The 115,343-nt window shown below is 43.9% G+C and carries 105 protein-coding genes, 2 pseudogenes, 1 riboswitch and 1 other annotated feature (2 of these 109 running past the window's edge); of the genes and pseudogenes, 29 read left to right on the plus strand and 78 right to left on the minus strand.

The window, feature by feature from the left end:
* A protein-coding gene (locus tag ABE28_RS17160) for a 2-keto-3-deoxygluconate permease (protein WP_064466009.1) crosses the window boundary here: on the minus strand, nt 1-396 show its start. 579 nt of this gene lie to the left of the window's left edge; the window shows 396 of its 975 coding nt (coding positions 1-396); its start codon is at nt 394-396; its stop codon lies beyond the left edge, outside the window.
* A gap of 154 nt (nt 397-550) precedes the next feature.
* A complete protein-coding gene (locus ABE28_RS17165; RefSeq protein ID WP_064466010.1) occupies nt 551-2,227 on the minus strand; it encodes a PrpR N-terminal domain-containing protein in 1,677 nt (558 codons plus the stop codon).
* A gap of 363 nt (nt 2,228-2,590) precedes the next feature.
* Between ABE28_RS17165 and ABE28_RS17170 the strand changes: the two genes are divergently transcribed.
* Nucleotides 2,591-3,394 carry an NAD kinase gene (locus ABE28_RS17170; RefSeq protein ID WP_257390822.1) on the plus strand — a complete coding sequence of 268 codons (804 nt, stop codon included), beginning with the start codon at nt 2,591-2,593 and terminating at the stop codon, nt 3,392-3,394.
* A gap of 37 nt (nt 3,395-3,431) precedes the next feature.
* On the opposite strand, the gene ABE28_RS17175 is transcribed toward ABE28_RS17170, so the two are convergent.
* The 5 genes from ABE28_RS17175 to ABE28_RS17195 are packed head-to-tail and all read right to left on the minus strand — an operon-like array spanning nt 3,432 to nt 7,028.
* Nucleotides 3,432-4,202: a TatD family hydrolase gene (locus ABE28_RS17175; protein WP_064466012.1), complete on the minus strand. Its 771-nt coding sequence runs from the start codon at nt 4,200-4,202 to the stop codon at nt 3,432-3,434.
* Between the two features lie 19 nt (nt 4,203-4,221).
* Nucleotides 4,222-4,974 carry an ABC transporter ATP-binding protein gene (locus ABE28_RS17180; protein ID WP_064466013.1) on the minus strand — a complete coding sequence of 251 codons (753 nt, stop codon included), beginning with the start codon at nt 4,972-4,974 and terminating at the stop codon, nt 4,222-4,224.
* Nucleotides 4,949-5,731: an ABC transporter permease gene (locus ABE28_RS17185; protein ID WP_064466014.1), complete on the minus strand. Its 783-nt coding sequence runs from the start codon at nt 5,729-5,731 to the stop codon at nt 4,949-4,951. Before ABE28_RS17185 ends, ABE28_RS17180 begins: the two co-directional genes overlap by 26 nt.
* Complete coding sequence (locus ABE28_RS17190) at nt 5,728-6,012, minus strand: thiamine-binding protein (protein ID WP_064466015.1); 285 nt, start codon at nt 6,010-6,012, stop codon at nt 5,728-5,730. Before ABE28_RS17190 ends, ABE28_RS17185 begins: the two co-directional genes overlap by 4 nt.
* An 11-nt stretch (nt 6,013-6,023) precedes the next feature.
* Nucleotides 6,024-7,028: an ABC transporter substrate-binding protein gene (locus ABE28_RS17195; protein ID WP_064466016.1), complete on the minus strand. Its 1,005-nt coding sequence runs from the start codon at nt 7,026-7,028 to the stop codon at nt 6,024-6,026.
* 133 nt (nt 7,029-7,161) lie between these two features.
* Nucleotides 7,162-7,271, minus strand: a riboswitch (TPP riboswitch).
* 231 nt (nt 7,272-7,502) lie between these two features.
* On the opposite strand from ABE28_RS17195, the gene ABE28_RS17200 reads away from it, so the two are divergent.
* Nucleotides 7,503-8,333: a hypothetical protein gene (locus ABE28_RS17200; protein ID WP_083232122.1), complete on the plus strand. Its 831-nt coding sequence runs from the start codon at nt 7,503-7,505 to the stop codon at nt 8,331-8,333.
* A gap of 64 nt (nt 8,334-8,397) precedes the next feature.
* Here the strand turns inward: ABE28_RS17200 and rarD are convergent, their stop codons facing one another.
* The 7 genes from rarD to ezrA all read right to left on the minus strand — a co-directional run bounded on the left by rarD (nt 8,398) and on the right by ezrA (nt 17,620).
* On the minus strand, nt 8,398-9,327 hold the full coding sequence (gene rarD / locus ABE28_RS17205) for an EamA family transporter RarD (RefSeq protein WP_064466017.1): 930 nt from the start codon (nt 9,325-9,327) through the stop codon (nt 8,398-8,400).
* 47 nt (nt 9,328-9,374) lie between these two features.
* A complete protein-coding gene (locus ABE28_RS17210; protein ID WP_064466018.1) occupies nt 9,375-11,006 on the minus strand; it encodes an amidohydrolase in 1,632 nt (543 codons plus the stop codon).
* Nucleotides 11,007-11,152: 146 nt separating this feature from the next.
* Entirely contained in the window at nt 11,153-12,736 is a 1,584-nt protein-coding gene (mbcS, locus tag ABE28_RS17215; protein WP_064466019.1) for an acyl-CoA synthetase MbcS, read from the minus strand.
* Nucleotides 12,737-13,069: 333 nt separating this feature from the next.
* Entirely contained in the window at nt 13,070-13,276 is a 207-nt protein-coding gene (locus tag ABE28_RS17220) for an alpha/beta-type small acid-soluble spore protein (protein ID WP_057911412.1), read from the minus strand.
* Between the two features lie 82 nt (nt 13,277-13,358).
* A complete protein-coding gene (gene thiI, locus ABE28_RS17225; protein WP_064466020.1) occupies nt 13,359-14,570 on the minus strand; it encodes a tRNA uracil 4-sulfurtransferase ThiI in 1,212 nt (403 codons plus the stop codon).
* Nucleotides 14,567-15,715 carry a cysteine desulfurase family protein gene (locus tag ABE28_RS17230; RefSeq protein WP_064466021.1) on the minus strand — a complete coding sequence of 383 codons (1,149 nt, stop codon included), beginning with the start codon at nt 15,713-15,715 and terminating at the stop codon, nt 14,567-14,569. The genes thiI and ABE28_RS17230 overlap by 4 nt, the downstream gene beginning before the upstream one ends.
* A 210-nt stretch (nt 15,716-15,925) precedes the next feature.
* On the minus strand, nt 15,926-17,620 hold the full coding sequence (gene ezrA / locus ABE28_RS17240; protein ID WP_064466023.1) for a septation ring formation regulator EzrA: 1,695 nt from the start codon (nt 17,618-17,620) through the stop codon (nt 15,926-15,928).
* A gap of 168 nt (nt 17,621-17,788) precedes the next feature.
* Between ezrA and hisJ the strand changes: the two genes are divergently transcribed.
* A complete protein-coding gene (gene hisJ, locus ABE28_RS17245; protein ID WP_064466024.1) occupies nt 17,789-18,592 on the plus strand; it encodes a histidinol-phosphatase HisJ in 804 nt (267 codons plus the stop codon).
* Between the two features lie 14 nt (nt 18,593-18,606).
* Here hisJ and refZ read toward each other — a convergent pair whose 3' ends face one another.
* Entirely contained in the window at nt 18,607-19,251 is a 645-nt protein-coding gene (gene refZ / locus ABE28_RS17250; protein WP_064466025.1) for a forespore capture DNA-binding protein RefZ, read from the minus strand.
* Nucleotides 19,252-19,405: 154 nt separating this feature from the next.
* Between refZ and ABE28_RS17255 the strand changes: the two genes are divergently transcribed.
* Nucleotides 19,406-19,885: a GAF domain-containing protein gene (locus ABE28_RS17255; protein WP_064466026.1), complete on the plus strand. Its 480-nt coding sequence runs from the start codon at nt 19,406-19,408 to the stop codon at nt 19,883-19,885.
* Between the two features lie 36 nt (nt 19,886-19,921).
* Here the strand turns inward: ABE28_RS17255 and ABE28_RS17260 are convergent, their stop codons facing one another.
* Nucleotides 19,922-21,799, minus strand: coding sequence for a sensor domain-containing diguanylate cyclase (locus tag ABE28_RS17260; RefSeq protein ID WP_064466149.1), 1,878 nt, complete (start codon nt 21,797-21,799; stop codon nt 19,922-19,924).
* Nucleotides 21,800-22,302: 503 nt separating this feature from the next.
* Here ABE28_RS17260 and rpsD point away from each other — a divergent pair.
* Complete coding sequence (gene rpsD, locus ABE28_RS17265; protein WP_057911405.1) at nt 22,303-22,905, plus strand: 30S ribosomal protein S4; 603 nt, start codon at nt 22,303-22,305, stop codon at nt 22,903-22,905.
* Nucleotides 22,906-24,706: 1,801 nt separating this feature from the next.
* A complete protein-coding gene (locus tag ABE28_RS17280) occupies nt 24,707-25,471 on the plus strand; it encodes a hypothetical protein (protein WP_064466029.1) in 765 nt (254 codons plus the stop codon).
* Nucleotides 25,472-26,160: 689 nt separating this feature from the next.
* Here ABE28_RS17280 and tyrS read toward each other — a convergent pair.
* On the minus strand, nt 26,161-27,417 hold the full coding sequence (gene tyrS / locus ABE28_RS17290) for a tyrosine--tRNA ligase (RefSeq protein WP_064466031.1): 1,257 nt from the start codon (nt 27,415-27,417) through the stop codon (nt 26,161-26,163).
* Between the two features lie 60 nt (nt 27,418-27,477).
* Nucleotides 27,478-27,694, minus strand: a binding site (T-box leader).
* Nucleotides 27,695-27,843: 149 nt separating this feature from the next.
* Between tyrS and ABE28_RS17295 the strand changes: the two genes are divergently transcribed.
* A complete protein-coding gene (locus ABE28_RS17295; RefSeq protein ID WP_064466032.1) occupies nt 27,844-30,879 on the plus strand; it encodes a transglycosylase domain-containing protein in 3,036 nt (1,011 codons plus the stop codon).
* Nucleotides 30,880-30,994: 115 nt separating this feature from the next.
* On the opposite strand, the gene acsA is transcribed toward ABE28_RS17295, so the two are convergent.
* Nucleotides 30,995-32,713 (minus strand): acetate--CoA ligase, encoded by a 1,719-nt coding sequence (gene acsA / locus ABE28_RS17300; RefSeq protein ID WP_064466033.1) that lies wholly within the window; start codon nt 32,711-32,713, stop codon nt 30,995-30,997.
* A gap of 333 nt (nt 32,714-33,046) precedes the next feature.
* On the opposite strand from acsA, the gene ABE28_RS17305 reads away from it, so the two are divergent.
* From ABE28_RS17305 to ABE28_RS17315, 3 genes are read left to right on the plus strand one after another with little or no spacing between them, the layout of a single operon-like run.
* Entirely contained in the window at nt 33,047-33,679 is a 633-nt protein-coding gene (locus ABE28_RS17305) for a GNAT family N-acetyltransferase (RefSeq protein WP_064466034.1), read from the plus strand.
* Between the two features lie 26 nt (nt 33,680-33,705).
* Entirely contained in the window at nt 33,706-34,356 is a 651-nt protein-coding gene (locus ABE28_RS17310; protein ID WP_064466035.1) for an acetoin utilization AcuB family protein, read from the plus strand.
* Nucleotides 34,349-35,530 carry an acetoin utilization protein AcuC gene (locus tag ABE28_RS17315; RefSeq protein WP_064466036.1) on the plus strand — a complete coding sequence of 394 codons (1,182 nt, stop codon included), beginning with the start codon at nt 34,349-34,351 and terminating at the stop codon, nt 35,528-35,530. Before ABE28_RS17310 ends, ABE28_RS17315 begins: the two co-directional genes overlap by 8 nt.
* Before the next feature lie 423 nt (nt 35,531-35,953).
* On the opposite strand, the gene ccpA is transcribed toward ABE28_RS17315, so the two are convergent.
* Both ccpA and ABE28_RS17330 read right to left on the minus strand, forming a co-directional pair.
* On the minus strand, nt 35,954-36,958 hold the full coding sequence (ccpA, locus tag ABE28_RS17325) for a catabolite control protein A (protein WP_064466037.1): 1,005 nt from the start codon (nt 36,956-36,958) through the stop codon (nt 35,954-35,956).
* A 383-nt stretch (nt 36,959-37,341) separates the two neighbouring features.
* Entirely contained in the window at nt 37,342-38,418 is a 1,077-nt protein-coding gene (locus ABE28_RS17330) for a bifunctional 3-deoxy-7-phosphoheptulonate synthase/chorismate mutase (RefSeq protein ID WP_061142276.1), read from the minus strand.
* A 236-nt stretch (nt 38,419-38,654) separates the two neighbouring features.
* Here ABE28_RS17330 and ABE28_RS17335 point away from each other — a divergent pair, with 236 nt between their 5' ends.
* Nucleotides 38,655-40,796 (plus strand): cell division FtsA domain-containing protein, encoded by a 2,142-nt coding sequence (locus ABE28_RS17335; RefSeq protein WP_064466038.1) that lies wholly within the window; start codon nt 38,655-38,657, stop codon nt 40,794-40,796.
* A gap of 534 nt (nt 40,797-41,330) precedes the next feature.
* On the opposite strand, the gene ytxJ is transcribed toward ABE28_RS17335, so the two are convergent.
* The 3 genes from ytxJ to ABE28_RS17355 form a co-directional block, all read right to left on the minus strand.
* Nucleotides 41,331-41,657, minus strand: coding sequence for a bacillithiol system redox-active protein YtxJ (ytxJ, locus tag ABE28_RS17345; RefSeq protein WP_064466040.1), 327 nt, complete (start codon nt 41,655-41,657; stop codon nt 41,331-41,333).
* A gap of 135 nt (nt 41,658-41,792) precedes the next feature.
* Nucleotides 41,793-42,365, minus strand: a complete 573-nt coding sequence (locus ABE28_RS17350) for a YtxH domain-containing protein (protein ID WP_064466041.1) — start codon at nt 42,363-42,365, stop codon at nt 41,793-41,795.
* Nucleotides 42,366-42,412: 47 nt separating this feature from the next.
* A complete protein-coding gene (locus ABE28_RS17355; protein WP_061142280.1) occupies nt 42,413-42,922 on the minus strand; it encodes a DUF948 domain-containing protein in 510 nt (169 codons plus the stop codon).
* Nucleotides 42,923-43,151: 229 nt separating this feature from the next.
* Here ABE28_RS17355 and ABE28_RS17360 point away from each other — a divergent pair, with 229 nt between their 5' ends.
* Nucleotides 43,152-44,264, plus strand: a complete 1,113-nt coding sequence (locus tag ABE28_RS17360) for an aminopeptidase (RefSeq protein WP_064466042.1) — start codon at nt 43,152-43,154, stop codon at nt 44,262-44,264.
* Nucleotides 44,265-44,327: 63 nt separating this feature from the next.
* Here ABE28_RS17360 and murC read toward each other — a convergent pair whose 3' ends face one another.
* The 6 genes from murC to ABE28_RS17390 form a co-directional block, all read right to left on the minus strand.
* Nucleotides 44,328-45,632 carry a UDP-N-acetylmuramate--L-alanine ligase gene (gene murC / locus ABE28_RS17365; RefSeq protein WP_064466043.1) on the minus strand — a complete coding sequence of 435 codons (1,305 nt, stop codon included), beginning with the start codon at nt 45,630-45,632 and terminating at the stop codon, nt 44,328-44,330.
* 273 nt (nt 45,633-45,905) lie between these two features.
* Nucleotides 45,906-48,707 carry a DNA translocase FtsK gene (locus ABE28_RS17370; RefSeq protein ID WP_373921290.1) on the minus strand — a complete coding sequence of 934 codons (2,802 nt, stop codon included), beginning with the start codon at nt 48,705-48,707 and terminating at the stop codon, nt 45,906-45,908.
* Between the two features lie 375 nt (nt 48,708-49,082).
* Nucleotides 49,083-50,270: an amidohydrolase gene (locus ABE28_RS17375; RefSeq protein ID WP_156775813.1), complete on the minus strand. Its 1,188-nt coding sequence runs from the start codon at nt 50,268-50,270 to the stop codon at nt 49,083-49,085.
* Nucleotides 50,271-50,495: 225 nt separating this feature from the next.
* A complete protein-coding gene (locus ABE28_RS17380) occupies nt 50,496-51,302 on the minus strand; it encodes a DUF1444 domain-containing protein (RefSeq protein WP_064466044.1) in 807 nt (268 codons plus the stop codon).
* A 50-nt stretch (nt 51,303-51,352) separates the two neighbouring features.
* A complete protein-coding gene (locus ABE28_RS17385; RefSeq protein ID WP_064466045.1) occupies nt 51,353-51,664 on the minus strand; it encodes a thioredoxin family protein in 312 nt (103 codons plus the stop codon).
* A 102-nt stretch (nt 51,665-51,766) separates the two neighbouring features.
* Nucleotides 51,767-52,273 (minus strand): hypothetical protein, encoded by a 507-nt coding sequence (locus ABE28_RS17390; protein ID WP_064466046.1) that lies wholly within the window; start codon nt 52,271-52,273, stop codon nt 51,767-51,769.
* Between the two features lie 122 nt (nt 52,274-52,395).
* Between ABE28_RS17390 and ABE28_RS17395 the strand changes: the two genes are divergently transcribed.
* The gene (locus tag ABE28_RS17395; RefSeq protein WP_064466047.1) at nt 52,396-52,845 is read left to right on the plus strand and encodes a YtoQ family protein; all 450 of its coding nucleotides are present in this window, start codon (nt 52,396-52,398) and stop codon (nt 52,843-52,845) included.
* A gap of 88 nt (nt 52,846-52,933) precedes the next feature.
* Here the strand turns inward: ABE28_RS17395 and ABE28_RS17400 are convergent, their stop codons facing one another.
* From ABE28_RS17400 to ABE28_RS17410, 3 genes are all read right to left on the minus strand, one after another.
* Nucleotides 52,934-53,803, minus strand: coding sequence for an AraC family transcriptional regulator (locus ABE28_RS17400; RefSeq protein ID WP_064466048.1), 870 nt, complete (start codon nt 53,801-53,803; stop codon nt 52,934-52,936).
* Between the two features lie 120 nt (nt 53,804-53,923).
* The gene (locus tag ABE28_RS17405; protein WP_064466152.1) at nt 53,924-54,430 is read right to left on the minus strand and encodes a DUF84 family protein; all 507 of its coding nucleotides are present in this window, start codon (nt 54,428-54,430) and stop codon (nt 53,924-53,926) included.
* An 85-nt stretch (nt 54,431-54,515) separates the two neighbouring features.
* Nucleotides 54,516-55,589, minus strand: coding sequence for a M42 family metallopeptidase (locus ABE28_RS17410; RefSeq protein WP_064466049.1), 1,074 nt, complete (start codon nt 55,587-55,589; stop codon nt 54,516-54,518).
* A 176-nt stretch (nt 55,590-55,765) separates the two neighbouring features.
* Between ABE28_RS17410 and ABE28_RS17415 the strand changes: the two genes are divergently transcribed.
* A complete protein-coding gene (locus ABE28_RS17415; protein ID WP_064466050.1) occupies nt 55,766-56,083 on the plus strand; it encodes a hypothetical protein in 318 nt (105 codons plus the stop codon).
* 49 nt (nt 56,084-56,132) lie between these two features.
* On the opposite strand, the gene ABE28_RS17420 is transcribed toward ABE28_RS17415, so the two are convergent.
* Nucleotides 56,133-56,978, minus strand: coding sequence for a YtnP family quorum-quenching lactonase (locus ABE28_RS17420; RefSeq protein ID WP_064466051.1), 846 nt, complete (start codon nt 56,976-56,978; stop codon nt 56,133-56,135).
* 163 nt (nt 56,979-57,141) lie between these two features.
* Nucleotides 57,142-57,780, minus strand: a complete 639-nt coding sequence (trmB, locus tag ABE28_RS17425) for a tRNA (guanosine(46)-N7)-methyltransferase TrmB (RefSeq protein WP_064466052.1) — start codon at nt 57,778-57,780, stop codon at nt 57,142-57,144.
* 250 nt (nt 57,781-58,030) lie between these two features.
* On the opposite strand from trmB, the gene ABE28_RS17430 reads away from it, so the two are divergent.
* Complete coding sequence (locus tag ABE28_RS17430) at nt 58,031-58,306, plus strand: YtzH-like family protein (protein ID WP_064466053.1); 276 nt, start codon at nt 58,031-58,033, stop codon at nt 58,304-58,306.
* Here the strand turns inward: ABE28_RS17430 and ABE28_RS17435 are convergent, their stop codons facing one another.
* The 8 genes from ABE28_RS17435 to pepV form a co-directional block, all read right to left on the minus strand.
* Complete coding sequence (locus ABE28_RS17435; RefSeq protein ID WP_064466153.1) at nt 58,307-59,089, minus strand: phosphotransferase family protein; 783 nt, start codon at nt 59,087-59,089, stop codon at nt 58,307-58,309. It abuts the gene before it with no gap.
* A gap of 90 nt (nt 59,090-59,179) precedes the next feature.
* On the minus strand, nt 59,180-59,401 hold the full coding sequence (locus ABE28_RS17440; RefSeq protein ID WP_064466054.1) for a hypothetical protein: 222 nt from the start codon (nt 59,399-59,401) through the stop codon (nt 59,180-59,182).
* Nucleotides 59,402-59,406: 5 nt separating this feature from the next.
* Nucleotides 59,407-60,339 (minus strand): diacylglycerol/lipid kinase family protein, encoded by a 933-nt coding sequence (locus ABE28_RS17445; protein ID WP_064466055.1) that lies wholly within the window; start codon nt 60,337-60,339, stop codon nt 59,407-59,409.
* On the minus strand, nt 60,326-61,333 hold the full coding sequence (locus ABE28_RS17450) for a hypothetical protein (RefSeq protein WP_064466056.1): 1,008 nt from the start codon (nt 61,331-61,333) through the stop codon (nt 60,326-60,328). The genes ABE28_RS17445 and ABE28_RS17450 overlap by 14 nt, the downstream gene beginning before the upstream one ends.
* Before the next feature lie 21 nt (nt 61,334-61,354).
* Nucleotides 61,355-61,912 (minus strand): RNA 2',3'-cyclic phosphodiesterase, encoded by a 558-nt coding sequence (thpR, locus tag ABE28_RS17455; protein ID WP_257390823.1) that lies wholly within the window; start codon nt 61,910-61,912, stop codon nt 61,355-61,357.
* A gap of 912 nt (nt 61,913-62,824) precedes the next feature.
* Nucleotides 62,825-64,063, minus strand: coding sequence for an Nramp family divalent metal transporter (locus ABE28_RS17460; protein WP_064466058.1), 1,239 nt, complete (start codon nt 64,061-64,063; stop codon nt 62,825-62,827).
* A gap of 213 nt (nt 64,064-64,276) precedes the next feature.
* Nucleotides 64,277-65,131, minus strand: a complete 855-nt coding sequence (gene dat, locus ABE28_RS17470) for a D-amino-acid transaminase (RefSeq protein WP_064466060.1) — start codon at nt 65,129-65,131, stop codon at nt 64,277-64,279.
* 20 nt (nt 65,132-65,151) lie between these two features.
* Nucleotides 65,152-66,564, minus strand: a complete 1,413-nt coding sequence (pepV, locus tag ABE28_RS17475) for a dipeptidase PepV (protein WP_083232124.1) — start codon at nt 66,562-66,564, stop codon at nt 65,152-65,154.
* Nucleotides 66,565-67,169: 605 nt separating this feature from the next.
* Here pepV and ABE28_RS17480 point away from each other — a divergent pair.
* Nucleotides 67,170-67,904 carry an SDR family NAD(P)-dependent oxidoreductase gene (locus tag ABE28_RS17480; protein ID WP_064466155.1) on the plus strand — a complete coding sequence of 245 codons (735 nt, stop codon included), beginning with the start codon at nt 67,170-67,172 and terminating at the stop codon, nt 67,902-67,904.
* Between the two features lie 73 nt (nt 67,905-67,977).
* Here the strand turns inward: ABE28_RS17480 and ABE28_RS17485 are convergent, their stop codons facing one another.
* The 9 genes from ABE28_RS17485 to ABE28_RS17525 form a co-directional block, all read right to left on the minus strand.
* The gene (locus tag ABE28_RS17485; RefSeq protein ID WP_064466061.1) at nt 67,978-68,463 is read right to left on the minus strand and encodes a DedA family protein; all 486 of its coding nucleotides are present in this window, start codon (nt 68,461-68,463) and stop codon (nt 67,978-67,980) included.
* 207 nt (nt 68,464-68,670) lie between these two features.
* A complete protein-coding gene (gene lepB / locus ABE28_RS17490) occupies nt 68,671-69,222 on the minus strand; it encodes a signal peptidase I (RefSeq protein ID WP_257390616.1) in 552 nt (183 codons plus the stop codon).
* Between the two features lie 94 nt (nt 69,223-69,316).
* Nucleotides 69,317-69,706 carry a DnaJ family domain-containing protein gene (locus ABE28_RS17495; protein WP_064466063.1) on the minus strand — a complete coding sequence of 130 codons (390 nt, stop codon included), beginning with the start codon at nt 69,704-69,706 and terminating at the stop codon, nt 69,317-69,319.
* A gap of 158 nt (nt 69,707-69,864) precedes the next feature.
* Entirely contained in the window at nt 69,865-71,517 is a 1,653-nt protein-coding gene (locus ABE28_RS17500; protein WP_064466064.1) for an immunoglobulin-like domain-containing protein, read from the minus strand.
* A 191-nt stretch (nt 71,518-71,708) separates the two neighbouring features.
* On the minus strand, nt 71,709-72,119 hold the full coding sequence (locus ABE28_RS17505) for a DUF4064 domain-containing protein (RefSeq protein ID WP_064466065.1): 411 nt from the start codon (nt 72,117-72,119) through the stop codon (nt 71,709-71,711).
* 183 nt (nt 72,120-72,302) lie between these two features.
* A complete protein-coding gene (cobA, locus tag ABE28_RS17510; protein ID WP_064466066.1) occupies nt 72,303-73,760 on the minus strand; it encodes a uroporphyrinogen-III C-methyltransferase in 1,458 nt (485 codons plus the stop codon).
* 13 nt (nt 73,761-73,773) lie between these two features.
* Nucleotides 73,774-74,589, minus strand: a complete 816-nt coding sequence (locus ABE28_RS17515) for a uroporphyrinogen-III synthase (RefSeq protein WP_064466067.1) — start codon at nt 74,587-74,589, stop codon at nt 73,774-73,776.
* Between the two features lie 129 nt (nt 74,590-74,718).
* Entirely contained in the window at nt 74,719-75,258 is a 540-nt protein-coding gene (locus ABE28_RS17520) for a hypothetical protein (protein ID WP_064466068.1), read from the minus strand.
* Nucleotides 75,259-75,314: 56 nt separating this feature from the next.
* The gene (locus ABE28_RS17525; RefSeq protein WP_373921292.1) at nt 75,315-75,599 is read right to left on the minus strand and encodes a hypothetical protein; all 285 of its coding nucleotides are present in this window, start codon (nt 75,597-75,599) and stop codon (nt 75,315-75,317) included.
* A gap of 369 nt (nt 75,600-75,968) precedes the next feature.
* Between ABE28_RS17525 and ABE28_RS17530 the strand changes: the two genes are divergently transcribed.
* Nucleotides 75,969-76,901, plus strand: a complete 933-nt coding sequence (locus ABE28_RS17530) for an L-lactate dehydrogenase (protein ID WP_064466069.1) — start codon at nt 75,969-75,971, stop codon at nt 76,899-76,901.
* A 42-nt stretch (nt 76,902-76,943) separates the two neighbouring features.
* Nucleotides 76,944-78,518 carry an L-lactate permease gene (locus tag ABE28_RS17535; RefSeq protein ID WP_064466070.1) on the plus strand — a complete coding sequence of 525 codons (1,575 nt, stop codon included), beginning with the start codon at nt 76,944-76,946 and terminating at the stop codon, nt 78,516-78,518.
* A gap of 213 nt (nt 78,519-78,731) precedes the next feature.
* Here the strand turns inward: ABE28_RS17535 and ABE28_RS17540 are convergent, their stop codons facing one another.
* The 3 genes from ABE28_RS17540 to ABE28_RS17550 all read right to left on the minus strand — a co-directional run bounded on the left by ABE28_RS17540 (nt 78,732) and on the right by ABE28_RS17550 (nt 81,375).
* On the minus strand, nt 78,732-79,442 hold the full coding sequence (locus ABE28_RS17540; RefSeq protein ID WP_064466071.1) for a DsbA family oxidoreductase: 711 nt from the start codon (nt 79,440-79,442) through the stop codon (nt 78,732-78,734).
* A gap of 76 nt (nt 79,443-79,518) precedes the next feature.
* Nucleotides 79,519-79,974: an RrF2 family transcriptional regulator gene (locus ABE28_RS17545; RefSeq protein ID WP_064466072.1), complete on the minus strand. Its 456-nt coding sequence runs from the start codon at nt 79,972-79,974 to the stop codon at nt 79,519-79,521.
* Nucleotides 79,975-80,193: 219 nt separating this feature from the next.
* The gene (locus ABE28_RS17550; protein WP_257390617.1) at nt 80,194-81,375 is read right to left on the minus strand and encodes a TetR/AcrR family transcriptional regulator; all 1,182 of its coding nucleotides are present in this window, start codon (nt 81,373-81,375) and stop codon (nt 80,194-80,196) included.
* 162 nt (nt 81,376-81,537) lie between these two features.
* On the opposite strand from ABE28_RS17550, the gene ABE28_RS17555 reads away from it, so the two are divergent.
* Complete coding sequence (locus ABE28_RS17555; protein ID WP_064466074.1) at nt 81,538-82,872, plus strand: aldehyde dehydrogenase family protein; 1,335 nt, start codon at nt 81,538-81,540, stop codon at nt 82,870-82,872.
* A gap of 56 nt (nt 82,873-82,928) precedes the next feature.
* On the opposite strand, the gene ABE28_RS17560 is transcribed toward ABE28_RS17555, so the two are convergent.
* Both ABE28_RS17560 and ABE28_RS17565 read right to left on the minus strand, forming a co-directional pair.
* Complete coding sequence (locus ABE28_RS17560) at nt 82,929-83,693, minus strand: TIGR03943 family putative permease subunit (protein ID WP_064466075.1); 765 nt, start codon at nt 83,691-83,693, stop codon at nt 82,929-82,931.
* Nucleotides 83,693-84,706 (minus strand): permease, encoded by a 1,014-nt coding sequence (locus tag ABE28_RS17565; RefSeq protein ID WP_167353411.1) that lies wholly within the window; start codon nt 84,704-84,706, stop codon nt 83,693-83,695. The genes ABE28_RS17560 and ABE28_RS17565 overlap by 1 nt, the downstream gene beginning before the upstream one ends.
* A gap of 624 nt (nt 84,707-85,330) precedes the next feature.
* Here ABE28_RS17565 and ABE28_RS17570 point away from each other — a divergent pair.
* Together ABE28_RS17570 and guaC are read left to right on the plus strand one after the other, a co-directional pair.
* Nucleotides 85,331-85,834 (plus strand): DinB family protein, encoded by a 504-nt coding sequence (locus tag ABE28_RS17570; RefSeq protein ID WP_064466077.1) that lies wholly within the window; start codon nt 85,331-85,333, stop codon nt 85,832-85,834.
* Nucleotides 85,835-86,046: 212 nt separating this feature from the next.
* The gene (gene guaC / locus ABE28_RS17575) at nt 86,047-87,030 is read left to right on the plus strand and encodes a GMP reductase (protein ID WP_064466078.1); all 984 of its coding nucleotides are present in this window, start codon (nt 86,047-86,049) and stop codon (nt 87,028-87,030) included.
* A gap of 60 nt (nt 87,031-87,090) precedes the next feature.
* Here the strand turns inward: guaC and ABE28_RS17580 are convergent, their stop codons facing one another.
* Complete coding sequence (locus ABE28_RS17580) at nt 87,091-87,429, minus strand: zinc ribbon domain-containing protein YjdM (RefSeq protein WP_064466079.1); 339 nt, start codon at nt 87,427-87,429, stop codon at nt 87,091-87,093.
* 189 nt (nt 87,430-87,618) lie between these two features.
* Here ABE28_RS17580 and ABE28_RS17585 point away from each other — a divergent pair, with 189 nt between their 5' ends.
* The 4 genes from ABE28_RS17585 to ABE28_RS17600 all read left to right on the plus strand — a co-directional run bounded on the left by ABE28_RS17585 (nt 87,619) and on the right by ABE28_RS17600 (nt 92,106).
* On the plus strand, nt 87,619-88,308 hold the full coding sequence (locus ABE28_RS17585) for a response regulator transcription factor (RefSeq protein ID WP_064466157.1): 690 nt from the start codon (nt 87,619-87,621) through the stop codon (nt 88,306-88,308).
* Nucleotides 88,305-89,309, plus strand: coding sequence for a sensor histidine kinase (locus ABE28_RS17590; RefSeq protein ID WP_064466080.1), 1,005 nt, complete (start codon nt 88,305-88,307; stop codon nt 89,307-89,309). Before ABE28_RS17585 ends, ABE28_RS17590 begins: the two co-directional genes overlap by 4 nt.
* A 99-nt stretch (nt 89,310-89,408) precedes the next feature.
* Nucleotides 89,409-90,170: an ABC transporter ATP-binding protein gene (locus ABE28_RS17595; protein WP_064466081.1), complete on the plus strand. Its 762-nt coding sequence runs from the start codon at nt 89,409-89,411 to the stop codon at nt 90,168-90,170.
* Complete coding sequence (locus tag ABE28_RS17600; RefSeq protein WP_064466082.1) at nt 90,160-92,106, plus strand: ABC transporter permease; 1,947 nt, start codon at nt 90,160-90,162, stop codon at nt 92,104-92,106. Before ABE28_RS17595 ends, ABE28_RS17600 begins: the two co-directional genes overlap by 11 nt.
* A 465-nt stretch (nt 92,107-92,571) precedes the next feature.
* On the opposite strand, the gene ABE28_RS17610 is transcribed toward ABE28_RS17600, so the two are convergent.
* The 8 genes from ABE28_RS17610 to ABE28_RS17645 all read right to left on the minus strand — a co-directional run bounded on the left by ABE28_RS17610 (nt 92,572) and on the right by ABE28_RS17645 (nt 100,370).
* The gene (locus ABE28_RS17610) at nt 92,572-93,636 is read right to left on the minus strand and encodes an NAD(P)/FAD-dependent oxidoreductase (protein ID WP_064466084.1); all 1,065 of its coding nucleotides are present in this window, start codon (nt 93,634-93,636) and stop codon (nt 92,572-92,574) included.
* Nucleotides 93,637-93,941: 305 nt separating this feature from the next.
* A complete protein-coding gene (locus ABE28_RS17615; protein ID WP_064466085.1) occupies nt 93,942-94,316 on the minus strand; it encodes a PucR family transcriptional regulator in 375 nt (124 codons plus the stop codon).
* 10 nt (nt 94,317-94,326) lie between these two features.
* On the minus strand, nt 94,327-95,064 hold the full coding sequence (locus ABE28_RS17620) for a CdaR family protein (protein ID WP_064466086.1): 738 nt from the start codon (nt 95,062-95,064) through the stop codon (nt 94,327-94,329).
* A 6-nt stretch (nt 95,065-95,070) separates the two neighbouring features.
* Nucleotides 95,071-95,886: a phosphonoacetaldehyde hydrolase gene (phnX, locus tag ABE28_RS17625; RefSeq protein WP_064466087.1), complete on the minus strand. Its 816-nt coding sequence runs from the start codon at nt 95,884-95,886 to the stop codon at nt 95,071-95,073.
* Complete coding sequence (gene phnW, locus ABE28_RS17630) at nt 95,883-96,977, minus strand: 2-aminoethylphosphonate--pyruvate transaminase (RefSeq protein ID WP_064466088.1); 1,095 nt, start codon at nt 96,975-96,977, stop codon at nt 95,883-95,885. Before phnW ends, phnX begins: the two co-directional genes overlap by 4 nt.
* Before the next feature lie 22 nt (nt 96,978-96,999).
* A complete protein-coding gene (locus ABE28_RS17635; RefSeq protein WP_064466089.1) occupies nt 97,000-97,995 on the minus strand; it encodes an extracellular solute-binding protein in 996 nt (331 codons plus the stop codon).
* A gap of 13 nt (nt 97,996-98,008) precedes the next feature.
* The gene (locus ABE28_RS17640) at nt 98,009-99,625 is read right to left on the minus strand and encodes an ABC transporter permease subunit (RefSeq protein ID WP_064466090.1); all 1,617 of its coding nucleotides are present in this window, start codon (nt 99,623-99,625) and stop codon (nt 98,009-98,011) included.
* Entirely contained in the window at nt 99,618-100,370 is a 753-nt protein-coding gene (locus ABE28_RS17645; protein WP_064466091.1) for an ABC transporter ATP-binding protein, read from the minus strand. Before ABE28_RS17645 ends, ABE28_RS17640 begins: the two co-directional genes overlap by 8 nt.
* A 226-nt stretch (nt 100,371-100,596) precedes the next feature.
* On the opposite strand from ABE28_RS17645, the gene ABE28_RS17650 reads away from it, so the two are divergent.
* The gene (locus ABE28_RS17650) at nt 100,597-101,355 is read left to right on the plus strand and encodes a DeoR/GlpR family DNA-binding transcription regulator (RefSeq protein ID WP_064466158.1); all 759 of its coding nucleotides are present in this window, start codon (nt 100,597-100,599) and stop codon (nt 101,353-101,355) included.
* A gap of 61 nt (nt 101,356-101,416) precedes the next feature.
* Here ABE28_RS17650 and ABE28_RS17655 read toward each other — a convergent pair whose 3' ends face one another.
* The 3 genes and pseudogenes from ABE28_RS17655 to ABE28_RS17665 all read right to left on the minus strand — a co-directional run bounded on the left by ABE28_RS17655 (nt 101,417) and on the right by ABE28_RS17665 (nt 103,451).
* Nucleotides 101,417-101,902 (minus strand): methylated-DNA--[protein]-cysteine S-methyltransferase, encoded by a 486-nt coding sequence (locus ABE28_RS17655; protein WP_064466092.1) that lies wholly within the window; start codon nt 101,900-101,902, stop codon nt 101,417-101,419.
* 63 nt (nt 101,903-101,965) lie between these two features.
* Nucleotides 101,966-102,389, minus strand: a pseudogene (locus ABE28_RS24630) (Ada metal-binding domain-containing protein); the annotation flags it as partial.
* 711 nt (nt 102,390-103,100) lie between these two features.
* Complete coding sequence (locus ABE28_RS17665) at nt 103,101-103,451, minus strand: hypothetical protein (protein WP_064466094.1); 351 nt, start codon at nt 103,449-103,451, stop codon at nt 103,101-103,103.
* Nucleotides 103,452-103,978: 527 nt separating this feature from the next.
* Between ABE28_RS17665 and ABE28_RS17670 the strand changes: the two genes are divergently transcribed.
* The gene (locus ABE28_RS17670) at nt 103,979-104,200 is read left to right on the plus strand and encodes a DeoR family transcriptional regulator (RefSeq protein WP_034309346.1); all 222 of its coding nucleotides are present in this window, start codon (nt 103,979-103,981) and stop codon (nt 104,198-104,200) included.
* An 85-nt stretch (nt 104,201-104,285) separates the two neighbouring features.
* Here ABE28_RS17670 and ABE28_RS17675 read toward each other — a convergent pair whose 3' ends face one another.
* Both ABE28_RS17675 and ABE28_RS17680 read right to left on the minus strand, forming a co-directional pair.
* On the minus strand, nt 104,286-105,005 hold the full coding sequence (locus tag ABE28_RS17675; RefSeq protein ID WP_064466095.1) for a pseudouridine synthase: 720 nt from the start codon (nt 105,003-105,005) through the stop codon (nt 104,286-104,288).
* A 120-nt stretch (nt 105,006-105,125) separates the two neighbouring features.
* Nucleotides 105,126-106,727 carry a putative polysaccharide biosynthesis protein gene (locus ABE28_RS17680; RefSeq protein ID WP_064466096.1) on the minus strand — a complete coding sequence of 534 codons (1,602 nt, stop codon included), beginning with the start codon at nt 106,725-106,727 and terminating at the stop codon, nt 105,126-105,128.
* 205 nt (nt 106,728-106,932) lie between these two features.
* Here ABE28_RS17680 and ABE28_RS17685 point away from each other — a divergent pair, with 205 nt between their 5' ends.
* Nucleotides 106,933-108,198, plus strand: coding sequence for a BaiN/RdsA family NAD(P)/FAD-dependent oxidoreductase (locus ABE28_RS17685; protein WP_064466097.1), 1,266 nt, complete (start codon nt 106,933-106,935; stop codon nt 108,196-108,198).
* Nucleotides 108,199-108,446: 248 nt separating this feature from the next.
* On the opposite strand, the gene ABE28_RS17690 is transcribed toward ABE28_RS17685, so the two are convergent.
* The 3 genes from ABE28_RS17690 to ABE28_RS25490 all read right to left on the minus strand — a co-directional run bounded on the left by ABE28_RS17690 (nt 108,447) and on the right by ABE28_RS25490 (nt 109,684).
* A complete protein-coding gene (locus tag ABE28_RS17690; protein WP_064466159.1) occupies nt 108,447-108,701 on the minus strand; it encodes an MGMT family protein in 255 nt (84 codons plus the stop codon).
* Nucleotides 108,702-108,779: 78 nt separating this feature from the next.
* On the minus strand, nt 108,780-109,340 hold the full coding sequence (locus tag ABE28_RS17695; protein ID WP_083232128.1) for an MEDS domain-containing protein: 561 nt from the start codon (nt 109,338-109,340) through the stop codon (nt 108,780-108,782).
* Between the two features lie 173 nt (nt 109,341-109,513).
* Nucleotides 109,514-109,684, minus strand: coding sequence for a hypothetical protein (locus ABE28_RS25490; RefSeq protein WP_167353412.1), 171 nt, complete (start codon nt 109,682-109,684; stop codon nt 109,514-109,516).
* A 154-nt stretch (nt 109,685-109,838) separates the two neighbouring features.
* Between ABE28_RS25490 and ABE28_RS17700 the strand changes: the two genes are divergently transcribed.
* Nucleotides 109,839-110,768, plus strand: coding sequence for an SDR family oxidoreductase (locus ABE28_RS17700; protein WP_064466098.1), 930 nt, complete (start codon nt 109,839-109,841; stop codon nt 110,766-110,768).
* 78 nt (nt 110,769-110,846) lie between these two features.
* Here the strand turns inward: ABE28_RS17700 and ABE28_RS17705 are convergent, their stop codons facing one another.
* From ABE28_RS17705 to ABE28_RS17725, 5 genes and pseudogenes are all read right to left on the minus strand, one after another.
* A complete protein-coding gene (locus ABE28_RS17705; protein ID WP_061143367.1) occupies nt 110,847-111,032 on the minus strand; it encodes a sporulation protein Cse60 in 186 nt (61 codons plus the stop codon).
* Between the two features lie 65 nt (nt 111,033-111,097).
* Nucleotides 111,098-112,179 (minus strand): annotated as a pseudogene (locus ABE28_RS17710) (tartrate dehydrogenase).
* Between the two features lie 134 nt (nt 112,180-112,313).
* The gene (locus ABE28_RS17715) at nt 112,314-112,625 is read right to left on the minus strand and encodes a rhodanese-like domain-containing protein (protein WP_064466099.1); all 312 of its coding nucleotides are present in this window, start codon (nt 112,623-112,625) and stop codon (nt 112,314-112,316) included.
* 137 nt (nt 112,626-112,762) lie between these two features.
* Nucleotides 112,763-114,079, minus strand: a complete 1,317-nt coding sequence (locus ABE28_RS17720) for an MFS transporter (RefSeq protein WP_064466100.1) — start codon at nt 114,077-114,079, stop codon at nt 112,763-112,765.
* A gap of 63 nt (nt 114,080-114,142) precedes the next feature.
* Nucleotides 114,143-115,343, minus strand: the final stretch of a protein-coding gene (locus tag ABE28_RS17725; protein WP_064466101.1) for a PEP/pyruvate-binding domain-containing protein. It continues 1,313 nt past the right edge of the window; the window shows 1,201 of its 2,514 coding nt (coding positions 1,314-2,514); its start codon lies beyond the right edge, outside the window — the gene reads right to left on this strand; it ends in the stop codon at nt 114,143-114,145.

Genomic DNA, 115,343 nt, shown 5'->3' on the forward strand with positions numbered 1-115,343 from the left:
TTCTTTCCCGTACTGACCGGCAAGTGCAATATAAAGTCCGCCATTCGAATTCGTCATCGCTGCAATGATGGCCAGTGGTGCCATTCCCAAAAACAATCCGTTGCTATCGGCCAGCCAAAACCCAAGAAGTCCGACCAATGCTCCCAATACCCACTTATATGTTAAAAGTGTAACACCCTTTTTAACCGAAGTGCCTGCAGTGCGGAGATTGATTTGTGTTCCCGCAATCAAGAGAAATAAGGCGATTAAAGCACTGGAGCTGTTCACGAACAATGCTTCGGTGAAACCGCCAATCCTTAGTAAATCAGGAAATAATGTATTGATGGTAGCCGCCAACAATAGTGGAACAACCATCATCCCGCCTGGGATTCGATCTAGCGTTGCTTTAATTCTCATAATAAAAACCCCTTTGCTTTATTTATTAAAGCGCTTTCAATGTTTATATTAAAATATTGTGTTAATAAAAGCAACACCTTTTATATTTAATAACAATAAAATAGTTAAATAGTTTAAAAATGCAACACATCAAATAAAAAAAACAAACTTAAAGTCATTCTTTAAGTTTGCGCCATAATGTTGCCCGGTTAATGCCCAATCGCTCAGCCGTTTTCGTTTGATTATAGTCTTCTTCCTTAAGGGTCCGCTGAATGATGTATTTCTCCATCTGTTTCAGTGTCGCTTTTTGCGATACGAGGATATCAGTTGAAAGACCATCATCTTCCAACACTTTTTCAATGGTTTCTTTTTGAATCACATACTCTTTTTCATTCAAGGCTATTTGCTTTATAAACCGTTTCAAGTCGTCAATATTATTCGGATACGAGTAATCTTCCAAAAGGGCCAAAGCCTCACTTTTTATATTCATTGCCGTCGTTCCATACGTTTGATGATAATGGGATAAGAAAAATTTCGTCAATTTTTCGATATCCTCCTTACGGTGTGATAAATCCGGCAGATGAATCGTGTTTATTTCCAGACTTGCAGCAATCGCTTCGCTAATTTGTTCATTTGACCCGATAAATATCGATACCCCATTTTTGCAACAAGTGTACAAAAATTCATTTAATGGGGCAAACTCCTTTATGCAATCGATATTCTTCAGGAAAACGGTTCGAATGTTATCTAACAGCAGCTCTTTAAGTGCACTTTCTTTGAATTCCTCGAAATCAATGGTACATAGCATCCCATTATTCGCTAGTTCATTATGTATATAATTGACAAGAAACTCTTTACCCGTCCCACGACTTCCTTTTAAATGGATGATTTCATGGTTCTTGTAGAGAGAGGCCACAGTATTTACAAAAGCTGCGTCCATGGCAATCGGCTCCGGGAAAGAAGCTGCCTTGCTCTTCACCCCTTTCAAATCCAAGCGTTTCACGGAACTGGCCGTTAAAATATACATCCTATACGATGCTTTCAAGCCATCATGCCAAAAACCTTCTACATCTACACTCTTTCCGTCCAGGGAGAAATGGGCATGAAGAACCTGCTTATTTTCGGTAAGTTCCGTATTCAAGCTCTGGTATTGGACAGCATTAAACGGATTAGCATCAAAATCGGTTAAACGCTCATAGACCACTTGATTTTCCTCATTAAAAATGACGATATTTTGGACTTCTTTGACCAAGAGCCTTTCAAGCATCCCATTCATATCATTTTTGTAATGAAGGAAGGAAATCATCTGTTTCGCATCATTAACGGCCCTTAAGATCGATTCCCGCCCCGATTGAATCAGGAAACCCTTCATGCCGTAAGAAATGGTCGCATTTATGGTAATTACATCACCAACGATTTGTTTATACCCCTCGTTTTTCAGCGTTAATATGAGAGGCGCCACTTCTTCAGACTCACGAACTGTATATACCTGTAAGGGGAGCTCCAGTAAATCGATAATGGACTGGGCACCTGAAGTTATATTTGAAAATCCAACTATGGCGGTTTTATCCTTCAGCTCACTGGCAAGCGTCAAGGAACGAATCATGTCATATCCTGAAAGGTGCATGTCGATAACCGGGATCTGGACGGATTTCTTAATGAGCTTGGCTGTACCGCCCCTGCTGATAATGGCATCCGCTCCGTTTTTCTCCTCCAATTTCGCAAGTTCCACACCTTTTTCCAAGTCGCCCACCGAATAGCCGATTTCCATATCAGGATACAAAGGCAGACACGCTTTTATAATGGGCAGCATCGATTCATATGGGGCAATGATATGCACTTTCATATACATAACCTACTTTCTTGAATATCCGTACTCTATTAATAAGCACCCATCATATCGAAGGGATTGAAGCCCCCTGTAAAATCGGGTGAATAGAGAATTATTATACCATTTTTCTCCTCCCACTTCTTTTATTCAAACTAACATTCATGCGGTCGTTACGGTTGAGCTCAATAATGAAGCACCGGATGTACGAGTAAATTACTGAAAAGTGCACCAACATACTAAAAAGTATCATTCCATGATAAACTACTATGTATAAGTGCAGCACACCATTCTCTAAACGGACGGACGAAGGCCCATATTGGCTTCCTCGCTTCCTTTATCGAGAGCTTAGAAAGCCCTTTCATTACTATTCATATTAGGGGGATCATTATGAACACACGACGAAATATTTATTTTTTCCATGCTTCAAGTTCAGAAATGCAAAGCAAGGTCGAACGTCTTGCGGAGTTGGCGAACAAGCACGACTATGAGGTTGTCCAAGACTTCACAAAAGCTAACATTATCGTGAGCATCGGCGATGACGGGACGTTTTTACAGGCGGTACGTAAAACCGGATTCAGGGACGATTGTTTGTATGCCGGCATTTCCACCACCGGAAATTTGAATATGTACTGCGATTTCCATCTGGAAGATACTGAAAAGATGATTGATGCGATGACAAAAGAGCAAATCGAGGTTCGAAAATATCCAACCATCGAAATTCAATTGGACGAACAGCCTCCTTTTTATGCCCTCAATGAACTGAGCATCCGAACTTCGATTACAAAGACGTTCATCATGGATATTTATATCGACGACATCCATTTTGAAACCTTCCGCGGGGATGGAATCATCATTGCGACCCCTACCGGGAGCACCGCTTACAATAAATCGGTGAATGGCGCAGTCGTGGATCCGCTCCTCCCTTGTTTTCAGGTGAGCGAGCTCGCTTCCATCAATAATAATACGTATCGGACCCTCGGGTCTTCCTTTATACTAAGCAGCGATAGAACCTTGACTGTTCAACTTGAACAAAACGGTCCAAGCTATCCGATCGTCGGACTTGATAATGAAGCATTGAGTATCAGCCATCTAGGAAGGGTAAAGGTCGGCTTAAGCGGCAAAGTCATCAAAACCGTTAAGCTAAAGGATAACTCTTTTTGGGAAAAGGTAAAAAGAACGTTTCTTTAAGAGTGTTTAAAAAAGGTACCAGATATCTGGTACCTTTTTATATTTCATAAAAATCCTTGGTGTTTTGATAAAGGGTTTCATACACATGGTCGATCGGCAGGCCTTTGATCGTAGCGATGCGACGCACACTCTCTTGGATCATGGCAGGATGTGTCGCTTTCCCCTTGAAGTCCCCTTCAAACTCCCATGGACCGTCCGTTTCAACCATCATCAGCTCAAGCGGATATACGGCCACCAAATCCTTTATATCCCTTTCATAGCAAACATCCGGTGTAATTGAAATGCGGTATTCGTTTCGAATCATTTTCGCAATCGTCTCGCCATCTCCTTTAAACCAGTGGAAATGCGCCTTTGTGATACCATACTTCTCCAATAAATCGCAAACGATAGGGGCATCATCATGAACGGCATGAAGGATAACCGGTTTTTCGATTTCTTTAGCAAAAGCAAGAAGCCTATCCACTATCTTTATATATTCAGCCAAATCGATAGCGGGATTTTCCTGCCTTAAGTAAAAGGGAAGCCCAATCTCGCCTACTGCGATCATATTGTGCCGATTTGCCCGCATCCAGATCAATAATTCATTCAGTTCCTGTTCACTAGGAAGGGGCTGCTCGGGATGAAACCCAAAAGCTGGTTTGATTCGTGAATCTTTGCGTGAAAGCTCGGCATTTTTGATGGAAGATTCCAAATTCATGGAAACCGTTACCAGTGCCTCCACCTGCTCCTTTTCCATATCCGCGAGTATTTGTGATTGCTTCCTTTCATCATATTGATCAAAATGGATATGGCTATCAATGATTTTCATGCTTAGCTCCCCCTTTGGCTTATGTAGTGAAGGTTGGCTTCAGTGCGGCATATAATTCCCGTTTCAAATTAAAAAAATCCTCGCTGAGAAGCTGCTCTTCCCTTCTTGGCCTTGAGAATGGCACGATAACCTCCTTGATGACAGTTGCCGGCTTGGCTGATAACACGTAAATCCTATCGGAAAGGAAAACCGCTTCATCGATGCTATGTGTAACGAAAAGCACGGACCGCCGATATTCCTCCCAAAATGACATCAACCATTCTTGCATCTGCACTCTAGTCAGTTCATCCAAAGCGGAAAAAGGTTCGTCAAGGCACATCAAATGCTGAGGGCTCAAGATACTCCGGATAAATGCGGCCCTTTGCTTCATGCCTCCGGATAATTCATGCGGATATGCCTGTTCATACTCTCCCAACCCAGCCTTCATCAATAGCACTTTGGCTTTTTCTTTGTCTTTAAACCCAGCAAGTTCGCTGCCTAGCAGGACATTATCCAAAACCGTTCTCCAAGGTAATAGCGAGGGCTGCTGCGGCATATAGCTTATATGTCCCTTTAAGCCATTTATTTTCTTTCCGTCGAGTAAAATATCGCCATCATCCGGCTTCAAAATGCCGCCGGTCAAGTGGAACAACGTACTTTTCCCACTGCCTGATGGTCCAAGGATCGTCACAAATTCCCCTTCATCCACATGAAGATTCAACTTCTCCAAAATATTTTGCTTACCATCAAAGGAATAGGAAACGTCTTTAATTTCCAGATGCATGCTTGTCATCCTCCTTTCGCTTCCATGAAACAAAGTACCTCTCCAGTAAGGTAATCACTCCAAAAAAGAGCAGGCTCAATCCCATAATGATGAAAATGGCTACAAAAACCCGATCGGTCCGAAACGCGGAGGAAGCAAGTGTCATATAAACGCCAATCCCGGATTTCGCCCCGAGCCACTCCGAAATGACTGCACCCATTACACTATACGTGGCCGAAATTTTGAGGCCAGAGAAAATGAACGGAAGAGAGTGGGGCAGCTCTAACTTCCAAAACAACTGGCTGTTTCCCGCTCCCATCATCTTAAAATAATGCTTAAGTTCATACGGTGTCTGGCGCAGGCCATCCAATGAGGCAACGGCAACCGGAAAAAAGCATACGAGTGATATGACGATGAGCTTAGGCAGCATCCCAAAACCAAACCAAATCACCAAGAGCGGTGCCAGCACGATGATTGGAATATTTTGTGACAGGATGAGCAGGGGATAAACGGCATCTTTAACACCTGAAAACAGATGCAAGGCCGCTGCTATCAATAAGCCGATACAGCTTCCAATTAAAAAACCGGCTATCGCAAGCTCAGTCGTCGATAACAGGTGACCCAAAAGATTATGAAAGGACTCGATACCTTCAATGAAAATGGCAGATGGGGAAGGAAGCAGCCATTTTTCTATTTTCAATATCGCTGTGGCTGACTCCCATGCAATCAGCAGCAATACTAAAAGAAAGAAGGGAGCCCCCTTCTTCCAAATTCTCCTTCCGATCATGCCCGATACTTCTCCGTCAACGTATCCATCGTGATCCCGCTCGGCTGGTACAATATTTTGACTTGGGAAATGACGTTCGGCGAACCTAATTCAATCATTCTTTCATTCATTTTTTCTATCACCGCAAATAGCTGGGCAAGCTCACCCTCCATGGTCGTTTCTAGCGGGTGAACCTCGTATTTGACACCTGACTCATCTATGATCTTGATTGCTTCATCAACTAAAGGAATGACATTTTCACCTTTAGGGATGATTTGTATGCTAATTAAAGAACTGGCCATTTTTCTTCCTCCTAATTTGGTAGAAACTCATTGGTAAACGCCTCTTCAGGTTTGAACTCACCTTCAAGAAGCTTATTTTCTCTCATCCAATCACTGTAATTCTTCCATATGTCAAGCTTCTGTTCACCCCAGCGCGGAGCATCATCCTGATATTTATCTGCAAGCCACGCCTGGCTCTTCCTTACTAGTTTCGCATCCAGGTCCGGGGCGGCCTTCATTAAAATGTCCGCTGCCGTATCGGGATCATCGATTGCAAACTGATACCCTTTAGAAGCTGCATGGACGAATGCCTTAACGGTTTCTGGATCTTCTTTGATCAGCTTTTCGTTTGTTGTCAAGACAGGTGTATAGTAATCGAGCTTATCCGAGTAATCGGTCAAGTAAACCATATTCAGCTTTTCATTCCTCAGCTCGGCCTCGACACCCGTCCATCCATAATAAATCCAGGCGAAGTCTACATCCCTTTTAACTGAAGTGAAAAAATCAGCATCCCCTGTATTGACGATATCGACTTTATTTACATCCGCATTTTCTTTTTTCATGAGTGAATTCATGATGGCCTTTTCTACCGGCGACCCCCAGCCACCATAGGTTTTCCCTTCGAAATCCTTTGGTGATTTAATGTTTTTTGCCGCAGGAGATGCGAATCCAGAGGTATTATGCTGGATGACGGCAGCCAGTGAAACAATCGGCACACCCTGTACGCGGGCCTGGGTAATGGCCTCCTGGTAGCTTACGCCAAATTCGGATTTCCCGGAGGCCACAAGCTTGTCCGCTCCGGCTTCACCTGGCATGATGATTTCCACATCCAATCCTTGTTCTTTAAAATACCCCTTTTCCTTCGCTACATACAATCCTGTATGGTTTGTATTCGGTGTCCAATCGAGCACGACCGATACTTTTTTCAATCCTTCATTGTCTTCCTTTTTTGTTGCTTCATCTTTTTCGTTCGTTCCGCCGGCGCCACATCCAGCTAAAAGGAACAACGAAGTCAGCAATGGCAAAAATTTATTCAAGCGGGTATCCTCCTACTCATCATATAAGATCCACATGCAGGAATATTAAGGGCGCCAGGGGCATTTTTCAAATCATCATAAAAAAACAAAAAACGCCCGAAAATGAGTTCGGACGTTAACATACAAAACGGAAAATCTGTCATAATATGTTCCCTCCGCTGGCACCATCCAGATCAGGTTCAAAGAGTCAGCGTCTAAAGGACGCAATCTCAGCCAGCAATACTGGCTCCCCTACATTTCTCGCACTATGGACTTTTCTCTATCATTATATCAATTCATGGAGAAAAGGGAAAACTAATTTGCTTCCGCTAAAAAATTCACCTTGCGGCCTCATTTCCGAATCAGGCTTCACTACTGGCACCTTTCCTCGTTCAAATAGTCACTTCCTTGCAGGTAATCATATAATGAGTATGACCTGCACACACATTTCCATGTACCAGATTTATAACTCATAAGCAAAAGGTGGATATGATCATGATCAAGATTAATCACAAATGGTTAGATGTCAGTCAAATCCAGCCAGGTATACCATCTGCCAAAGCGATGGAACTGCTCCAATTGCTGGCGGGATATGCGACCGTTTTTGAATACGGGAGCTTGGAAGAGCTTAATTTCGAAATTCAGTTGAGGCTTCGAGTCATGGAGGCAGCCATTTCATTAGATAAAAGCGGTGCAGAATTTGCAACACTCGAGGAATCGGAAACCAATCCACAATACTGGCGCCTTGCAAAGGATGGCACCTTCACCCTCCAGCCAGGGATTCGTCCCCATCTTGCGATTGCCGACATTTTCCAAAATGGAAGGCAATATGCTTTCGAATGCGGGACTGCAATAGTCGTCACATTCTTAAGAGCCATTATGGATGTAATCGGTCCGAGGCAGTTTGATTACCTTTTTTCCGACCTAGTTCTTTATGATTGGCATCCCCCAACGAATATGATCCTGCTCGTCCACCGTGGCACGGATTATATACCGGGGGACTGCTTATATTTCAAAAACCCGGAACATGATGAAAAAACGCCTGAATGGCAAGGTGAAAATGCGATATTATTAGGAAAGAATCTCTTTTTTGGGCATGGGATCGGCATTACCAATTCCAAAGGAATCATTGATGAGCTAAACGATAATCGAAAATCGAATGCCACTATTTCGGCATACCTGACAAACCATATCGTTAGCCTGGATAGCTCCTATTATTATGGCATAATCCAACCATATCCCGGCCGCGCCCAAAGCATTCCCTGTCTGGCAAGTCTCCCTGATTTGATCGTTACGGAAATAGGCTCGAAGATACACCTTTCCTGATGCAAATGCATTCGCCACTATAAAAAAATGCTTGGAGGATAGATCCACCAAGCATCTTTCTTATTCACGCACCAATATCCCTTTTGCTTTTGAACCTGCGGGCGCTTGCCTGCCCCCATTTCGTAATGGAGAGCGTATAAACAGCCAAGGCTGACCAGATGAACAAAAAGGCTAAAAGATGTGCTTTCGTAAAGCTTTCATGATAGACGAATACACCGATCAGCAAGGATAAGGTCGGAGCGATATACTGAAAAATCCCAAGCATCGAGAGCGGGATCTTTTCTGCCCCTTTCGCAAAATATAAAAGAGGTAAAGCCGTTACGACCCCGCCGCCCACTAACAGCAATCCTGTGCTCCCATTTGTGAAGAATTGCATGTCCGACTGGGTCGACAAGTATATGAGGTAACCAAGGGCGAGAGGCGTTACCATCATCGTTTCGAGCGTCAGCCCGATTGCCGATTCGGCCTTGATCATTTTTTTTGCCAAGCCGTACAACCCAAAGGTCATCGCCAATACAAGGGAAACCCAAGGAATGGTGCCGAAGTGAATCCCAAGGATCAGGACTCCGATTCCGGCAAGCATGAACGACATGATTTGCGCTCCGCTCAATTTTTCTTTTAAGACGACTACACCCAAGAGGACGCTGACTAGCGGATTGATATAATAACCAAGACTGGTGTCAAGGATCTTTCCGGAGTTAACAGCCCAGATGAACACTCCCCAATTAGCCGTGACGAGCAGTGACGCTGTAAGTAAAGCGGCAAAGAGTTTCGGGTTACGAACTATATGCTTGAAATAGTCCAGAAACGCTTGCCATTTTTTCATGAACATCAATAACACCAGCATGAAAACGAAAGACCATAATACCCGCTGCGCCAGTATCTCTGTTGCCCCGACCCCCTGAAGGAATTTCCAGTAAATCGGGACGATTCCCCACATCATATAAGAAAGTGCGGCATAAATCGCCCCTTCTTTTTGTTCATTCACTTTCATAACCTGCCTTCTTTCCATTCATTCCTTGATCTTTTAAAACCATCTAACTATTTTGCATTCGGATTGCTTCTTTTGCAACTGTTATTTTTATCAAACATGATCCTGTCATCAATGACCGTCATGACTGCCTCGGCTCCCGGAAGAGCTTCCGGCTTTCCTGTGAAGACATCCTGATCGAATACGGTAAAGTCGGCATCATATCCTTTACTGATCATACCGCGCCGCTTTTCCTGCCCTATTGCCGCGGCACTCCCTTTCGTATAAAGAGAAAATGCCTCATAGACGGTGAGCCTTTCAGCCAAACCATAACCAGCTTCATCACTGTCGATTTTCGCTCTCGTGACAGCCGCATGGATGCCCAACAGTGGATTTAATGGCTCGATCGGTGCATCGGAACCGCCCGCACAAATGATTCCCATTCGTAAATAAGTTTTCCACGCGTAGGAGGATGCCAATAGCTTTGCTGGAACCTTTTCTTCCACCCATGGAAAATCGGACGGTACGAAGCCAGGCTGGATATCAAAGATCACCGGCAGTACCGCTGCCCTCTCCAACAGCTCCGGGCGGACAATCTGCGCATGAATGAGCCGGTCACGAAGCCCGAGTTTCGGAGGGAAGGCTTCGATGGCATCCAAAACATATTCAAAAGCGAGATCGCCAATGGCATGGGCAGCAATCGGCATCCCTGCCTGCCTTGCTTTTTGCACCCATTGATGAAGCTCTGCTTCCGTGAATATGGCCACACCATTCGTTCCGCTTTGATCTGCATATGGCTCGCTCAGCAAGGCTGTATGGCCGCCCAACGAGCCATCGGTGAATAATTTCATGCTGTCGAACTTGATATATCGTGTTCCCTCTTGATAACGGCCCCCCGCTGCCCGCATATCTTCAAGGGCTTCATGATGTACGAGAAGATTGGCCCGAAAGGCCATTCCCTTATCCTCGATGACCGATTTAAACGCCTCGTAAGTCGGCTCGAAGCCATTGTAATAATGGAGGTCCTCCGTATGGCCGCCCGTCAGCCCCAGCTTATGGGCATCTGCAATCGCTTCCGAAAGCGCGGCTTCGATATAGTCCTGATCAATGCCTGGAAGGCTGTCTAAAATCATGTTCTGTGCTTGGCTTTCCTTAAACAAACCATTTAACCGTCCATCAGGATAGCGGCATATCACACCGCCTGCCGGTTCTTCTGCCTCCTCCTTGATATCCGCCGCCAGGAGGGCACCGGAATTCACCACCAAGGCATGACGGCAAATTCTTTTCAATACGATAGGATGCTCCGTCGATATCGCATCAAGCTCATCCCGTAAAATCAATTCAGGGACCGACCATTCATTTTCATTCCAGCCTTCAGCAACAATCCACTTTCCTGGGGGCGTCACGGCACACTTTGCCTTCAGGACATTCAGTATGGCTTCCCTGCCTTTCATCAAAGAAAGGTCCAGACGAAGCAGACGCTCGCCATGCCCGACCAAATGAAGGTGGCTGTCGACCAATCCCGGAAGCATCGTTTGTCCTTTTAAGTCGATTTCCCTGGAAATATTACCGGCATACTTTTGTCTTAAATAGATGGAGTTGCCTGTGTCGGCAATTACCCCATTTTCGCTGAAAAGGGCCTCCACCCGATCTCCTTCTTTAATCATTGTATAGATGGACCCATTGAACCATAATGTTCCCATACCGGCTTTACACTCCTTATTAAAGGTTTCTTACTGATATGCAGTAAGTGTACCATCTCATTCCACAGATTCCCAGAGGTAAGCTTCCATGCCGCCCCCCAGTCCATTGAAAAAAAGCCAGCCGGATGGCTGACCATTGATGACGATCAGTTATTCAGGATTCCTTCTTCCCTTTTCCGTAAATCGATCCGTTTGATTTTACCGGAGGTCGTTTTAGGAAGTTCATCAAGAAACTCGATTTTCCTTGGATATTTATAAGGGGCCGTCGATTCTTTTACGTGCACTTGCAGTGTTTTGATCAAGCCCTCACTAAGCGGATCGATATCATCCATCAAGACGACATACGCCTTGACCACATTACCCCTTATTTCATCAGGACTGGCTATTACGGCACACTCTTTTACATATGGATGCTTGACGAGTGCATCCTCCACTTCAAATGGCCCAATGGTATATCCGGAGCTGATGATGATATCATCGGCACGTCCTTCAAACCAAAAATACCCTTCTTCATCCTTTTTCGCTTGATCGCCGGTAATATAATAATCACCGCGGAATTGCTTCGAGGTACGCTCGGGATCCTTGAAATATTCTTTAAAGAGTGCCGGTGTATCGACATGCACGGCAATATCCCCTACTACACCGGGAGCACAGGGGCTGCCAGAATCATCGATGATTTCCACATGGTTTCCTGGAGTCGGTTTGCCCATGGAGCCCAGTTTAATATCCATCCCTTTTGTTACACCCACCAGCAGCGTATTTTCGGTTTGTCCATATCCGTCGCGGACTTCAATCTGGAAGTGGTTTTTGAACACCTCGAATACTTTTTGATTGAGGGGCTCACCAGCCGATACGGCACTATGAAGGTGTGAAAGATCATAGTCATCAAGATTATCAACCTTGGCCAGCAGCCGGTACTCGGTTGGTGTACAGCATAATGCATTCACTTTGTAATCCTGAAGCAGCTGAAGGTATTTTTTCGCCTCAAATTTCCCATGATAGGCCAGACCTGTCGCTCCCGTGCCGAGAACAGCCAGGAAAGGACTCCAGATCCATTTTTGCCACCCTGGACCGGCCGTTGCCCAAACCACATCCCCCTCACTGATGCCAAGCCAGTTTGCAGCTGACGTTTTCAGATGGGCATAAGCCCAGCCGTGAGTATGGACGACTCCTTTAGGATGTCCTGTCGTTCCGGAAGTGTAAGATAGGAAGGCCATATCCTCACTCCTCGTGGTGACCATTGCCAGCTGATCCGACTCTGCGTCGGCAAGCTCATTCAAATCAAGCCAATGCTTCACCGGCTTTCCGATTGAGAATTTCAGGAGGCCAGCCGCCCCTTTGACCTCGTCCAGTTCAGGAGTATATTCATGAAAGCTGATTATCCCTTTGACATCACCATGGTCGATACGATACTCCAGATCCTTTGCGCGGAGCATTTCGGAGCAAGGAATGACGATCATGCCTATTTTTAATGCGGCTAAATAAACCTGATACGCCTCTACCAAGCGAGGAATGATGATCAGGACCGTATCGCCTTTCCCCAACCCTTCTTTCTTGAAGGCATTTCCGATTTTATTGGCACTTTTAAGTAATTTTTCATATGTAAGTTGTTTCTTCTCTCCGGCTTCGTTCTCCCAAAGAACAGCAACTTGTTCTGGATTATTCGCAAAAACTTCCATTTCACTCACTAAGTTGTACTGTTCCGGAGCTAATAAATCTTCACGTTTCATTTTCTTCCCCTCCAATTATGAACTCTTAGTACCTACTCATTATATAAGATACTGCTCCTGCATATCCATTTATTTTTATAAATAAATAAAGAGAGCCGGTTAAAACACCCACTCTCTTTATATTAAAGAAAAATTGAAGCTTTTAATTTATAAACGATGCAGTAGATTTCATAATAGGAAAAAACCATGCACTGTACCAAGTCGACGCTCATATTTCCGGCCGTTCTCTCCAATAATTCGACCTGCTACCCACTTTTTCCGGCCGTTCATGAATTGGAGACAAACAGAAGAGAGCGGGTTCAGAACCCGCTCTCTGTAGCCATATTTATGAAATTATCTTTTGTACCCTCCGCCTAATTGTTGTTCAGCCATTTGAACAAGGCGTTTTGTGATTTCTCCACCAACTGAACCGTTAGCGCGAGCAGTTGTATCTGCACCAAGTTGTACGCCGAATTCAGAAGCGATTTCATATTTCATTTGTTCTAGAGCTTGTTCCACTCCAGGTACCAATAATTCGTTTGAGCTGTTGTTGTTTGCCATGTGTTTTTCACCTCCTTGTGATTATAGAGTGTGTTAAAACACATGGCTTCATTCGCACATTTTTATTGGTAATTACAGGATATTAAAATAAGTCTTCCATGGCTTCTTCCTTATCGAATGTCTGGCCCGGTTTGATGGTCAGGATTTCGGTTTCGGTCACCGCTTTTTCAATCAAGGAGTCGAAGTCGACGAAGCTCTCATAGTAATTGACTTTTTCACGTTTTGGCTTCGTTTTTGGACTTGCCGGAGTAAACACTGTACAGCAGTCTTCATACGGGAGATTGGATATTTCAAACGTATCAAGCTCCCTGGCAATTTTGATGATCTCGGTTTTATCCATCGTGATTAGCGGACGCAAAATCGGAGTATTCGTCACCTCATTGATGGCAAACATGCTGCTCATAGTCTGACTTGCCACCTGTCCAAGGCTTTCGCCGGTGATGATTGCCATCGATTCCTCTTTTTCACGGATTTTATCGGCGACGCGCATCATCAAGCGGCGAGTCGTGGTCATTGAGTAGTTTTCCGGAATCTGTTTTTGGATCAATAGCTGAATTTCCGTGAATGGCACGATATGCACTTTCATGCTTCCATTTATTTCAGCAAGCTTTCCGGCCAGATCAATGACCTTTTGCCTTGACCGCTCACTTGTGAAAGGAGGACTGTAAAAATGGATCGCCTCGACATCCAAACCGCGTTTCATCGAGAGGAATCCAGCGACTGGGCTATCAATGCCGCCTGAAAGCATCAGCATCGCCTTTCCGCTTGATCCGAATGGAAGCCCTCCTGCACCCTGGATGATTTCACCCGTCATGTATACAGCCTCACGTCTCACTTCCACTAGCAGATTCAAATCAGGGTTCTTGACATCCACTGTTACATCTTCTGTATTGCGAAGCAAATGTCCGCCAAGTGCCCTGTTAATCTCATCTGTATTATAGGGAAAATCCTTATCCGCCCTCTTGGTCGTGATTTTGAACGTGCCTACCTCTTCAGAAGTTTGATTAAGGTAGTAAAGCGCTGCCGTCTTCATCACTTCCAGATCACGCTCGACCTTTATCGCTGGGCTAATAGACTGAATCCCAAATATCCCTTTCAACCGTTCAATGACAGGCTTATGGTCGACCCCGTTCAGGAGAACGTACATCCGCTCGCGGTTTGCCGTAAGCACTACACCGTCAATATCCTTTAAACTCCAGCGGATATGTGCCTTCATTTTGTCTACGAAGCCTTTACGATTTCGTTTTTTTGTGGAGATTTCCCCATAGCGGATAATTATATGATCAAATTTCATTTCGCAACCCTCATTATTTTTTCTAAATTAGCGACAATTTTCTGTATCGCTGCCAGAACTTGCTTCGCTTCATCCAGCCCATTTCCATAGGTGGTGCTGATGCGGATGACGCTTTCGGAACGCGCTTGATCGTGGAACATCGCATCCACCGTTTTGCTTACCGCCCTTTTTTTTGAAGAACAGGCACTGGTCGTCGAAACGATGATTCCATCCGATTCGAGTGCATGCAGCAATACCTCCGATTTAAGCAGCGGTACGGAAAAATTCAAAATATGGGGTGCACCCTCCTCAGGGCTGTTGACCAGCACCCCTTGCATTTCCATTAACCCTTTATATAAGTGTTTTTTTATTTGCTCAAGCTTATCATGATACAGCAATTGATTGTTCATACTAATACGAAAAGCTTTGGAAAGGGCGACGATTCCCGCGACATTTTCCGTACCGCTCCTGATTTTCGTTTCTTGGTTGCCCCCGTGGAACAGCGGATCGATCCGAACGCCTTCGCGAACGTATAGGAAGCCTGTCCCCTTCAAGCCGTGGATCTTGTGTCCGGAGTAGGTGCATATATCAACATAAGCTTCCCGTAATGACAGAGGAACCTTGCCTGCCCCCTGCACATTATCGACATGAAAGAGCACGTTCGGATACTGACTTAGCACTTTTCCCACTTCAGCAATCGGCTGGACCGAGCCTACCTCGTTATTGACATGCATGATGGAAACCAATACGGTATCCTCCCTCAATGCATCCTTAAGATCCGACAATTCAATCTGCCCCGATTCGTTAACTGGCAGAATGCTGATTTCGAAGCCCGCATGCATCAATGATTGGCATGCATCTTCGACGGACGGATGCTCGATTGCCGTCGTGATGATGTGTTTGCCACGATTCATCCGAGAGTGGGCGGCACCTTTAATGGCAAGATTATTCCCTTCCGTTCCGCCGGAAGTGAAATAGATTTCCGAGCTGTTTACCTGTAATAAATCAGCGACCTGCTTTCGCGCTGCAGAAAGGAGTTTTTCGGATTGAACCCCCAGCCCATGAAGCGAGGACGGATTGCCAAAATAATCAGATGATACCTTTAGGAAAGATTCCAGTACTTCCGGATATGGCTTGGTTGTTGCACTATTATCGAAATAAATCATGGGTTCACCTTCCATGTATTGAATCTATGATGGTCATTCTATTACAAATCGTAATGATTGTTGCTGTTGCAACTACTAATATTAACATAATTGAATTTGAAAGAGAATGTAAATCAATGGTCGTGTCTTGAAAGAACACGCAAATAAGTGGGTAATCGGCCTTAGCCACACCAATCGTGTCCCAAATCAAAAAACCCGCCATGGCGGGTTTCAAGATAGGACTTCTTCAATATTCGCCCCTATTTTCCGTAAGCTGCCCGGGTCGACCTTTTCGATCGCCGTGGCTGCCGTTTCCAATGCAGCTTGATATTCATAGCTGCGGAATTTCGCCTCTGCTTCCCTAAGGCTGTCCGCAACCGTATCATGACTGCTGCGGTAACGGTTTCCGAATTGTATTACCTTTTCGGCCAAATACATATGCTCGATCAATTCATGTGCCTTTTCGTAAACCTTATTCACCTGTTGGACCGCTTTTTCTAAAAAGATGTATACAGCCGCCATATCAAGAGGCTTTTCTTCGAGTTTATTTTGAACGTCCTCGATGCTCTCTTGGGCTTCCTGAAGCACGGTTTTGTACTCTTCAGGGAGCCCGGGAATATTGCTTTTGGAAATTAGACGGCCCGTATCGACCATCTTCCGCTTCAATCCCGCCAATGAATCCCTCGCGTCCATTTCATCTTTTCGCAAAGCCTGTAATGTAACGGTAAAGTCTTTCTGATTTTCCTGTAATTCTTGCAGCTGTGCTGAAAGCCCCTGCATCTCTTCACTGATCAAGGAGCTTGCCATCACATTATCCTCCATCTTCAAGACAAGCAACTGATGGCGTTTCGAAATTTGGGCAATCTGCTTTTCCATTTTCCGTTGTGCATCAAGCTCGTTTTCCGTCAGATGATAGGTGTGCTGCACATGTATCGTTTCGACTTTGAGCTTATCGCTCTCATATTCAAGGTCACTTATCGTTTTCCTGAGTACTTCATCATTTTTCAAGATATACTGTTTGGAGAGTACCTCTTTCTCCAACAGGTCATATAGGACATCGATGCTTTCATGCATATCTTTAATGCCTTTTTCGACCACTTCCGTTTCGGCATTTTCCAATTGCGTTTTATAAAGCTCCAGTTCCTCCTCAAGCCTTGATATCTCCTGCTGAAAATGGATATGGCTCAACAGGTATCCCTGTCCTGACATCTCCTCGTATCCATCCTTCAATTCATTGATTTGGGCATGCAGCTCGGATTGGCTGTCAACCAGTAATTTTGGAAGCATCTCCATTTTGACGGCCAGGACCGCCAGCTTGTCCTTTATGGATAGAACAAGCTCCCTCGCATTCAAGTAATTCCCGTTTTCCGTTTCTTCTTCATACTTTTGCAGAACCTGCAATACATCATCAAGGGAGCTTTCCAGCTTATCCGCCGCTTTCCCATAATTGTGTCTATGTGCAAGCAATGATTTCTTCAGTTGGCGGTAGGATTCTTTTATATCCTCGATTTCCAAGCGATTCTTCTCTTCACTGCCTACGAGTTCATTCAATTCATATAAGATTTTTTTGATCATTTCCTCGATTTCATTCAGCATGACGGTAATTTTGTGCTGTACCTCTTTCGACCGGCGGAACCGGTATTTATCGACAAACTCCTCTGCATCGAATAAAAGCTCTTCGACCTTCGGCATATGGTCCGTAATGATAGCGTCCCATTCGATACGCCAGTTTTCGAACATTTCCTCCGTTTCACCAGTCATGTTCAATTGTTTGACTTTAGAAAGCTCTTCCAGCACGGGGCGGTGCATGATGCTTATTTTCCAGGACTCCAGTCGATCGATTTCTTTAAAATATCTCTTTTTGAAAAAATAACCCCAAATGATGAAAACCAAAATTAATACGATTACCCCAAGTATGTACTCCATGCCAGGCCCCCTGTTCTAGTCCTTACAGTCTTGCTCTATTATATATCAATTTTTAAAATGTTAAATTTAATGCTTTTATGATACCATGTTAGCAATAATTTTTGATGAGAAAAATGATTTTTTTGTAGAAAATTGCTACAAATACCTGTTTTTTGGGAGGGAATGGCCATGAAAGCTGATAGTCACGTGCATTCTCCGTTTTGCCCTCACGGCTCTTCGGATACTTTCGATGAATATATCACGCGGGGAATCGAGCTCGGATTAAAGGAAATCACATTTACGGAACACGCACCCTTACCTCGGGAGTTCCAGGACCCGACACCAGAAAAGGACAGTGGCATGGACGCTGCCCTGCTCCCCGAATACTTTAAGGAGCTCGGCGCATTGAAAGAACGCTATAAGAACAAAATCTTGATCAAAACCGGGCTGGAAGTTGACTTTATAGAGGGCCATGAGAAAGCAACGAAGGAATTGCTCGATGAAATCGGGGAGTTCCTGGACGATAGCATCCTTTCCGTCCATTTCATCAAGATCCAAAATAATTGGCACTGCATGGATTTCAGTGCAGATGAGTTCGGTCAGATTGCTGAAAAAATAGGATCCGTCGAAGCTCTATATGCCAAATACTATGATACATTAGAAAAATCGATTGAAGCTGATCTAGGCCCATATAAGCCTATGCGGATCGGACATATCACCCTGGTCCATAAATTCCAGCGGCGCTATCCACCTGCACTGAATTTTGACGAGCGTGTTTACAGGGTGCTGGACATGATCAAGAAAGAAAAATACCATCTGGATTATAATGGCGCCGGGCTTGTAAAACCGCTTTGCGGCCAGCCGTATCCGCCAGAACGGTTTGCCAGACGTGCCATGGATCTCGGCATTCCGCTTGTTTATGGTTCCGATGCCCATCAGGCTAAAGATTTGGGACAAGGCTACCAAGCTCTCATTTCAGAGTTCAATGGATGACTAATATATCCACTTCAGGCCCTCCCCACTAACTGTGGTTCGAAGTCCTTTGCAATGAAAAGGGTATCCTGCAGAAAACGCCCGACCTCATTCGCATAAATATTCGTGTAATAGGCTTCCTGTGGAAACACATGAAGCACATCCATCGCATAATGGGTATGCAGGACAGGAGCCGTAAGCAGGCCCTTCAGCTGCAGCAAATACATCGGGATCGAGACCGAGTGGAAGCTCCTGTTCTTGATTCCTTGTTCCAAAATATATTGAAAATAAGACTTTTCCTTTGTAAAATAAGTCGAATGAATTTCCCGGTTTAAATTGGAATCGAGTGATGATTCCCCATATATGAACCGTGCAGCCAGGAAGTTTTCCCTCTGGAAGGAGAGAATGCCCTTCACTAGATTCAGTAAGCAGTGCTGCGGTCCTTTAAGATCGAGAAGGGTCATGTTCGTCTCAAGGACCAGGATATAGTCCTCTAAATAGGAAGTGAAACAGAATTCAAGCAGCCCCTGCTTATTTTTGAAATAGTAGGCAATATTTGCAGCATTCACTTTCGCTTTATTGGCAATATCCCGGATTGAAGTCGCATGGTAACCTTTCAGATGAAATAAATGCAATGCAGCTTCGACAATGGCTTGTTTCGTTGGCGTCTGGCGATTCATTCAGGCAATCCCTCGCTTTCTTTGAGACAAGTCTTGTGGACTATTTCTGCACGAATGAGGCTGAATCCTTTAGTAAGTTCTCGACAATTTACCAACAATCAAGCAATATGAGTTGAATGTGCTGTAAAAATATGAGGAAGACAGGTGAACGCTTTTGTTTAATGTCGAAATGTATCAAGGAAAAAAAGAAAAAAACTATGAACTGGTCCAAAAACAACTTTCAGCCTTATTGGAAGGTGAAACGAACCGGATAGCCAATTTAAGCAATGCAGCGGCTTTACTGAATCAGTTCCTTGATGAAATCAATTGGGTCGGCTTCTACTTATACGAAGAAGACCAATTGATATTGGGACCATTCCAGGGGCTTCCGGCCTGTGTCCGCATCCCCATGGGCAGAGGTGTCTGCGGGACTTCCGCGGCCACTGGAAAAACCTTGCGCATCGAGGATGTTCATCAATTCCCTGGACATATCGCCTGTGATGCTGCATCACGATCGGAAATTGTCATCCCACTCATGCAGGGAGGCCAGTTGATTGGTGTTCTTGATATCGACAGCCCGATCACGGACAGATTCGACGAAATCGATCAGCAGGGACTCGAGAAGTTCGCAGAGATCCTTACCACCCATATATGACATGAAAGGGAGCGGCTCACACAAGCTGCTCCTTTTTCATTGCAGGACTCCATGCACATGCACCCGGTCCTTGCCTGAATTCTTCGCGCTATATAAAGCCTCATCGGCCCTTTTGACGATCTCCTTCACACTATCCGATCGTCCTCTTCCCCAATGGGATACCCCTACCGAGATCGTCACACCTGGATTGGAAATATCCCTCACTTTATCCTTTAACCGTTCGGCAATTCGGATGCCTGCTTCCAAAGATGCACTCGGCAAGTATATGGCAAGCTCCTCCCCGCCCCATCTTGCGCCTATATCATGATCACCAATGTACTGCTTGAGAAGGTTCGCCACCTGGATCAGGATTTCATCGCCAACCTGATGACCGTATGTATCATTTATACTTTTGAAATTATCAATATCGATCATGATGAATGTTCCCCCTTCATCCTCTTCCATCGATTCAGACATTTTTTCATCGAGAAATCTTCTTGAATGGAGCTGTGTCAGATGATCGGTTATCACCATTTTTTCAAGCTCTTCCCGCAGCATCGAATTGGCCATCGCCATGCTGGAGTGATGGATGAGAGATTGCAGCAGTTTGAACATATCAAATGAAAAGAAATAGGCCTCCGTATGGAGAATGATGGCGAAGCCCTTGCCTTCATTGACTTCTATCATCGGTACGGCCATCAGGGAAAGATAACGTAGTTCTTCATCCGGACAATGGACCCTTAGATCGCCGATGAAAAGTGATTCCTTTTCGCACCCAAGTCTATCAATCAGGAATGAGACATACAGACCCGCCTCCTTTGAATCAAAAAAATCCGAGCTGCCTGTCAGGAAAGCTCCCCCTTCATCCATGTCCAGCATCATAAAGCCCACTTGTTCCGCATGAAAGGATTTGATGATCTGGCGTTTCATATATTCCATCGTCTCATCCAAGCGCAGGTTGGAATTCAAATGGTGGGATATCTCATTTATGAGCTGCAAATCCGTGACAAGCCGCTTCGATTGATGATAAAGCTGGGCATTCTCCAGGGCACTTCCGGCGGTATTCGCAAGCAACGATATAAACTTTATTTCCTGCTTTGGGAAAGTGAGTGTTTCAGGAGCAATGACCTGAAGCACCCCATAGACTCCCTGTTTTCCTTTTAATGGTGCATATAGAATGGATTGATTTTCAGATGGCTGATCTTCGAACTCCATATTGCCAGATACATAAGCCTGCAAAGCAGCCACATTATCACTATTATATTCAAGTTCCTTAATCGGCAGGTTTTCATGACCGTCATGATCATGCGAAAGCAACAAGAAATAATCGAAGCTCGGATACACCGTATGTAAGGTAGCGATGATTTCTTCCAACACAGCGTCCCTGCTCATGGAAGAATGGAACTTTTCCGTGACCTTGAAAAGTTGTTTATATCGCCTTTCATCGTCCGATATTTTCGAAATGGACAAGGCGGTTTTCAAGATGGTCGTGAATTCGTTAGAAAAAATGAAGCCTTCCTCCATCGTCAGGCTGGAAAAAACGCTGCCTTCCCGCTCTTTGAATGCCGTCACTCCAATCACCTTTCCATTATCCCAAAGAGGAATCATGACATGGAAATCGAGGACTCCCGCCTGCATACGGATCATTACTTCCCTATCACCAACTTGATTTCTCCATACCATTTCAATGTACTCCTGGATTGGTGCCTCCATGATATAGTCGTACATGCTTCCAGTCGAAGCTTCTTTATAAAATTGCTGTTTCCACTCGTCAAATTTATAGAAGGTAACCTCTTCCATCGCCAGCAATTCTTTTGTATCCAATAAAAAGGTCTCCAAAAATGTTTCGTAATGAAGTTCCCCCTGTCTATTTTCCATGTGTCGAAAGAAAAGCAGCCTTAATTGATTTAACAGCTGAGCTGTATTATTCTTCATCTTCATCATCCCTATATTACAGCCTATTTTTTTCAGAGAACCTGAGATTTCATCATATCCGAAAGGTGAATTGATGCAAAGCAGCCGGAAGCGGACGTTACTTATAACATATAATAAGGGCTCCGCATGATACGGGAAAATCACCCATGAATTCATGTTTTATACTCATCATTTCATTATAACGCCCACAATGACAAATCCCCCTTAATAATAGTGTTTAATATTTTAAGCCTTTCCATCTTCTTCGGATGACCTCCCCGTTTCTTTAATTAATCGGCGATACCCTTGACTCATTGAGCAGAATATTATACAATACTCCTTGTGTAAAATATTGCAGCCTATGTGACAGCTTTTATGTTCTCATTTTGTTCCTCCATACAGAGGTGTATCTCGTAACTCTCTGCTGCTAGGGCGAAGGTACATGAAAACAAAATGGTCATGATCGTCCATTCACACGGTTTTTATTTTACCAAAATAAAAACATTTAAAGGAGGAGTCATCCTATGGCTCGTTATACTGGCCCAAGCTGGAAACTATCCCGTCGTTTAGGAATTTCCCTAACAGGTACTGGTAAAGAATTAGAAAAACGCCCTTACGCTCCAGGACAACACGGTCCTAACCAACGTAGAAAAATTTCCGAATACGGAATGCAACTACAAGAGAAACAAAAACTTCGTCACATGTACGGAATCACTGAACGTCAATTCCGTTCAATGTTCGACCGCGCTGGCAAACTAAAAGGTGTTCATGGTGAAAACTTCATGGTTCTTCTTGAATCACGTCTTGACAACCTAGTTTACCGTCTTGGTTTAGCTCGTACACGTCGTCAAGCACGTCAACTTGTTAACCACGGTCACATCATTGTAGACGGACGTCGCGTAGACATCCCTTCTTACAAAGTGTCCCTTGGACAAACAATCGCAGTTCGTGAAAAATCACGTAACTTCTCAATCATCAAAGAATCAGTTGAAGCAACTAACTTCGTACCTGATTTCCTTACTTTCGATGCTGAGAAATTAGAAGGTACATTCACTCGTTTACCAGAACGTTCTGAATTGCCTGCTGAAATTAACGAAGCTCTTATCGTTGAGTTCTACTCTCGTTAATACTTTGTTAACAGCCATTTTAAAACCCGTGGAAACATTGATTTCAATGTTTTCACGGGTTTTTTCTTTTGCTCCTGATCTGTGGAACTTACCTTCTCTTGAAACGGGAGGACGTTTTTTTGATGACGGATAAGTTTAGGAAAAGTAAAAGTGAGTATTTCCGTTAAGTCCACTGAAATTAAATTGAATATAAATCAAAAAAAGTCCACTTATTAACACAATCGTCGATACAAACACTTTAAATTTTTTCTAAGCATTTCCTCTTTTGTTTCTTTTGAAAAATACTTTGAATATTACTACAATAAGAACAAATAGAGCGAAAAGCCAAGTCAACACTACGTTACTTAAGTCGAAAATGTAATTAAGTAACAATACGGAGATTATATAGGTGAAAATAATCATGCTAAACAATTTATTCATTTATATCTCTACCTTTCGCCTTATTTTATGTATAATATTATCAAAATAGACAAATAAGCCGTAGGATAATTTGTTATCAATTTACCCAAAACCCTTATGAATGTTTTTAACTTTAGATGAGGCTACACCCCCTAAACGATCTTCGGATCCAATTCTTTAATTTCCTTGTACTTTTCCAGGGTGCCCTTACCTTTAATTGTTCTAACTCACTCAACTCCTTCGTTCCTAGGAAAATCGTTTGCCTGCTTGTTGCGAAAACCGGTATACGATTATCGAGCTTATTTCATCAATCGCTTCCCACTTTATTTCTTCTGCGTAACACACTCCTATGCCCATAGAGAAACACCCTCTTAAGAATCATATTGGATGGATATGAATCAGGGTGTTTTTTCCTTGTCTCATTTAATTTGTTCTCTCCACACGAGAAGGGCTTTTTGCTTATGCAGCCAAAATATGAAGTAACTTATTCTGTTTTTATGTACAAAAATCGGTCTACCTTATATATAGAAATTATTCTTCTTTATAAAAATTTCAGTATATCAAGCCCATTGCAGTACCTAACCAATTATAATCAAATCACTTATTGGCATTCAAAGGAAAATTCATTTGTAAAACTATTGTGTATTTCTAAGATAACTTTCCCATTATTTTTATAACATTGACTTGTAGCCGACTTCATTTGCTTGCTATTAAAATAACTTGAAGAAATAATTAGAATGGAGGATAGAAATAGTACTGTTGTAAGAATTATTGAAATGGATTTAACAAGTTTATTTTGTAGCATTTTTAGAATCTCCTTTTTGTAATTATTTGTATATTTTAATGAAAGCTCCGAAATTGAAGAATGGAGTAAACATAATCATGAATAAGTGCGCATTCTCTTATTTTAATTGATTGTGACAAACTAACATTTTTAGGTATTATATGATATTTTAGCATCATTAGGTTATATATAAAAAGGAGGGCCATCTATGAAAAAAATAGTTAGTATAGTAACACTTATAGTCTTATACTCGTTTGTTTTATTAACGCATAATGATACCTTAGAATACGATTCTATATTTTATTTATCAAGTTCCTTATTCATATTCTCTTTAATTTTTATATTTTTCTTAAAAACTAAAGAAAAGATAAATATATTTATTTTAATTGCATTCTTAAATGTTTCAGCAATTTATTTAACAGTAAATTTTCTTATAGGCATAATTCTTTTTTTAGCTTTCATTATGATTTTATGTTTTTCTATATATTCTTATTTAAATAAATAGTACCATAAAAATCGAAAATTATATAAATTTTCTGAATATTAATTCCCGTTTTACCTATTTTATGGTAGGTTAATATATGTACATGTACATATATTAAGAAAGGTATGAAGGCGATGAATTTTAAAAAAGGTACTGTAGTTTTTATGAGTTTTATATTATTACTTGGTACAATTTTAATCTCCCTACCAAGTAAAACATCAGCAACTTCTGAAATACCTGTAGGAGATGAATCTTTAACAATTATTAAAGAAACAGATAAGAAGTTCGAATATATATTATCAATTGATGGCAACAAAATTCGTTATATTGAGATCACAGAACTTCTGGAAGATGGATCTATAGTTATCCATACGAAATCTTATAATGAGGAGACAAATGATTTATTACAAGATTTTGAAACAATTATTAAAGATGAAAAAATAACAGATCAAGAAATTTATAAAAATGAAGAAATGCCCGAACCCAACATTGAGAATAATTTTCAAAGTATTATGCCTTTTGCTTCTACCTCAAGTAATAAATCGTTAGTTTCTGTATTAAACATAAGCTATAAAAAGAACTACTCTACAAAAAAAGGAACTGCAACTTATGCGAAATCAGGAACTAAGACAGCTAAACTAAGTTCTAAAACATTTGATACTCATGCAAGGGGGGTTGATTCTATAAGAGGTGTAGAAAATGGAACTTTAGCTGGGTGGTTAATCGCTGCTTTCACAGGTGGTGGTTTAACTGCAGGAAAAATAATTTCTTTACAAACCCTTAAAACTGTCATTAAAAATGTTGCAGGGCCTGTGGCTGTTGTAGCTAATGCTTGGGCATTGGGACAATGGCTGTATCACTACAATACAATTTCTTACAACTTCTCTAAAATTAAATAACCTTTTATTAAAAAAAGCATTAGGTTTTACATTTTATCCTAGTGCTTTTTTTAGAATTCCGAACTATTTAACAAAAAAACAGCAAAAAAAACTATTCTTTAATTTTGATTAAAAAGTTAAAAATTGCTCAAAATGAACTTTGCCTGCCTGTTTTTTATAGTAGTGTTATCCACCGTTTTCTTATTAGCCTTTTGAATTCTAAAAGTGCTAATCCAGTCTCTTTTAAGAAGATATAACCAAAAGTTAAAAACTCCAATATTTTGAGCCGATAAAAGCAATGCTTTGTCTACCGCCCTTTAAAAACCTCACAGTTCCCCCTTTATTTTAAAATTGCTCTGTATAATACGATTAAATGAACCAAAGAGAGGTAAGATTATGAAATTATTGACCGGCACGATAGCATTGTCCGTTTCCTTTATCCTATTTATTTATCTGTATGGTTTACAAGCTGATTCTTCTATTAAATACAATGCAACTTTTTATACGTTTCCCGCACTCCTATTTTTTATAGCGTTATTTTGTTTTGTATCATTGATGGTGAAAAATAACAAAGACTGACCAACTCCGATTGTCCATTCATTATCATGTTTTTTCTAGCCCTTCAATCAAATACTCTCACAAATCATTGGTTTTTTGTTTTGTTCTTACACAGCAAAGCCCGGCTGTCACTCAGCCGGGCTTCACTACACTCATTTCACTAATGTATATTTCTTCTTGCCGCGGCGAACGAGGATGAACTCTCCCTCGATCTTGGCCGCTTCCGTCACTACATACTGCAGATCGGTCACTTTCTCACCATTGATGGAAATGGCTCCGTTTTGGATATCTTCACGGGCTTGACGCTTCGATGGGGAGATTTTCGCTTCGACGATCAACTCGACCAACCCGATATCTTCCTTGCTTTCACGTACAAAGCTAGGGACATCCTTAAAGCCCAATTTGATTTCCGCTGCAGTTAAATTCTTCACTTCTCCGCTAAATAGCGCGGCAGAGATTTTGATGGCTTGATCTAGAGCTTCCTGACCATGAATCAAACGGGTCATTTCTTCACCTAACGCTTTTTGCGCTTTGCGTAAATGTGGTTCGGACTGTACGGATTGCTCTAGCTCTTCAATCGCTTCACGAGATAGGAATGTGAAGAATTTCAAGTATTTGACCACATCGGCATCCGCAGTATTGATCCAGAATTGGTAAAACTCGTACGGAGTGGTCTTCTCCGGATCAAGCCAGATTGCGCCGCCTTCCGTTTTACCGAATTTCGTACCGTCCGCCTTCGTTACGAGCGGGATCGTCATGCCGTATGCTTTCGCTTCTTCATCATTGGATTTGCGGATCATTTCCAGGCCTGTCGTGATATTGCCCCATTGATCACTGCCGCCTATTTGCAATTTACAATCGTGATTGCTGTATAAATGATTGAAATCGATTCCTTGTAAAATCGTGTACGCAAATTCGGTAAAGGAAATTCCCGTCTCCAAGCGGGAGGCGACCGTATCTTTTGCCAGCATGTAGTTAATGCCGATGTATTTACCGTAATCACGCAAGAACGTAACCATATCGATTTTACCGATCCAGTCATAGTTATTGACCATGACCGCACCATTTTCACCGTCGAATGAAAAGATGTGGGATAGCTGTCCCTTTAAACAGTCTGCATTGTGAAGCACCTTTTCCAGCGTTTGCAGCTGGCGCTCCTCTTTTTTACCGCTTGGATCACCGATTAATCCAGTTGCACCGCCCACAAGCACGATGGGACGATGGCCGTGCTGCTGGAAACGGCGCATCGTCAAGAATGGCAGCAAATGTCCAATGTGCATACTATCGGCAGTCGGATCGACACCGCAGTATAATGAAATTTTCTCTTTTTCCAAAAGGTCCTTAAACCCCTCTTGATCGGTTTGTTGATAAATAATCCCTCTCCATTCGAGGTCATTAAGCAATCCCATGTAATATTCCTCCTTCATCTTAAAAAAACTAAAGAACACAAAAACGTCCCTTCATAAATATGAAGGGACGAATGAATTCGCGGTACCACCCAACTTGAGGACAACATGAGTCCTCCGCTCGAGACGAATAACGGTCGTCAACCGTTCACCGCTACTACTCATTTCACGGTAAATGCTCCAGGATGTAATTCATCATACCATTTGTACCGATTTGCACTAACCACCGGCTCTCTATAACAGGGATAGTCTGACTACTGGGTCCTATCATCGCGATCTTTCCATCATTTAATTGTTGGTATTAACTTTTTATCATACATAAGTTTGCTTGTCAACATTCCCCTTACAGATTCTAGAAAAATAAGAAAGATGTCCTTTCGCCTACTTGTTATATGCTATAATATATGTGATTTCAGGGGGTATGATACGATGAATAATAATCTAAAAGATAGATTACGAACGGCATGGCAGCAGCTGACCCGTTTTTTCGGAAATGAAAAGACACAAAAAAACGCGCGAGTAACCTACCAGGTCATTTGGAATTTAACGCTGATCCTCTTTATTGTCGGGATTCTAGGATTCTCATTCGCCGGCGGCGTTGGAGCCGGCTATTTCGCTGCCCTCGTCAAAGATGAGCCGGTACGCTCTAAAGAAGATCTAAAAAAAGACATCTACAATTATGAAGAGACCTCTGAAGTATACTTTGCCAATGATGTATACTTGGGCAAGCTCAAGAGCGATCTCGAGCGTGAGGAAGTATCAATAGACAAAGTTTCCAAGCATCTTCAGAATGCCGTCATTGCGACAGAAGATGAGTATTTTTATGAACATGACGGAGTTGTCCCTAAGGCCATCCTCCGTGCCGTTTACCAAGAATTCTCCAATGCATCCGTCCAATCGGGAGGAAGCACATTGACACAGCAGCTCATTAAAAACCAAGTGCTGACAAACGAAGTCTCGTTTGATCGGAAGGCCAAGGAAATCCTGCTCGCACTCAGGGTGGAGAAGTTCTTTGAAAAGAAAGAAATCCTGGAAACCTACCTAAACGTCTCCACTTTAGGGAGAAATTCTTCGGGTCGGAACATTGCCGGTGTCGAGTCGGCTGCTGAAGGAATATTTGGTGTGGAGGCGAAAGACCTGAGCCTGCCCCAATCCGCGTTCATCGCTGGATTGCCGCAAAGCCCATTTGGCTATACACCCTATACGCAGCAAGGTAAATTGAAAGAAAATCAACAACCCGGCATCAACCGGATGAAAACCGTTTTAAAACGGATGTATAGTAACGGATACATAACGAAGGATGAGTATGATAAAGCAACAGCATACGACATAACCAAAGACTTTATCGGTAAATCGGAGCTGCCATCGGAGAAGTATCCATGGCTCACCTATGAAATTGAAAAACGCTCGATCGAAATCCTTTCTGTCAATCTGGCAAAAGAAGATGGATATGAAGAAAAGGACTTAGAGGATGATGATTTAAAAGCGCAATATGTAGCACTTGCCGATCGTAAGCTTCGACAAAATGGCTATAAGATTTATACGACCGTCAACAAAAAGATTTATGACAGGATGCAGGAAGTAACGAAAAACTATCCGAACTTCGGATATGATAAACCGACGCAAATCGTCGATGCCGATACGAAGGAAACGAAAACCGTGAGCCAGCCCGTTGAGGCAGGAGCGATTCTTATCGAGAATAAAACGGGGAAAATCATCAGTTTCGTAGGCGGCCGCGATTTCAAGCGGGCACAGACGAACCACGCCACCAAATCATTGCGCTCAAACGGTTCAACGATGAAGCCATTGCTTGTATATGGACCAGGCATCGAACTGGGCAAGATCTCGCCTGGCAGCGTATCGGCGAACGTGCCGATTTCCATTGGAAATTGGAGTCCAGGAAACTATGGCGGCGGGAGCTATACGGGCGTATCGACTGCCCGCGAGGCCCTGAAGAAGTCCTACAATATCCCGGCAGCGATCTTTTACAAAAAGATAATCAACCTGAGACCTGCTTCATATTTGGAGAAAATGGGCTTCTCCACCGTGACGAAAGGCGATTACTACAACCTATCCATGTCATTGGGTGCCATGGACAGAGGTGTAACCGTTGAAGAAAACGTCAATGCGTTTGGCACATTTGCCAATTCAGGAGAATTCATCGATGCTTATATGATCGATAAAATCGTTTCGAAAGATGGCAAAGTCATCTATCAGCATAAAGTGAAACCAGTGGATGTTTTCTCTCCGCAAGCCGCTTACCTGACGCTTGATATGATGCGCGATGTCGTAAACAGCGGGACGGCGGCTTCGGTCAGGAACCGCTTGGCCTTCTCAAGCGATTGGGCCGGTAAAACCGGAACTTCACAAAACTATTGGGATGCCTGGTTCGTAGCCACCAACCCGAATGTATCGTTCGGGACATGGATCGGTTATGACAAGCCGAAATCCTTGCAGGGCACCTATAACGGACTGGAATACAATAAACGGAATATGTACTATTGGGCGGATTTGATCAACGCGGCCTACAAGGTCGAACCGAAACTCATCGATCCCGATAAACGATTCCAAATGCCTGGCGGAATCGTCAGCCGTTCCTTCTGCGGCGCGTCCGGACTGCTGCCTTCAAGCTCTTGCCAAAAGGCCGGACTTGTCAAGTCGGATTTATTCATCGCCAAGTACGCACCGTCCAAGGCAGATAATAGTTTCATAGATGGACAATATGTTTCCGTCGGCAGCAAGCGCTACGCCGCCCTTCCGCAAACACCTGGCGAATTCACGAGCGGCGGGTTCATGCTTAACCCAGATTCGTTTGCAGATATCGGGTTGCAATATGTACTTGACCCTGGCGCCATCACTCCTGGTGGCGAAAAAGCGGGGGAAGTCGTTGCGACGAAAGCAAAATTGAATGATAACGGCAAAGCGCCCGATCCCCTTTCCATAACCATGAGTAACGATAGCATTACGTGGGGGCTGCATCCTGAAGGGGATGTCGTCGGCTATCGTGTCTATAAGGATGGCAAAAAAGTGGCGAGCATCAATGCTGGGGCTGAGCTTGCTTACAAAGTCGGCTCAGGCGGCTCTTATTACGTAACGGCCGTTGACATAGTCGGAAAAGAATCAGCTCCATCCCAGCATGTCGAAAGCGGTGCTAAAAAGACAAGCTCCAAAGAGGATTCGACCAGCAATAAAGAAGATCGCACAAAAGATAAAATCGTAAACGATGATAAAAAGTCCGGATCAAAAGAAGAGAACCACCCTTCTGATTCGGACAAAGACAAAGATAAAGATACTAATAAGCAGCAAGATCAAGAAAAAAATAAAGATCCAAATAGAGATCCAAACCAGGATCAAGACAAAGATAAAAATGATGCAAATAAAGAGGATACCGGGGCAGATAAGAGTAAAGACCCGGTCAATGATAAAGATAAAGAAGCTAATAAAGCGGGAGAAGAGGGAGAATGATACGCTTCCTTGCCGAAAAACAGGCTGGCAGGATATAATCCGCCAGCCTGTTTTTCCTATCGACACGACAAAAAAAGCATCCATGCGCTGAACATGGATGCCTTTTTTTTTGAAATCAATCTTCCATCGATGATAGATCGCCAGTTGGCAAATCAAGCTCCCATGCTTTTAAGACACGGCGCATGATTTTACCGCTTCTCGTTTTAGGAAGCTTGTCCCTGAATTCGATTTCGCGCGGCGCAGCGTGCGCTGCAAGACCGTGCTTAACAAATTGGCGGATCTCCTCAATCAAGGCATCGTTTGCATCGTATCCGTCACGCAGGGCGATAAACGCTTTGATGATCTCCCCACGAACTGGATCCGGCTTGCCGATGACCCCCGCTTCAGCTACGGCGGGATGCTCGACAAGCTTGCTTTCCACCTCGAATGGCCCCACTCGTTCCCCTGCCGTCATGATGACATCATCAACCCGGCCTTGGAACCAGAAATACCCCTCTTCATCCATATAAGCGGAATCACCGGAAACATACCATTCACCAGGCATGAAGTAAGATTCGTATTTCGCTTGATTATTCCAGACCGTCTTCATCATGGATGGCCAGCCTTTCTTAATGGCCAGGTTCCCCATGCGGTGCGGCGGAAGTTCATTGCCTTGATCATCCACTATCGCAGCTTTCACACCAGGTATCGGTTTTCCCATCGAGCCCGGCCTGATTTCCAGGCAAGGATAATTGCAGATCACCTGAGCGCCCGTCTCCGTCATCCACCATGTATCATGGATGCGATGATTGAAAACCTTCATTCCCCAGCGCACCACCTCCGGATTCAACGGCTCGCCGACACTCAGGACATGGCGGAGGGAGCTCAAATCGAATTCCTTAACGATTTCGTCACCTGCCCCCATCAGCATCCTGAAGGCAGTCGGTGCACTGTACCAAACCGTGACACCAAAGTCCTGCAAGGTTTTGTACCAGGATTCAGGCTTGAATCGCCCTCCTACAATGACATTCGAGGTTCCTGTAAGCCATGGTCCGAAAATGCCGTAGGACGTCCCTGTCACCCATCCTGGGTCGGCTGTGCACCAATACACGTCTTCCTCCTGGAGATCCAGGACCCACTTGGCCGTTTGGTAATGCTGGATCATCGCATTATGAACGTGAAGCACGCCTTTAGGTTTTCCAGTGGAGCCGGATGTATAGTGCAGGATCAATCCGTCATTACGATCCACCCATTCAATGTCGAATTTGGTGTCGGCCTCTTTTAATTTTTTATTGAAGTGATGATAATTCCCCTCTTCTTTTATATTTTCGCCAACTAGGAAAATATGCTTCAAATGGGGCAATTCATCAACCGGAACCCGCGGCAAAAGTTCCGGGGTCGTAACGATCACAGTCGCTTCGCTATCTTCGAGACGGTCCCTGATCGCTCCTTCCATGAAGGCCTCGAACAACGGTCCGACCACCGCTCCCGTTTTGATGGCACCCAACAAGGCAAAGTAAAGCTCCGGCGAGCGCGGCATGAAGATGAAAACACGATCTCCTTTTTCGACAGAGGCAATGTTCCTGAACACATTGGCCGCTTGATTCGTATAATCCTTCATTTCCTTGAATGTATATTTTTCCTTTCTTTTATCATCTTTATAATAAAGGGCTATTTTGTTCTTTCTGTATGTTTCGGCATGGCGGTCAATGGCTTCATATGCCAGATTCACCTTACCTGTTTCGGACCAGGAAAATTCCTTTTCAGTCTCTGACCAGTCAAACCCCCTGTATGCTTCATCGTAATTCTTCAGATTGAAATTACCTTCCACCACTGGCAACGCTTTCACATTCATACGACAAACTCCCCCTTTTTTCGGCTCTATATTCCCATTATAGTATAAAGGGGTAATTATCTCAATTTTTAAAATACTCACCCCTTCCATAATAGGGAAATCCGCCCTTGTTGATGCTTGAATGGGCGGCACTATAAAGTTATCCCGAAGACAGGTATAATGATGCTAATAAAGAAAGGTGCTGTAACAAAAGATTCATAATCGCCTTGAACTTTCTGAATTAAGCTATGTATAATTTAATGTACACTTCCATTTGCTCGGTTCTCAAGCATTGCACCTTATACTTCGTTAGCGAAGAGTATAAGAGTACTATTTTACAAGGATGGTGAAAGAATGGAATATAACAAGACCTTTTATGCCAAGGAACTGCAGACATTGAGCGGAACCCTCATCATCGAGGGACCATTGAATGGGGAACGAATGTCGGCTTATGAGTTTCATGAAGACTTGGTCGCCTTTCGCCCGCCTGCCTTGCAGCATAAAGCGTTAATTGAGATTGCAGACTTGCCTGAGGGCAGAATCTTCATCGCACGTGAACAGGAAACCATCGTGGGTTATGTAACCTATTTATATCCGGATCCACTGGAACGGTGGTCGGAAATCGAGATGAAGGAACTGATTGAGCTAGGGGCGATCGAGGTCATCCCTAAATACCGGGGTGCCTCCGTCGGAAAGAATTTGATCCGCCTTTCGATGGAAGACGATTCCGTGGAGGACTTCATCATCATCACCACTGAATACTATTGGCACTGGGACTTAAAAGGAACGGGGCTTAATATTTGGGAGTACCGCAAGATCATGGAAAAAATGATGAGCGCAGGCGGCCTGGTCTACTTTGCAACGGATGACCCGGAAATCAGTTCACACCCGGCGAACTGCCTGATGGCGCGCATCGGCAAGAGGGTGACGCAAGAATCCATCCAGAAATTCGACCAGCTGCGTTTCATGAATCGATTTATGTATTAAAGAGGTGAAATGGAGGAGGAAGGAAAATGATCGTTGAAAAAATAATGAATGAGGACATAATCACCCTCACTCCAGCGGATACGATCCATAGCGCTGTCGTGATCATCAAGGAGAAACGAATTCGCCATATTCCCATCGTCGATGAAAGCTTTCAGCTTGTGGGATTAGTCAGTGACCGTGATATACGAGATGCTGCGCCATCAATTTTCAACACCGCAGAATATAAAACTGGTTTACAAAAACCTCTATCAAGCATCATGAAAACCGATTTAATCACAGGGCACCCGCTCGATTTCGTGGAAGAAATCGGGGCTGTATTTTGTGATAACAACATCAGCTGCCTCCCAATCGTCAAAGAAAGGAAATTGGTGGGCATCATAACCGGTTCCGACCTGCTTCAATCATTCGTTGAATTGACGGGTGTCAACCAGCCTGGCTCCCAAATCGAAATCAAAATCCCGAATAAGGCAGGGACCCTTCACGATATTGCCCATATTTTCAAACGGCGCAACTCCAATATCCTGAGTACCCTTGTTTATCCGGAAAAAGATGCTACCGATTATAAGATTCTGGTCATCCGTGTCCAGACGATGAATCCATTTATGGTGGTGGAGGATTTGAGAAAAGAAGGCTATACCGTCCTATGGCCAAGTTTACCGGGGACTTCCCATGAGTGATACTTCCCTTTTCGTCTTTTCGGAGGAACTTCTTGCCTACAAATTCAATGATGAGCATCCATTCAACCAAAGGCGGCTTACGCTCACGCTTGATTTGTTGAAAAAACACCATGCCATTCGTGATGATCAAATAATCAAACCAAGAATGGCCACCGATGAAGAATTGGAACTGATTCATGATCGCCACTATGTAAACGCTGTCAGGTTGGCCGGTGAGGGAAAGCTGTCCACGGAAAAAGCCGTGAATTACGGGCTGGGGACAGAGGATACCCCCATATTCCCTAAAATGCATGAAGCGAGCGCCTTGCTTGTAGGGGGCACTTTGACGGCGGTGGATGCCGTCATGACCGGACAGTCTCTGCACGCCCTGAATCTTGGCGGGGGCCTGCATCATGGCTTTCGTGGCAAAGCCTCGGGGTTTTGCATTTATAACGATAGTTCGGTCGCCATCAAATACTTACAGAAAAAATATGGGGCACGTGTTTTGTATGTCGATACGGATGCCCACCACGGCGACGGGGTCCAATGGTCATTTTACGATGATCCGGATGTATGCACCCTTTCCATCCATGAAACGGGACGCTACTTATTTCCCGGCACGGGCACCATAAACGAAAGGGGCCAAGGAAAAGGCTACGGCTTCTCTTTCAACATCCCTGTGGATGCGTTCACCGAGGATGACTCCTGGATCGATTGCTATGAAGCAGCCTTTCGGGAGGTCATTGAGTATTTCAAACCGGATGTCATCTTAACGCAAAATGGAGCCGACTCCCATTATTACGATCCACTCACCCATTTATCTGCGACGATGAAGATTTACCGTGAGATACCAAGGCTTGCCCATGAATTGGCCCATCAGTATTGCCATGGCCGCTGGATTGCCGTAGGGGGCGGAGGCTATGATATATGGCGTGTCGTTCCAAGGGCCTGGTCTAGAGTATGGCTTGAAATGACCGACAACGATCTATCAGGTCCCCTTTCAAAAGAATGGATCGCTAGCTGGCAGCCTGAGTCCCCCGTACCACTTCCGCAAGAATGGGATGACATGGAGGATATGTACGAGCCCATTCCAAGGAAGCCTGAAATTACCGAAAAGAATGCCTTAACGCTGGAAAAGGCACTCTACCCTATCCGGTCTTCCAGGAAAACATCTGCAAGCAATGAACATAGCTAACAAAAGGGGTTGGGAATTTAAACATTCCCAACCCCTTTTGAACTTTGCTCAAGCTAAAATGATCGAGATTATAATTGACCATATCCTCGCTTCATACACCTTGTTATTGTTTTCTGATTTTTCTATCAGCTGTGAAAAAACGAACAGGTCATATGAATGAAGATGTGCTGCTGCTCACGATGGCCCCCGCACCAATCTTTTGCGGAACTCAACTGTTTAAGCGAAACTCCTGCATTGGAATGTAGCGGAAGATGCGAGTCCAGCTTAGGAGAGGCGGCCCCCATATAAGGCCACGCAGACTGAAAGCGAAAACGCCCGAAACGCTTTGTGCATGTAGTGGGAATCCAAGATCGAAGGAGGAGCTTGACGGCGTTTTTCCCAAAACACAAAAAAAGAGCGCCCATGCAGGACACTCCCTTAAGCTCATTTCGTTGATTGCCTTGCCTCGATCCGATGGGGCAGGATCACTTTTTCATGACCTTCCTCCACCTGCTCTTTGTTCATCAACTTTGTCAATAGCCTCATCGCAACCGCACCGATATCATATAGAGGTTGAACGATCGTCGTGATTTGCGGACGCACCATCAAAGTCAATCTAGTATTGTCAAAGCTGATCACTTCAAAGTCATCCGGCACATTATACCCTTTATCCTGGGCGGCATGGACGATCCCAAGCGCCATTTCATCAGCGCCGACGATGAACGCGGTCGGTTTCTCTCCAGCCTCAAGAAACTTTTCAAAAGACTCAATGCCTGAATCGTATGTATAATCGCCTTCGACAATATAACGTTCATCAAAAGTAAGTCCAGCTTCCTTCAGTCCCCGCTTATAACCAGCCAATTTCATTTCATCAATAACCGCTGTAAGGTTTCCGCTTACAAATGCGATATGCTTATGGCCTTTTTGGGCAAAAAATGTCACGGCGTCGAATGCTGCTGCCTCATAATCAATATTAACGGATGGAACTTGTCCGCTTTCATCGACTGAGCCTGCAAGAACGATAGGAACTGGGGAATTCGTAAACTCCTTAACATGTTCATCGGTTATATTTCCACCCATGAAAACGATACCGTCCACTTGTTTTCCAAGCATCGTATTCAATAAATGGAATTCCTTATCTATATTCTCATCGGAACTGCTTAAAATGATATTGTATTTGTACATAGTCGCTATGTCTTCTATCCCTCTTGCCAATTCGGCAAAGAAGATGCTGGAAATATCCGGTATGATGACCCCCACGGTAGTCGTCTTCTTGCTGGCAAGACCCCTTGCCACTGCATTGGGACGGTACCCCAGTCTTTCAATTACATCCGAAACTTTCTTTCTTGTAGCTGGCTTTACATTTGGATTCCCGTTAACTACGCGGGAAACGGTGGCCATGGAAACATTCGCTTCACGAGCCACATCATAAATGGTTATATTATTCATTCATCCATTCCTCCATTTCTTTCATTTTTCCCATAAAAGACCCGAATTATTTCGAAAAAAAATCTTTTATACGTTTTTCCTCTATAAGGAAGATTATTTTAGGAACGATCTGCCTAAGAAAAAATGCAATCCCACTCTCTTCTCAGCCAAAGATTCAATACTCTTTTCAAGTATAAAAGTTCACATAGATATCACTTTATGTATGACCAATCTTCCGAACAGTTCTCATTCTTGTTATTTATCATACGATAGTCGAATCTTTCCTGCAATCCAATAGTGCTTATTTCGGCGTTTTTTCTGCAAAAACAAGTATTTTACCATTAAAAAAAGCCCTTGCCAAGGTGGTAAGGGCCGTAAGTGGATCATTTACAGACTTTCTTAGCTTATACAGTTACCCAGTTCAAACGTTTAATTTCTTCGTAAAATTCATCAAATTGCTTGAAGTCCATCTGCTGTGCAGAATCCGATAATGCAACGGATGGATCCGGATGCACTTCCGCCATCACACCGTCAGCACCGATGGCAAGAGCCGCTTTAGCCGTTGGAAGCAATAGGTCGCGGCGTCCGGTTGAATGCGTCACATCCACCATTACCGGTAAGTGAGTTTCTTGTTTTAAGATCGGCACTGCAGAGATATCGAGTGTATTTCTTGTCGCTTTCTCGTAAGTGCGGATACCTCGTTCACACAAGATGATGTTGCCGTTTCCTTGCGACATGATGTATTCTGCTGCATGAATGAACTCTTCAATCGTTGCAGCCAGTCCACGTTTTAATAGCACTGGTTTATTGACGGCACCAGCCGCTTTTAACAAGTCGAAGTTTTGCATGTTACGTGCACCGATTTGGATGACGTCGATGTGATCGATCGCCGCTTCGATATCGTTGGCACTGACGATTTCACTGATGACGGCCAAGCCGTATTCATCTGCAACACGCTTAAGTATTTGCAAGCCTTCCAAACCAAGACCCTGGAAATCATATGGAGATGTACGTGGCTTAAAGGCACCGCCGCGCATCAATTTCAACCCTTTAGCTTTAATGACTTCAGCCACCGCTGCCGTTTGTTCATATGATTCGACGGCACAAGGTCCGAAGACGAAGCTAGGAATTCCGTTACCGACCAATTCACCCTTAATGTCGATGATCGTGTCTTCAGGCTTTTGTTTTCTGGATACAAGAAGCGTTTTCTTCTGATCATCTTTTTGAAGCTCCAAGCCCAATTTGAAAATTTCTTTGAAAATATGTTTAATCGATCCAAGATCAAGCGGTCCTTGGTGATTCGCTTCGATAAGATCAAGCATTGTTCTTTCGCGGACCGGATCGTAACGGTTTACACCTTGTTTTTCTTTGACTCGTCCGATTTCCTGTACAAGTTCAGCACGTTGATTAATAAGATGTAATAACTGAAGGTTCACATCATCCAGTTGATTACGAAGACCATCAAGCTCTTTGTTGCTCATTACAAATCCATCCCTTCGTTTTTTAAAATGAAAACCGGCTTAGCGACCACACCGAAATCCTATCACAATCCCCGATTGGCCAACCCGATTATAATATCAATGAAAAATTTTAGAATATTTCATGTATAATTAACTCAATTATAAAGCATGCATTCCTAAATGTCACGAATTTTTTCTTTATTAATTAAACGCTTTTAAGCATTAAAGTTATAAATTTATAAAAGTAGGTGTTACCCATGCAGGAAAAACTGTTTGCGTTAGATATTGGAACAAGATCCGTTGTAGGGATTATATTGGAAAAAGAACAGGAATGCTATAAAATAGTCGATATTTTATCTCAGGAACATTCAGAGAGAGCGATGCTTGATGGCCAGATTCACGATGTCCTGGCCGTCGCCAAAGTCATTGCCCATATCAAAAGGCAGCTGGAAGGAATACATGGTCCGTTAAAAAGGGTATCGGTAGCTGCAGCAGGCAGGGCATTAAAGACCGAACGGGCGGAAATGACGATCAAGATCGGCGGGAAGCCCACGCTGACACGCGAAGATGTCCTTCATCTGGAATTCAGCGCCGTCCAGGAAGCGCAGAGCATCGTCGCCAAGCAAAAAAACACCCAATCCACCTATTATTGTGTAGGATATTCCGTTTTATACTACCATCTTGATGGACAGGAGCTAGGCAGTCTCCTCGACCAGAGCGGTGATGAGGCATCCGTAGAAATAATCGCAACCTTTTTGCCAAAGGTTGTCGTGGAATCATTGCTGGCAGCCTTAAAAAGAGCTGATTTGGAAATGCAGGCCCTCACTCTCGAACCGATAGCGGCCATCAATGTCCTCATTCCTGCATCCATGCGACGTTTGAACGTCGCCTTGGTCGATATCGGCGCAGGGACTTCGGACATTGCCCTGACGGATTCAGGAACGGTCATTGCTTATGGGATGGTACCGGTTGCCGGAGATGAAATAACCGAAGCGCTCAGTGACCACCTCCTTCTAGATTTCCCTGTGGCCGAGCAGGCAAAGAGGGATTTAACGAATCATGATCAGATAGAGGTCACCGATATTCTCGGCTTTGCCAATGAAATCTCCAGGGCGGAAATCATTGATGTCATCCATCCGGCACTCGATCTCCTGGCTGAGAGCATCAGTTCGGAGATTTTATCCTTGAATAATGGAAAATCACCGAGGGCAGTCATGCTGGTCGGCGGCGGCAGCCATACACCCGAACTGCCTCGCCTATTGGCCCAAAAACTGAACCTGCCCGAGAACAGGGTAGCCATCCGAGGCATCGATGCCATCCAGAATCTTGAAATCTCGAATATGATTCAGACGGGACCCGAATTGGTGACCCCCATCGGCATTGCCATAGCAGCCGACCAAAATCCGATCCAGTACATAAGCGTTACCGTTGACGGCCGCCCAATCCGTTTGTTCGATATGGAACGGACAAATGTCGGCGATTGCCTTCTTACGGCTGGCATCCGGATGAGTGCCCTATATGGAAAGCCGGGCATGGCCAAAATCGTTGAAATTAATGGGCACCAGATCACGCTCCCTGGACACCAAGGGGAGAAATCACGAATCACTTTAAATGGCGTCGAAGCCTCTTTGGACACAGAAGTGAGGAATGACGATATCATCCTGACGGCTAAAGGGGCCGACGGTGCCCCTTCCCATACGCGAATAAAAGATTTGCTTGACGGTCAAATGAACAAAACGGTTACGGTCAATGAAATTCCGTACACATTATCAGCTGTTATTCTCAGGAATGGCGTAGCGGTATCAGGCGATGAACTTGTCGAGGATCATGATCGAATCGACTGCCGTTTGCAGATATCCATCCAGGAATTGATTAGTGAGATACAACTGCCGGAACTGCTTACATGTCTTGAACCATTTTCGATTTCATTGAATGGACAAGACATTCAAATTCCCGCAATGACAGGCAAGATCACTAGAAATGGCCTGGAAACGAAACCTGGCTACTCCTTTGATGAGGGAGATGAGATCGTCATTGCACCAATCGATCAGCCTTCTTTAAAGGATATATGTAACGAATTGAAGGTCCAGCAGGCCTGCTCCATTCCGGTTTTCTTTGAGGACGATCAAATCGTCCTATCTCGAAAATTGGCCGAGTTCCGCCGGGACGGGTTGATTTTGGATGATGATGAGAAGATTCATGCTGGAGACTCATTGACCTTGATCCAACAAAAGCAGGAGCCATTCATTTTTCAAGATTTATTCCGCCATATCGATATCGATATCCCGACCAAGGGTAATAATCGCTTCATCCTCATGAAAAATGGCCAAGAAACGACCTTTCATGAAACGGTTTCCCCTGGAGATCGTTTGAAAATCCATTGGCCGGCCACTGTATGATTGGCGTCATGATTTGGGGCAAAATCAAAAAGGGGGCTCTGTAACGAACATAAAAAACTAGGCAACTAGATGGAGATACTGTCTGTATTTTGCAGGCGGTATCTTTTTGTTCCCTTTCCTCGATCTTTCATAACACCAAGAATGATTTTTTAAGCTGGTAATGGCAATGAATACAATCTCCATCGATAAATGTGCGGTCGAATTGCGTTTGTCCTTTGCATCAAAGATAGTTTCTTATAAAAACGCGCTTTTCACACGCAATCGGGGCCGTTTCTCGTCAATTCATTGCACCCGATTGGGGGGGTTCTTTCCATCATTGCTGCTTGCTTTCACCATTTTGGGGCGTTACTCGCGAGTTTGGGATTTACATCGAATTTTATGCTGGTTTTCGTGAGACCCAACCGGCTAGAATGGTCAAGGACCGCATCTGGATGAGAGAGCCAATGCTCTGGAACGGAGCGGTCAAATTAAAAATAAAACAGGATAGACTTCTTTTAGAGTCCATCCTGTAGTGTACGAACTATTTTCGGCCCATCATTCAGAAATGGCCTTGTTCAATGAATCATATGTAATCCGCCAATGGGATTCGTTCCATACCGGCTTTCCATTTTTAAAAAGGATGGCCTGGGGGGATTGATGTTTAATATCGAATGTTTCCGCTACATGATTGGAGAGCGGGCGAGCTTCCTGAACGGCTAAATAGGCCGTTTTAAGCTGTTCATTCCCTGCAATATACTTCTCGTATTGTTCATGCGCCTCAGCGCTCACTGGACATGTTAAGCTGTGCTTGAAGAGCAGGAATGTATCCTCTTTTAAAAGGTCATTGAATTGTTCTTCGGTTTCGATTTTGGTTGCAGTCATTATACAGTCCCCTTTCTTTTATCATATGGATTTTACCATCAAAAAGGCGATGAAGCCATTTGCCCACTTCATCGCCTTATTTTTCGTACCGCATCGCACCTTCATTCGAGCTTAATGATCGAAGGGACTCGGCGATTATTTTTTTAAATTATTTTCCGTTTCATCAAACGCTTTTTTTGCTTCATCAAGTTTTAATTTTGCCGTGTTTTTGTTACCGCTTGTAGGATCGGCAGGTTTATTTTCAGCATCCTTGTCGTTTGCAAAATTGGTTTCGACGGATACGATCTTTGAATCAGAAGTTCCCGTCACATCGATATCCTTATTGCTTGAATTTGTCGTATCATCAGCGGCGTCACCGTTTTCTTTGACCGGTTTTAAGCTTTTCACTTTATTGACGATATCAGATGATTTATTTGAAACGATTTCGGTCACCGAGCTTGTTTTTTCTTTGGCTGTATCAGCAAGCACTGTACCTTTTTCCATTGCCGTCTGTCTTAATTTTTCGGTTTTCTCGGAAATGTTCTTAGCTTGTTCATTGAAATCATTCCTTAATTCCTTGCCAGTTTTCGGAGCCATGAACAATGCTGTAGCTGCACCGATCATACCGCCAATCAAGGCGCCAATCATAAAGTCTTTTGAATTGATTGAGTCGCGTTCGTCCTCATAAGTTTTTTGATAGTCCTTTGTCGGATATTCTTTTTGAGTCATAATACATTCCCCTCTCAATTTTCGGATTATTTTTGATTAACTAGATTTTATGATCTAGAACGTAAAAACCTTTTTTTAGGCAGGTCATCCGTTTCCAGTGCTATCCGTTCCAACTCCGCTCTTTCGGCTGGGGTCGGGGCGGCCTGCTTGCTTCTAGCCTTCCATTTGTCCCGGATTTCTAAAGCTACATTACTCCATTGGACGATTTGTGAAATTCTTTCTTGATTATTATCAATCTCAGCCTGAACTTTATTGGAAACCTTTTGGACTGAAGAGTTGAAGCTGGAGATGGATGTTCCTACATCCTTCACGGCATCAACCACTGAGTTCAGATTTTCAGACTTATGTTGCAGATCTTCAGCCAACGTATTCGTTTTATGTAATAGCTGAGTAGTTTCGAGCGTTATGCCCTGCATTTGGCTTTCGAGCCCTGTCAGCGTCCGGGCCACACTGTCCAGGGTGGTTTGAAGTGAAGTCAGTACCTTCGTTAGGAAAATAACTAGGACCAAGAATGCGATTGCTGCAACAGCAGCACTTACGTATAAAATAATCTCCATTGGAACACCTCCGAAAAAAATCGACTTATTTAGTGACTGTTAGTTATTAATTACCCCTTCCCAATTATTATAAACGTATTTATTTTTTCAATATACCCTATCAAACCCTAAACTGGAAATATTGTTGTCCGTATCCAGTTCCTTCTTTAAAATCCAAGTGTGACACTTATGGCATGAAATCGGGTATGATAGTTAAGATAAGTCGAATTTAAACAATGGAGGTATTTTTATGAAAGATCCCAGAATTGGAACATTGGCCAAAAACTTGATCAATTATTCCGTGAAGCTTCAAAAAGGTGAAAAGGTATTGATCGAAAACTTTGGATTGCAGCGTGAACTTGTTAACGCCCTTGTGTATGAAGCCTATGAAGCTGGTGGTTACCCATTCGTCCTTCTAAAGGATCATCAAGTGGATCGTGCCTTGCTGATGGGTGCCAAAGAAGAACAGTACAAGATGATGGGTGAGTTTGAAGCGAACGTAATGAGCCAGATGGATGCTTATATCGGGCTTCGCGCCGGGGATAATATCAATGAACAATCCGATGTCCCTCCAGAGAAAATGGCGATCCATGGACAAACAGTCGGAAAAGTACATAGGAATATCCGCGTGCCAAAAACAAAATGGGTCGTGCTTCGCTACCCGACAAATTCCATGGCCCAATTAGCCAAAATGAGTACAGAAGCCTTCGAAGATTTCTATTTTGAAGTCTGTAACCTCGATTATGGCAAAATGAGCGCAGCCATGGACAGCCTTGTCGAATTGATGGATAAGACGGATAAGGTCCGCATTACCGGGCCCGGTACGGATCTAACCTTCTCCATCAAAGACATTAAAGCCATCAAATGTGCAGGTGAGCTCAACATTCCTGACGGTGAGGTATATACCGCTCCTGTGAAGGATTCCATCAATGGAGTGATTTCGTATAATACTCCATCACCGTATCAGGGCTTTACCTTTGAAAACGTGAAATTGACCTTCAAAGATGGAAAAATCGTTGAAGCGATGTCGAATGATACAACCCGCATCAACAAAATTTTTGACACGGATGAGGGTGCAAGATATGTCGGTGAATTCGCAATCGGTGTAAATCCTTATATTCTACATCCGATGCAGGATATCCTCTTTGATGAAAAAATTGATGGAAGTTTTCATTTCACTCCGGGACAATGCTATGATGATGCCTATAATGGCAACCACTCGGACATCCACTGGGATTTGGTCAATATTCAACGCCCGGAATACGGCGGGGGGGAAATCCACTTCGATGATGTCTTGATACGTAAGGATGGCCGCTTCGTCTTGCCTGAATTGGAAGATTTGAATCCAGAAAATTTAAAATGAACAACATCATCGCGATCAAAAAAAAAAAAACGATCGATCCCTGAGCGGGATCGATCGTTTTTTTCATTTAACCTGCAGTGAATGCTCGTAGGCTGCCTGGAACTTTTGGATGTCCCCAGCGCCCATGAATAATACGACACTGTTATCATGCTTTTGAAGAATGGAAGTGCTATCTTCCGTAATCAGCTCGGCACCAGGAATTTTACCTTGAAGGTCTTCAATCGATAATTTCCCTTGATGCTCGCGAGCCGAACCAAAAATTTCACATAAGTATACTTTGTCGGCCAAATTCAAGCTATCGGCAAACTCATCCAGGAATGCTTGCGTTCTTGAGAAGGTGTGTGGCTGAAATACCGCAACAACTTCACGCTCTGGATATTTTTGACGTGCTGAGTCAACAGTTGCCGAGATTTCAGTCGGATGATGCGCATAATCATCAATGATGATCTGACTTCCGATTTCCTTTTCGGAGAACCGGCGTTTAACTCCGCCAAAAGTCCGCAATTGGGCTTTCACGGCTTCGGTATCCAAGTTTTCATATTTACAAAGTGCAATGACACCTAGTGCATTCAATACATTGTGTTTACCAAAGGTTGGAATGGTGAATGTATCATAGTAATTGTTTCTTACGTGCACATCAAAGGTAGTGCCATCCGGAGTGACGGAAACATTTTTTGCTTGGAAATCGTTTCCTTCTGCAAATCCGTAAAAAATAACCGGTACTTTCGCCTGAATATGTGGTAAATGCTCATCATCGCCGCACGCAATAATGCCTTTGTTGACTTGAAGGGCCATCGTTTGGAAAGCCTCGAACACGTCTTCGACATTGGCGTAATAATCAGGATGATCAAAATCAATATTTGTCATGATTGCATAATCAGGATAATAGGAAAGGAAATGGCGGCGATATTCACATGCTTCGAACACGAAGTAATCTGAATTAACGATCCCTTTTCCCGTTCCATCCCCGATCAGGAAGGAAGTCGGTTTAACTCCGCCCATGACATGGGCCAGCAAGCCGGTCGTCGATGTTTTACCATGCGCTCCCGTAACAGCCACGCTAATATAGTTCTTCATGAAATCACCAAGGAAACGGTGATAACGGATGATCGGCAAATCAAGCTCCTTTGCCTTCATGATTTCCGGATGAGAATCCGGGAACGCATTACCTGCAATGATGGTCATTCCAGGTTGTATATTTTCCTCATTGAAAGGAAGGATTTTAATCCCAGCTTTTTCTAATGCCAATTGTGTAAAAAATTGTTTTTCATAGTCGGAACCTTGCACTTCAATATTCATATCATGCAGTATTTGTGCCAGAGCACTCATACCCGACCCTTTAATTCCCACAAAATGGTAAGCAGTCATAAAGCGAACCTCCACCAATCGTCTACCTGTACGACAGTATATGACGTCATCTTTTATTTGTTTTTTCATTACGAGACTTGTTAGAAACGCAATCTTTTCATAGCTTTTTATCAAACATTCATCAACAAAAAACTATTATATCACTTTTTCACCCATTCATCCATGTCAGGCAGATGCCAATTTATCAAATCATTGGTTTTTTCGTCACCTATGGGGATCTTTAAGGGTTTTCACCCCTTCACATTATATACAAATTCCTTTTAATCGGTTCTCTTAATTGACATGTAAAAATTCCAGTTCTTCCTCCGTGATCAATACGTCCCTTGGTCTTGAGCCCCGCGATTCAGAAACGACCCCTTGCTGCTCCATCATTTCTATTAAGCGCGCAGCACGGTTGTAGCCTACCCGGAAGCGCCTTTGGACACTTGATGCCGATGCAGCCTGTTGATTCACGACAAATTCGCATGCCTCAAAAAACAATTCATCCGCTTCTTCCGTGACCTCTGCTACTTTCAGCAAATCTTCCTGCTCGAAAAGATATTTCGGTTGTTGCTCGAGCTTAACGTGATTGACGACCTGATCGATTTCCTCATCACTGACATAGGTCCCCTGCAGTCTAACCGTTTTTGAAGAGCCGTTTTCAGCGAATAACATGTCTCCTCTTCCAAGCAATTTTTCCGCACCGCCGCTATCGATGATCGTCCGGGAATCGACTTGTGAAGAAACGGAAAAAGCGATCCTTGTCGGGATATTGGCCTTGATCAATCCTGTTATGACATCGACTGAAGGCCGCTGTGTTGCTACAATCAAGTGTATCCCACAGGCGCGGGCCTTTTGAGCAATCCGGCAGATCGCTTCCTCGACATCGGCCGGGGACATCATCATCAGATCCGCAAGCTCATCGATGATCACCAAGATATAAGGAAGCTTATTAGCATATTGACCGGCTTTCTCCGCTTGCTCATTGAAGCGGCTGATATCACGGACGCCTGCATGCACAAACAATTCATAGCGTCGTTCCATCTCCTCCACCGCCCATTTAAGCGCGGCCGTGGCTGCCTTCACATCTGTTATGACGGGACTGACCAAATGCGGGATTCGATTATATGGTGCAAGCTCGACCATTTTCGGATCGATTAACAGCAATTTCAGCTCCTGGGGAGTCGCTTTATACAGCAAGCTGACCAGCATCGTATTGATGCAGACACTTTTCCCTGATCCCGTTTGGCCGGCAATCAAACCATGCGGCATCTTCCTCAGATCCGTGATGATCGGCTGACCGGATATATCGAGGCCAAGAGCCACAGCAAGCGGTGATTCATGCTCCTGGAATTCAGTGCTCTCCAAAACCTCACGTAAAAATACAGGCTTGCTTTTCCTGTTCGGGATTTCGATGCCTATTGTATGTTTACCAGGAATCGGTGCTTCCATCCTCATATCCTGGGCAGCAAGGCTTAATTTGATGTCATCCATCAGATTCGTCACCTTATTCACCTTGACCCCCGGTTCAGGATGCACCTCGAAACGCGTTACTGCCGGTCCTTGGGTGACGTTGACAACCTTGGCACGGACATTGAAGTTTTTCAACGTTTCATCCAGTAGTGAAGTTTGTTCCTCGAGCCACTCATCATCATGCACGGCATATGTTGGGGGTGTCAGCAGTCCTATGCTTGGAAACACATAGTAGGGATCGTCATCGACTTCCACTGCACCAAATGATTCCCCGGTCCCGCTTTGCCCGGCATTTGCTACTGGAATGGATACATCATCGATGGCCTTTTCAACGACTGGACCCGAACCGGTATCTGCTTCAACGAATTCTTCCGGCGCCGCAAACGTTCCGGAAACCGATGCAGCCCCCCCGTTAGTTGAACGATCGGGAATGAACGGATCGGACTTGCTGGATACTTGGCCGTACTCCGTCTTCATTTCGGGAACTTCTGGTGTTGCTTGGCCGTACTCGGCATTCATCGGAGGTGCCTGCTTGTATGATCGGACTTCCCTTTCGGAATCAGGGCTTTTTTTTTCCGGGATCATTTTATTGATGAACTCGGTTTTTTCGCGATCCTGCTTTAGCATCATCACATTGAACGGGATATGCTTTTTCGGGCGTTTAGGCTGCTCGTCCGGGTTCATCGAAGCCGGTTCGCTTACATGATCAATTCCTCGAACATCGGAAGAATGATCGGCTTCCCGAGGAACCGCAATGGCTTCGTCCGACTTCATATCCTCAGCCTGCTCCATGATCGATACCGCAACTTCCCGACCAAAATCAACTTCTCCCTGCAGGTCCGTAATATTTTCCAGAACAGGCTCACCTTCCGCTTCTGCAATTTGTGTCCCGACACCATGTTTCCGAAAGAAAGCGGGTACCTCCGATGCTTCTCCTTTTTCATACGTTTGTTCAGGAATAAGAACGGCAGGTTCTTCCGTCATTTCCTCATTGGAAACTTCCTTGGAAATTTCGGGAGTGAATACTGGAATATCTTTAACGAGTTCTTCTTTTTTGAGAACAGGCAGTTTGCTTTCCAATTCATATTCAACAATTTCCTCAGAAGTAATCATCTTTTTTTCCGGACGACGGAACCCATATATGGGGGAAGGAATTTCCGTTGGGCGGAATGGTGTATTCGACGGGACGATTTTTGACTGTTGCTCCCGATCGATGCTTCTCATTTTTGGTTTCGGCTCGCGATCGGAGCTTCTTCTCTTTGGTTCAGGATCTCTACCTTGCCTTCTCGTTTCTTTCGTCCTGTCTGCCTGTTTAGGTGCGCGATTTTCCTTTGTTCTTTCCCGGGGATTCCTTTTGTTTTGCTCCTGGTCAGGAATGAGCGGAAACTTGAATTGCCCTTTTGGATATTGAAACAGGATTTTCGTATCCGGATCTACCGTTTGGGACATTTTTTCAACTGTTTGATTGTATACTTTTATTTCTTCCTTCTTTGCCTTGGGAACCTTCGAAAAATCCATATTCCTTAATGTTTCTTCATCAAGTGGTTCATCTATGATTATTTCTTCAATTTCAATAATTTCCTCTGCTTGGAACCATTTTTTCATCTTATTTAGCCATTTCAAACCTATCACTCTTTCTACATCTGTAGTTATGTAACTAATTCTACCAGTTATTTTAAAAATATCGAGAAAATTAAGCTAAATTGGGATTTGTTTCTGCTTTTTCATCCGTTTTGCAACGGACTGTGCGCTTTATACCTAACTACCTACCCTATTAAACCCCTTCTGAAGGAAGTTTAAACCTAACCGCCTTGAAATAACTTAAGCCCCTAGTCTACTATTTAAATAAAACACCGCTGTTAAATCGCGTTTACAAAGAGATTAAGTTTTGATGCAGCCTGGAACAATCGTCCATGCTTCCAGGTAAGTACGTACTGAAAATCATAAAACACCGTTCGTATAAGCCGAACGGTGTTTAGTGGGTCAAGCTAAATTTGGTTATTGCCTTTCAAAATAAAGGCATACAACTTGGGCCATTGATTTGGCAGCGATCAAAAGTGCATCCTCATCAATATCGAATTTAGGATGGTGATTGAAGTATGCCTTCTCCACTCCTTTCGGTTTACAGCCAATGTAAAAGAAGCAGCCCGGGATCTTTTCTGCATAATAGGAAAAATCCTCTGATCCCGAGAGCATCGGAAATTCCAAGACGCTCCCGATATCTTTATCTTCCATGCTTTCAAGACTATTCTTGACGAACAAAGTCAGGTCAGGGTCGTTATATAACGGCGGATAATCAGGAATATAAGAAAGCTCGCACTGTACATCAAACTCCATTTCTATTCCTTTAACGATCCTGTGAACCTCCTGATCTATCAACTGCTGGGCCTCCTCTGTCATATACCGGACATCTCCCTCGATCTCGATACAATCCTTAATGACATTAAAGCTTCCTTTCCCATCGAAAGAACCGATCGTGACCACGCCCATCTCAAAAGGGTCCAATCTCCGGCTGATCACGGTTTGAACAGCCGTGACGAAATGGGCACCTGCAACGATGGCATCATTGGCCAGATGCGGGGATGAGCCATGCCCGCCCATGCCCTTTACCGTCAATTTGAAATATGTCCTGCCAGCCATTGCATAGCCCCCGTGATATCCGACGACCCCTGCAGGATGTGAGGGGAATAAGTGGATGCCAAACACGGCATCCAGCTTATCGAGGATTCCAGATTCCATGATGCTTTTTGCTCCACCCGGAGGTGTCTCTTCGGCATGCTGATGAATGATCTTGATCGTACCGGTCAGCGAATCCTTCAGCTTGATCAGGCAGTCTGCCAGAATCAATAAATAGGCGGTATGCCCATCGTGGCCGCAGGCGTGCATGACCCCTGCATTTTTTGAACGGAAAGGAACCTCCGTTTCTTCCGTAATCGGCAAGGCATCGAAATCGGCACGCAGACCTATCGTTTTCCCTGGTTTAGCTCCTTCGATCGTTACGATGACCCCTAATCCATTTCCGGCATTCGTTTGAATCTCCACATCTTTCCCTTTGTAAAAATCAATGATATATTGTGACGTATTCTCTTCTTTGAAGGATAGCTCCGGATTCTCGTGTAAATGGCGGCGAATTTGAACCATTTCCGCTTTACGTGCTTCCAGCATGTCCATTAATTGACTATTCACGGTTATTTTCCCCCTTCATTCCTAGAAATTTTGCGAAAAGGAAAGCGTTAAAATAACTCATGCCGACATTCGCCCATTGCCGGGTTCCATAGAAACTAGCATTTTTCTGAATAATCCAATTATACCATCATCAAGGGGAAAATGAATATGAACACCTTCGATCATCTCCGCCTTTAAACAAAAATAGGACCAGTGCCTGCTGGCACGGTCCTATCGTTGCGGCGCTTATTGTTCACGCTTTTTGTTTTTCCCCAAAATGAAAATGGGCTCCAGCTCATTTTCTTCGTAAAGAAATGATAAAGCCGTTATCGGTACATGGCCGCTGGCAAAGAAGCTCATTGCCATTTGCGCAAGAATATCGTATCCGGTATCATTTTTCACATCAGCGATGATGATGACATCCTGATGCGGAATGGCCACAGCCATTGTCCCTTCGATCTTATCTTTCATTTCCCGAAGCCAGGATTCATTCAGGATCCTGCTCGCATCATAACCATCATTCGTGTTCAAAAAGTGAAATGCATTACCCGCGACAACATCAGACTTCATCTCAGTCGATAGCGAACGAACATTGAAAGAAGCGATTTCACGGATTCTATCACCCTGCCAATTTTCCCGTTGAATCATCTTGTCATCAATCAGACGGTACGTTTTCCCTAAATCGAGTGCATAAAAAACCCGGGTTTCAGCTGTATGCTCATCGTATAGGAATGGATTTCCTTCTTCCGATTCCATCGGAAAGGAGGTCGAACGGATGACCGGGAAAATGGATTTCTCCTTGCCTTGCATGCTATGTTCTTCGCCCATTACATTCAAGGCCTCTTCGACATAATAAGTGACTTCATCGATTGCCTTATCCGCAACGTTTTCATAATTGGCAACAACCGGTGCCAATTGGATCGCGATGCCCTTCCCTGTCTTCACATTTTCAACCCTTAACGTATCTTTCTTGCTGTCGAATTTGAATGTTCGGTTATCACCTTTCAAACGTTCCTGCAAAATATTTTTCAGCTTCGTGCTGTCCATTTTCATGATTGACCCTCCTCTTCATTGAAAAATCCCCAGCGAGAAGGGAAATGTGATTATAGTGATTGAATGAATTCTTCAATTTGTTCTTGTGTTTTACGATCCTTGCTCACGTACCTGCCAAGCTCTTTGCCATTATCATACGCGATGAAACTCGGTATCCCGAATACGTCGTTTGCTGCACAGACATCGATGAATTCATCACGGTCCACATGAATGAACGTAAAATCAGGATATTTCTTTTCAATCTCCGGCATGATCGGTTCGATTATACGGCAGTCTCCACACCATGTTGCTGAAAAGAGGAAAATATGTTTGCCTTCATTTTTCAATGCATCATATTGCTGTTCAGTTTTTAAATTTTCCATTTGAATGATCCTCCTGCTTTCATGACACTTTACTACATGTATCATACCAGAATCTCCAGTATTCAACCATCAATACGGATTGGTTTAATGACCGCACGTTTTTTATTTCTGCGGCACGGATGATACGACCTCCATCATTTGTTTCGCATCGTTCTTCAGCCTGTCCTTATCCGTTTCCGTCGTAAGCTTCACTCCACCGATCCCAACCGCGAGCTCATACTTTTCTTTTCCTGATTCTTTTATCGAGACAAAGCCGAATTTATCATCATTTTGAAAAGATTGGAGAATTAAATATTGCCCAGCTTGCTTCTTTATTGCCAAGAATAACACCGAGCTGTCCTCTTTTTCATTTGGATTGACAAATAATAGATAAGCTTTATCCGCTTGTTTAATTATCAAATTATTATCATGCTCTTCCTGGACTTTGAACCCCGTCGGGAGATAGACCTGGATAAGCCCAGCTTCCGCATTGGGCTGTTTGTCGTCGTCACGAAAAGCGATTTCGGCGGCTCTCACTGCCTTTTCCGTTTGTCTGTCGATCCCTGAGCATCCAACAATCAAACCGCCCAGCAACAGGAGCATCAAAAAAAAATTTTTCGATAAGACCATCGCCATTCCCTCCAGCCGTTTCTTTGCTTTTATAGATACTATTATCCTTATTTCCGAAATTCATCCATTTCTAAAAATTCATGATACAATGGATGCAAAGTATGCATCAAGGAGGGAAAAATATGAAATTAACCGTTTATCTTGCTGGGGAAATTCATTCAAATTGGAGAAACGAGCTAAAGGATAAGGCTGCGGCCTTGAAGCTTCCGTTATTGTTTGTCGGTCCGATGGAAAACCATGAGCGTTCCGATAATATTGGAGAAGATATTCTGGGGGAACAACCAAACCCGATCCTCAAGGATGCTGCCGCCTCCCAGATCAATAATTTGCGGACAGGCCTTTTACTGAAAAAAGCCGATCTTGTCGTCGCGCTGTTCGGGGAGAAATATAAACAGTGGAACACTGCCATGGATGCAAGTACCGCCATTTCCCTTGGTAAACCGCTTATTTTGATTCGCCCGGAATCCCATCATCATGCTTTAAAGGAATTATCGGAAAAGGCAAGTGTCACCGTCGAATCCGTCAATCAAGCGCTGAAGGTGCTTTCCTATATATTTGAAGATGGAAAGTGAATGAAGGCTTAGCCAACCTAGCTGACATGTTGTGAATAAAAAGCTTGTAGAGGGTAAGAGATGCCCCCTACAAGCACAAAATACGAACTTATCCCTTTTTGATGGGGATCCAAATTTCGGAATAATAATCCGGGTTTGAGGCGTCATCATTCGAGTAAACTTCCAGTTCCGGCAGTGCCGCATGCTCATAGCCACTGGTAGGGAACCATTCGGAAAAAATTTGCTTCCACGCCTTTTGGATTGCGTCCGGCATCGGTCCATGAACTTCAAAAGCAACCCACTTGGAAGCAGGTATCGTAAGGGACAAAAACGGTTCATCCACTTTGCCGGTATACTCCGCCGCTATCCAATAATCCATCGTTTCGTTTTTTTCCTGCGCCCTCTTATCAACACATACCCCAAGCAATCCAACTATTTCCCCGTTGTTCAGCTTCGCTAACTCGTCACTTGTACCATCCGTATTCACTTGCTCCCAGAGCTTTGGGATTCCAATCAGATTTTCTTCATCAATCAAGGAAAATTCTTGCTTGATTCCAATCAATTGAAAGGAATCTCTTTCAAGGATCTTGTATTTCATCGGTTCTGCTCCTTTCAGTATCACCTGTATGACCAGGCGTTCATAAAATTTCAGCTTTCCCATATATTTTCGCGCTTCACTCGGGGATACCCCATGCTGCCTTCGAAAAGCTTTTGAGAATGCCTCGGGAGTGTCATAACCATACTTGTAGGCTAAGTCTATGACCTTTTCATTAGTGCAGGAAATCTCCTGGGCCGCCAAGGTCAGCCTGCGACGCCTGATATAGTCACCGACGGTGCTTTCCGTTAATATGGTGAACGTCCGTTGAAAATGAAAAGCGGAGGCATTCGCTTGCCTGGCAATGCTCTCGATTGTCAAATCATCCAATAAGTGCTCCTCGATATGGTCGATGGCCTTTTGGATCGATTCAATCCATCCCATTACACTCACTCCTTGTCATCCATACTATCAGTCCCATTAATTACAATCCTGTCAAATCCTGCTCTGTTGCGGCAGTATCTTCTTTCCGTTCACTCGGTCAGGACAAGAATTCGCAGGCTTTTAGATTTTCAGCTCATATTCATGTTGTCCGGCTAACATCCACATGATATGGAGGAACATATCGCTCCTTGTAATCCGCTCATTCGTAAATACGCCAATTGCCCCTTCCTTCTTACTGATATTCGTTTGCTTTGTGAAGGCATCCATCACCGGTCCCAATTCTTCTCCGCGCAGCAGCTTCCCGGCGACGATGTCGGGCAGCGGAACCCTTGCTCCACCGGCAATGAAAACGGAGCCGTCTCTCGTGGCCATCGCCCCCCAATTGCAAAGAAACAGTCCTTGCTTCATTTTCACGACACCGCCTTCAAGCCCGATACCGATTTCGGCATCACTGTTAACCAAACAATTCCGGGCACGCGTCATGGCCCCTTCCATCGTTTCTTCATCCGAAAACGGCTGTTCGGAGACCCCGCTTTCCACTTGAAGTGAAATGATTTCAGCCTCTTCATAAACGTCACGCACCGCTTGTACTTTCGCTGGATTTTTACTGCCCACCGCTATTTTCATAATCGCTCCATTCCTTTCCATGTAAAAAAAAGCTGTTGAAAAAGGGGGGATGACAGCCACCCCCTTTCCATTTCAGCTTCCTCGATCAACCGTTATTCTTCAATGTCTCGAAAGTCGTTTTATCACAAGAACGAACCAATTTCGCAATCAATTCACGTGCAGCCGCATAATCATCAATATGAATCATCGAGGCATGTGTATGAATATAGCGGGAACAAATGCCAATCACGCCGCTTGGGATGCCTTCATTGGCAATATGGACCTTGCCTGCGTCCGTGCCCCCTGGGGAAACGAAATACTGATAAGGAATATCATTCGACTCGGCCGTATCCAGGATGAATTCCCTCATGCCGCGATGCGTAACCATCGTACGGTCCAAAATCCGAAGCAATGCGCCTTTCCCTAGCTGCCCAAATTCGCTTTTACTGCCTGACATATCGTTTGCCGGGCTTGCATCCAAGGCGAAGAATAGATCCGGCTTGATCATGAAGGCGGCTGTTTGTGCCCCCCGCAATCCTACCTCCTCCTGTACTGTCGCTCCTGAATATAAAACATTTGGCAATGTTTCACCGTGTAAATCTTTTAATAGCTCGATTGCCAGCCCGCAGCCATAACGATTATCCCATGCTTTTGCAAGAATTTTCTTCTCATTGGCCATCGGTGTGAATGGACAGATCGGCACGATCTGCTGTCCAGGCTTAATGCCTATTCTCTTCACATCTTCCTTATCATCCGCACCGATATCAATCAGCATATTTTTGATATCCATTGGTTTTGAGCGTTGCGATTCTTCAAGTAAATGAGGCGGGATCGAACCGATGACCCCGATGACCGGACCATTATTAGTAATGATTTCCACCCGTTGAGCCAAAAGCACCTGGCTCCACCAGCCGCCTAGTGGCTGAAATCTGATCATGCCATTTTCCGTTACGGAAGTGACCATGAAGCCGACTTCATCCATATGACCGGCAACAAGTACAGTCGGACCTTCCTCATTCCCCCTTTTCACGCCAAAGATTCCGCCAAGGCGATCTTGGACGATTTCATCCGAATACTTTTCCAGTTCCTTCCTCATGAAACCCCGAACTGCATGTTCATTTCCCGAGGCACCTGGTAATTCCGTCAATGTTTTAAAAAGTTCTAAAGTTTCATGATTCATTTCTCTACCCCTAACATATGTATTATTTCTTACTATTTTACCGAACTTCGTCTCATGTTTCACTTCAAAGTTCTAATTTATCAGTTAATGGTTAAAATTTCAAATTATTAGGCAAATAAAGCCTTCTTCTGTATACTGGATAGAGTGATTGTATTAAAAGCAATGGAGGAGAAATAATGAATTGGAAAACGTTTTTACTAGGTGCTGCAGCCGGGTTCGCCACAGGCTATGCGACAAAGCAAATATTGGATCAATCAAGCAGGCCTTCTCCTGACAAAGTGTTGGCCCACGTGAAGGAAACCGTTAAAAAGGATGGGAATATATATGGTTCCTGGATTTTGATGAAGCCGGAAACTTATACGAAAAATGAATTGGACTATTTGGTATATAAAGGCGGAATCACTAGAAACACAGAGGGCTTGCGGGAGCAATTCGAATTTGTTGCAGATGCCGCGACAGGAACGATCCTTGAGCTTAATCCCCAAAATGATTAACGGCAAAAGGAGGGCTGTCAAAATGACGTCCTCCTTTTGCTATCCGCGCTTAGCGGTTCCGCTTCAATTCCTCGATGATCTCTTTACCCGATTCATCCCACTTGACGGCCCGATAATATGCATCATGGTAAAAGCTGTACCATGACCCTTTTTCCAGCCCGTCTTTCATCCACCTTTCCTTTGCCTTGATGGATGTCATTGGATAATCGTCATAGGCGAGCACCCAAAGGACATTGGCATGGGCATGCGTCGGCATGATATCGGCCATATGGATCAGCCTGTCCCCTCCATCTTGGATGATGATGATTGCATGTCCATCACTATGACCCCCAGTGTGAATCATTTTGATGCCGTCGGTTATAACTTTCTCATCTTCAAAGGGTCTTATAAGAGACTCGATGGCTTCCCAGTTTTCGTACCAATATGTACTTTTTGAGCGGATATTCGGATTTTGCATTTCATTCCATTCCGTTTGGGTCGTAATGATTTCTGCACGCTCGAAAACAGGCACCCAGGCGTCACCTTCACGTTTCGTCAAACCGCAGGCATGATCGAAATGTAAATGGGTCATCAAAATGTAATCGATATCATTTGTACCAATCCCAAGTGTGTCAAGGTCCGCTACGAGAGCCGATTCCTCCGCCACTCCAAAGTTCCGCTTTTGCTTGTCATTCATCTTCCCATTGCCGATTCCGGAATCGATAAGCATGTTCAAGCCATTGGCCTGTACCAATATCGGATCTGTCCGTAATTCGATTTGGTTTTTGTCGTTAACAGGATATTTCTTGGACCAGAGCGGCTTTGGTACGACACCAAACATCGCGCCTCCGTCCAGGTGTGTCACGCCGCCATTCAACCACGTTAATTTTATGTCTCCTATTCGCAAAGTTTCCATTTAACCCCTCCTCTTCCTTTAGTTTAACACCTGCTTCATCATCTGGAAATGGATAACGATCAAATGCAATTCAAGTGAGGGGATCTACATCCCTGACTGCAAGCATCCACATGACCATAACAAAAAAACCAGATGCAAAGCATCTGATTTCCTGTTGATGGTCTTATTGGAACAAAGCTTCCAAACGGTAAATCCGATTTCCTTTACTTGAGAACTTTTCTTCATATTCCGTCATGATATTGCCTTCAAAGCTGCTCTTATGAAGATCTAGGCTTACAAATTTCAACAGCATGCCGTATTCGGAAATACTCTTCAATGAGGATTCGAACAATCCTTGGTTATCGGTCTTGAAGTGGATCTCGCCTTTTTCCGGCAGGATGCCTTCATACACCTCAAGGAAAGTTTTATACGTTAACCGGCGTTTCGCATGACGAGTTTTCGGCCATGGATCGGAAAAGTTCAAGTAAACGCGATCCACGTCACCTTTAGCAAAATAATCCCCTAAGTTTGCTGCATCAACATTCAACAGCTTTAAATTCGGCACTTCCGCTTCAATCAGCAAATCCAAAGCCGCGACAATGACGCTTCCATATACTTCAATTCCAAGGAAATTCACATCAGGATGGGCCTTTGCCATCTCGGTAATGAAACGGCCTTTCCCCGTACCCACTTCAATATATAACGGATTATCGTTTCCGAAAACTTCATGCCATTTACCTTTATGGCTCACTGGCTGCTGAATTACATATTGTGGAAAATCATTCAAACGGTCTTCAGCCCAAGGTTTATTTCTTAAACGCATGATGACACCCCTATTTAAAATATAATCGTTCAAACCATAACACGAGTGGACAGATTCCTGCAAGTTGATTTTTTCAGGATTGCCCTGCCTCCACCCATGGAACAAATCAAAAAACTGCCGGCCATCAGGCGACAGTGTCTGTCATTTTCATGTATAAATCTTTCCGCAAAACACACCATAAATAAGTGAAGGGCAGGCGAAAATCCGCCTGGGAACCTTAGAACCATATTTAAGAAAGGAGAGGTATTATATGCCGCTTTCCCATGAACACCAAATGTCACTATTAAAGGATATACTGACCAACCATCAATCTGACTGCTGCGGGTCCGTTTCTGAGTGCGAGCAGGTTGAAAGACTCGTCAAATCCTTGATGATCAACATGGATATTGATAGCAATGTGAAAACGATATTGACGGAGATTTACGAATACAGCCAGGGGGGCATCGGTGCCTCCGATTTAGATGCACATATTACGACCCACCAGGACAACCTGTCCCAGTGGGTGGATGATATCGATCAATACTGATCAGTCAATCATCAATAAGGCTTCCAATTTTTGCAGTAAATCATCTCTTTCCTCGTACCGACTCCTACGATGATGCCATTGGATGGAAAGCACAAGTTGTGAAACCGTGTGCCATTTCATCCTCATCTCCAGGCCTGCATCAAGCTTTTTGCCGTATCGGGCAAGCCATTGATTCCATTCCTCCCTTGGGATATAGGAATACAGAAGGATCCCAAGGTCGATGGCGGGGTCGCCAATGACCGCTCCGTCCCAATCAATGAGGTATAATCCGTCCGTTTCGGTCATGAGCCAATTATTATGGTTCACATCACAATGGCAGACGACTTCTTCGTCGCATTCAATCAACAGGAGATTGTTCTGTAAAAAATGAATGGCTTGCTTGATGATCGGGATATCCGTAACATCGGAAGATAATCCGATTTCTATGTCTGTAAGTATACTTTCAGGTCGTAAAGGGGATTTCCCAAGCCTTTTGAGCATGCTTAACAAAGGATCGGATTGATGAATTTTCTGAAGCAGCTTTGCGACTCTTATATTGTCCATTTCCTGCTGAGATAGCTCCCTGCCTTCCATCCAATGCTGGGCCGTAATGACATCTCCATTTTCCAGGCGTTTTGTCCACATTAACTTCGGAACAATGCCCTCAGCTGAAAGAACAGCCAAAAATGGTGATGAATTACGTTTTAGGAAAAGCTTCTGCCCATCTTTCTCGGCTATAAAGGCTTCTCCTGTAGCTCCTCCAGCAGGGGATATATCCCACTCCTGACCTAATAAATGTTCCAACTGGTTCACCTTCGATTTCCTCGCTTAATCATACAAATGTGGGTTCGTTACCTAGTGTATGTATTACCACTGCTTTTTTGTCCATGTTTATTAAAAAAACCCGCCTGCTGGCGTAGCTGCATTTATACGTGCATCGGGATGATACCCGCAATTAAAAACATCCTCATTCCAGAGAAATAAAAAAATAGCTATTGAGCAATTTAACAATAGCCATAAATTAAATTTTAGTTGAAAAAAGGTTTCTTCGTCAAGTACTATAAAACGATTATACCCATAAAACAAAAACAAATAAATCATTTCATATTTTTGCATGACGGTCAATCCTTGATCAGGACCCGGATTTTCGCTTTCAAGACCTTGGCAGACACTTCATCCGTTCCAATAATTTCACCATCCGCCTGGATTTTTGCTGAATGGTGATTTTTCATTTTAATCATTTTACCAGTATAAGAATCAACGTTTTTCATGTTTAGATGCCCACCCCACAAAACGGTAAAGAACACGGCCAATAATTTCAGCCTGGGAAAATCATGAACCGCGATCACATTCACCCTGCCGTCATCGAGCTTTGAATGCGGTGAAATTTTCATGCCCCCGCCGAAGTAAGGCTGGTTCGCAATGACGATGAACCAAATGTTTTTCAATATTTGATGTTTGCCATCGACGATCAATTCCATACTGCCAGGCTTATAAGTGAATAATTGCTTAACAAAAAGGATGAGATAAACCAACTTACCCGCCTTGACGATATTAAACCATTTTTTCAAAGGGGAGCGGTCCGCTTCAGCGGCAATTTCAGCATCGATTCCCATTCCCAGGCTGTTGATAAAATAACCGCCCTTGTCAGCCGTCTCGTACTGACCGATGTCTATAGCCTTGTGTGCGTTATCCTGAAATAAACGAAGGGCCTGCTCGATATCTTTCGTTTTTTGGATGCCTCTTACATAATCATTGCCAGAGCCCGCTGCAAGGGATCCGATGATGGCATGAGGAAATGGAATGGCGCCATTCATCATTTCATTTATCGTGCCATCCCCTCCAACAGCAATGATCCTAGTATCCCGGTTTGTCCTTGATAAAATTTCCTCCGTCAATCGCAATGCATGTCCTTTTTCTGCCGTAAAAAACACCTGATGGGGAACGGCGTTTGTTTTCAGCATTTTCTCCGCTTTATCCCAAACCTTCATACTTCGTTCATTTCCAGCCAATGGGTTCACAATGAAATAAAGGGTTTCATCAAGGTTCGGCATGCTCATTCGCCTCTGTCAGATGATGCTCGGTTTCCCACTCCGGCCTCATGCTGGATGTCGTTTGACAATATTCCAGCAATGCCTGTGCCGCCTTCAACTGCTGTGCCTTAATGGGCGATTGCGTGGCCCGCATCCGTTCAAACCACTCCGGGAAGGTCCGCTTATCCAATATCGTCATATCATAAGGTGCCTCAGGAAAATCGACATAACCATTCCGCGATAAGATCACTTTTTTGATTGGGACGTTCACTTCATAAAGAGAAAATAACTGGGAGACGATGTTCCCCATCCGATTTGCACTCAATAATGGGTTGAGCACTTTTTTATCAGGCTGCTTATGATGCCTGCGAATCCAGAACCGGTCACTCGACCCGCTGAATGCAGCATCCTCTTCAGCTTCAAGAAAAGTGATGCACCAGGCTTCCATAGGGGTCAATAAAATGACATCCACTTCGATAGGTGCGTTTTTCAATAGAAAGATAGGCTTATATAAAACGAGAAATGTATCGGGAAAACGCTGCAGGAAAAAACGGAGCCTCTCATCCAAAAAGAATGATCGATCCACGAATGATTTTTCACGCAGCGTCGAACTTCCCCATTTCATTTGGAAGCGAAGCAATTGATTTAAATAATTCTGCTTCAATTCATCAAGACTGGCTGGACGGAAGGGAAATCTCAATGAAAAAATATTGGGATTCTCAAGCGGGTCCGGCATCAACAACTCTTCTGCCTCTGCCTCCTGCCTCTCTGACCGGTGGAACATGCCCTTCACTTTTTTCATTAAGCTCTTGGATTCGTCCTGGGCTTGGTCCAGCTTCACCGGTTCATCCCCTGCAATATGTTCACCATACAAACGATCCAGTTCACCTGCCTGATAAGCAGCCTTCAATTTATCCCATTGCTGTTTTTTCAATCGTGCATATTGTGTTGGATATCGGTAAATATCCTGCTCATACCGGGAAATATAATCTTGCATCTTGATGAGCTGTGCCATATGGCCACCACCCTTTTCTCTCTATTGTTGAAGATTTATCGTGTATATCTTTTCGTATGAAGGCGATGCTCCGATATGTGTTTGATAAAGCGCAACCTGAACTGCCTCGAAATGCTTTTCGTCCAAAGCCGCCACCTGCCGGACGCTTTCCAAAGAAAAGGGATCATTCCCCTCGAATTTTCTTGCTAGCGTAATATGGGGCTTAAACGGTTTTTTATCAAGTTCAAATCCCGCCTCCGCGCATGAGTTATAAATCTTCTCCTGCATCGAAAAAAGCCTTTCTTGCTGCTTCACACCCGTCCAAAGGATCCTAGGACTGTCATTCTTGCCAAAAGCGCCGATTTCAGCCAGCACAAGCTCCAATGGGGCCTCTTCCGCAAGAACGCCCTCCACTCGCCTTATCGCATCCTGTTTCATTGCATCGTCAGCACTTCCTAAAAACGCCATCGTAATATGATAATCGGCCGGATGCAGCCATTTCTTAAATGGAAAGCCTAAATTCAGTCGTTTTGTCACAGCATGTAAAGCTACTTTAATATCGTCAGGTAAAACTAAAGCAAAGAAAAAATGAGTATTCATGGTCACTGACATTCCTTCCTGTTCTTCCTATAATTTTACCATAATTCCCATCACCTATTCTCCTTGCACTTGCTTTCATGATATTCCAGCCAGCAAGAAAAAGAAGGGAAATTCAATTCACAAACAAAGTTTTAGAGGAAACGATTTATTTTATTCCAGGTCGGATTCCGCGCGTTGTCGGACGGATTATTCCATCCCCAGGTCGGATTCCGCGCGCTATAGGACGGATTATTTCTTTCCAGGTCGGATTCCACGCGCTGTCGGACGGATTATCTCTTCCTAGGTCGGATTCCACGCGTGGTCGGACGGATTATTTCATCCCAGGTCGGATTCCGCGCGCTATAGGACGGATTATTTCATCCCAGGTCGGATTCCACGCGCTATAGGACGGATTATTTCATCCCCAGGTCGGATTCCACGCGTGGTCGGACGGATTATTCCATCCCCAGGTCGGATTCCGCGCGTGGTCGGACGGATTATCTCTTTTTAGGTCGGATTCCACGCGTGGTCGGACGGATTATTTCATCCTAGGTCGGATTCCGCGCGCTATAGGATGGATTATTTCATTCCAGGTCGAATTCCGCGCGCTTTCGGACGGATTATTTCATCCCAGGTCGGATTCCGCGCGTGGTCGGACGGATTATCTCTTCCTAGGTCGGATTCCACGCGTTGTCGGACGGATTATCTCTTCCCAGGTCGAATTCCGCGCGTGGTCGGACGGATTATTCCATCCCCAGGTCGAATTCCACGAGCTTTCGGACGAATTATTCCATCCCCAGGTCGGAACCCGCGCTCTTTCGAACGAATTATTCCATCCCCAGGTCGGATTCCGCACGTTGTCGGACGATTTACTGGATATTCCATTGGAAATCAATGAAAAAAAGGACCCGAAACGGTCCTTTTCCCCACATCCTATGCGAACAGTGTTTCGTAAAGCAGGAACAGGTTCAGCCCAATGATAAGGACTGCAATAAGCCAGGCAATACTGGAGGTGATTTTATGGTTGACTAGATTACCCATGATTTTTTTGTTGCTTGTAAACATGATCAAGGGCACTAAGGCGAAGGCGATACCAAACGAGAGAACGACCTGACTCATGACCAGTGCTTTCGATGGGTTCACTCCCCATATGATGATGATCAGGGGTGGTAAGGTCGTGATGACCCTCCGCAAATAGATCGGGATATGTCTTTTTATGAATCCCTGCATGACAACATCCCCTGTCATGACGCCTACGGATGAGCTGGATAATCCGGCGAATAATAATCCGATTCCAAAAAACATTGCGACGGATGGTCCGAGCATCGCACCGAATTGTTGATAAGCTACATCCAGATCCTCCACTAATATTCCACTCTTATGAAATAGTGCTGCTGAAACGATGACCATGGCGGCATTGATTCCGCCTGCAATCAACATGGCGATGACTATATCAATCTGCTCAAAACGAAAAATCCTTTTTCTTTCAAAATCGTTTTTACCGACTATTCTTTTTTGAGTTAAAGAGGAATGTAGGTAAATTGCATGCGGCATTACTGTCGCTCCAAGCATCCCTGCTGAGAGTAAAATGCTGTCCACTCCTTCGAATTTAGGAGTGAATAGCCCTAAAGCGATGGCCGATGTATCAGGGTGCGCATAAAAGACCTGAGCGCCGAAAGCAAGCACAACAACAAAAATCATGACCGTTATCAATGCTTCGAATGTCCGATAACCCCTGCGCTGGAATTCCAAAATGGCAAAGGAACCGATTGCTGCAATGATGGCCGATGTGATGAGCGGCAGGTCGAAAAGCAGATAGATTCCAAGGGCAGCACCTATGAATTCAGCCAAGTCCGTAGCCATGATAACGGCTTCGGCCTGTATCCATAGCAAAAACGATGTCTTTTTCGAGAATCTTTCCCTACATAACTCAGGTAGGTTTTTACCGGTGGCTATCCCTAATTTTGCTGACAGTGTTTGGATGAGCACAGCCATCAAATTGGAAGCGAAGATAACCCATAATAACGTATAGCCATATTTTGAACCGGCTGTAATATTGGTTGCATAATTCCCTGGATCGATATAGGCGACCGCCGCTATGAACGCTGGACCTAGATACGGCAGCAGATTTTTGAATCCACGGGAAGAAGATTGATGCAATGCACCAGACATGTCTATTTCAACTCCTTTTTATATGCAACTCAAAATGTTGCGACGAGTAAACTTTTTAGGTTATTAGAAAGTATATTCCTGGAACTTGAAAATGTCAAAAAGGACAAACTGAAAATTTTCCAAAAGCGATTCATGGTGATTTCAGGCGAAGGGCAAGAAGGTTTTTCACATAAAAAAGCCCCCTTGCCTGTACGGCAAAGGGGCTAATCCTAATCATTTTACGGAACCGCATTGCCTTTCGATCTCATCGGCGAACAATTGTTGCAATCTTTCGGTTACCGGCCCCGGTGCCCCGGCAGCAATCTTTTGACCGTCGATGGTAATGATCGGCGTGATTTCGACGCTTGTGCTCGTATAGAGCACTTCCTCTGCAGCCATCATTTCCTCGATCGTGAAGGCTTCTTCCACGTAGGGAATGTCATGATCAGCACAAAGCTTCAGCATCACCTGGCGGGTAATCCCATTCAAGATCAAGTTGGAGGCGGGATGAGTCTTCAGTGTGCCGTCCACGACTATGGAAACATTGGACGAGCTTCCCTCCGTGACCAGCCCGTCACGATGCTGGATCGCTTCGTCACAGCCAGCTTCCACCGCTACTTGCTTAGCCATTATATTACCAAGTAAATTCAAGCTTTTGATATTACAGCGCAACCAGCGAATATCGTCAGTCGTGATGCCCTTTGCCCCTGGTTTCAGCCTTCCTGCGTAAGGGATTTCCTTCGTATAAGCAACAAAGACCGGCTCGACGTCCGAAGTTGGAAAAGCATGTGTCCGCGGACTTACACCCCGAGTGAGCTGCATATAGATGATCCCTTCCTGCAATTGATCCTCGGAAATTAGCTCTTTCACGCGTGTTTCGATTTCCGCTACAGTGAAGGGGACCTTCATCTGAATCAATTTTGCGCTGTCCATCAAGCGATTCAAATGCATGTCTCCTGCGAATAATTCACCATTATAAACCCGGATGACCTCATAGACGCCATCACCGAATTGATATCCCCTGTCCTCAATATCGACCTTAACATCGGTCCTGCTTTTAATTTCGCCGTTAAAAATGATTTTTCCCATGTCTTCTCCCTCTTTGCCGCTTATTTGGCCAATTCATGAATGGCACGTGCATAAATGGACGTAGCCTTAAGCATATCTTCAATGTCAATATATTCATCTTTCTGATGCGCAATATCCTCGCTGCCAGGGAATAACGGTCCAAAGGCCACGCCTTCCTTCAATGAGCGGGCGTATGTACCGCCTCCTATCGAAAGCAGTTCCGCTACATCACCGGTCTCCGCTTCATAAACCTGCTGCAGCGTCTTGATCAAAAAGCTGTCGCTATTCACATAATGCGGTGTTGAATGTGAATTGGTCTTCACGCTTAGATTATATGCAGCAAGCCTTTCCTCCAATGCCGCCTTTTGCTGTTCCCATTCGAACGTCACCGGATAGCGCACGCTGAAGCCAATCGAGCTGTCGCCTTGCTTGGAATAATTGAAAACGCCGGCATTTATCGTCAATTCGCCCGTTTCATCATCTGCATAAGCCAGCCCTATATTATTTCCGCGGGAATCTTCAAACAAACGTTCCTTGATGAAGGTGAAGTAGGATTTCGCATGCGGATCAAGCGTAAGATCCGCTAAAAAGACGGCTAAATGCAAACCTGCATTGATTCCATTGTTCGGTTCCATCGCGTGTGCCGACACGCCGTTCAATTCAAGAAGCACTTGATTTTTTTGGGGAACGGCTTGGCCCTTCAAGGAATATTTTTTTATAAATGCCTGATAGCCTGCCACCACCTCAGCAGGATTGGCCGCCTCGACAATCGCCGTTGCAAAATCAGGTACCATATTCGTCCTTCGGCCCGAAGAGAATTCGATGACATTCACTTCAGAGCCCGCCCCGTTTCCTGCATCAACAGGATGAATGACCGAGAAGTCCCAAATTCCTTTTTCAGCACTGATGATCGGGAAGTCCGCATCCGGCGCAAATCCCATCGATGGCATTTCCTCCACTTGAAAATAACGATCCACGCAGCGCCAGTTTGATTCCTCATCTGTGCCGATGATCATCCTGACACGTTTGTTCAAAGGCTGCCCAAGCTCGCGGACCAGCTTCATTGCATGATAGGCAGCCATCGTCGGCCCTTTATCATCGATTGCCCCGCGAGCATAAATGCGGCCATTGCGAAGCTCTGCGCCAAACGGGTCCGAACTCCACCCATCTCCTTCCGGTACAACGTCCACATGACATAATATCCCGATTAATTCGTCGCCTTCGCCCATTTCGATATGTCCGGCTACATTATCGACATTCTTCACGGTAAAACCGTCTTTTTCGCCCAGTTGAAGCATGAAATCAAGCGCTTCCTTCACCCCTTGACCAAATGGGGCATCCTCTGTCTTATTTTCTTCATCCAGAACACTTTTTATTTTCAATAAATTTTGTGTGTCCAGCAATAGGTCCATTTTCCGTTTTTCTACTTCTTCTCGCCAATTCAAATCAGTCACATTCGACAACTCCTCTATTATATATATTTTTCATTTTATCACTTTTCCTACCTGTTTCGCCAAGTGTTGCACCCTTTTCTTCGTATTCCCGTTTCATCACTTCCGTCAAACTATATGGCAAAAATTCCGAAGCAGCTGATCATTCATCAAGAGCGGACTGCCTTCTTAGTGCGCTTTAGCAAGTATATCCAACATTCCACGGAATTTGGAACGTCGTTATATTTTTTTGTATCCAAAGTACAAAATGATTGCAGAATTCGATTTTAACGACTAGAATTGAACATGCAGCGCGACTCAACCAAATAAACCAGGAAGATGGTTTCATGTAAGTGAGTTGAGAGTCTCTGCATGATCATGGACAAATAATAGACCGGTCACCCTATTTTAATTGTACGGAAACAGAATGGGCCCCTTACAGCTTTGTTAACGTTAACAATTTTATTCGTGCGATTCATTTATTAAAGAAGGAAAGTGACATTCGATTAAAAAATATAATGCTTGACGGATTCTTGGAGGAGTAATAATATTGCTCGTTGATAATCCACCTTTTGGACTATAATATTCACACATACTCCATTCACAAAAATTTTGGGAGAGTGATCATGATGGGAAGATTGATTAATAAAGTAGCCATTATTACTGGCGGAGCGTCTGGTATGGGAAGAGAAATGGTGGATCTATTCACTAAAGAAGGAGCACAAGTCATTGCTGCCGATATTAATGAAAAAGCTGTAGCGGCAGTGAATGAATTGGACAACGTCTATGGAACTGTGCTTGATGTTTCTTCCGACGAAAGCTGGAAAAGAATGACGGATGACGTAATTGCTAAATTCGGGAAAGTGGACATATTGATCAACAATGCAGGCATCTCATCAGAAAAAGGAATTAACGATACGACTTTGGCTGATTGGCAGCTAATGCTGAGCATCAATGGGTTTGGACCATTTCTTGGAATGAAGCATATCATTCCATACATGGTTAAAGAAGGAAAAGGCGCCGTTGTGAACATTTCCTCCTTTACTGCCCAAATCGGAATGGGCCTTAACTCTTATTCAGCTTCCAAAGGTGCGGTACGTGCCATTTCCAAGGCAGCCGCAACCCAATATGGCCGCATGGGCGTCCGTGTCAATGCCGTATTCCCTGGTATCATCGAAACGCCAATGACACATAAATTGGAAGAATCCAAAGATCTCGTGAACCAGATGATTCAAGCGACTCCGCTTCAACGTCTCGGTCAACCGGCCGATATTGCCAATGCGGTACTTTACCTGGCATCCGATGAAGCTTCATACGTGACAGGTGCCGAGCTTGTAATCGATGGCGGATATTCCGCTCAATGATGAAGGTCCGAAAATGAAAATCCCGTTTCCGAGTTTCGGAAACGGGATTTTCACATTCTAACAGAGTGGAAAGTCAGGTTAACACACCAATGAAATAGCCAAAAGCCGTAAATACCAAACACCAGCTAAATGCTCCTGCACCTGCAAATAAAAAGTATTTTCGTTTCTCCATTCCATTCATTCCGGAAAGGTAGCTTGCGAAGTGGCGGACCCCAGGGATGAAATAAGCAATGATGATCGTCCATGGACCATATTTATTGAACCATGTCTCCAGCCTATCCAACCTTGGCGGGGTCATTTTAATCCATTTACCATGCTTTTTCAAAAAAGGCTTGCCCACCTTTTTCCCAATGAAATAACTGACCAGCATCCCGGAAATCGAACCAAGGAAACTTACGAGGAAAGCTCCCTGGACATTCAAAACGGAAATGGATGACAAATAGCCGACAAAAGTCATCATGAACTCATCAGGAACCGGTAAGCCAATAATCCCAAGAGCCAGCAGTCCATAAATCGCAAAATAACCATAGTTTGATATTAGTTCCTTGACCATTTCCATCTATTGTACCCCTTTTTATACATAATCCATTTGCCCAAGCGTGCCTAGTACGTGATTCCTTCTTTATAATAGGATAACCTAAATTCCCCCATATGAGTTGATTTTCCTAAAAAAAGAAAAAAAAAGAAAATTCAGCACGGTTATTGTTGAAAGGCGTGCCCATAGAACCAAAGCTAAAGCGGACTCGATGACCGAGTCCGCTCCTTTTTAGTTCACGATTTTTATTTCCTTGATCGGCCAGTACACAAGATTGGCTTTACCGACGATTTCATCGACCGAAATCGTACCGATTTCCCGGCTATCCAGACTGTTTTGACGATTGTCCCCCATAAGGAACAACTGATCGTCCGGTACCGTCATCCCGCCTGTAATATCCTCAAGCTTAAAGGATTCAGTCAGCGGCATGCCTCCTGCCATTTGCTTCTTATATTGATCCAAGTATGGTTCTTCATAGGCTTTTCCATTGATATAAAGCGTATCATCTTTATATTCAATATGGTCACCAGGAAGACCGATAACCCTTTTAATATAATCTTTATCTACCGTAGCATGAAAAACGACGATATCAAATCGATCGATGCTATCGATGTTCGTTCCAAACTTGGTAAGAACGATTCGCTCATGGTCTTGCAGGGTCGGCATCATCGACTCACCGTCTACGACAATCGGTGCAAAGATATACGTACGAATTAAAAAAGCTAGAATGACAGCAATCAAGATCGCTTTTATCCATGAAAAAACTTCTTTTCTATTTTCCAATCGAAGTCCCTCTCTCCGTTTTTTATTCATGCCATTATATCATAATCCTTTCATGATCACGTCATGCAAATACCCGACTTTTTCACTTCATACATTACTTCCATTTTTCGTACTGACTCTCGATGGTTGACCACTCAATTTCACGTCGTTGCATTTTGGGCGGGCAAATTGCATTATATGTACGGACTTTCTCATTAATTTCCTCAATTCGTCTAGTTAAAAGCATGTCCTCACCCTCGCCATTCATTTTCCGCAATGAGACGACTTCGGATAGCTCTTGGCGAATTTCCTTTTGCCATTTTATCCAAAGAGGCAGGAAACCGGCACCTTTGGCCTTCGAGAGGAAGTCGTCATACATATTTCCCGATAGCACCGACTCCGGAAGCGGCTTTCCAAAACCAGGATTATTCTTCAGGCCGCCGTCTTTTTCATAATCGCGAAAAATCTGATCCATCCAATTCACATGCCCCTGCTCCTTCACCATAAAACGATCCCCTCCAATTTAAAAATACATCTTTTTACAATTATATCATTTTTCCACATTCACTCTAAAATCTTTCGATTAATAATTTTCTCCGATTGCAAACAGGTTGTTCTCCTCTAAAAAAGGATTCCCGCTTCATGGAAATCCCTTTTCCGGCATCATTTAACTGTAATTATCCTTTTTGTCACTGCCTTGTTCTGTGATTTATCCGCAACTGTATAAGTCAATGTATAGGAGCCCTTTTTCTTCGTATTCACGGTCCCTGTTGTTTTGATCTTATTCGTTACGTTTCCATCCAAGTTATCTTTAGCGGTAACTCCCGACTTAGGATTGAAGGCAGAGTTATAGGCAATCGTTTTATTCGTGGCTCCCGAGATGACTGGCTTCGTGCTGTCTATCGTGATCTTTCTGCTTACCGTCGCCGTATTTTTTGAAGAGTCGGTAACCGTATACTTCAATGTATAGCTTCCTTTTTTCTTCGTATTCACCGTACCCGACACTTTTAGTTTACTTGTCAAGCTGCCATCGGCATTATCCTTGGCGCTCACGTTCGATTTTGGATCAAATGAAGCATTCAATCTGATCGTTTTACTTCCTGCACCTGAAATGACTGGCTTAACTTTATCATAAACGGATACCTTCCTTATCACCTTGGCAACATTCCTTGCCTTGTCAGCTACCGTATAAGTCAAATTATAGGTGCCCACCTTCTTTGTATCCACCTTTCCCTCGACACGTATGGCGCTCGTTACATCTCCATCTTTATCATCCTTGGCTTTTACGTTGGATTTGGCATCGAATGACGAGTTGTACGGGACCGCTGCGTTCGTTGCCCCTGAAATCACGGGTGCATTCGTATCCACGACAGGAGTCGATGGCTTATTCGAGATATAGGCCGAAGAAATATATCCCTTGATTTTCTTGTTCTCCGTTTGTACCGGGAACCAAACAAATTTATTCGCCGCTGACTCCTCATAAACAAAATCCCCGGTGATGATCAGCTTGGAATCCTTTGGCACGGTTGCATGGCCAGAAGAGGTGCTGGCCCTTTCCCTTATTTTCACACTCGCAGTCGTGGCCACTTTGTCTCCTGCCTTGAACCAATAGACGGAGTCATGCGTTTGCCCGGTCAACGTGTATTCCGGCTTTTTAAAGGTAATATTGGCCGTACTCCCTCGATCATATTCAAAGTCTTTCGTGCTGAATGGATAGCTTGCCAATTTGGTACTGGACAGATAGCTTTGTTTTTCCAACTCGGCAAACACTTCCTCTTGATAGGCACGCGTATTCCTTTTCCCGTTTTCCTGGTAAAGGGGGCTGTTCACTGGCTTTGTCCCATTGTAGGCCATGACAGGAAAATACCAGTTTTCAATGACCCGGCGTCCTGCTCCTTTGATTTTCGGCAGATCTTTTCTTGCATACATGCCACTCAGGACCTCGACACCAGCCTCGATGTTGTAGACGATGTCATTCTCCAATTTTTTCTGGTCATACCCGCTTTTATTGGTAAGCTGCATCAAGCCGATGCCGCCATCACTGGATTTAATCGGTTTACCAGCAGCATCGAATTGCCGCCAATCCCCATTTTCCTGCGTAGCCACCGCTTTCACCACTTCAGGGGGAATTTCTGCCGCAATCGCCGCCTTCGTCAGCAAGCAGTTAATTTGTCCGTAAGAAGGATTTTTATCCGGTTGCATTTGGCCTTGTGACGAACATGCATTAGCCCATTCAGACTCTGCGTAAGCCTGTCCATTGAACAAGCTGAATGTTAGACAAGACAATACTCCAACCTTCATTAATGGGATCTTCATTGATCGAACTCCAGTCTTTTAGATTTACTATAATAGTAACATGATAGACTAGTAATTTCAGGAACAAAAGGTATTTTTATGGGAAATGACCATGTGATCCCCAAATTTCAACTTCTTTGATTAAACAAAAAAGCTGACCCATCACCGGGCCAGCTTCTTCTTTACGTCACAAAACTATGTATAGTGTAAGTTCAGACTATCACTTCCACCGTATCTATCGGCTTCCTTACGAGACACATGATCCCCGGTATAATGAAAAAGATAAGCGGCCATATTTGAAAAACGGTCACTATCCCCGTTATGATCAACAAAATTCCGGCAGGCTTCACTTTACCTCCCTTCAATAAAAAGATGGCGCTCAAACCGCCTGCCAATGCAATGATCAATGAGATGATCCCCGCCCACAATAGACCCATGAACAACTTGATGGACATATCAATCTCGGATGCCGAAATCTCCGAATCTGTCATTAAAGAATAGTCCACCATCCCTTTTAAATCGACACTGTTGATATAAACGGCAGCAATGATCGTTACAATCAAAAAGATGGCAGCGATACTGACACCGATGATACTTAATGAGAATTCCCCTTTACGTTTCAATTCGTTTGCCTCCCCAGAAAAGTTATTACTATACCATACCCATTTTACAGCGGATTAAAAGGCTTTTATTCATTCTATCGAAAATCCCGTGCAGATCGCTTTAACTGGAGGTAAGTATTGCCAAGACAGTTGGGGGCAGAATGGGAATATCGATTATAAACCAAGCAGGGAAAAGGCCCTGTTTTAATCAGAGCCTAAAAACCTTCCATTCACGATCAACGCCACCAATCCTTGCACAGACGGATCTTCGGGCATCATATCTACAGAAAACCCGTAATCTTCCACTCTATTACCTGTGCTTTTCCCGATTACGCCAATCGAAGCATGCTTTAATAGCTCTTCACTATCGACATTTGCCTTCCTTGTGTACTCCATCAGCATATCAACTGAATGCCGGTTCGAAAAAAGCACGGTATCGACAGCTTTTTCGGCTAGCATTCGCGGCAGTATTTCAAGGAATCTTTCATCGACAAATTTCTCGATCGATTGAGCATAATCCGCATCCCCATAATCCGAATCGATTTGGTTCTTATCCCTATCTCCAATAACCAACAGCCTTCCCGTTTCCGGCATCTCGGATTTGAGCTTGGCGCTCAGTCCGCGCTTCTGCAAAACCTTCTTCGATTTGCTCGATACTACATAAAGTTCAGAAGAAATCCGCCGAAAGTCAATCGCATATTCAGTGAGTGAATCCAAGAATCCATGGATACTTTCAGGTGAGATGAAGAGAATTCGTTCATACGATAGAAAAGAGAGCAACTGACTTTCTTCCATTTTCACACTAGCCGACATCCATTTCGGAAACTCCAAGACGTCCCCCCCAAGCTCCTGTAATCCTTCGGCTAAAGAACTCTTTGCGGTGCCAGTCCTTGCCACTAAAAATTGTTGTCCGAATAGTGGCTTCTTTTCGAACCATTGCAGCTTTTCCCTGAGCGAAATGGCCTCTCCGACCAATATGATCGCTGGATTAAGAAGAGGCCCTTCCCTTGCCCTTTCCGCGATATCGTCCAATGTCCCCTCAACGGTTACCTGTCTTCCATACGTGCCCCATCGAATGACAAGCACCGGCGTTTTTCCTGGCTTTCCATGACCGATCAAGTTTTTGCAAATATCGGGAAGATTGCCCGCCCCCATATAAAAGGCCATCATATCTATACTATCGACAAGCCCCTTCCAATCTATATCTTGCAATCCTTCTCCGTGGCCCGTCAACATGGCATAAAATCGTCCAAGGTTTCGATGTGTCACGGGAACACCCGCATATATGGAGGCGGCAATGCCAGATGTTACACCAGGAATGATTTCAAAGGAAATTCCGTTAGCTTCCAACGACTCCGCTTCCTCAACCACTCTTCCAAAAACAGCAGGATCCCCGCCTTTCAGACGGATCACCTCACGGCCTTCAAGCGCCTTGGACACAAGCAGGGCATTGATGTCAGATTGCTTGATGCCATTCGAATACGGTGTCTTCCCACAATAAATCAATTCACAATCAAGCGAGGCAGCCTCCAATAGTTTTGAATTCAGCAGCATATCATAGATAATGACATCCGCTTTTTCGATGGCCCTTTGGCCTTTTACTGTAATCAGTCCCGCATCACCCGGTCCTGCCCCCACAAAATGAACCTTGCCGATGGTCATCACACACTCACCCCTACCTGCTTGCAATCCCATGATAAAATTTCACCAATTCCACCATTGCACTGCCCATCCGTTGATCCTCAGGATAAATGACCCGCTCGATTCCTTCATCGATTATCACTTGCGCCGTCACCTTTCCGACGGCAAGTGCAATGACCTTTGATTTGAACTGTTCAATGATTTCATCCTCCACGCCTTGTTCACGAACAAATTTCATTAAATTGCGCGGCTGCGGGGCACTTGTGAACACAACGGAATCGATGGTGCCTCCGAGTATTTCCCCTACCAGCAGTTGCATCGTTTCTTTTTCCGGCGAAATATGCTCATAAGGAAGGATTTCTTTATGTTCCACCTTTTGTTCATCCAGCCAGTTCATCAAGATCGGAGCCGGATCTCCATGAAGCTGGAGAGCGACCTTTACATCGCCATACAGATTTCCCTCCAGATTGCGAACGAGCCCGGCCGTACTTCCATCATCATCACGGATCAACGGCTTGAGGCCGAGCTTTTTCAGCATATTCACGGTTTTATAGCCCCTGGCTGCAATATTCATCGACTGTAAAGCTGCAATGAATTGGTCCCCGGCTTCCAGCTTCATTGCCGTTTTATATAACAGCTCTGTCCCCACTCCCGTCGTAAGGATGATCCAATCGAACGCTCCTGCCAGCAAACTCTTTATATCTTCTTCCAAGTGGGAATCATCAAGGAATACCGTCCCCTGTGCTGGACGAACTAGCGGGATTCCCCCAAGATTATGAACGATCTTACTGAGTTCTTCCGTTTTTCGCGATCCCAATAAAGCAATGGTCCTGCCATCAAGCTTACTCATGTTTGTTCCCCCTATATGTACATCGATTTTAGAAAGTGTTGGTCCACCTCACACATTATACAAATTTTCAGTCTTTTAAACCATGAAAAACAAATGACACTTTAAAATCCCATAAGCTTTTGATCCCGTTCACTTCCCCATTTCCGAATGAATCCGCATTAAGTCGGACAAGTCTTGATCATCGCATGACATGCCATGTATCGCACCAAATTTTATGAATGCATCACCATCAAGTTCCCCCATTTCGTCCACCATTGACATGACGAATATATCAGCTTCCAGGTTTTTAATGAAACCTTGAACCTCCCCAGGAACATTGAAAAGATCAACTGAAACGATGAAGTTATATTTATGGGCAAAATCGAGAAAACTCAAAAGCAAATCATCATTTTCATCATCGAAATCCAAATGACTTTGTTTTTTTGCCTGATATAATTGCCTGATTTTCTTAATATATTTCGTCTGAACATTCATTTGATGAATGTTATCAAGAAAAAGCAAACGATAACCATCATACATGCCATTTGCAGCAATATTAGCGGCCACTAAAAAGGAATCCGACACGTTTAAGATTTTGACCACATCGAATTTTCTTAAGTCAGTAGGGTCCGAGTATAATTCCACAAGCTCTTTTCTTTCCATCATATAAAGCAATTGTTTTTTCATCATGAATTTCCTTCCTGCTTTCATTTACCGTTTTGTTAAAGTAAACACTTCCATGGAAATCATCCGCTGTGAATGGCCCTTTGGGCAGCCTGCTCATCTTCTTTTTTCACAAAAACATCGTATTGAGTCGTTTTGTTGCGATTTTGAAAGTCTGTGGAACCTAAATTCATAGGCGTTTTCGTTTTGAAGCGCACCCCTTCACTTTCCAATTTTGCGATCACCTTAAAATAATTATCATGGCCGAATGCTGTATAAATACAAGTCCAATATTTATAGGTCATTAGTTTGGCAGTCACGAAACATGCTATGATCAAAATCAGCATGCCAATGATGATGGACATCACGCTTCTCATCTCCTCTTCATTTTCAATTTTTCGGAATATCCCTTCTTTACATTATATTCTTTGCTTCATGCATCATCTCCTTTTTAAACTACCTTCTCTTTAGTAGGAACCGATCCGACAACTGGTGCTATCATCGTAAAAAAAAAAACATCATTACTATGTAATTGTTTGTTGCAATGCCAACGCGCTATGTAGTACAATAACATTGTGAAATACTTCACAAACTAATTGTTTCATCGTTATTGCAAGCCTGCAAATTTTTTTATATCTTTTTGTGAAATGTTTCACATACTTTAAGGATGAAGATACCCCTTTTGAGGAATATTGTTTAAAAAAGGTCTTTCATTCGAAAAATTGGAGGTATTCATTATGAATTCTACACAGGGAAATAAAGTCGTTTTAGTTGGTACTGGGGCAGTTGGATCAAGTTATGCCTATGCTTTGATGAATCAAGGGACATGTGATGAGTTGGTCCTTGTTGATTTGAATCAGGAAAAAGCGAAAGGCGATGTCATGGACTTAGATCATGGTCTTGTGTATGCGCCTAGTGCCATGAATATAAAATTTGGATCATATGAGGATTGCCAGGATGCTGCAATCGTCGTCATATGTGCTGGCGCGGCACAAAAGCCCGGAGAAACCAGGTTAGATCTTGTAAAGAAAAACATGAATATATTCAAAACGATTGTAGGCAGCATCATGAAATCTGGATTTAATGGAATATTCTTGGTTGCAACGAATCCAGTGGACATTTTGGCGTATGCGACATGGAAATTTTCCGGTTTACCGAAAGAAAAAGTGATTGGTTCAGGGACGATATTGGATTCTGCAAGATTCCGCTCTATATTAGGGCAAGAATTTAATACGGCCCCTACAAGTATCCATGCTTATATCATTGGTGAGCATGGTGATTCACAACTTCCGGTTTGGAGCTCCGCCAATTTTTCCGGCCTGCCGATCGCAGCAAAATTAACGGACGCAAGAAAAAAAGAGATTGCCGTTCAAGTCCGTGATGCTGCCTACCAGATCATCGAGTCCAAGGGGGCTACGTATTATGGGATCGCCATGGGATTGGCAAGAATCACAAAAGCCATCTTAAAGAATGAAAATGTCGTCTTACCAGTTGGATCATTGTTGGAAGGCGAATATGGCCATAGTAATGTTTATATCGGGACCCCTACTGTCATCAATCGCACAGGGGCAAAAAATATTGTCGAGCTTGCCCTGAACGAGACCGAAAAAGAACAGTTTGCCCGTTCTGTCCATACGCTTCAAGATATTCAAGCCCCATTTTGGGAGTAGTTCATACACTAACCAGAATTTCTTACGCAGGGAGCTGTCATTATGTTAGTCCAAACATTCGATCCATTCAATAATCTTGCACTTTCAGCATTGGTTGCAGCCATTCCGATCCTATTATTTCTATTATGCTTGACGATATTCAAGATGAAGGGGATCCATGCAGCCCTCCTAAACTTAGTTGTAACCTTTCTTATCGTCCTTTTTCTCTTTAAGCTACCCCTGGGGGAAGCGATCGGAAGTGTAGCTCAAGGTACATTCCAAGGGATATGGCCGATTGGTTATATCATCGTGATGGCCGTCTGGTTATATAAAATTTCCGTTGAATCGGGGAAATTCGAGGTTTTACGCGGTAGCATAGCAGGGATTTCCCAAGACCAGCGACTTCAGCTCTTACTTATTGGTTTTTGTTTTAACGCCTTTCTTGAAGGGGCAGCAGGATTTGGTGTGCCGATCGCAATCTGCGCCGTCCTGCTGGTTTCATTGGGGTTCAAGCCTTTACAGGCGGCGATGCTCTGTCTAATAGCAAACGGGGCTTCAGGGGCATTTGGGGCAATCGGCATACCGGTTGGCATCATCGGGACATTCGGCTTGGAAAATGTGACCTCCATGAAAGTGTCCATGATGACGGCCTTAACACTGCCGCTCATTAACTTTACGATTCCGTTTTTATTAATATGGCTGATGGATGGGTTTAAGGGGATCAGGGAAGTATTGCCGGCGATATTAGTGACATCGACTACTTATACGGTGTCCCAAGCGATGATGACCGTTTTTGTAGGTCCAGAGTTAGCTGACATTATTCCGTCTTTATTAACGATGGGGGTATTGGCACTATTTCTTAAGAAGTGGCAGCCTACCCATCCATTTTTACTCAACGGCAAAGAAGTTGAATTCGAAAAGCATTCAATGGGTGATATCATAAAGGCCTGGTCTCCCTTTTATTTATTGACACTATTCGTTTTGATTTGGAGCTTCCCCGCTTTTAAAGGACTTTTTTCCCAAGGAGGCATCTTTGAAGCGACTGTACTGAAATTCATTTTCCCGGGATCTTCGATTACGATCGGAATCGATATAATCGGAGCAACGGGAACGGCGATCTTATTGGCTGCGCTGACGACCATCGCCACTACAAAATCAATTCGTGTCAGTGAAAGTCTTGCTCTCCTGAAAAAAACGATTTTAGAGTTTCGTATTCCAATCATCATGATTTGTGCGATTATCGGCATAGCCAAATTGATGGCATATGGTGGATTAACAAATGTACTGGGCGAAGGGGTTGCGACAACGGGGCAAATCTTCCCGCTATTATCACCGCTATTAGGCTGGATTGGCGTGTTCATGACAGGATCTGTAGTGAATAACAATACGTTATTTGCGCCAATACAAGCCACGGCCGGGAACATCATAGGAACAAACTCATCCTTATTGGTTTCAGCAAATACGGCCGGCGGTGTCATGGCAAAGCTCGTTTCTCCACAATCAATCGTAATAGCGACGGCTGCCGTTGGCGAAACTGGAAAAGAATCCGCTTTAACGAAAATGACATTGAAATACAGCTTCGGTTTATTGGCATTCGTGTGCGTGTGGACATTTATTTTATCGCTATTTTTCAAGTGATACACTTATATACGTATCGAAAAAAGGAATCAAGGAAAAGACTTGATTCCTTTTTCCTGTAGATGAGGCTGCCGTAAACCAAAAAGCGCCACATCCGGTGGATATAATCTTCCTTTCGTTCATCGTTATCGCAGCCAAGAAAAAAACAAACGGCCTTTCCCTGTTTGAAAAATCAAGGAAAGGCCGCCATGTCTTTGCCTTAACAGCCGGTTATTATTTTTCCGGCACGCTGCAAGAACCGTCCGCACAAACATCGCCTGTTGCTGGATCATTCACCATTTGCAGCGGGTTTTCCTCGGCCCATACTTTCTTCAATGTATCGAGGAAAGCTTCAATTGGCTGAGCTCCGGAAATGCCATACTTGCGGTTGATGACAAAGAAGGGAACACCGGTTATTCCAAGCTGGCTTCCTTCCTGCTCATCGCCCCTTACTTCAGCCGAGAAAGCCGTCCCTGAGAGAAGGGCTTCAGCTTCGGACTTATCAAGTCCAGCCGCTTCAGCCAAATTAGCCAGCGTCGCATGATCGCCAATATGCTTACCTTCCGTAAAGTATGCTTTAAACAGTCTTTCGTTCATTTCATTTTCTTTACCTTTGGATTGGGCAAGGTACATCAAGCGATGAGCATCGAATGAATTCGTCAAGACGATTTTATCCAAGTGATAATCAAGCCCCAATTCCTTTGCCTGTTGCGTCAAGTTTTGGCTGCTTGCTTCCACATCGGCTTGAGACATGCCATATTTCTTCATGAGCATTTCCTGTTGGGTCATCTTGATGTCCCTTTCCGCTTCAGGATTCAGTTCGAAGCTGCGGAACGCTATTTCCACCTGCTCTTTATTTTCAAATTGCTTCAAAGCCTCTTCGAATCGACGCTTTCCTATATAACAGAACGGACATTGATAATCCGACCAAATTTCCACCTTCATGTAAATAACCTCCTCCAATTAAATGCAATCACTTTAAGCACATTATATAACCCAAGGATATCCTCTTGCAAGGATATTACCCTAGACACTCTTTTTCAAAAGAAGTGAAGTCGATTTTCTTCATGAAATCCGCCAGCGTATATCCCTTCAACAATCGCAATGTTTCCTTTTCCGTTTCATTCATGATTTCCTCCAAAGCAGTATCCAGCTGCTTCACGACTTCACCGCATTCGCTCGTTTCCATGCAAACAAGGCATTCCGGTCGTACCGCTTGATACACATCCGCCAAAGTAAGCTGTGCTGCGGGCACCTTCAAGCCATATCCCCCATCACGGCCCTCCTTTGTTTCTACGATACCCTCTGCTGCAAGCTGAGCCATGACCCTTCTTAAAAAAGTAGCATGCGAGTTCACCTTTGAGGCGATCACCGAACTTGTCAGTAGCTTTTCGCTTTGTGCAAGCCAAACCAGGGAGTGGATGGCGATGGCAAAGCGCGGCGGTCCAATTTGATTGTTCCGATTACCTGAAGACATTGTCATCCCCCTTACAATCCTATTTATTTTAAGACCATTATACTATGTACCTTACTCCCATACAAATGGACCTCATCTACTTAACCGGCGCTTATATAGTCTGAATAATAAGGCTTGGTTGCCATGCAGCGGGGAACGACCCGCCCCATGGCAATCGAAGCCGTACGTTTGGCAATCGTAATCGGCATCATCCTGCGCTCCCAATCGACGAAGCGATCCTTAAAGCAGATTGATTTTATATTTTTTCAAATCAAGGAACTGAATGAATTCCTGGGCAAGGAACTGCGACGTATATACTTTTCCTTCATGAAGCCTATATAAGATAAGGCCCACCAAAAGTCCGGATACATAGTACGCATACATTTTCTTGCCTGCATGGATGTCTATTTTCTGCTTAAGATAAAAATCGCTCAACCTATTGAGGATTTCAGGGATAGGGTCGGGAATCCCATAATTCCCGCTGATGAAATGGACGATGGAGGTATGTTCCGACAGATAAGCAAACAATCGAACGAGCATGGCCTCCGCTTGCTTTATCGTCACGTTCCCCGAGCTTTCTTCAATCGTTAAAATCGTGATGATATCTGCACAAAATTCATGGGTGATCGCTTTAAGTAAGTCAGCTTTACTGGAATAATGGTCATAAAAGGTTGCACGGCGCACATCACTTCTGCGGGTGATATCGGATATCGTCACAGCTGAATAGTCTTTTTTTTCAATGATCAGCTGGACCATCGCTTCCTGAAGGGCTTGTCTTGTCCTGATTACACGCCGATCGATGCGGTCTTCCCTTTCATCCGGCAAAATAGGAACTCCAAACATCCAATAATACCTTTTCTGGCTGACCAAATCCCAATATCGCTGGCTGATTTTTTCTGGGGAGGGCTCCATCCCTTCTTTAAACCAGAAAAGGATGATGGCGTAAGTATAGAGGGCCCGGTAATGCACATACATGTCCTTTAAGGTATCCGAAACGTTTTCCTTCATCGGGGTCAGCATGATTTCCCTATTGAATACTTCAAAGAAAAACGCATGAAAATTGATATAGGGCATTTTATTCCGGTCCATCATGTTTAAAAAGAATGGGATTTGCGTGGCCACATATGATAAGGAAGGAAGGACCTTCAATTTCATTTCTTCCAGGTTGATTTGATCGAAGCCATTCAGGGAATCGAAGATGGCTTTCTGTAAACCCTCCTTTTGCTCTTGGACTATTTCCTCGAAAATATCGAATTTATCTTCATAGTAGAAGTACAAGGCACCCCTGCTGACGTTTGCCAGTTCCGCTATTTCCTTGCTCGTTATATGGCGGATGTCCTTTTCTATAAGGAGCTTGAGCAAAGCCTCCTTTATTTTTGAAGGTGTTGATTCATTGGTAAGATGATCATGATCATATGACACAAAAGGACCTCCTGGCATGTAAAAAAATTGAACAGTTTGTAGGCATTTATACGGTAACGTACACTTCGCTTTTCTCTGTCTTTATTTAGGTCAGCTTAAAAACTATAATAATTTCGAGAGATGAATAAAGCAAATTTCACATTAAGGGGGATACAAACCGACATGGATATTGAAACGAAAAATGAGATAAATCGCGTATTCCAATTACAAAAGAAACACCAAAAAGTGCTGCGTTCAACAACCGCCGAACAAAGAAAAGGGAAACTGAAGCGGTTTTTGGAGGTGGTCGTCGCCCATGAGGAGGAGATCATCGAGGCGGTGCGCCAAGATGTGCGCAAGCCCCATCATGAGGTGAAGAGAGCGGAAATCCTTGGAACGATCAAATCGATCCAAGATAATATAAATAATCTTGATGAGTGGATGGCGCCTATTGAGGTGGGCTCATCCTTGAACCCTGATGCAAACGGGTATTTAATGTATGAATCGAAAGGGACTTGTTTAGTGCTTGGACCTTGGAATTACCCTTTCATGCTTACGATGGCCCCGCTTGCTGCTGCGATTGCAGCCGGTAACTGTGCAATCATCAAGCTTTCCGATTTCACGATGAAAACGAGCAATATTGCAGCGAAAATCATCCGGGAGGCATTTGATGAAAAAGAAGTGGCCATCTTTGAGGGCGATGTGGATGTAGCGACAGAGCTTCTTGAACAGCCATTTGACCATATCTTTTTTACTGGCAGCACGAATGTCGGCAAAATCGTCATGACTGCAGCAGCGAAGCATTTATCATCCGTTACACTTGAGCTTGGCGGTAAAAGCCCGACCATTATTGATGAAGGGTATGATTTGCTCGATGCCGCAAAAAAAATTGCCGTCGGTAAATTCGTCAATGCCGGCCAAACTTGTATTGCACCTGATTATATATTCATCAAGGAAGACCAGCAAACGGAATTCACGGACCATTTGCAAGCCATCGTACAAGCTGGATTCCTTATGGAAGATGGAACGGCCGACAGGAATAAATTCACGCAAATCGTCAACGAGCGGAATTTCAACCGGGTCAAGGCCTTATATGATGATGCGATCGAACAAGGTGCTGAAGTCGTCTTTGGCGGCCAGTTCGACCTAAGCGACCGCACCATTTCCCCGACAGTGTTGAAGCATGTCACTCATGATATGAAAATCATGCAAGAGGAAATCTTTGCACCCATCCTTCCGTTGCTGACCTATGACGAGCTGGAGGGAGTCATTGATTCCATAAACGAACGCGATAAGCCTCTGGCATTGTATGTTTTCAGCTCTAATCAGGAGGTCATTGATGAAGTCCTGAATCATACTACTTCCGGTAACGCTTCCGTCAATGACGTTGTCGTTCATTTCACGGATTATAATCTGCCATTCGGCGGTGTGAATACGAGCGGGATTGGTTCTTATCATGGCATTTATGGCTTCAAGGCCTTCTCACATGAAAAGGGAGTCTTCGTTCAAGCGAAATAATATCTGTCCACACAAGCGAAAAACCCGGTAAAAGCAGCTCTTTGCCGGGTTTTTCGCTATTGAATGATCTGCACATTATCGTATAAATACACTTCTTTCGGTGCCTTTATTTTCTTCGCATGCTTTAAATCGATCACTGGCACAGCTTCCCCTTTATAGCTTCCTTTTTTTAATGTACCTGTAATGGTGTACCAATCATTCGTCTTCATTCCTTTTACATGGCCGTTGACCATATAGCCATACAACGTTGCATCGACCACACAACAGGACATGGATAGGCGGGAGATTGCCACTTGTTTGTTTGTGAAACGATCCTCGCGATATACAAAGCCCGAAAGCTCGATTTCTTTCCCTTCAATCGTATCAAGGTTATTCAATAGGTCATCCAGCACCTCAAAATAATTATCATCCGTGACCGTAACTTTTTCCTGATTCACATGCTTTCCTATATCATGCGAGCCTTGCTTTTGCGTTTGCTGCTGGGCCATCCCCCTTTTGGCGAGTACTTCACCGCTTAAAGTAAAATCCGTCAAGATGAAGCCGAGAAGGATCGGGATGAAGAACAAACTATATTTCAAGGCCAAAAATGATGCAGGGGACCTTCCATTTGAATGGCAATCACAATGATTTCTGCCCTGTTTTTGTTTTTTCAGCCGAAGAAGACTGATCACAAAAAAAGCAAAAAGCGCAGTCAATGCATATGGCACCATTTTGGGGGCGATCAATTTCGTTAAGTGACCCGACACATACAATTTAAAAATCATCAGACCCAATCCCAGCAGCAGCAATCCTTCCAGTTTTTGAATGAAAAAAGCTTTCATCAAAGCCCTCCCTTACTGATCAATCCACCTGCGATGAGGCATAGGCTGAAGACGACGGCGAAAACAAGCAAAACATATGTGAGGACGAAACTCCGTTTAAAACAAGACATCATGATCAGGACATTTTTCAAGTCCAGCATCGGCCCAAAGACAAGGAAGCCAAGAATGGACCCAGGCAGGAAACTATGGGAAAAGGAAGCGGCCACGAAGGCATCTGCCGATGAACAGAGCGAGAGGACAAAAGCAATCCCCATCATCAGTGCCGTCCCTTTTATCGGGGCCTGTCCGATTTCGGCCAGGATGGTCCGATCCATGAGTACTTGAAAGATACTGGCAAACAAGGCTCCGATGATGAAGTATCTTCCGACCATAAAAAACTCCTGTGAAGTATGTTCGATGAAGCTTGTCCATTTGCTCGGCGGAAAATCGTGTACATGATGCTCATGAACCGCTTCCAGCTTTTCCTCCTTCACGACATCTTTCCTGCTGAAGATATAAATGAATAATCCGACGATAACGGCCGTCAGGACACAGAGTATGATTCTTCCGTATAATATGGAGGGATTATTTTGGAACGCATAATAGGTCGAGCCGAAGACGATGACATTCAATATCGGGGCGGTTACAAGCAGGACAACGCCAGCGTGGACCGGAACGCCCTTTTGAATTAATCTTCTTACGACCGGGATGATCGCACATTCGCACACCGGAATGATCAGTGCCGCCACTATCGCAGCGAAAATGGCCATGATGGCACTTTTAGGTATCATCCGCTGAATGATTTCTTCACTGATGAACAACTGGATGAAGGAGGAGGCGATGGCACCGAGGAATAGGAATGGAATCGATTCTAAAAACAATCCCAAAAATACGACAAGCACGGAATGAAGCAGCGGGTATCCAGAGAAATCGATTGCTTTTGGAATAAACACATCGCCTAGAAAAAAGAATGCCAGCATCAAAAACAAGAGAATCAATAACACCAAATTGCCCGTGTATCGTTTCAAAAGCATGTTCAGCACCTCGCAAATCATAATTATTACGATTTAATCGCATTTGATTTGGTCTAGTATATGCCTTTATTGGGACTGGCATGACAAAAAACGAAATGGCCTTAACAGATTCGGCAACGAACCCAACGGCTTGTTCCCTCCTCCCTATGCTGCCAAACGCAGCGATACCATTGAATGGACGGTTTGGAAGTGAATCGGCAGCCTTTGTTTCAACGGAATTTTTAGAGCCTCCAGCATGCATTCTGTCGCAGGTAGTGAAACAAAACATGATTTTTATGATACACTCTATATAATCAAGCGTTCATTTTTTTCCCTCAAATGCTCCCTTCACAATCATAAGCTTAAGATATTTGCATAGGAATGAAAGGGTATTCAAACCATCTCGAGGCAGATCCTGCTTCACACCTTTAGACATGATGACTCCTCCATGACCAGAAATTCACATCAAGCTCGGTGTACTGCATTTCATTATAAGTTCCTTAACGTGTGTCTTCGTTCAGTCAAGTATCCGCTACCGTTATCGTGAATGGATCCGCCCAACCCTTTTTCTATAGCCTCACATCATCTATATCAAAAAGTCGGTGACGCTTATCCTCTCGAGGAGTGTCACAATAGGGGGTTCTCATGAATTTTATCGAGTATGATCTGTTATTCGAATCAAGAAATCAGTTAATCGGGGAAATATCGGACTTGAATGAAACAGAGTTGGACCACCGTCCGTCACCCGGCGTATGGAGCATCGCGCAAATTTGCCATCACCTGTACCTGACGGAGCAGGTATTCACTGATGTGATAGCCAATGGCATCCGTGAAAGGGATTTCACCACTATCATTCAAAAAAATATTTACTTGGTTTCCGATCGAACGAAAAAATTCGCTTCCCCTGCTAACTTATCACCCTCCGCCAATCCGTTTCAGTTAGCAAGCATCATGGATTTACTCGCTGAATCCAGGGATCGGTTATTTCAAGTTCTTTATGAAATGGATGCAAATACGAGGTTAAATAAAAAGAAAGCGAAACATCCCATGTTCGGGGACCTCTCCTTGGATCAATGGATCGAGTTGTTATCCCTACATGAACAGAGACATACGAAACAGATACAAGAAATAAAGCTCTCACTCCTTTAAGGATGCTTCCCATAAGAAGCCAGGCCCCCAGCTCTAATGAGGACCTGGTTTTTTTTCATGCTTGGACTTATTCCGCCTTCCACCATTGAAGGGGTTCATCCCCTCCTGTTGAAATAAATTTTGACTTACGGGCAAAAATGAGGTACATTACCTAATGGGCGAACAATTTAAAGAACACACATTAAAAATATTCGTATATAGAGGTGCATACCATGGAAAACGTATTTGATTATGAAGATATTCAATTAATTCCTGCAAAATGTGTAGTAAATAGCCGTTCTGAGTGCGATACATCCGTTACGTTGGGCAAACATACATTCAAGCTACCTGTCGTTCCTGCCAATATGCAAACGATCATTGATGAAAAGATTGCCACGTACCTGGCTGAAAACGGTTACTTTTATGTGATGCATCGCTTTGAACCTGAAAAACGAGTAACATTCATTCAAGATATGCATGCACGCGAATTAATCGCATCCATCAGCGTCGGTGTCAAGGAAGAAGAATATGGATTCATCGAACAATTGGCTGCAGACAACATCGTACCCGAATTCATTACGATCGATATTGCACACGGACATTCCAATGCCGTGATCAAAATGATTCAGCATATAAAAAAACACATACCTGAAAGCTTTGTCATTGCAGGGAATGTAGGAACTCCTGAAGCCGTAAGGGAGCTGGAACATGCAGGTGCCGATGCGACAAAGGTGGGCATTGGTCCAGGGAAAGTATGCATCACGAAAATCAAAACCGGATTCGGAACGGGCGGCTGGCAATTGGCTGCACTTCGCTGGTGTGCAAAAGCGGCAAGCAAGCCGATCATCGCCGACGGCGGCATCCGCACGAACGGAGATATAGCCAAATCAGTTAGATTCGGAGCTTCCATGGTCATGATTGGTTCATTATTCGCTGGACATGAAGAGTCTCCCGGGGAAACGTTCGAGAAAGATGGAAAGGCTTTTAAGGAATACTTTGGTTCTGCTTCCGAATTTCAAAAAGGCGAAAAGAAAAACGTTGAAGGCAAAAAGATGTTTGTCGAGCACAAAGGATCTTTGGAAGATACATTGAAAGAAATGGAGCAAGATCTTCAATCTTCCATTTCTTATGCTGGAGGAAACAAGCTGGAAGCAATACGCAATGTTGATTATGTAGTCGTCAAGAATTCGATCTTTAATGGCGACAAAGTATATTAAGGCTAGGATAAAAAAGCACGGTCTAATCCATGTGATCAGACCGTGCTTTTACTTTCATAATCATATCTTTTTAACAAACTGGGATTTCAGCTTCATCGCGCCAAAGCCATCGATCTTGCAATCAATATCATGATCTCCTTCGACCAATCGGATGCTTTTGACTTTCGTGCCCATTTTCAAGACGGATGAGCTTCCCTTCACTTTAAGATCTTTGATGACGGTAACGGTATCCCCATCATTCAGGGCATTCCCATTTGCGTCCTTGATCATCCTTTGGTCACCAATATCGGTTTCCGCTTCTGCCGTCCACTCATGCGCGCACTCCGGACAAATGAAAAGACTTCCATCTTCATATGTATATTCTGAATTGCATGTAGGGCAATTAGGGAAATCAGCCATAAATTCACTTCCTCCAATTCTTTAGTGTCCATTCTAATCTATTAATGGTATACACACAACCGCTAATTGCTCCTGATGCGTTGCTGTAGGATGAAGAAGCTTCCTGGCTCCCCTTACCTTCCTCCCCTAGAACCTTTAAAGGTTTTCCTATATAATTCTAAGGAAAAGCTGAAAAGTGTGGTGTATCCCTTGTTCAAACTGTTATTAATAGAAGATGATACGACATTATTCAATGAAATGAAAGATAGATTGACGCAATGGTCTTATGATATTCATGGAATCAGTGATTTTAATAAAGTCTTCTTCGAATTTACGGACATTAAGCCTGATTTGGTCATCATTGATATCCAGCTGCCGAAGTTTGATGGATTCCATTGGTGCAGGCTGATCCGGGCCCACTCCAATGTCCCCATCATCTTTTTATCGTCACGCGATCACCCTACCGATATGGTGATGTCGATGCAGCTTGGGGCAGATGACTTCATCCAGAAGCCCTTTCATTTCGATGTACTTATTGCCAAGATACAGGCCACCCTTCGCCGCGTTTATAATTACAATACCGAAAAAATCGAATGGAAAACCTGGTGCGGTGCAACGGTCGATTATGAAAAGAATACCGTTTCCGCCGCGACTGGAGCGATTGAATTGACAAAAAACGAAATTTTCATCTTAAAAAAGCTCATTGAACAAAAAAACAAGATCGTCAGCCGTGAAGAATTGATCAACAGCTTATGGGATGACAAGCGGTTCATAAGTGATAACACCCTTACCGTTAATGTGAACCGTTTACGCAAAAGGTTGGATGAAATCGGGTTAGGGTCATATATCGAAACGAAGGTCGGACAGGGCTATATGGCCGTTGAAGAGGTAAATGCATGATCAGAAAATACATGGCGGAAAGGCTCAGCTGGATCACATTCTTCATATTCCTTCATCTGTTCATCATCTTGGTCGCCTATCTTGATTCAGCCATTCCCGTACAGCCCATCATGTACATTGTCTTTTTATCCTTGATCTTGTTTTGTATCTTTTTGATTTTCCGTTATAAAAAAGAAACGAATTTTTATAAACGGTTAGAAGCACGGGAAGACAATCTCGACTTATCGAACATGGCTGAACCCGACAGTCCTTTCGAAAGAATCATCGAAAGCAGTATCAACAATCAAACCGAATTATTGAAGCGAACCGCCGAAAGGAGCCAAATGACCTTAGAGCAGGAGAAGGATGAATTATTATCTTGGATACATGAAGTGAAGACCCCTTTAACGGCGATGCATTTAATGATCGATCGCCTGGATGATGGCATGCTGAAATCTCATTTGACTTATGAGTGGTTAAGGATTCACCTGCTTCTCGATCAGCAGCTCCATCAAAGGCGCATGCCTTTCATCGAAAATGATTTGTATATGGAGAATATGAACTTGGAAACCATCATTTTCGATGAGATTAAAACCGTGCAAACATGGTGCATCCAAAAAGGGATAGGCTTTGACATCCAATTGGACGTAACCGAGGTGCTTAGTGATGCCAAATGGCTCGCTTTCATCATCAGGCAGCTATTGACGAACTCGATTAAATACAGTGAAAACACCGATATTTCGATAAAAAGCCATATCCACGAGGAACAAACGATCCTCGAAGTGGCAGATTGCGGACGAGGCATCGATTCGAAGGATGTATCACGCATTTTTGATAAAGGATTTACATCCACTTCAAATCATCGCGACAGTGCCGCAACAGGCATGGGGTTATATTTAGCCAAGAGAGCTGCCGATTCCCTATTCATCTCGATTGATGTCCAATCAGAGCTTGGAGCAGGAACGACCTTGACCTTACGCTTCCCAAAGCGGAATGACTTCGTGAATATAACAAGCATGTGACAAAAGTGTCACATGCTTTTATTCTTTGTTCGGCCAATCGCAGGAAAAAACCTACATGGCCTTCTATAATGAGGATATAGAAAAAAGGAGTGTATCGATATGAATATATTAGAAGCGAAAAAAATCCATAAAAGCTACGGTAATAAGTTCAATAAACAAGAAGTACTGAAGGGGCTTGATATATGCATCAAGGAAGGTGAATTCGTCAGTATCATGGGGGCCTCCGGTTCAGGAAAAACGACGTTGTTGAATGTCCTTTCCTCCATCGACAAAATTAGCAGCGGCACCATTACAATCGATGGACAAGAGATTTCGGGGATGAAAGAAAAAATGCTCGCCGAATTCAGGAAAAACCACCTTGGCTTCATCTTCCAGGAATATAATTTATTGGACACACTGACCGTCAAAGAAAATATTCTCTTGCCTTTATCGATTACAAAAACACCCAATCGCGACGCGTTTCAAAAGTTTGATGAAGTGGCAAAGGAGCTTGGCATCCATGAAGTGAAGGATAAGTATCCAAATGAAATTTCCGGTGGGCAAAAACAGCGTACCTCCGCGGCGCGGGCTTTCATCCATGAGCCGAGCATCATTTTTGCTGATGAGCCGACTGGGGCGCTTGATTCCAAATCCGCTTCCGATTTACTGAACAAACTGAGCGATATGAACAAAAAACACAAAGCGACGATCATTATGGTGACCCATGATCCCGTGGCAGCCAGTTATTGCAGCAGAGTCATTTTCATTAAAGATGGACAAATTTATACTCAACTGAATAAAGGGGAAGAAACCAGGCAAACCTTTTTCAAGGACATCATGAAAACACAAGGTGTACTGGGCGGTGTGCAAAATGAGCATTAATCAACTCATCCTTCGGAACCTGAAGAAGAACCTGAAAAACTATTACCTCTATGTATTTGCATTGGTCTTCAGCGCCTCGCTTTATTTCGCTTTTGTCACCTTGCAATATGACCCAGCGATGGATAAAGCGGAAGGTTCGATAAAAGGCGGCGCTTCCATCAAGGCTGCATCGATCTTGCTTGTTGCGATCGTTTCCATATTCCTCTTATATGCCAATAGCATTTTCATCAAACGGCGCAGCAAGGAAATTGGCTTATTCCAATTGATAGGCATGACAAAAAACAGGATCTTCCGTATCCTGAGCGCAGAAAACTTCATCTTGTATTTTTGCTCGGTATTCATGGGCATCTTCATCGGGTTTGCCGTTTCCAAATTGATCATCATGATCTTATTTAAGATCACTGGCGTCCAGGCGATCGCGACTCTGCAATTTTCCATTTTGCCGCTTGTCCAAACCGTAATCGTTTTTAGTGTCATCTATCTTTTCATCATGTTGATGAATTATATCTTCATTAAACGGCAGACCATATTATCCCTATTCAGGGTCACTTCCTTGACCGAAGGAAAAGTGAAAAAGGTTTCAATGCTCGAAATGATCATCGGCGCATTCGGGATCATCCTGATCATTAGCGGCTATGTCGTTTCCTCCAAATTATTCGATGGAGCGTTCATGGAAATGACCGAGCTTTTAATGGCGATGATCTATATTTTGGCATCCGTCATCATCGGGACCTATCTATTTTATAAAGGGTCAGTAAGCTTCATTTTTAATATCGTTCGTAAAAAGAAAAATGGATACTTGAATATCAATGAAGTTTTGTCCCTTTCATCGATCATGTTCCGGATGAAATCGAATGCGGTTTTGCTGACGATCATCACGACCGTTTCCGCCCTGGCGATTGGATTATTATCCTTAAGCTATATCGCCTACTACTCAGCTGAAAAAATGGCGGTGACTTCCATCCCTAACGATTTTGCCTTGACCGATAAGAAAGATGCCGAGGCATTCAAACAAGCTTTGTCCGCAAGTAACATTGCCTATGCCGAAGAAAAGATTGAAGTCCTCCAAATCAAGGTCAACGCAAAGAATATATTGGAGAAAAACCTCGAAGCGGTGAATTTTGATCCGAACAATATGGTTCTTTCCGTCATCAGTGAGAACTCCGTTAAAGGAATCAACCTCGCTGAGGATGAAACGCTGTTTAGCGGCTATAGCAGCATGCTCGAGAAAGTCATGCCCTTGAAGAATTCCGGAGTGGTTGAATGGAAGGGCAAACATGAAGTGATTCCCCAAACCTACATGGGCCTGAACGATAAGAGCATCCTGCCCTATTATTTCACGAATGGCGGAATGCCCGTCGGGATTGTGGATGATACAATATTCACGCGTTTGAAAAAGGATATCGACCCGGAAATCCAGAAAGTCTTCTCCGTTAATTTCGGGATTGATATCAAGGATGACGCAAAGATTCCAGCGGCGAATGACACCTTCAAAAAAATGAAGTTTAACGAGGAACAGATACAAGAATCACAGCTTGAAAGTTTCGATCAACAGAAAAAGAATATGGGCCTCATCATGTTCATCGTCGGCTTTTTGGGACTGACCTTCTTGATCACATCCGGCTGCATCCTCTATTTCAAGCAAATGGATGAAAGTGAAAATGAGAAATCGAATTATACGATTTTACGAAAACTCGGATTCACCCAAGCCGATTTACTAAAAGGGATCCAAGCGAAGCAGGTTTTCAATTTTGGCATTCCTTTAGTCGTCGGGCTGCTTCATAGTTATTTTGCAGTCCAATCAGGATGGTTCCTATTCGGAACCGAGGTTTGGACACCGATGATCATCGTCATGGTATTATACACCGCCTTGTATTCGATCTTTGGGATCCTTTCCGTCCTGCATTATAAAAAGGTCATTAAAGATTCGCTATAACACTAATATTAAGAGACAGATACTCGCGAGTTTAGCCACTTTACTCGCGAGTTTCGTGCGTTTATCCGTGAATATAGCCTTTACATCGAATGCGAAACGGGTTCTCATAAAAATTTCACCATTTCGGAGCGTTACTCGCCAATTCAGCCACTTTACTCGCCAATTACGTGCTTTTACTCGCGAATTTAGGCTTTGCATCTGTAGAATGGAACGGAAGGTGCGACACTCCTGCAGGAAATGCGGTCTAGGGGAGACCTCATAGGCGCATGCGCCGAGAGGGCTCCCCGACCGCCCGCGGAAAGGGAGCGCCTGCAGTGAAATGAAACGATAGGTGTACAGTTTCTCCAACACTATCGGGAATAATGCAGCGCTTAAATAAAAAAAGCCCTACCAGATAAACTTTTTAAAGTGTTTATCCGATAGAGTGAACGGTAATGTATCGCCAAGCTTTTCCTGCTATCCCTTTTACAGGACCGCAGCCGGTTTCATCATTTGCTTGATCAGTTCCTTGTTGCGTTTTTTAAAGATTTCATTATGGGAGGATACCATCCCCATGCCAAGCGCATCGGGCTGAATATATTGCTTTGCTTTGTTCACGGCATTGGCCGCATCTTGGAAGGTTCCTGCTATTAAGTGCAATTTGCCGTCATGGTGCAGAATATCACCGGCAGCATAAATTCCATCCATCGAGGATTCGCTGGAAGCATTACCTTCAATATAATAATTATCCACCATCGCAATATCCACTTTACTATTCTGCAGCAGAGATGTATCGCGCTCATATCCATGATTGATGATGACTTCGTCGATCTGCAGGCGAGAAACCTCACCCGTCGAATGATTGGTCAATTCAACATGCTCGATCGATTCATGATTGGCACACGCGATCAGCTTTGTGATCGTTGTATTCAAGAAGCAAACGGCTGAGCTTTCCATCAATTGTCTTGCCTGTGATTCATGACCAGCTAAGCTATCTTTCCTGTATGTCAGATACACCTTTTTGGCTACTGGCTCCAATTCATTAGCCCAATCGATTGCGGAGTTGCCGCCACCTGAGATGATCACCGTTTTATCCTTGAAGCGATTGAATGATTTAACGGTATAGTTCAGATTGGAAACCTCAAACCTTTCCGCCCCTTCAATTTCCAGCTTTTGAGGATTCAAGATTCCGCCGCCAACCGCAACAATGATCGTTTTGGAATAATGCTTTTGACCGGAAGCCGTAAGTAGAACGAATATCCCTTCTTCATTACGTGTGATCGATTCCACTTTCTCATTCAATACGACGGTAGGATTGAAGGTTAAGCCTTGCTCCACTAACTGTTCAATTAATTTTTCTCCTGTAGTCGGTGTCAGGCCGCCTACATCCCAAATCATTTTCTCCGGATATACATGGATTTTCCCACCTAGCTGTGGCTGGTATTCAATGACCTTCGTCTTCATTTCTCTTAACCCACTATAAAAAGTGGAGTAAAGGCCTGCTGGCCCCCCTCCAATAACTGTAACATCAAATAAATCTTGCTGTTCCATTTCCGTTCACTCCTCGGTAATCAAATGTTATTGATTATCATTCTCATTTAATCGTACACCCTTTTCATCACTTTTACAATATGAATTTTTGAAAAAACTCTGTTCATTTTAAAAATGAACAGAGTTTTTTATTTCCAAACACGAAAAATTGCCATTCATTAAAAACGTATAAATGATAAATGGAGTATTGTAATGAACATTAAGCTGAAAATGGAAAGAGCATTTGGAACGTCATTGAATATTATATTTACATAATTTTCCACCTTAACCTTGTTACCTATGAGCACATGGTTGGCTGTTGATAGCTATTTCGCAGGAACTCCGACTTGTTGTTTGAGCTGATATGCTTTCAAAGCAATTTCAACGTTTAATCTGTTCTCCGGCATATCAAAATCAAAATCAAGAATCTTTTTTATTTTCTCCAGCCGATGATAGAGTGTTTGTCTTACAACATGTAATTTATGAGCAGTAAGCTTCTTTGAGCGATCAAGCTCAAAGTATTTCGCTAAAGTCAGAAGCAATTCCGTTCCATATTCCTTATCATACGATATTAAAGGAGAGAGATAATCCTCAATAAAGTGGGCCGTGCCTTGATCATGCTGAATCAATTGTATCAACCGAAAAATGCCAAGGTCTTCGTAAAAGGCACTTGTTGAAAACGCACGGTAATTTATAGCCAACTGCGCTTCTCTATACCCAGTATGGGCATCCAAAAGGAACTGGTATTACCCGCCCAATGCCTATACGGATTTGGCTAGATTCACCTTCTTTAACACTCAGCATGGCATTGATCACTTTCAAGAAGCGTGCTTTAGAAGAACCCGCAGTTCCGAGATCAATGGCTAATACAATAATCTGATTTCTTATTGAGGTGATATAAGGTGTAAAAGAATATTTTGTGAATCCAGATCGAATTTTTAAAGAATGATGATAAATAGCAGATTCATTTTCTTCATCCGATAAACTTAATGAAGACGGATGAAGAGCATCTTCGATATCAACGATTGCAACTCGATACTGTATAGAAGCTCGCTTGGATTTTAACGAAATATATCCCCTTGCTTGTTCCTCATTATTGATGCGTCTATATAGTAAATCATTTAGCCATGTAGATTCTATCCGTAATCGTTTTTCATCCAAATAATGTTTGCGCAGTAAGTCTTGCGAGATTGCTAGAGAAGCACGATCAAGGATCAGGAAATCAAATTCATCCGATTCACGATCTAAAACCATAACAAGATACGCCCATATTTGATCCATCGCCCCGATCGGTTGGAGAAGGATCGTATGGTTCATTGCCTTCCATTCAATGGGTGAATCCTTCGTGTCCAGGTCCTGCCAGTGTTCTTTTTCATCATAAATGGTTTGCAGCAGATCCTCTCCTTTCTCAATCGAAAGTAGAGGATCTGCTGCGCTTTTTTCTATCATTAACGTTTAGTTTGTACTCGGCCTCTTCCCATCAGATATAAGTTCATTGATGCGATCTATGAGCTCAGGCAATTCCTTCATCGTTTCAATCGTAAAATCAGCCCCATTTTGCATAAAGGAATGAGCAGTTTCGGAGATTACCCTTTCTCTATCCAATTCCGATAGACTAGTATACTCCTCCAAACTCAATCCCATCTCAGAGCTTCCGACAATGACTCCGACCGACCAGACTCCAGCATTCACTCCCTCTTTCATATCGGAAGCGGTATCCCCTACCTTCACAACCTTCCATGATGCCGATACCTTCAATTCTTCGATATTACGATAAATCATGTATGGATAAGGTCTCCCAATCGAATCGGTCGCATCCGGGGTTACATGAAAATCCGGACCATAGCCTTTTTTCAACGCATTGGAGACGACGACTTCCATCATGGCATCCGTATACCCCGTTGTCGAACCAATCTTCAGCCCGCGATTTCTCAAAGCTTCCACCGTCTCGATGACGCCTGGAATCGGATCTGTATAATCTGCCAAGGAAACCATCAGTGCCGGTTCAAATTCAGCGTACAATTTTTCGACATCCTCCTCATTGAATGTCCGTCCATATACATCTTCCCATAAAGCCGATATCCTTGGCATCGCAAGCATTGCACGGATATGATCGATTTTCAGCATCCCCATCGGTGCTCTCGCTTCCGCCATCGTCACATCGATGCCGGCATTGTTGAAAATATCCACAAAGACATTCACTGGCGCAAAACATCCAAAATCCACAGCCGTCCCAGCCCAATCCAAAATGATTCCCTCTACCTTATTCATACTGTCACCACTTTCATATATTTTTCTACGATCCTGCCAAGTTCCTCGATATCTTCTTTATGGATTTCCCCGATATTGCCGATGCGGAATGTATCCATGTCCGTCAGCTTTCCGGGATAGATTACGTAACCGTTCATTTTGATAAACTTGTAAAAGTCCTCAAAGTCAAAGGTTTCAGTCGGAAAAAGGAATGTCGTTATGATAGGCGATTGTTTTTCCGGCGCGATATATGCATGAATCCCCCATTGCCCCATCAGCTTCCTCAGCCTATCATTATTAGCTTTATAACGGGCGAATCTGGCAGAAATGCCGCCTTCTTCAGCTAATTCCTCCAGCGCTTTGGCAAACGCGGCCACTACATGGGTCGGAGAGGTGAAACGCCATTTCCCGTCCTTGTCCATCTCCTTCCACTGATCGTATAAATCCAGTGACAAACTGCGGGCATTGCCCTCACAAGCCGTCAATTCGTCAAGCTTAGCAATGACAAAACCAAAACCTGGTATGCCTTGGATGCATTTATTTGCACTGCTGATCAAATAATCAATTCCGAGTTCGGCTACATTCATGTCGACGCCGCCAAAGCTGCTCATCGCATCGATGATCAAAGTTTTCCCATGTTCCTTTGTAATCTTCGAAACCATCTCGATCGGATTCAAGATTCCTGTCGTCGTTTCACAATGGACCATCGCTATATGTGTGATGTCACGATCTTCAAGCAATATGCTGCGAATTTCAGCTTCCTTTGGAAATTCGTTGTACTCAACGCCATATTCCCTATGCCTCAAGCCCATGTACGCTGCCATTTTCACCATCCGTTTTCCATATGCGCCGTTCGTGATGATCAGCACTTTATCGGATTTTGAAAGTGCAGTCGTCAGCACGGATTCTACAACAAACGAGCCGCTTCCCTGCATAAGTACTGCCGTATATTCTCCGTTCGCAGCATATGCCAAGTCGAGAAGCTGATTTCTGATTTTTTGGGTGATTTCCTTATAATCCGCTTCCCACGTGCAGCGGTCAACGAGCATTTCCTGCTTCACCGTACTTGTAGTGGTCAGCGGTCCAGGCGTCAATAGTTTATACGTATTCATTTCCCTTCACTCCTCACTGTATTTATCGTTGTGCTGATTTAAAGAACTGTTGATGCTGTTTTAATAATTCGACGGTAAGAGGCTGCTTGAATTTCTTAGGGTAGGCCGGCTTGTTCTTTTCCGTTACCTTTTCACCTTCATATAGTGCGACTGGGTAATGCTTCAGCAATTCTTCTCTAGCATCTTTACTGATCGTTTCTGCCATTTTCATTGCTAAACTTGTTTTAGCTTCACTATCTTTATTCACGACAGCCACAGATTCCGTGTAGGAGAAATTCCCCTCAGCCGGATCGACGAACTTGATCGGTAAGCCTGACTCTTTAGCCATCACAGCTTGGTAGCGTAAACCAAAACCGGCAGCCACCTCCCCTGCTTGCACTTTATTGATCGGGCCTGAACCTGAGCTCTCCATATGCGGTCCGCTATTCGTTATTAAGTCATGGAGAACGTTTTTCCCCTCTGCATCACCGTATCGACTGATTATTGCTTGAACTAACAGCCACCCTGTTGACGAGTCCAGAATATTAGGGATGGAAACGAGCCCTTTGTATTCAGGCTTCGTTAAGTCCTTAATCGAGCTCGGCATCGGCAGGCCATGTTGTTTAAGCACTTCCGTATTCACGAAAATGGAACCGGTATTCGCCAAGATCGGCGTGTAATAGGCTGGACTTTGCTCCAATGCTTTTGTGCCAAATGACAGGCCTTTGAACATGGAGTGCTGCTTTTGTGCACTTTCGATGAAATAGGAACTCATTGTAACTAGATCAGCCTCGATTTCAGTACCTTCCGCCAGCAGCTTCCCTCCCAATTCAGATGTGCCTAACGATTGAAGGACATATTTCCCTTCGTATCCGGCGGCTTTCAGGGAAGTCTCCATTGCAGCCGTGGCTTCTTCATCACCATTCGTATAGATGACGACCTTTTCCTCATCCGCTTTGCCGCTGTTACGGCCCGCCAATACAAATGCCAAACTTAAAGCAACTAAAGAAAGTACGGCTATCTTGATCGTTTTAGACATAATATCCCCCTCATTAATGTTTGAATTGCCTTTGTTGATAATGATCACAAAGCAGCTTCACGACTAGATTCGTAAAAAAGATAAGTAAAGACAGGATGAATATTTCGTTGAATTTGGCAAAATGCTGAAGCTCTTTAATTTTACTGGCAACCAATGTCGTTTGGGCCGTGACCAAAAAGATGATTCCGCTGATCGTCACCATACTATTGATGAAATAGTAGCTGAACATCTCGATTACCGTAGATGCCGAGTTCGGCAGGATGACACGATAGATTGTCCTGATCCAGCCATCCCCCAATAGTTCGCCGGTCGTTTCCCATGAAGGGTTCATTTTGGATAAAGAGTTCTTCGCCATTAGATAGGGTGTTGTAAAGAAGTGGACAATGTTACATACAATGATGATGGCAAAGGTCCCCTTCCAGTTGCTTCCATTGAACAGGAGCAAATACGATAAGCCGAGCACCATTCCAGGTACTGTATTCGTCAATATCGAAATGATATCCATTGACGATTTCCCCTTAAGCTTCGTCCTGACATTCAAGACCGCCGAGCTAAAGGCGATGCACGTTCCCAGTACAGCTGTCATCAATGCAACGAATAAGGAGTTTTTATAGACTGCCGTTAAATCGCCCGATTGGAATGTGTCGATAAAATGTTTTAAGGTCAACGAGAGATCGTAAGGAAAACTAGTTAAAAAGGGTGCAATGAACATGACCGCAAATACAGAAAACATCCCCATTAAGACCAATAGCGAAATACTGCCAAAACATATATCCCTCCCTTTGTGCTGCGTCAATTCAATATCGCTGAACTTGTCATAATGAAAATTCAGTTTTTCCAGATAGTTTAATAGGAAAACACTGAATACTACCGGAATGAGCATCACTATGGCAATCACTGCTCCACTGTTGAAATCAGGGATTGAACCTAGCATGACTTGATACAGTTGCGTCGCGACAACGGAGTAGGTCCCGCCGACTGAAGCCGGTATCCCAAAATCGGTAAAGCTCAGGATGAAGGAAAGGACAAAAGCTCCACCCAAAGTTCCCGCCAATGGCCGTAAAATCGTATTCATGAAACTTCTTATCGTTCCATCCCCCATCAGTTTTGAAACGATGATGAACTTTTTATCCATGTACTTGAAGGAATTATTAATGAGCAGAAAAGCTGAAGGCATTGTATAAATCACATAGCCTATCAATAATCCATTAAACCCGTATATATCGAATAGATTCCTTCCAAAAAGCTTCGTCATGATTCCTTGATTGCCGAAAGAGTAGATGATCGCAAACCCGAATGTGATCGTTGGAAGCAGCATCGGAAGGAGGATACCGGTTTTGATTACGCTTTTAACTGGCCTATATAATCGGGTGCAATGGATGGAATAGGCGAGACAAAAGGCTAAAATGGTCGTGATGACGGCTGTTAGCCCCGAAATTTTCACGCTGTTTCCAAATGCCTTCAGCAGCTCTGCATTTGAAAGGACCGTTACATAATTCGAGAGATCGATTCCATCAGCCGTTTCAAAAGAACGGACGAACAATAAGCCAAGAGGGAAGAAAAGAAAAGCGGCAAATAACAGTAAGATAGGTATATAAATGGCACGCATTGCCGGTTTAACCTCACGCATACTTTTCACCGAATAAGTTATAAATATTTTCTCTCTTGATCTCCAGTTGTTTAAGAATGAATTCCTTAACAAAATCATTGGCCGGCTGATTGATGATTTCTTTAGGCGATCCAAATTGGGAAACACTCCCTTTGTTGATGATCAAAATTTTATCGGACATCGTCAACGCCTCTTCCGGGTCATGCGTAACGATGATCGTCGTGAGCTTGAATTGTCTTGCAATCGATTTGATGCGTTGCTTGATCGATTCCTTGATGACTCCATCCAATGCACTCAATGGTTCATCGAGCAATAATATTTTCGGCTTCATGACGAGGGTCCTTGCGAGCGCTACCCGCTGTTTCTGCCCACCTGACAATTCAGCCGTTTTCTTGTTCAAATGAGGCTTCAGCTCCAGGAAATCGATATATTCCTGTAATTCTTCATCAGTTACCACTCCCTTTTTATTCCTTAGTCCATAAACAATATTTTCGTATGCATCTAAATGAGGAAAAAGCGCATAATCTTGGAAAACTATATTAAACCCTCGTTCCTTCATCCGCACGTTGCTCAAATCGGTTTCGTTAAAAATGATTTTTCCCTGCTCCACACTCGTTAGCCCCAGGATAATATTCAACAAAGTAGTTTTTCCGCTCCCGCTTGGGCCTAACAGTGAAACGATCTCCCCTGTTTCTATTTCAAGATTTATATTTTCTAAAACGAATTTATCATTGTATTGCTTGCTAATATTCTGTAATTTCAGCAAACCTTCCACCTCCTTAAGTACACCCTTAGTATAAAAGCCATTTGTAAAACGAAGTTGCGATTTTTGTAAATACTCTGTAAATATTGAACACCTTTATACCAACTTTATACTAACTTTTGACCATATAACGATTCAATCATTAGCTACTTATTGAATATGTTTCGCATGCATCGTACACTAATAATGAATATCCGAAAATGAGAATCGAAGAATGGCGGGTGAAAACATGCTTCCACTTGAAAGGCAAAAGAAGATCATCGAGTTATTGACGATAAGAAAAGTCATGAAGCTTGCCGAGCTTACTGAAGAACTGCAAGTTTCCATTGAAACGCTCAGGAGAGATATGAACCTTCTCACTAGACAAGGCAAAATAGAAAAGATTTATGGAGGCGTAAAGCTGGCTCAATCCAAATTTGGGGAATCGATGATAGAGGAAAGGATGTTCAGCCAAGTACGTGAAAAAGAAAGAATCGCCCAAAAATGCAGTGAATATATTCATGATGGTGACTGCATTTATATCGATAGTGGTTCGACCACCTATCAAATCGCGAAATATATAAAACAGAAAAAGAAACTGACCGTGATAACCAATTCCATTCCTGTCGTGAACGAGCTCCTTCATAGTGAAATTGAAATATTGATCATAGGAGGAAAGGTTCGGCAAAATGAACAATCCATCGTCGCATTTGACTACCTATTCAACTTTAGCGAATTGAATATAGCAAAGGCCTTCATATGTGCGAGTGGCATTACGATTGAAAAAGGCATTTCCGACTATAATTTGGAGGAAGCGAACACGAGGAAGAAAATCATCGAATTATCACAACAGGTGTATGTTGCCGCGGACAGCTCGAAGTTCGGCAAAGACGTGACCATCGGGATTGCCCCAATGGATAAAATCGATTACATCGTTACTGACGATTATTTGCATCAAGATTTCATCTCTTCGTTTACTGATACAGGCACACATTTGCTTCTTTCTTAAAAGCAAGAAAAAACGTGAATCACACAGCAGTATGGTTCACGTTTTTTTCGTTTTCCTTATATCACGTTTCCAGCTTAAAACGCCTTTCATGCTGAAGGAGCCATTCCTTCCTCCATAAGCCACCCGCATACCCGGTCAATTTCCCATTCGAACCTATGATGCGATGACAAGGAACCACGATGCTTAACTTATTCCTGCCATTGGCGCTCCCTACTGCCCTAATGGCTTTTTCATTGCCGATGGTAACGGCAATGTCTTTATAGGAGCCTGTGTCAGCGTACAGGATTCCCGTTAGTGCATTCCAGACATTTTTCTGAAAGATCGTCCCGTCAAGGATATAGGGAAATGTAAATTCCCTGCGTTCACCTTTGAAATACTCATCAAGCTGATTGAAGCACTCCACCAAAACCTTGGGCGTCCGCTCTTGCATGCCATTCAACTTCATGTCCCTTTCAGCAAACATTATCGAGCAGATGGCCTTATTCGTTCCTGATATCTCGATTACTCCAATCGGCGATTGATAATCCAATTTATATAATTCACTCATATAAAGACCTCCTAGATGGAAGGCAGCGTAAGCCTCCAACCCATTTTTCATTTCCCTTTCCTGCATGTTTCGATATTCACTTGGAGAACAATTTTTCAAACGGCGAAATACCTTATAAAAGTTCGAAGGGCTTTGGAACCCCACTTCAAGAGAAATTTCAAGATTCGTTAGATTTGTGGTTGTTAGAAGATATGCCGCTTTATCGACTCTTATTTTTTCCTAACCGCTCCAAATAATAGGAACTTACACCGACATGGCTGACGATATCTTTTAACTCCACCTTTTGGTCATACTGATTCACCAAGAACGCGATGACTTCCCTGACAAGCCGCATCTGCGGGGAATCCCCAACTTCCGGCTGGCATCTTTTGCAAGCACGAAAACCAGCCCTTTCGGCATCAACGAGGTATTGATAGAATTTCACATTTATTTTTTTTGGCTTCCTTGACCTGCATGAAGGGCGGCAGTATATTTTAGTTGTCTTTACTCTTTACTGCCGAGCAACATCCATTATACTCCGCATCCTTTCAGGATTTGGTCACCGTATAAGCATTGATGTAAAAGGCTCCACACCCCGTTATCATCCATCGCTTCTCTCATTTACGAAAGCAAACTGAAGTGTTGCGACCTATCTCGTAGCCTTTTTGTTTCTTGGACGAACCATCGATAGGGATCGCCTTCTGCTGCCCTTGACGCATGAACGACAATCGTTTCCGCGGTTTCACCATAGCCTGCTTCCATGTCCGCGCTGACAGGGATTTTCAGATGATCCGTAATAAGTTCAATGATACTTAAATGCCTTTCAAAGTCAATCGATTTCCCCGTTTACCGTTCTAGTCGCCTTGTACTAAAATCAACGCCGATAATGGATCTCAGGCGTTCCCTCCATCAACATGTCCTTGAAAAGTGTAATGCACTGAATTAGTGATGATTTTCGCTCCTATCGTTTATTGTCCCCATTTTAACAATCAGACCATCTCCAAATCGTCCTCATTCTTGCTGTTATGGTCGCTTCAAACATGGGTTTGGTCCGAGTGCGGACAAATAAAGTAAATACCCGAAGGGCACAAAGCCGAGAATTGCAGTCTCTCGCCTGCCAGAAATGCAGGTCTTCAGGATTTCTGGCGACCTTGTGCTGATCCAGTTTCCCGAACAAAAAAATGCCCCTTCACCCCAGGACATTTTCATGATTTTCCATTCAGTTAACGAACAAATATAACTTTCGATGATATTCCGAAAATTCCGCTTGGTCCTTTTCCGTACAGTCCAGCCACTTCACTTTCTTGCATCTTTCCTCCAGCCTCTCATTCAGCTCAGCTTCGATTTCATTCATGAAGCGAATGATTTCCCCGTATGGCAGATTGAAATGACGGGCTGCGAGCCTGGGCGGAGAATGCTTCACCAGCAATCGCATGAATTGATCGACCGTGTCTGCCTTGGAAGCAAGAAAATCTTCCTCATTCACGATGAATTCATACACTTGTTTTTTCACGCCTGAGAGCCTGGTCACTTCATGACGCAATAAAAACTCCATTAATCTTTCATTCATAACGTTCTACCTCGGATTTATTTATAGTTAAATTCCTATTAAATCACCTATGAAAAGGCTTTACTGCAACACCTCATTATGACATCGCAACAGCTAGCCATCAAGTGCATTCGCACCACATAAACCGTAATAATTACGATTAGTGATCGTTTTTAGTAAAATACCATGTATCGGCGGCCTAGTCAATATCTTTGGGACCATGCATATTTTGCAACGATTATTGGCAAAATGCAAATAAGTAAATGAAGTCACCTCCATGTTTGTTAATTTTTATATATGTTAAGGGAATAAAATTGTTAAAATTTGATATAATAAATGTAATATTTAGTCAATTTTCATTTTGTTCTAGAATTTGCAAAGGCAAAGGAGTAAAATGAAGCTAATGACATCTTGTTTTTTCTCTAAATGTTTCCGAGGAGTTATAGGGTGGGTATAGCAAGTACATAGCGACAGCTGAAACGCTGTCCGACATATCGGTTGTTTTCATTTGTTTTACAATAACAATGAAAAGAATAAGGAGTGATTTTTTGAAACCTTCAACAAATCGCATGTTAACCCGTATTAAATCCGTTTATATGTTCATTAGCAATAACGGTACGGTTTCTACTCAAGAGCTTGTAGAAGAATTTGGCATCACTCCTCGAACTGTGCAGCGCGATTTAAATGTCTTAGCATACAATGACCTTGTTCAAAGCCCAAGCCGTGGCCTTTGGACGACAACAAGTAAAAAGGTGAAGATGTCATCGTAAAGAGAACGACCACCCGAACGAAATCGATATGTAAATTAATTTGAGGCGGACAATATTTGTCCGCCTCATTTTTTCTTGCTTATTTTCATTCAGGCTGTCCGGCTTTTAACTGTTCAAGCTCTTCAGCGGTCAATTCCCTGTATTCACCTAGCTCAAGCTCCTCATCCAGCTGTAAGCTTCCCATGGACAGGCGCTTTAAATAGACGACACGCTTGCCGACTGCCTCGAACATCCGCTTCACCTGATGGAACTTCCCTTCCATGATTGTCAGCTCGATATCAGAGGTCAGACCTGATTTTAGAATGTTCAATTCACCAGGCTTTGTTTCGTATCCATCATCCAAGGTCACGCCGTTGCGGAATGCCTCAATATCCCGTTCCGTCACTTCGCCATCAATGACCGCAAAGTACGTTTTCGGGACATGCTTCTTCGGGGAAAGCAGTTGATGGGCGAGCTTACCGTCATTCGTGATCAGCAATAACCCTTCTGTATCTTTATCCAAGCGGCCCACAGGAAATGGTTCGAATACCGAGTCCTCATGCTCCAAAATATCGATGACCGTTTCTTGGTGGTTATCTTCCGTCGCCGACAAGACGCCAGGCGGTTTGTTCATCATCAAATAGATGAATTCCCTATATTCCACCCGATCACCATGGACCGTCACGATTTCTGCATATGGGTCCACTTGCTCTTTCGAATCCTTCAAGACCCGGTCATTAACCTTGACGGCACCCGATTTCAGGAGTTTCTTCACTTCTTTCCTGCTGCCATAACCAATATTGGATAATATCTTATCAATTCTCATCGTTTCCTCCTAAAGCCTTTTCAGTAAAAAGCCTTGCCCATTTTCATGTCAGGCAAGGCCAATATAATAATTTGGGGATTCTCTAACCAATACCCTTTTTTTTACACATCAAACGTTTATCTATAAACCTAATTTACTCTTCAAGCGATCGATTCGGGTTCCGAACAAGCGATGGGCAAGTTTGCTTTTCAAGGATAGCGCCGCATAAATGAGCGCTCCAAAAACGGCACAAACGGCCACGATCAAAATTGCCTGGAACCGTCCTTCCGTTGTAAGCCACAGCGATAATAAACTGTTCATGCCCCATACTGCCAGTCCCATTATCATTGAAAATACAGTGATCAATACAGATCTTCTGATAGTGAGGCTGTAACGATATCCAGTAAAGTAGGTGATGACATACAAGTTCAGCAGGACAGCTGCCAAGTAGCCGAATGCGGTGGCATAAACGGATCCTTCCGTTTCAAGCAACTTGATCATCGGGATATTCAAGCTCAATTTGATCAAAAAGCCGACAAGCAGGCTGAGCACCGTATATTTTTGCTGATTGATGCCTTGTAAAATGGCCGCCGAAACGGAAAAAAGCGCAAACAAGATCGAAACGGGCGCATAAGCCTTCAGGACACTGATTCCCAGTGGATCATGGCTGTAAAAAGCACTATAAATTGGATCGGCCAGCACCGACATGCCTACGACCGCAGGAATCGTAATGAACAGCAAAATTTGGAAGGCTTGGTTCAGCTGGCGGTTTAACTCTTCCGAATCCTCGCTGACATATGCCTTCGTCACCGAAGGAAGCAGCGCCATGGAAAACCCGGTCGCAAGCGTCATCGGAATCAAGACAAGCTTCTGGGCATATACATTCAAAACCCCAAGGGCATCTTCTGCGACATGCTGCAACCCGATGGATGACATCGCCTTGTTGAAAGACAATAAGTCCGCGAACTGGAACATTGGCATTGCGATACCGACAAATATAAAAGGAATCGATGATAGAAATATTTCTTTGTAAATATCCTTCAGGGAAATTTCCATCGTTCCCCGGTCTTTCTCCATCAGACTGTCCAAATGGGGCTTTTGCTTTTTCCAATACCAAAATAACACCACTAAACCGCCGACAGCCCCGACCGTCGCCGCAAAGGTAGCTACTTGGATGGCCCTCACTAACTCTCCATCAAGGACATTCAAAACCACATACACACCGGCCAATAGGAACACGATACGGACAATTTGTTCGATTACCTGAGATATGGCCGTTGGTTCCATCGCTTCGTGGCCTTGGAAGAAGCCGCGGATGATGCTCATGAACGGAACGAAGATCAAGGCAAAGCTGACTGCCCGAATGATTTCCGTGACATCGCTGACATCTTCCTTCTTTACACCAAAGATTTCAGTAAACAGCGGGGCCATCGTATAGAGAACCAAGAAGGCGAGAAAACCGGTGACAGCCATTAATTTCAGGCTCGATTTAAATAACTTCTCCCCGACGGCATATTCCTCGAGCGCATTATACTTCGAAATGAATTTAGATACAGCCAGCGGCATGCCTGCCGTTGCAAAGCTGATGAAAATGGTATATGGAACGTACCCATATTGATAGAGGGTAGCCCCTTTATTCCCGACCATATGTTCAAATGGGATGACGTAAAATAATCCAAGAACCTTGGAAATGATCGCTCCCAGCGTTAATATAAAAGCCCCTTTTAAAAACTTAGATGACATCTAATCCCTTCCTGCCTCTGTCAGTTACGTTTTACACGCTCTTTATCTTATCATATTAAAGTATTTTTTCTATAGAAAACTACACTCAAGTTTATCGTTTTCGAAGATAATACACAAACAAATAATTCCTTTTTTTCTACATTCGCAATATGACGGCCTCTTGCTATATAATGAAGGGACCGAAAATGATAAAGTGGTGATCAATTTGAAATATGATGTAGTGGTAATTGGCGGTGGCCCTTCCGGATTGATGGCAGCAATTGCGGCCGGGGAAAAAGGTGCTCATGTCTTGTTAGTGGATAAAGGCGAGAAGCTTGGCAGGAAACTAGCCATTTCGGGCGGCGGACGCTGTAACGTGACGAATAGGCTCTCAATCGATGAAATCATTCAGCACATCCCTGGAAACGGGCGATTCTTATATAGTGCTTTCTCGGAATTCAACAATGAGGACATCATTCAATTCTTTGAAAAATTGGGCGTCGCCCTAAAAGAAGAGGACCATGGACGGATGTTCCCGGTCAACGATAAAGCCCAGAGCGTCGTGGATGCCCTGCTGACGCGCCTATCGAATCTGAAGGTAACGATTTACAAGAACTCCCCGGTTGCCGAGGTTCTCTATGAAAATGGAAAAACAAGCGGTGTACGGCTGAAAGATGGTCAAACCGTTGACACGGATGCGGTCGTGATTGCCGTTGGAGGTAAATCGGTTCCCCATACAGGATCAACCGGTGATGGCTATGCTTGGGCCAAAAAGGCCGGCCATACGATAACCGACCTCTTCCCGACTGAAGTACCCATCCTAAGCGACGAACCGTTCATTAAGGCGCGAACGCTACAAGGACTGGCACTTCGGGATGTTTCACTGACCGTACTTAACCCAAAAGGCAAGGCTTTGATTACACACCAAATGGATATGCTCTTCACCCATTTTGGGGTATCCGGCCCAGCTGTCCTAAGATGCAGCCAATTCGTCGTGAAAGCGATGAAAAAGTGGAACCTCTCGGAAGTGAACATGAAACTCGATGCCCTTCCGGATCGAAACAAGGAAGAAGTGTTTCAAGACATCATGAAGGAAATCAAGGCAGAACCGAAAAAAGCAATCAAAAATACGTTAAAGGGTATAGTCCCGGAACGATACCTGCACTTCCTGCTTGAACGCAGCGGCATCGACCTTCAAGAACAAGGAGCGACGATTTCAAATGAGAAAATCCGCCGCTTTGCCGAGCTCTGCAAGGACTTCCAATTTGGCGTGCACGGCACCCAGCCGCTGGAAAAGGCCTTCGTCACTGGCGGAGGTGTATCCGTCAAGGAAATCCATCCGAAGGAAATGTCATCCAAGCTGATGGTTGGACTGTACTTCTGCGGTGAAATCCTGGACATACATGGATACACTGGAGGCTACAACATCACGTCGGCATTAGTAACCGGGAGACTGGCCGGAATGAATGCTGCCGAATATGTTCATTCATAATTTGAAAAAAGAGGCTGATCTAGCTTTAGATCAGCCTCTTTTTTGTATGGTTCATTACGTCGCGGTTTATTCGTCCTTCGTCATGATTAATTCGGCCTTCTCCGGGGTTTTTTCGTCCTACATCACGATTAATTCGGCCTTCTCCGCGTTTATTCGTCCTACATCAAGATTAATTCGGCCTTATCCAGGGTTTTTTCGTCCTACATCACGATTAATTCGTCCTTCGACCGCTTTTTTTCGGTTATCCATTAAAAGATTTCTGGATGATGGCGATAAGCTTGAAGGTCGATCGTATTCCGGTTCGTGAGCAGGATGCCCTCACTTTCCAGCAAGATTCTTTGGTGTTCGGCGGCTCCGTCCGCTTTTATGCCGATTTCTCCCTTTGCATTAATTACCCGATGCCAAGGGAGTTGGTGTTTTTTACTGCTCGAATGCAGGATCCTTACGACCTGTCTTGCACCGCGGGGACTTCCAGCGAGCTGTCCAATCTGACCATATGTCATCACTTTACCTGGTGGGATCTGTTGAATGATCTTGATTACCTGTTCTGTGAAACTTTCCAAATGGCACACCCCTTTGTACTATCCGTTAGCTAAAATCGTCACTTCCCCATCGGTTATGAGAATTTCATGATGCTCGATCAAATTGTCTTTAAGTTCGGCTGTCAACCTGCAATCATCGTAGGCACAAACGGAAATCAAGTTACGTTCAGTAATCAATTGGCCGACTCCTTTTTCATACTCCCCTATCGCTGCACAGACGTGATCGTCCTGTCCCCACTCAACATGTCCCCAAGCACGGATGAATTGATTGGCCGCTGAATAGGCTTTAATATTTTCCAAGAAATATTTAACCAGCGTAATAGGGCTGAAGTCCCCATAAAAGCAATAAAAATCAAAATTATTAATAACATGCACATGCTCCAATTGTTCTTCATTTAATTGACGCTGCAATTTCTTATGGACGAAAGGGTAGATCCGATCATTTTCGACGACCAGGATATGATCGCCCTGTTCAATACCTTCCATGATGAATGCCGTTTCATTTTCAATGTAAGCTTCCAATTCATTGAAGCAATACAAGATGTGGCTGCCGCCTGATTGCTCGATATTTTTCATCAATTGTTTCATATTGTTAGTCAAATGGACTCTCCTTCACATACACCAGTCCGCACTATGTATTACGTTTAACTTTACCCATTATCGGCCGATTTGTAAAATTCACAAAAGAATATCCTCCGTTTTTCCTAGAAGAAAACGAGAATGGGAGGCTGCCTTATGCCAGCTCAGTTAAGCGTCCAAAGACAGCCCCATCTTCATATCACTGGGTAATATGGCTCGTAGCGCGGATTATAATAATAGGGAGGCCTTGAACCTATGAGCGGCAATTCAAGGGCATGGAGGTTGGAATCATATACTACCTCCACTGTTTCGTCCGAGTGCTCAACCAATAGCAACTTCACTTGTTCACTATAATAATAGGACATTTCGGGGCCTCCAGAATTTTTTTTCTTCCCTTCAGCATATTCAAACAACCTGGCAACGAGCCCGTACTCACTCGTGTAGTTTTATCATCATGCACGGCATCCGCCTACACGGCATACAGTAATCCGACCCAATTCTTTTTTAGGAGGACTCGTCATGACAGAAGAGAAGAAAAAGAATTCATCTAAAAAAAGCTATCCCCTGCAGGCGAATTATGGAAAGATCACTCGTTATCAAGACGTCCCGATCACCGTTCCGGAGCAACGCCAATTTCGCCAGCCAGGTGTAGAGAAATTCATGGTGCCACGGCCCATCATCGAAAATCCCCAGTACAAAGGGAGCGGGAAATTAACCGGAAAGGTTGCATTGATTACGGGTGGTGACAGCGGGATCGGTGCGGCAGCTGCAATAGCTTTTGCTAAGGAAGGTGCAGATGTTTCAATCGCTTACTTGGATGAGCATGAGGATGCAGAACGGACTAAGTCGAGGATTGAAGAGCTGGGACAGCGCTGCCTATTGCTTCCTGGGGACTTAAGGGATAAGCAGCAATGTATCGATATCGTGGAAGACACCATCGATGCATTCGGAAAGCTCGATATTCTCTGTAACCACGTGGGCATTCAATTCCAGCAATTAAGCTTGCTCGATATTACGGATGAGCAATTCGATGACACCTTCAAAGTGAATATCTATTCCCACTTCTACACGACCCGGGCAGCCCTGCCGCATTTACAGGCAGGAGCCTCCATCATTAATACATCTTCTGTCGTGACGTTCAATGGAAATAAGCAATTGATTGATTACACAGCGACCAAGGGAGCCAATATCGGCTTTACCCGGGCCCTGGCAAACAGCCTCGTCGCTCAAGGCATCCGCGTGAACGCCATTGCACCAGGTAGGTTTTGGACACCGCTTATCCCGGCAAGCTTCTCAGCAGACGAAGTGACACAGGTACAGAATCCGATGGAGCGTCAAGGCCAGCCATTTGAACTGGCTCCAACTTTTGTCTACCTGGCCTCTGATGATTCCCGTTTTGTGACAGGACAAACACTTCATGTCAATGGCGGGGAAGCGACTTCATCCTGACACCCGCTTTAATAGGCACAAAAAAAAGACTACCTTGGTTTGCCACTATTCCGAATAAAGGTAGTCTACTGTCGTATATTATTTTTTCTTATAAATGATCATTGCGCTAAAGCAGTAGATTTGTTCTTCTTCATCTTCCCCAGTAGTGGCAACATTGTATTTAATGTCGACGATTTGATTTTCCCGGATATCTTCCAGGAAGACGTTCATTTCATCCTCTAGGTCCTTCTCATGCTCATAATCGAATAATTTCACTTGGATCATCGGCTCTCCCCGCCCTTTTTACTATACTGATAGATATTGTGCAGGATGCCCATTTCCCAAGCGATTCATACATGTTTTTTTTGCAAAGTCGATAATAGCGTTACCACCTCCCCTCCAACGTCTACCGTGGAGGCCTTCCCGCCCATATCTGGCGTCAGCGCCTTTTTATCGACCATCACCTGTTCGATTACGTCCAACACTTCCGCACCCCAATCACCATGCCCAAAGAAATCAAGTATTTGACTGGCGGACCATATGGCGGCAAGAGGATTGGCGATGCCTTTATGGGCAATGTCCGGAGCGGAGCCGTGAATCGGTTCGAACATCGAGGGATAAATCCGCTCCGGATTTAGATTGGCACCTGCCGCAAGGCCCATTCCGCCTGCTATGGCAGCCCCCAGATCCGTGATGATGTCACCAAATAAATTGGAGGTGACGACGATTTGAAATCGCTCTGGCTGCTTGACAAAATACACGCTTGCCGCATCGACCAAGTAAGAATTCGTTACAACATCAGGATATTCGCTTCCAATCTCTTCGAAGACTTGATCCCAAAAAACCATGGAATAGTTCAAGGCATTGGCTTTGCTTATACTTGTTAGACTTTTCCCCATTTTGCGTGCCAGCTCATACGCATAGCGAATGATCCTCTCCGTTCCTTTCCGTGAAAAAACTCCCGTTTGCAGGACGACTTCCTCCGGCTTGCCTTTAAAAAGCCAATCACCGGCGCCTGAGTACTCCCCTTCGCTATTTTCCCGATGACGACCATATCGATTTGGTCGCGGGTCACATCTTTTAATGGACATGGAGCACCTTGAAGCAATCTGACGGGACGAACGTTCACATACTGATCGAATTCCTTCCTGATTTTCAGCAGCAGCTCTCGTAATGATATATGATCCGGCACTCCGGGATACCCGACCGCCCCAAGGTATACCGCTTCAAACTTCTTCAATTGTTCCAGGCCGTCATCCGGCATCATCGTACCGTGCTCCAGATAATACTCGCACCCCCATGGGAAATAAGTAAACTCGAAGTGAATGTCCCCATCGATTCGAGCCACCGCTTCAAGGACCTTCACGCCCTCAGCAATCACTTCCGGCCCTATCCCGTCACCTGCAATGACCGCAATCTTATGAACCTTCATGTCTCCACACCCCTTTATCTAAATTTTCCGATTTATCACCGTTCATTTTAACATATTACTTCCGCTTCCCATTTACAACTATTCATAAAAAGAGCCTGCGAATATTCGCAGGCCCCACTTTCTTCAGGTCATGTTCACTTAACGATGACTTCGCCGTCCCATTCCAGCATTCCGCCAACCATATTTGCCACTTTATAGCCTTGTTCCTGCAGATAATGGCAGACATTTTCACTGCGGCGTCCTGATCGGCAAATAAAAATATATTCCTTTTCTTTATCGAAGTAATCAAGGTTCGCCGGGATATCGTTCATGCGGATGTGCTTTGCACCTTCGATCATCCCTTCAAGCACTTCTTCGTCCTCACGAACATCGACAAGCTCCAGCGCTTCGCCCGCCTCTAGCTTGGCTTCCACTTCTTCGGTTGTAACGATTTTGATTTCTTCCATAATTAGCACCTCGAGTTATCGTTTGATTTATCTCACTCATTATAACAAAATATCCTCTTGAACATCACTTTATGGGCCTTACTTTTAAGGAAGCCATTCAATCTTTCAAGAAAGAAGCCCCTCTCACTGCTTACAGGTCATGGTGTCGACACACTATTCCTTGTCATTCTCGATAACAGCGCTCCAGCCAAGGCTGCCGCCATAAGAATGGCAAAAAGGACCGAATAATTGGTGATGATCCCGATCAAAGTCGATGAAATGATGCTGCCAAAATAGCGAAATGTCGAAAAGATTCCAGATGCCGAGCCCGAAGCCGATTCATCGACCGCTTCCAAGGAGGCGACCTGCATGCTTGTAAGTCCCAAACCGATCGCCAATCCGTTCACAATAAGTGTGATGGCTACATAAAGAAGCGACTGGACTTGGGTGACGAATAAGAATAATAGGTTCGTAAACAAGGTGAAGGTGAAGGAAAGGAAAATGACCTTCTGCGATGTATATTTCCCATTAAGCTGTCCGCCCATCATATTGCCAATAGCCATGGAAATGGAGAACAAGGATAGCATGACACCGCTCATGGAAGTGGATATATCCATTTTTGTGGTCATGATCAACGGCATGACCAACAAGATGGCATACATCGTAAAATTATTGATCATTACAGATAGATTGGCATTCACGAATATAGGACTCTTGAATAAGGAGAAATCTATAACCGGCGAGGCAACGGACCGCTCCTTCCTTATGAACAATCCGGTGAATAAAAGCGTCCCCAATCCAAGTGCGACGCAGGCCGACGGAGATGTTGCATGTGTCAAGGCAATCAATAAAGTGATCGCAACGGCCAAGTAAAAGGCACCAACCACATCCAGGGGCTGGCTGGAACGCTTTTTCTCAAGCTTAGGAATAAGAAACATTCCTCCAGCAAGCGCACCTAATAAAAAAGGGACGTTGACCCAAAATATCGCTTTCCAACTAGCTATGGCAATTAATAATGAGCCGATCAATGGACCAACAGCCGCTCCCAGCCCCATGCCTAATCCAAAAAAACCCAACACCCCTGGCAGCCGATCAAGTGAAACGGCCTGACGGATAAGGGCAACGACATTCGGGATCAGCAATCCGCCTCCTATGGCTTGGAGTGACCGAAAAGCGACTAGCATGCCAATATTCATGGAAAGTCCACAACCAATCGAGGCAGCCATAAATAGTAATATGCCTATGAGATAGATTCTCCGGTTGCCGTAAATATCCCCAAGCTTCCCTGCGATCGGCTGGGTTACGGCCATTACGATGAGATAAATTGTGACTACCCACGTCACACTGTGTATATCCAAACCGTAATAGTCCGATATTGAACCTAGTGCTATCGAAATCATCGTTGAGTTGACCGGTACCAGGAACGCTGCCATCAATATAAAAACGATCATCAGGAATTCTTTCTGTCTACTCATCCTTACACCTCAATCCTAAAACGAAAAAAATAATCAATTGAAAACCGTTCAGAGCCAATGCAATCATGCTTCGATAATCGTTACTGTTCCCGTATTCCCATCGACAATAACGTGATCTCCATCCTTTAATCGTTCCGTTCCTATTTTTGTCCCCAATACAGCGGGAATTCGATACTCCCTGGCAATGATTGCAGAATGGGACAGCATCCCGCCTGTATCGGCAATGATCGCTCTGGCATCTTGGAAAAAGGATGTCCAGACGGGTGTCGTGCTCTTGCAAACCAATATATCTCCTTTTTTGAACGTCGATGCCTCATGCATGCCGGAAATAACCTTGACCTTGCCTTCACATACTCCCGCTGAAGCGGAAATACCTTTAATCGTATTCGCCGTATTTTCCTTGTTTTCTTCCAATGAACCAAACACCATTTCCACAAAAGACTGTTCTTCTTCCGTAGGTTTGCCAAAGAAGGCTGGTGTTTTGATTTTCCCCTGTAGATCATATTGCCGCTTCCGTTCCTTAACCGTGTCCATGAGTGAGCCCGGTGCATCCAAAATTGAAATGATTTCATCTTTATATAAAAACCAAATATCCTCTGCATCATCGAGAACACCGAGTTGAATCAAGAGCTCCCCTACCTGCAAAAGGTATAGGCGTGCCTTGGCATCGAACATCGCATCAATATAAAAATGATGATCGTCGGTGATAACAGCCGCATCCAAAGTCATTTGATAACATTTTTCAAAGACTTCTCGCTCAATTGGATCCTCGATGGCCGTTAAGAAATTTTGATGAATCCGGATCCTCGCCGTCACTGCCGATTCAAATTCCTTATCAAAATCATGCCCATTCTCGATGAGATTCTTGATGATTTCAAGTACATGCTCATGATTTTCGATCCAAGTCTCTCCCATGAAATCATGCGCCTTAAGACATCTGTATCCGTACTCCTTGACGAATTTTCCAACGCGGTCGAGAAAATCCTTTCCCTTCCCAAATGTGCTCAAGGCTTTGGATACGTTTCCTTCATCCGAGTTCATGATGGCATGCAGCAGTTGTGGTTCTTTTCTCACCTTCATCGATAATTGCCATAAGAGACGATCGGATTCCAGAGACTTATTCATGATTCCCGTCAAGGATTGATAGAGATCATGGGCTGGTTCACTTCCAAGCAGCCTTTGAAATAACTTCTCAAGCTTAATATTCAAACTGGCGTGAGGCAGGACGATGATGAAATGCCAGTAATAAACCTCTTCGAAAAAC

Source organism: Peribacillus muralis (genome assembly GCF_001645685.2).
In the GTDB taxonomy this organism is placed as follows: Bacteria; Bacillota; Bacilli; order Bacillales; family DSM-1321; genus Peribacillus; species Peribacillus muralis_A.

Excerpts from the sequence above, each read along its gene's own strand:
- ABE28_RS17405 (WP_064466152.1), bottom strand. The coding sequence starts at position 54,430 with ATGAAAATAGCGGTGGGCAGTAAAAATCCAGCGAAAGTACAAGCGGTG.
- hisJ (WP_064466024.1), top strand. The coding sequence starts at position 17,789 with ATGAAAGCTGATAGTCACGTGCATTCTCCGTTTTGCCCTCACGGCTCT.
- ABE28_RS17220 (WP_057911412.1), bottom strand. The coding sequence starts at position 13,276 with ATGGCAAACAACAACAGCTCAAACGAATTATTGGTACCTGGAGTGGAA.
- ABE28_RS17705 (WP_061143367.1), bottom strand. The coding sequence starts at position 111,032 with ATGATCCAAGTGAAATTATTCGATTATGAGCATGAGAAGGACCTAGAG.
- ABE28_RS17200 (WP_083232122.1), top strand. The coding sequence starts at position 7,503 with ATGATCAAGATTAATCACAAATGGTTAGATGTCAGTCAAATCCAGCCA.
- ABE28_RS17260 (WP_064466149.1), bottom strand. The coding sequence starts at position 21,799 with ATGAAGAATAATACAGCTCAGCTGTTAAATCAATTAAGGCTGCTTTTC.
- ABE28_RS17535 (WP_064466070.1), top strand. The coding sequence starts at position 76,944 with ATGTTAGTCCAAACATTCGATCCATTCAATAATCTTGCACTTTCAGCA.
- tyrS (WP_064466031.1), bottom strand. The coding sequence starts at position 27,417 with ATGGGATTGCTTAATGACCTCGAATGGAGAGGGATTATTTATCAACAA.
- phnW (WP_064466088.1), bottom strand. The coding sequence starts at position 96,977 with ATGAATACGTATAAACTATTGACGCCTGGACCGCTGACCACTACAAGT.
- ABE28_RS17460 (WP_064466058.1), bottom strand. The coding sequence starts at position 64,063 with ATGTCTGGTGCATTGCATCAATCTTCTTCCCGTGGATTCAAAAATCTG.
- ABE28_RS25490 (WP_167353412.1), bottom strand. The coding sequence starts at position 109,684 with ATGTCCTATTATTATAGTGAACAAGTGAAGTTGCTATTGGTTGAGCAC.
- ABE28_RS17315 (WP_064466036.1), top strand. The coding sequence starts at position 34,349 with ATGAGTGATACTTCCCTTTTCGTCTTTTCGGAGGAACTTCTTGCCTAC.
- ABE28_RS17400 (WP_064466048.1), bottom strand. The coding sequence starts at position 53,803 with ATGGGATGGATTGAATCGATCCAAAAGGCCATCGACCATATCGAGGAG.
- ABE28_RS17520 (WP_064466068.1), bottom strand. The coding sequence starts at position 75,258 with ATGATGAAAAAACAATTGCTTTATATGATGGAAAGAAAAGAGCTTGTG.
- ABE28_RS17385 (WP_064466045.1), bottom strand. The coding sequence starts at position 51,664 with ATGGAAAATTTAAAAACTGAACAGCAATATGATGCATTGAAAAATGAA.
- ABE28_RS17485 (WP_064466061.1), bottom strand. The coding sequence starts at position 68,463 with ATGGAAATGGTCAAGGAACTAATATCAAACTATGGTTATTTTGCGATT.
- ABE28_RS17280 (WP_064466029.1), top strand. The coding sequence starts at position 24,707 with ATGAATTTTAAAAAAGGTACTGTAGTTTTTATGAGTTTTATATTATTA.
- ABE28_RS17720 (WP_064466100.1), bottom strand. The coding sequence starts at position 114,079 with ATGAGTAGACAGAAAGAATTCCTGATGATCGTTTTTATATTGATGGCA.
- ABE28_RS17190 (WP_064466015.1), bottom strand. The coding sequence starts at position 6,012 with ATGGCCAGTTCTTTAATTAGCATACAAATCATCCCTAAAGGTGAAAAT.
- guaC (WP_064466078.1), top strand. The coding sequence starts at position 86,047 with ATGGAAAACGTATTTGATTATGAAGATATTCAATTAATTCCTGCAAAA.
- acsA (WP_064466033.1), bottom strand. The coding sequence starts at position 32,713 with ATGAATGTGAAAGCGTTGCCAGTGGTGGAAGGTAATTTCAATCTGAAG.
- ABE28_RS17415 (WP_064466050.1), top strand. The coding sequence starts at position 55,766 with ATGAATTGGAAAACGTTTTTACTAGGTGCTGCAGCCGGGTTCGCCACA.
- ABE28_RS17420 (WP_064466051.1), bottom strand. The coding sequence starts at position 56,978 with ATGGAAACTTTGCGAATAGGAGACATAAAATTAACGTGGTTGAATGGC.
- mbcS (WP_064466019.1), bottom strand. The coding sequence starts at position 12,736 with ATGAAACGTGAAGATTTATTAGCTCCGGAACAGTACAACTTAGTGAGT.
- ABE28_RS17310 (WP_064466035.1), top strand. The coding sequence starts at position 33,706 with ATGATCGTTGAAAAAATAATGAATGAGGACATAATCACCCTCACTCCA.
- refZ (WP_064466025.1), bottom strand. The coding sequence starts at position 19,251 with ATGAATCGCCAGACGCCAACGAAACAAGCCATTGTCGAAGCTGCATTG.
- ABE28_RS17335 (WP_064466038.1), top strand. The coding sequence starts at position 38,655 with ATGCAGGAAAAACTGTTTGCGTTAGATATTGGAACAAGATCCGTTGTA.
- ABE28_RS17500 (WP_064466064.1), bottom strand. The coding sequence starts at position 71,517 with ATGAAGATCCCATTAATGAAGGTTGGAGTATTGTCTTGTCTAACATTC.
- ABE28_RS17590 (WP_064466080.1), top strand. The coding sequence starts at position 88,305 with ATGATCAGAAAATACATGGCGGAAAGGCTCAGCTGGATCACATTCTTC.
- ABE28_RS17445 (WP_064466055.1), bottom strand. The coding sequence starts at position 60,339 with ATGCCGAACCTTGATGAAACCCTTTATTTCATTGTGAACCCATTGGCT.
- ABE28_RS17650 (WP_064466158.1), top strand. The coding sequence starts at position 100,597 with ATGCTTCCACTTGAAAGGCAAAAGAAGATCATCGAGTTATTGACGATA.
- ABE28_RS17185 (WP_064466014.1), bottom strand. The coding sequence starts at position 5,731 with ATGATCGGAAGGAGAATTTGGAAGAAGGGGGCTCCCTTCTTTCTTTTA.
- trmB (WP_064466052.1), bottom strand. The coding sequence starts at position 57,780 with ATGCGTTTAAGAAATAAACCTTGGGCTGAAGACCGTTTGAATGATTTT.
- phnX (WP_064466087.1), bottom strand. The coding sequence starts at position 95,886 with ATGAATAAGGTAGAGGGAATCATTTTGGATTGGGCTGGGACGGCTGTG.
- ABE28_RS17380 (WP_064466044.1), bottom strand. The coding sequence starts at position 51,302 with ATGAAAATGGACAGCACGAAGCTGAAAAATATTTTGCAGGAACGTTTG.
- ABE28_RS17480 (WP_064466155.1), top strand. The coding sequence starts at position 67,170 with ATGGGAAGATTGATTAATAAAGTAGCCATTATTACTGGCGGAGCGTCT.
- thpR (WP_257390823.1), bottom strand. The coding sequence starts at position 61,912 with ATGAATACTCATTTTTTCTTTGCTTTAGTTTTACCTGACGATATTAAA.
- rpsD (WP_057911405.1), top strand. The coding sequence starts at position 22,303 with ATGGCTCGTTATACTGGCCCAAGCTGGAAACTATCCCGTCGTTTAGGA.
- ABE28_RS17655 (WP_064466092.1), bottom strand. The coding sequence starts at position 101,902 with ATGAGTGAATTATATAAATTGGATTATCAATCGCCGATTGGAGTAATC.
- ABE28_RS17700 (WP_064466098.1), top strand. The coding sequence starts at position 109,839 with ATGACAGAAGAGAAGAAAAAGAATTCATCTAAAAAAAGCTATCCCCTG.
- ABE28_RS17410 (WP_064466049.1), bottom strand. The coding sequence starts at position 55,589 with ATGAATCATGAAACTTTAGAACTTTTTAAAACATTGACGGAATTACCA.
- ABE28_RS17570 (WP_064466077.1), top strand. The coding sequence starts at position 85,331 with ATGAATTTTATCGAGTATGATCTGTTATTCGAATCAAGAAATCAGTTA.
- ABE28_RS17715 (WP_064466099.1), bottom strand. The coding sequence starts at position 112,625 with ATGGAAGAAATCAAAATCGTTACAACCGAAGAAGTGGAAGCCAAGCTA.
- dat (WP_064466060.1), bottom strand. The coding sequence starts at position 65,131 with ATGGGAAAAATCATTTTTAACGGCGAAATTAAAAGCAGGACCGATGTT.
- ABE28_RS17360 (WP_064466042.1), top strand. The coding sequence starts at position 43,152 with ATGAAAGATCCCAGAATTGGAACATTGGCCAAAAACTTGATCAATTAT.
- ABE28_RS17495 (WP_064466063.1), bottom strand. The coding sequence starts at position 69,706 with ATGGTGAAGGAGCAGGGGCATGTGAATTGGATGGATCAGATTTTTCGC.
- ytxJ (WP_064466040.1), bottom strand. The coding sequence starts at position 41,657 with ATGACTGCAACCAAAATCGAAACCGAAGAACAATTCAATGACCTTTTA.
- ABE28_RS17165 (WP_064466010.1), bottom strand. The coding sequence starts at position 2,227 with ATGTATATGAAAGTGCATATCATTGCCCCATATGAATCGATGCTGCCC.
- rarD (WP_064466017.1), bottom strand. The coding sequence starts at position 9,327 with ATGAAAGTGAATGAACAAAAAGAAGGGGCGATTTATGCCGCACTTTCT.
- ABE28_RS17565 (WP_167353411.1), bottom strand. The coding sequence starts at position 84,706 with ATGCTTTTGAAACGATACACGGGCAATTTGGTGTTATTGATTCTCTTG.
- ABE28_RS17350 (WP_064466041.1), bottom strand. The coding sequence starts at position 42,365 with ATGACTCAAAAAGAATATCCGACAAAGGACTATCAAAAAACTTATGAG.
- ABE28_RS17180 (WP_064466013.1), bottom strand. The coding sequence starts at position 4,974 with ATGACAAGCATGCATCTGGAAATTAAAGACGTTTCCTATTCCTTTGAT.
- ABE28_RS17555 (WP_064466074.1), top strand. The coding sequence starts at position 81,538 with ATGGATATTGAAACGAAAAATGAGATAAATCGCGTATTCCAATTACAA.
- ABE28_RS17450 (WP_064466056.1), bottom strand. The coding sequence starts at position 61,333 with ATGGCACAGCTCATCAAGATGCAAGATTATATTTCCCGGTATGAGCAG.
- ABE28_RS17680 (WP_064466096.1), bottom strand. The coding sequence starts at position 106,727 with ATGTCATCTAAGTTTTTAAAAGGGGCTTTTATATTAACGCTGGGAGCG.
- ABE28_RS17665 (WP_064466094.1), bottom strand. The coding sequence starts at position 103,451 with ATGAATGAAAGATTAATGGAGTTTTTATTGCGTCATGAAGTGACCAGG.
- ABE28_RS17690 (WP_064466159.1), bottom strand. The coding sequence starts at position 108,701 with ATGACATATGGTCAGATTGGACAGCTCGCTGGAAGTCCCCGCGGTGCA.
- ABE28_RS17580 (WP_064466079.1), bottom strand. The coding sequence starts at position 87,429 with ATGGCTGATTTCCCTAATTGCCCTACATGCAATTCAGAATATACATAT.
- ABE28_RS17295 (WP_064466032.1), top strand. The coding sequence starts at position 27,844 with ATGAATAATAATCTAAAAGATAGATTACGAACGGCATGGCAGCAGCTG.
- ABE28_RS17395 (WP_064466047.1), top strand. The coding sequence starts at position 52,396 with ATGAAATTAACCGTTTATCTTGCTGGGGAAATTCATTCAAATTGGAGA.
- murC (WP_064466043.1), bottom strand. The coding sequence starts at position 45,632 with ATGACTGCTTACCATTTTGTGGGAATTAAAGGGTCGGGTATGAGTGCT.
- ABE28_RS17545 (WP_064466072.1), bottom strand. The coding sequence starts at position 79,974 with ATGTCTTCAGGTAATCGGAACAATCAAATTGGACCGCCGCGCTTTGCC.
- ABE28_RS17560 (WP_064466075.1), bottom strand. The coding sequence starts at position 83,693 with ATGAAAGCTTTTTTCATTCAAAAACTGGAAGGATTGCTGCTGCTGGGA.
- ABE28_RS17595 (WP_064466081.1), top strand. The coding sequence starts at position 89,409 with ATGAATATATTAGAAGCGAAAAAAATCCATAAAAGCTACGGTAATAAG.
- ezrA (WP_064466023.1), bottom strand. The coding sequence starts at position 17,620 with ATGGAGTACATACTTGGGGTAATCGTATTAATTTTGGTTTTCATCATT.
- cobA (WP_064466066.1), bottom strand. The coding sequence starts at position 73,760 with ATGACCATCGGCAAGGTTCATTTTGTGGGGGCAGGACCGGGTGATGCG.
- ABE28_RS17600 (WP_064466082.1), top strand. The coding sequence starts at position 90,160 with ATGAGCATTAATCAACTCATCCTTCGGAACCTGAAGAAGAACCTGAAA.
- ABE28_RS17635 (WP_064466089.1), bottom strand. The coding sequence starts at position 97,995 with ATGTCTAAAACGATCAAGATAGCCGTACTTTCTTTAGTTGCTTTAAGT.
- ABE28_RS17175 (WP_064466012.1), bottom strand. The coding sequence starts at position 4,202 with ATGAAAATCATTGATAGCCATATCCATTTTGATCAATATGATGAAAGG.
- ABE28_RS17330 (WP_061142276.1), bottom strand. The coding sequence starts at position 38,418 with ATGAGCAACAAAGAGCTTGATGGTCTTCGTAATCAACTGGATGATGTG.
- ABE28_RS17675 (WP_064466095.1), bottom strand. The coding sequence starts at position 105,005 with ATGAGAATTGATAAGATATTATCCAATATTGGTTATGGCAGCAGGAAA.
- ABE28_RS17210 (WP_064466018.1), bottom strand. The coding sequence starts at position 11,006 with ATGGGAACATTATGGTTCAATGGGTCCATCTATACAATGATTAAAGAA.
- ABE28_RS17610 (WP_064466084.1), bottom strand. The coding sequence starts at position 93,636 with ATGGAACAGCAAGATTTATTTGATGTTACAGTTATTGGAGGGGGGCCA.
- ccpA (WP_064466037.1), bottom strand. The coding sequence starts at position 36,958 with ATGAATAATATAACCATTTATGATGTGGCTCGTGAAGCGAATGTTTCC.
- ABE28_RS17540 (WP_064466071.1), bottom strand. The coding sequence starts at position 79,442 with ATGAAGGTGGAAATTTGGTCGGATTATCAATGTCCGTTCTGTTATATA.
- ABE28_RS17230 (WP_064466021.1), bottom strand. The coding sequence starts at position 15,715 with ATGATTTATTTCGATAATAGTGCAACAACCAAGCCATATCCGGAAGTA.
- ABE28_RS17620 (WP_064466086.1), bottom strand. The coding sequence starts at position 95,064 with ATGATAGAAAAAAGCGCAGCAGATCCTCTACTTTCGATTGAGAAAGGA.
- ABE28_RS17355 (WP_061142280.1), bottom strand. The coding sequence starts at position 42,922 with ATGGAGATTATTTTATACGTAAGTGCTGCTGTTGCAGCAATCGCATTC.
- ABE28_RS17440 (WP_064466054.1), bottom strand. The coding sequence starts at position 59,401 with ATGCAAAAATATGAAATGATTTATTTGTTTTTGTTTTATGGGTATAAT.
- thiI (WP_064466020.1), bottom strand. The coding sequence starts at position 14,570 with ATGAAATTTGATCATATAATTATCCGCTATGGGGAAATCTCCACAAAA.
- ABE28_RS17640 (WP_064466090.1), bottom strand. The coding sequence starts at position 99,625 with ATGCGTGAGGTTAAACCGGCAATGCGTGCCATTTATATACCTATCTTA.
- ABE28_RS17430 (WP_064466053.1), top strand. The coding sequence starts at position 58,031 with ATGCCGCTTTCCCATGAACACCAAATGTCACTATTAAAGGATATACTG.
- ABE28_RS17305 (WP_064466034.1), top strand. The coding sequence starts at position 33,047 with ATGGAATATAACAAGACCTTTTATGCCAAGGAACTGCAGACATTGAGC.
- ABE28_RS17530 (WP_064466069.1), top strand. The coding sequence starts at position 75,969 with ATGAATTCTACACAGGGAAATAAAGTCGTTTTAGTTGGTACTGGGGCA.
- ABE28_RS17390 (WP_064466046.1), bottom strand. The coding sequence starts at position 52,273 with ATGGTCTTATCGAAAAATTTTTTTTTGATGCTCCTGTTGCTGGGCGGT.
- ABE28_RS17515 (WP_064466067.1), bottom strand. The coding sequence starts at position 74,589 with ATGAGTAAGCTTGATGGCAGGACCATTGCTTTATTGGGATCGCGAAAA.